Origin of the sequence: Stenotrophomonas rhizophila (genome assembly GCF_007667275.1) — a bacterium.
In the GTDB taxonomy this organism is placed as follows: Bacteria; Pseudomonadota; Gammaproteobacteria; order Xanthomonadales; family Xanthomonadaceae; genus Stenotrophomonas; species Stenotrophomonas maltophilia_AE.
On the sequence record NZ_VDQT01000002.1, the window covers coordinates 1 to 115,343 of the forward strand.

Below are 115,343 nucleotides of genomic sequence, written 5' to 3' on the forward strand. Positions count from 1 at the left end.
ATGATCCGTGTGGCTTGACCATATAACCTCAAGTTGCCTTGGCCGACATGACATGTCGATAGATCCAAGTGCACGCTACGTCACAAGATCCATGAGAGGCAGGCGCCTATATCCGTTTTCTGGATGGCGACGCTCCAACAGTCTCCCTGGTGAAATTAGCGCTGTGGAACCACCCGATCCCATCCCGAACTCGGAAGTGAAACGCAGCTGCGCCGATGGTAGTGTGGCTCAAGCCATGCGAGAGTAGGTCATCGCCAGGGTTTACACCCAAAAACCCCGCTGCTCACGCAGCGGGGTTTTTTCTTTGCCCCGCCTGGCGCAGGCGTGCCGACCAACGGTCGGCACCTACCGCCCGAATCCGTGCCGGGCACACTCGGATTCGTGCCGGGCACGCCCGGATCCGTACCGGGCACGCCCGGATCCGTACCGGGCACGCCCGGATTCGTACCGGGCACGCCCGGATTCGTACCGGGCACGCCCGGATTCGTACCGGGCACGCCCGGACTCATGCCGGGCACGCGGTAGGGTCGGTTCCCAAACGACCGCCGATGACGGTAATCGGCACGGTGACGCATGGAACCACGTCGAAAACGTCTCGCCTGCGTTCGCGGTCATGCCTCAACGGGGCAATCACTACCCCGGCGGTGATCGCACTACCGGAACACTGCAACTGCCTCGGTCAGGGCCGCCGCCTGCTGCTCCAGCTCGCGCGCGGCGGCGCTGGCTTCCTCCACCAGGGCAGCGTTCTGCTGCGTGGCGTGGTCCATCTGCACGATGGTCTGGTTGATCTGGTCGATGCCGGCGGCCTGCTCCTGCGACGCGGCGGCGATGTTGGCCATGATGCCGCTCACCTCCGCCACGCTGCCGACGATATCCTGCATGGTGCTGCCGGCGTCCCGCGCCAGGCGCGCCCCGTCGGTAATCTGCTCGACGGAGGCGTCGATCAACTGGCGGATCTCGCGTGCCGCGTCGGCGGCACGCTGCGCCAGGCTGCGTACCTCGCTGGCGACCACGGCAAAGCCGCGGCCCTGCTCGCCGGCACGCGCTGCTTCGACGGCGGCGTTCAGCGCCAGGATGTTGGTCTGGAACGCGATGCCGTCGATCACCCCGGTGATCTCCGCGATCCGGCGCGAGGCGCCCTGGATGCCATCCATGGTGCTGACCACGTCGCCCACGACGCGGCTGCCGCGCCCAGCCACGTCCTGCGCGGCCTGGGCCAGCGTGCTGGCCGTGCGGGCGTGATCTGCGTTCTGGCGTACGGTAGCGGTCAACTCCTCCATCGAGGAAGCCGTCTCCTCCAGATGGGCCGCCTGGCGCTCGGTGCGGATGGACAGATCGTTGTTGCCGCTGGCGATCTCGGCTGCTGCAGTGCTGATCGACGCCGCGCCTTGCCGGATACCCGCCACCATCGCGCCGAGTTGCAGCGCCGTCGCAGTGGCGTCGCGCTGCATGGCCGCGAATGCGCCCTCGTAATCTCCCTGCATGCGTTGGCCCAGATCGCCGTCCGCGAGCGCTGCCAGCACGCACCGGACATCGGCGACGGTGCCGTCCAACTGCGCAAGCAGCTGGTTGATGCCACGGGTCAGCCCGTGCATGAACCCGGCCTCGCCTTCGCGTTGCGGGAGCCTGCGTGCAAGGTCGCCGCGGGTGGCGCCGGTGACGATGTCGGCGACGGCGTTCTCGAGCAGCAGCTCGTCGGTACGGTCGTGCCACTCGACCGCAAACCCCAGCCGCGCGCCGACACTGTCGTACATCGGGGTGACGACCTGGGCGAAGTGCACTGGTCCGATCCGGACGCGCCCATGATGGGTCGCCTGCAGGCCGTCGAGGATCGCGCGGATGCGATCCGGGTTGGCGTGGAAGCGATGGAGGCTGGTGCCCAGCAGCTGTCCGGCGTCGAAATCGGGGAACGCTTCGCGCAGGCTGGCCTGCTGGTTGCGCAGCAGGCGCACCACGGCGGGATTGGCGTAGCGGATCACATGCTCGGGGTCGGCGATCATCACGGCGGTGCGCGAGACCTCGAGCGCTTCGCGCAGGGTGGCATCGCGCGCGGCTGCACCTGCGTCGACGAAGCGCTGCTCCTGCAGTTCTGCAAGGCGTTGCGTGAGTCGCTGCACGTCGGCAGCGTGAGCGAGCTCACGACGATGTTGCCGGATGGCGAGCGCCAGCAGGGTACCGCCGGAGGCGGCGGCGAGCAGGGGAAGCAGGGGCATGGTGACTCCAGGACAGGTTGGGCTCAGCGCCCATCGAAGCGGTGCGCGCGCGTGGCTGCGATGCCGTTGCGCAGTGCGAAAGATGGGGCAGGAAAGCGGAGGCGGATGACACACGGCTTCGCTATCGGCGGAGCGGGCGACGACACAGGCGCGCTGCGCGCGCCTGCTGCATCGGTATCGGAAGCGTTGCTGCAATGTTGAGTGCGACACGGTGTCGCAGGTGCGTCAAGCGCGTATCGACCAACGGTCGATACCTACCTGGCCAGGAACCTTGCGATCACGTCGGCCACGACCTGCGGGTGTTCCATGTGCAGGTGATGGGTGCCGGGGAATACGTCCAGCCGGCCATCGCGCAGCAGCCGGATGCGGTCGCTGCGCAGCGGCTCGGGGTAATAGCTCTGCGCCGGGGTGGCGTAGATCACCTGGGTCGGGCATTCGATCGCGGCGAGCAGGTCGTCGATCTGCGCTTCACTGAGCCGCATTGCGGTGGGCAGCATCAGGCGCTGGTCGCTGCACCAGCTGTAGCCGCCTTCCACGGGTTTCACCCCGCGCTCGACCAGCAGGCGTGCGCACGGCTCGCTGAGCTGGTTCGCCATCATCCGCGCCCGTACCGGCGCAGCGAGGTCGGCAAACACGCGCAGCTTTTTCGATGGAAATGCACGTGCGGCGCGCACATGTTCGCGCAGGCGCTGCGCGGTTTCGTGCTCGGGCCCGCGCAGGCCGCCCAGTGCTTCGATCGCGACCAACCGCTCCACGCGTTCCGGCGCGGCTGCAGCGGTGAGGCTGGCGATGCCGGCGCCCATGGAATGGCCCAGCAGCGTGAAGCGCTCCCAGCCCAACGCATCGGCGACATCGAGTACATGGCAGATCGCACCGGGAGTGTTGTATTGCGTGCCCGGCGGCAGGTGCGCACTGTGGCCGTGCCCGGGAAGGTCGACCGCGACCAGCTGCAGCGCTGGCAGCGCGGCGGCCAACGGAACGAAGCTGGCAGCGTTGTCGAGCCAGCCATGCAGGGCCAACACCCGCTGGCCCGCGTCGTGCGTGGAGCGCAGGCCAGCCACGGCGCTGCCGGCCACCTGCAGTGCGAAGGGTTCGAGGATCATGCCAGCGTGGCGACGCTCAGCCGCGACAGCGCCAGCGCATGCGCCGGTGCATCGTTGAGGCAGGGGATGTAACGCATCTGCGCACCGCGCGCGGCGACGGTCTCGGTGAAGCCCAGCGCAACTTCTTCCAGCGTCTCCAGGCAGTCGGTGGCAAAGCCGGGACAGACCACGTCGATCCGTTTGATGCCCTGCTCGGCCATCGCCCACAGGGTCGGTTCGGCATACGGCTGCAGCCACTTTTCGCGGCCAAAGCGCGACTGGTAGGTCAGTTGCCACTGGTCGTCCGCGAGCCCGAGCGCCTGCGCGATCGCCTGCGCGCTCGCTTCGCAGCGCTGCGGGTAGGGATCGCCGGCATCGGCCAGGCGCTGGGGAATGCCGTGGAAGGAAAACACCAGCTTCTCGCCCCGGCCGTTGGCCTCCCACCACTGGCGGATGCTGCCGGCCACTGCGGCCACCCAGTCCGGGTCGACCGCGTAGTCGCGTACCAGGGTGACAGTGACACCGGGGTGTCTGGGCTGCCAGTCGCGCACCTGGTCCTCGATCGAGGCGGTGGTGGTGGTCGAATACTGCGGATACAGCGGCAGCACCACGATCCGACGCATGCCTTCGGCCGCCAGCCGGTCAAGCTCGGCGGTGAGGGCTGGCGCGCCGTAGCGCATGGCGTGGCGAACCCGCAGGTTGGGCATCAGTTGCTGCATGGCCTCGGCCAGGCGGCGGGTGTACACCATCAGCGGAGAGCCGTCGGCCAGCCACACCTGGGCGTACTTCGCCGCCGAGCGGCCACTGCGCAGGGGCAGGATCAGCCCGTACAGCAGGGGTTTCCACAGCAGCGGCGGGATCGCGACCACGCGCCGATCGCTGAGGAATTCCGCAAGGTAGCGACGCACCGCGGGAGCGGTCGGCGTTTCGGGTGTGCCTAGATTGACCGCCAGCACGGCGGTGTCGGGTGCGTCGATCATGGGTCCATTCTCGCAGGTCTGCGCGACGGTCGGGATGGAAAGACGCGATGACGGCCATCGAGCGCGTCGATCAGGCGGCGGATACTCATTGCGGATTCATCGGAACCCCACTAATTTCGGGGGAATCGATACCTTGTCGACCCCCTTCTGGAGTACCCATGCGCCGATTGACCCTTGCACTGCTGATCACCGCGAGTCTGCTGTCGACCCAGGCGATGGCCGGGCCGACCGAGGACCAGCGCGCCCGCAATGCGGTCCGCGTGTTGAACGATATCCAGGAAATTCCCGAGCAGGGGATTCCGGACAAGCTGCTGGACGAGGCGCGGGCCGTGGTGGTCATTCCCGACACGATCAAGGCGGGGCTGGTCATCGGCGGTCGCCGCGGTCACGGTCTGATGTCGATCAAGAATCCGGACGGGAGCTGGTCCAGCCCGGCGTTCATCAAGCTCACCGGCGGCAGCATCGGGTTCCAGGCCGGGGTGCAGTCGTCCGACGTGGTGCTGGTGTTCCGCAACGACCGCAGCCTGGACAACATCGTCAACGGCAAGGTCACGCTGGGCGCGGACGCCGGCGTCGCCGCGGGCCCGGTCGGGCGCAATGCGGCGGCCGCCACCGATGGCCAGCTGAAGGCGGAGATCTGGTCCTGGTCGCGGGCGCGCGGGCTGTTCGCGGGGGTCGCGCTGGACGGTGCGGTGCTGCAGATCGATGACCAGGCCAACCTGGACGCTTACGGCAGCAACACCACGGCGCGCATGGTGTTCGAGGGTCGGACGACGGCGCAGCCGTCGATGGACGTGGTGGCGTTCCGCGATCGGCTGGAAGAGGCGACGTACTCGGCGCGACAGAACCGGGGCACGGCCGGCAACGCGCCGGCGCCGCGTTCCGCGGGCCTGCCGCCGCAGCCGCAGCCGCAGGCGGCACCGGTGGTAGCTGAACAGGCAGGCACGGGTGCGACGACGGCGCCGTTGCAGGCGGTTCCGGCGCAGCCGGCCCCGCAGCAGGGCTTCGAGCCGGTGGGTGAAGGCGAAGTCCGCACCGAATCGCTGGACGGAAACTGACTTTCGTCACGCGCGCCGCCTGCCCGGCGGTGCGCTATGCTCAACTTCTTGTTTCCGGGTAATGCGAGCGGCACATCATGGGCAGTATGAGCTTGTGGCATTGGGTGGTGGTACTGGTCATCGTTCTGCTGGTGTTCGGCACCAAGAAGCTGACCAGTGGCGCCAAGGACCTTGGCAGTGCGGTCAAGGAATTCAAGAAGGGGATGCGCGACGAGGACAAGCCGACCGCGCACCTGAGCGATGAGTCGCGTCCGCAGGACCCGTCGACGACGTCGCAGAACGAGCACGACCGCGACCGTCGCTGATCAAGGCGGCACGCAGTGTTCGATATTGGGTTCAGTGAACTGCTGGTCATCGCGGTGGTCGCGCTGGTCGTGCTGGGTCCGGAGCGGCTGCCGAAGGCAGCGCGCTTCGCCGGGCTGTGGGTGCGGCGTGCGCGCAACCAGTGGGATTCGGTGAAGCAGGAGCTGGAACGTGAGCTGCACGCTGACGAGATCAAGCGGCAGTTCCGCGAGGCGCAGGATTCGGTGCGCGATACCGAGGCGCAGCTGCGTGCGAGCGGGGAAGCGGTCCGCCGCGAGGCCGAACACGTACGGCGGCAGGCGCAGGCGACGGGGGACGCTGTCGCGTCGGACGATGCGCCGGTGATGACTGGTCCAGCGCCGGGTTCGCCGGCCAGCGTGGCCCAGCATGTGGCAGCGCCGGAGCCGGAGGCTGCATTGGACGCGCCACGTGATGCGATGGCGCCGCCGGGCATTGATGGCCAGGCGCCGCGCGATCCCCCGTCGTCCACGCCGGAGGATCCGCGATGAGCGGCAACGAGAACCCGGAAAGCGGTCTGATCGAACACCTGATCGAGCTGCGGGCGCGCCTGATGCGGGCGTTGATCGGGCTGGGCGTGGTGCTGCTGGGGCTGATGCCGTTTTCGCGGCAGATCTATACGTGGCTGGCGCAGCCGCTGATTTCGCAGCTGCCGAACGCGCAGTCGATGATTGCGATCAATCCGGCGGGGGCGTTCTTCGCGCCGCTGAAGCTGACGTTCTTCGTGGCGCTGTTCGTGGCGGTGCCGTGGCTGCTTTACCAGCTGTGGGCGTTCGTGGCGCCGGGGTTGTATGCGCGCGAGAAGCGCCTTGCGGTGCCGCTGCTGGTGACGTCGGTGCTGCTGTTCTACATCGGCTGTGCGTTCGCGTACTTCCTGGTGCTGCCGGCGGTGTTCCACTTCCTGACCACGTTCCGCCCGGAGGTGATTGCGATCACGCCGGATGCGAATGCGTACCTGGATTTCGTGCTGGCGATCTTCTTCGCGTTCGGCAGCAGTTTCGAGCTGCCGGTGGCGATGGTGATCCTGACGCTGCTCGGCTGGATCACGCCGCAGCAGTTCAAGGAAGGCCGCGGTTACGCGATCGTGGGCATCTTCGTGCTGGCGGCGGTGCTGACGCCGCCGGACGTGGTGTCGCAGCTGATGCTGGCCATTCCGATGTGCCTGCTTTATGAGCTGGGGATCCACGCCTCGCGCTGGCTGGTGCCGGCGAAGAGCGACGAGCCGCAGGCTTCTTGATTCAGGCGCCAGGAGCGGCGGCGTTTCCGTAGTTACGTGCTTGGGCCGGGCGGCGGGCAGTCCCGCTCCGGGACACGCCGTGAATACGTCCTTGTAGGCTTGTCAAAAACATCCATGTTTTTGACAGTCCCTCCGGGGACTGCCCGCCGCCCGGCCCCTTCATGGATTGCGTTGCGCGGATCGGAAAGCAGCGACGCAGGGCGTCGCTCTATGGGATCTCATGCCGCGAAGATGTTGCCTGGGCCGTTGGTCGGCGGTACCGGCGGCGGGGCGCTGCGGGTGCGGTGGGCGAACATCTGCTTCCAGGCGGCGTACACGGCGCCTACGTAGAGCGGCATGATCACCGTGGCCATGGCCAGCTGCATGACGAAGGCGGCTGCGCCGACGCCGCCGACCAGCATGGCCAACTGCATCACCACCACTACCAGGAAGTAGATGCACATCGCGGCGATCAGGCCGAGCAGCATGAAGACCGCCATGGCGCCGAAGTTGCGGATGCAGCCCTGCAGGCTCATGCGCAGGGCGTGCATGCCGCTTTGATGGTCGAACACCACCAGCGCCGGCTGGGTGAACATGGCCATGCTCAGCGCGACGAAGGTGCCGAACGCCAGCGCCAGCCAGAGCAGGATGCGCATGACCGGCACGCCGGCCATCAAGGCCAGGGTCTGTTCGTTGCTCGGGGTGGCGCCGGACTGCTGCAGTTCCTGCATCTTGTGGAACATGTCGGCCGAGGCGGTCAGGCCTTCGGCGCCGAGCATCAGGTACAGCAGGGTGCCGAGCGCGATGATGGCGATCAGCTGGATCGCCAGCGGGACCAGCAGGTGGCTGACGCGGCGGTCGCGGATCGGCTGCAGCAGGTGCGCTGGGGTGGCGCGGTGGCCCTGGTCGACTTCGCTCACCGCGCACAGCATGCCGCCGAACACGAGCGGGCCGACGGCCACCGACACCAGCTGGCCGAGCACGCCGAGCCAGCTCGGCAGGGCCTGTGCGAGGACGAGGATCAGTGAACTGACCAGCATGCCGATCACGCCAAGGACGGCGAGCTGCAGCGGTGCACGGCGATACAGGGAAAACGCGTCCAGCAGCCATTGGGCGCCCGCCGAGGCGGGCAGCTTGCGAATGTCGCTCATACCATTCCGGAACAGGGGAGGAAGGGCGCGCGCGCCCCGGATCGATTCGATTATCCCTGTTTTCCGTGCCCCCCGCCTGAAGGGAAGGAGGTTCGGCGCCGGGCGGTCAGGCGTTGCGCGCCTGGCGCACGAAGCGGCGCAGCAGCTGGCGGGCCAGCGGGGCGGCGCTGACGCCGCGCGCGAGGCTGCGCGCGCAGCCGCCGTGGCGGCTGATGCACTCGGCGCGGGCGCGCACGTAGCCGCGCATGTGGTGGGTGGCGAACTCGGGATGGAACTGCACGCCCCAGGCGTTCGGGCCCCAGCGGAAGGCGTGGCAGTTGTCCTGTGCCGAGCGGGCGAGGATCTCGGCGCCCTCGGGGGCGCGCAGCACGGTCTGGAGGTGGGTGGCGTGCGCGGGGAAGCGGGCGGGCAGGCCGGCGAACAGGGGGTCGTCCTGCGCCGGGGGCTCCAGCGCCAGTTCGATCGTGCCCGATTCGCGACCGGCCGGGTTGTAGGCCACTTCGCCGCCCAGCGCGTGCGCCAGCAGCTGGTGGCCGTAGCAGATGCCGAACACCGGGCGGTTGTCGTGGGCGGCTGCGCGCAGCCAGTGGGCGCTGCGTTCGCTCCAGTCGGCGCGGTCGGTCACGTAGGCGGCCGAGCCGCTGATGATCACCCCGGCATAGTCGCGGTGGTCGGGCAGTTCAGCGCCCTGCACGACGTCCACCACCACGGTTTCGTCGGCGTCGAGCCCGGCCGCGACCCGGATCCAGTGCGGGAAACGGCCGTAGCGGCGCAGCGACGCGACCGGTTGGCCGGTTTCAAGGATCAGGAAGGGCGTGCGGTTCATCTCGCGGCGGCAGTACGGTCAGGACTTCCTCGATTGTAGTCAGCCCTGCCGCTACCTTTTCAAGTGCCGCGCGACGCAGGGTTCGGACCCCTTCAGCGCGCGCGGCCTGGCTGAACGCGGCCAGGTCCATGTCCGCGCGGACCAGCCCGCGCAGGCGCGGGCCCAATGGCAGCAGCTCATACAGGCCTACCCGGCCCAGGTAACCGGTGCGCCGGCAGTCGATGCAGCCGGCCGGTGCATATGGCGTGGGCGACTCAGGTAATGCTTCATCGGTATCAGCCAGCACCGCCCATTGCGCCGCGCTGAGCGGCTTGGGCACCTTGCAGTGCGGGCACAGGGTCCGCACCAGACGCTGCGCCAGCACCCCGTTGATGGTGCTGGCCAGCAGGTAGTGCGGCACGCCCAGGTCGAGCAGGCGGGTGATCGCCGAGGGCGCGTCGTTGGTGTGCAGGGTGGACAGCACCAGGTGGCCGGTCAACGCCGCCTGGACCGCCATCTGCGCGGTCTCCAGGTCGCGGATCTCGCCGATCATGATGATGTCCGGGTCCTGGCGCAGCAGGGTGCGCACGCCGGCGGCGAAGTCCAGGTCGATGTTGGTCTGCACCTGCATCTGGTTGAATTCCGGCGCGATCATTTCGATCGGGTCTTCCACCGTGCATACGTTCACGTCCGGGGTGGCCAGCCGCTTCAGGGTCGAATACAGGGTGGTGGTCTTGCCCGAGCCGGTCGGGCCGGTCACCAGCACGATGCCGTGCGGACGCTCGACGAGGGCGGTCCAGCCGGCCGCTTCCTGCGGGCTGAAGCCAAGCTGGTCGATGCTCTTGAACGCCGCGTCCGGGTCGAAGATGCGCATCACGCATTTCTCGCCGAAGGCGGTGGGCATGGTCGACAGGCGCATTTCCACTTCGCGCCCGCCCGGAGAGCGGGTCTTGATGCGGCCGTCCTGCGGGCGCCGGCGCTCGGCCAGGTCCATGCGGCCCAGCACCTTGATCCGGCTGACCACGGCGGTCATCACCGCCGGGGGTACCTCGAACACCTTGTGCAGCACGCCGTCGATGCGGAAGCGCATGCGCCCCATGTCGCGGCGCGGCTCCAGGTGGATGTCGGAGGCACGCTGTTCGAAGGCGTACTGCAGCAGCCAGTCGACGATATGCACCACGTGCTGGTCGTCGGCGTTGACATCGCCGGCGCGGCCCAGCTCCACCAGCTGTTCGAAGCTGGGCAGGGTGCCGTTGGTCTCGCTGCGCGAATCGCTGCGTGCGCCGCGCACCGAGCGCGTCACCCCGTAGAACTCCATGGTGTAGCGGTGCAGGTCCAGCGGGTTGACCACCGCCAGTTCGATGCGGCGGCGGGCCAGGTGCTGCAGGTCGAGCAGCCATTCCTGGGCCAGCGGCTCGCTGGTCGCCACCAGCAGGCGCTCGCTGTCCACCGCCAGCGGCAGGAAGCGGTGGCGGCGGGCGTAGGCGTGCGAAACCAGTGCGGTCACCGCCGAGACGTCCACCCGGGTGGGGTCGATGCGCAGGTAACGGGTGCCGGTGCGCTCGGCCAGCCATTGGGTCAGCCGCTCCAGGCCCAGTTCACCGCCGCCGGCGGCGGCCAGCTTCAGGTTGGCCAGCAGCACCAGCGGGTGCACTTCACTGGCGTTGCGCGCGCCCTGGCCGGAAAAGCGGATACGGTCGACATCGTCGGCGGCCACCAGGCCGTCGGCGACCATGGCGGCAGCGACCTGTTCGAACACCAGCCGGCCCGGCGGCAGGGGCTCCTGGGCAGGAGCGGGGGCAAGCGTTGCCGGTGAACGGTGTTCCATGGCGCCAGAATCCTCGGAGCAGCGGCTGCACGGCGTGATGGCGGTTGCCTGGAATGCCGGCGCGCGGTCCGTCGCTATACTAGCGCACCCCCTTTGCAGGCAAGAATCCGCCGCATGTCCGCGATCCCGACCGTTCCGATCACTTTCCAGGGCCTGATCCAGACCCTTAACCAGTATTGGGCGCAGCAGGGCTGCGTGCTGATCCAGCCGCTGGACCTGGAGGTCGGTGCCGGTACCTTCCACCCGGCGACCTTCCTGCGCTCGATCGGCCCGGAAAGCTGGAATGCTGCGTACGTGCAGCCGTCGCGCCGCCCGACCGATGGCCGCTACGGCGAGAATCCCAACCGCCTGCAGCGCTACTACCAGTACCAGGTGGCGATGAAGCCCAGCCCGGACAACATCCAGCAGCTGTACCTGGATTCGCTCAAGGCGCTGGGCATCGACCCGCTGGTGCACGACCTGCGCTTTGTCGAGGACAACTGGGAATCGCCGACGCTGGGTGCCTGGGGCCTGGGCTGGGAGGTGTGGCTCAACGGCATGGAAGTGACCCAGTTCACCTACTTCCAGCAGGCCGGCGGCCTGGAGTGCAAGCCGGTGCTGGGCGAGATCACCTACGGTCTCGAACGCCTGTGCATGTACCTGCAGAACTGCGACAACGTATACGACCTGGTCTGGACCTACGGCCCGGACGGCACGCCGGTGACCTACGGCGATGTGTACCTGCAGAACGAGGTCGAGCAGAGCACCTACAACTTCGAATACGCCGACGTGGAAGAGCTGTTCCATCGCTTCGACGCCTGCGAGAAGGAAGCGCAGAAGCTGGTCGAGGTGGGCCTTCCGCTGCCGGCCTACGAGCAGGTGTGCAAGGCCAGCCATTCATTCAACCTGCTGGACGCGCGTCGCGCGATCAGCGTGACCGAGCGCCAGCGCTACATCCTGCGCGTGCGCGCGCTGGCCCAGGCGGTGGCGAAACTGTATGAGGCCAAGCGCATCGAAGCGGTGGCAGCCAAGGAGGTGCAGGCATGAGCACGATGCTGCCGCTGTTGATCGAACTGGGGACCGAAGAACTGCCGGTGAAGGCGCTGCCGGGCCTGGCCCAGGCCTTCTTCGATGGCGTGGTGGACGGCCTGGCCAAGCGTGGCGTGGCCGTGGAACGCGGCGATGCCAAGCCGCTGTCGACCCCGCGCCGGTTGGCGGTGCTGCTGCCCGCCGTGGCCGTGGAGCAGCCCGAACAGCGCGGTGAAGTGCTGGGCCCGTACCTGAACATCGCGCTGGACGCCGACGGCCAGCCGACCAAGGCGCTGCAGGGCTTTGCGGCCAAGGCCGGGATCGACTGGACCGCGCTTGAGCGCACCAGTGACGCCAAGGGCGAACGCTTCGTGCATCGCTCGGTGACCCCGGGCGCGCGCACCGCTGCGCTGCTGCCGGACATCCTGGCCGAAGCGCTTGCCGGCATGCCCATTCCCAAGCCGATGCGCTGGGGCAGCCACAGCTACGGCTTCGCGCGCCCGGTGCATTGGCTCGTGCTGCTGCATGGCAAGGACGTGGTCGAGGCTGAAGTGCTGGGCCTGAAGAGCGACCGCATGAGCCGCGGCCATCGCTTCATGCACGACAAGACCGTGTGGCTGTCCTCGCCGGAGGACTACGTCAGCTCGCTGCAGGCCGCCTGCGTGCTGGTGGATCCGGACGCGCGCCGCAGCCGCATCGTGGAATCGGTCAACGCTGAAGCCGCTGCCGCCGGTGGCCAGGCGCGCATCACCGACGACAACCTGGAACAGGTGGTCAACCTGGTTGAATGGCCGTCGCCGGTGCTGTGCAGTTTCGAACGCGACTTCCTGGCTGTGCCGCAGGAAGCGCTGATCGAGACCATGGAAATCAACCAGAAGTTCTTCCCGGTGCTGGACAGCAACGGCAAGCTGACCGAGAAGTTCATCGGCATCGCCAACATCGAATCGAAGAACGTGGCCGAAGTGGCCAAGGGCTACGAGCGGGTGATCCGCCCGCGCTTCGCCGATGCCAAATTCTTCTTCGACGAGGACCTGAAGCAGGGCCTGGAATCGATGGGCGACGGGCTGAAGACCGTGACCTACCAGGCGAAGCTGGGCTCGGTGGCCGACAAGGTGCAGCGCGTGGTGGCGCTGGCCGGCCTGATCGCGCCGCAGGTGGGCGCCGACCCGGTGCTGGCCAGGCGCGCCGCCCTGCTGGCCAAGAACGACCTGCAGTCGCGCATGGTCAATGAGTTCCCGGAACTCCAGGGCATTGCCGGACGCCATTACGCGGTGACCGGTGGCGAATCGCCCGAGGTCGCGCTGGCCATCGACGAGGCGTACCAGCCGCGCTTCGGTGGCGACGACATCGCGCTGTCGGCATTGGGCAAGGTGCTGGCGATCGCCGAGCGCCTGGACACGCTCGCCGGTGGTTTCGCGGCCGGGCTCAAGCCGACCGGCAACAAGGACCCGTTCGCCCTGCGCCGCAATGCGCTGGGCCTGGCGCGTACGATCATCGAATCGGGTTTCGAGCTGGACCTGCGCGCGCTGCTGGGCGCTGCCCTCGCCGGGCTGCCTGCCGCCGTGCAGCCCAGTGCGGAGCGCAAGACCGAGGCTCTGCCGCAGGAACTGTACGACTTCATCATCGACCGCCTGCGCGGCTACTACGCCGACAAGGGCGTACCGGCCACGCACTTCAACGCGGTGGCCGAGCTGAAGCCGGCGTCGCTGTACGACGTCGACCGCCGCATCGATGCCATCGGCATCTTCGCGGCGCTGCCGGAAGCCGACGCGCTGGCCGCGGCCAACAAGCGCATCCGCAACATCCTGCGCAAGGCCGACGTCGCGATTCCGGGCATGGTCGATCCGGCGCTGCTGGCCGAGCCAGCGGAAAGCGAACTGGCCGAAGCGGTCGAAGCGGCCATCGACGACAGCAATGCCAGCCTGCACCAGAAGGATTACGTGAGTGTGCTGGCGCGCCTGGCGCGTCTGCGCCCGCAGGTGGATGCGTTCTTCGACGCGGTGATGGTCAATGCGGAAGATCCGGCGCTGCGCGGCAACCGCCTGGCCCTGCTCAAGCGCCTGGGTGATCGGCTTGGTAGCGTCGCCGCGATCGAACATCTGTCCAGCTGACGGTAACGTCCTGCAGTGCAGGTCCCTTGGAAGCGCCCGGCCGGTCCGGGCGCTTTCTTTTTGCGCGCGTTCTGTTCGATTGCGACGGAAACTGCAATCAGTCTGAATATTGATTGAGCTATTCCTGGGAAAAATAGGAAAACGATAAATTCGTGCAATCGGTATTCCTCGGCGCCGCGTGATCATCCGGCCCCGCTCTGCACGGACGTCCCGCCGAATGCCCCTCCCTGATCGCATCGTTGATGCCCCGTCCCGCGCCAACGCATCCGCCGCACCCAGCCACTCCCGGACAACGCGGGAGGTGGCCGGTAAAGGGACGAACACCCCCAGCCAGGTAAGCAATGCGCGGCCGCCGTACCGGAGCGGCGATGCTCTGCGGAAGGTGGAGCTGACCCCACACGAAAAGGCAGTGCGTAACGCGATCCTGGACACCGGTGCCCCGGAACGCGCCGCACTGGCATGGACGATGGAAACGTACATCGCCCGCGCCGCCACGCCCGAGGCGCGTGAGGCGGTAACCCGGCGGATGGAGGCGGCACTGGCGGCGCGAGGTCGCGACGTGGCGAAACTGCACCACGCGGGCATCAACGTGCTGGACAGCGTGCTGACGCGGGCCGCGTGGACCACGCTGCTGGCAGCGCTGCCGGGCTGGGCCAGCAGCGCCCTCACCGCAGGGCAGCTGGCGCGCAGCGTGTTTACCGGCAGCTGGAGCAGCGTCCCTGCGGTGCTGCCGTCATTGGCGGTGGCGCTTCCGTCGCTGCGCAGCCACGAACAGTTCGATGCGCTGGTGCAGTCGCTGCCCGATGCCATGCGGACGTGCCTGTGGTCCCTGCATGAAGCGGTGGCCGACGCCGACGCGCAGCTGCGTCCCAATCTGGGCGGCGGTCAGCTGGCCCAGGCGCTGGCCGTGGCCGCGCTGCTATGGCAGCTGCAACGCGCGCTGCCGCGGCCGGCAGGGCCGCTGCAGGGGGTTGCGGGCTTCATCGCCGAGCTGCCTACGCATTGGCAACGCCTTGCGGTGTTGAACGGCGTGGGCGGTGCGGTGCTGGCGCCGGTGGGCGGCGTGGACGTCATCGACGCGCCGAAGGTGCGTCCGGGCGCGGAAGAGAAAGCGCAACGCATCGCACGGCAGCGTTGGGACGATCAGGACCGGCGCCCCGGCCCGCCGCGCATCCGGCCCACCATCGATGGCTTCGACGCCGTGCCGTTCGATGCCGCCGCCGCACCCGGCGGTGCGCACGTCGGAAGCGCTATCCGTGCGGTTCCGGTCGTGCAGGCAACCGCGGCCGCTGCAGCGGCATGCTCTCCCGCCTCAAGCCCGCGGCCTGGCTGGTTCTCCGGACTGGTTGTCGGCCTGCCACTCCTGAAGGGCGCTTACGGCGTCTTCCAGAGCGTGCCGCAGGCAGCGCCGCCAATGGAAATGACCTTGATGGGCGAGTCGGCGCTGAGCGAGGTGGTCAGTGCAGCGACGCCCCTGATGTCGGCGCCGCTGGTGCCCACCACGACCGAAGCGACCAGGACATTGGTCCGGCGCGCGCCCCTCGCCGCCGCCTTGCTCGCGACATTGGGCGGCGTGGGCGGCGCGGCACTCGCCACGGGACGGTGGCTGTGGCCGGAGACGCCCGCCGGGACCACGCACGGCGAACTGGCCGCGCAGCTGGCAGGTGACGTGGTCGCACTGCCGGGCGGTATCTGGGGCACCGGCCTCGACCTGCTGCTGGGTGAGCTGGAGCCCGCAGCCGCCGGCCGTCGCGTCCGTCGCGCAGCAGCCGGGCCCGCATCGGCGCACATCGCCGAGGGCGCCGCAGACCTGACCCGGTTGCACGGCGTCAGCGCCGCGCAGCTGGACGCCCTGCGCAGCGATGCCGCGCTGCTGGCGCAGCTGCAGAGCCGGCGCCGCCTGTCCGTGGCGGTGGCACGCGACATTGCCACCCACCCCGGCTGGGAGTGGGTGGCGCGGTTGCCGGCGACCGAACAGGAGCTGCTGGTCGGCCAATGGCAGGCGCTGCGCGACCTGCGCCCGGCGCTGGACGCGATCGAGGACGGCGCCGACGCGGCGATGCGTGCGGCGCTGCGCAAGGTGGGCTTCCAGGGCGACTGGCGGGATATCGAGGTGCGCCTGCCGTCCACGCGCGTGGCCGGCATGGACGTCGACGACCGCCTGCCGCTGCTGCAGTTCTGCCTCGCGCGCGCTGCACAGGGCACACCGACCTTCCTGCGCGGCGGTGTGCCGCTCGCGGCCACCGAGCTGGCGCAGCTGACCCGCTTTGCCGGCAGCACCGACGCCCGCCGGCTGCGCGCGGACATCACTGCGCGGACCGAACGGCTGCGCCCGCAGCTGAGCCGTGCATTGCAGGCACGGCTGGTCGTCGACGCACTCAAGGCCAAGGCGAGCGGCGTGCTGGGCAGCGGCAACGCACACCGCCGCGGCGCCGACGTGGTGTTGGGGTTCCTGCAGGGCAGCGGTACGGTGGAACGATCCTCGCTGACCTATGTGGATCGCCTGGCCAATGGCGCGCCGGTCACGGTGCCGGTGCCCAACTACCTGGTGCTGCGCAGCGTCGGCGAGCCCGGCCTGCACGGCCAGGTCGTGCTGTACCGCTCGGACTTGTCCCGCTTCCAGGCGTTCGGCGACGAACAGGCCTTCCGCCAGTTCCTGGACACCCAGCGTGCGCGGATCGGCGCGTTTGCCGAGGGCGGCCGGATCGACGGCACCCTCGCCGGGGATGTCGTGGGGGCCGCGGCGCCGGCACAGCGTGCGGCCGTCGCTGACCTGGTAAGGCGATGGGAGGAGCGGCTCGCCCGGCATCAAAGCGGGCAGCAGGGGCCGCAGGCATGGAATCCCGGCGAGAGTTTCCAGCTGCACTTCGTCCCGGTGGACGAAGCCGCCGGCGCACTCCAGCAGTGGGCCGATGCGCTGGTCGACCACGGCCAGCAGCGGGCGCAGCAGCAGCTGGACCGCAACCTGCTGCGCTGGAGCCCCCTGGGCATTGCCAACGTCGCGGCAGAGCGCACGTACCGCCTGCAGCAGGACGGGACGCTGCAGACCCTGCGCCAGCACGCGCACGACAGCGTTGCCGACGCCATGAAGCATGCGCTGCGCTTGGCCGGCTTCCAGGGCGGGCTGGACGGGTTCGACCCGGACCGCTTGCGGCTGCGGGTAGGGAGCCACGAAATGGCCCTCACCGACTGGGCCACCAGCGGTTGGCAACGTTTCGGGCTGCGGCGGCCGTCGCTGCCGGTCAACGTGCCGGACCTGTCGCCGCATGAGATCGGCCTGCCCAACACGCGGCTGGACCCGGCGCCGTGGCTGGAGGACGGCACGCTGGATGCCCTGCAGCTGGTTGCCTACCAGGGCGCCGCGCAGGGCACGCCGCCGGAGGCGGACGCACTGACCGCAACCCTGCAGGACCCGGCGCTGCGCCGTGCGATCTGCGTCGAACTGGAGGCCTTCGCGGACAGCAACCGCCTCGCCGACGCATATATCCACCACCTGCAGGCGCTGCCCGGCAGCCCACGCGGCGCTGCTTTCGCCGACGCACTGGCCAACCAGCTGCGCGCACGCAGCGCCTGGATGATCGAGACCGCCCGCCAGGACGGCGCCCTTGATGCGGCCACGCATGCAGCGCTGACCGCCGCGCACGCGGCGCTCGACGCCGATGGCAGGCGCCCGTCGTCCCTGCAGGCGGTAACGCTGCGAGGCCATGTGATGGCGGGCATGTGGGCGCTGCGTACCGCGACCGGTCCGCAGGTGTTCCTGCCCGATACCGCACAGGGCGACCGCCTGCTCGACGATCGCGGCTTCCGCGCGTGGCTGCGCCAGCCGGGGGCCGAGGCCTACATCCGCGCGCGCACGCAGTACCGGCACCACCCGGACCTGGCGGCGATGTTCGAACACACCTCGGCCCGCCGTGCGCTGCCGGTGGACTATGCCGCCACGCGTGGCCCGCAGTCCGCCGCCGCGGCGCTGATCGCCGCGCGCATCGATGACGTGGACGAGATGACCGTGAGCCAGCTGGAGCGCTTCGCGGAAACCTTCAGCCTGGTCGGTGCGGTCGGCGTGGGTGCGATATGTTCGCTGGCCAGCGCCGGGAGCGCCGCTGCCGTGTGCCTGGCCGGCACGCTGGGACTGGTGGCCGGGAGTTTCCGCGACGCCCTCGACCAGTGGGAGCGCGGCCTTTTCAACGACGCGATCCTCATCGCTGGCGCGGGGCTGTTCGACCTGCTGGATCCCGCCCAGCTCAGCGCCATTCCCGGTCTGATGTACCAGCTGGGCAGGCGCGGGGTGGGCACCGTGTCCGAGGCCGCCGATGCGGTGCGCCAGTGGCGCCAGCAGGCGCGCGCGTTCCGTCCCGACGGGCAGGTCGATACCGGCCTCGCCCTTGAAGACCGGTCACTGGCGGCTACCGGCCTGCCGATGCTGGGGCAGCCGCTGGCCGCTGGCGGCACGCTGTACCGGCAGGGCAAGCGGTCGTTCATCCGGCAGGAAGGGCGCTTCGTCGAAGCCGCGGCGGACAACGAGGATGTGCTGCGCCTGCACCTGCCCAAGGCGCCCGATCAGGTGGGGCCACCGGTCGAGTTCCGCAACAACGCCTGGCGGCGACAGGAGCAGCCGCCAGCCCGCCGTCGCACCACCACGCCGTCGCCGGTGGGCAAGCGGGAGTGGGTGAACCGGTTGCCGGAAGCGGAGAACCTGCCGCCGGAAAAGCTCGACGAGCTGGAAGCCGTGTTCGGGGTGCGCTCGCGGGATTCGTCGCCCAGTGCGGACCTGCGCCATGTGGTGCAGGCGCTGACCATCGACCAGCGCATCCAGCGCATCCTCGACGACCCCGGGGCGCTGGGCATTCCCGGTGATGAGGCGATCATCCTGCGCGCCTGGGCCGACAGCCCCGCGCTTGGCAACGGCAAGGGCGTTGAAACCTACGTGGAGACCATCGGCGAGTGGACCCGCGGTGCCCGCTTCGGGCGGGGCCCGGTAGGGCTGATGGTGGAAGTGGCCGACACACGGACCCTGCCCGGCATCGACGCGCTGGTCGACGCTTCGGACACAAGCGCACTGCGCCAGCGGCTGAAGCTGCCTGCCGACAGCGCCCGCGACACGTTGGTGGCGGCGGTGCGTGCCGAACTGGCCCGGGTGATCCAGGCCGATCCGGGGCAGAGCCGTATCACCTGGCAGCGCTGGATCAGCGCACAGCGCAGCCTGCCCACCGCCGCGGACAACCTGGCCAAGCACTTCCCCGAACTGACCAAGGCCGAAGCGGAAGAGATCGTCGCCCGCGCCAACGGCCTGCAGACGCGCGAGGTGGAGTCGTGGATCTTCTCGAAAGACATCCGCGCACTGGTGGCCGACACGCTCACCAGCCGCACCCAGCGCCAACAACGGCAGGCGGTGGTGAATGATGCCTTCGGCACGCTTGCCGATGTGCAGCAGCTGGCCACCCACCTGCAGTCGGCACTTCCCGGCCGCACCCTCAAAGTGCGTGACGATGGCCAGGGGGGGTCGCTGCTGCTGGTTGGCTCGGCGACGCCCGGGGTTGCCGAAGCGCGGCTGGCGTTCCGTCCCGGCGCTGGCGCGATGATCGTGTCGGATGCGCAGGGCAAGGCGCATCCGCACTGGCAGGACGCGCTGTTCGAACAGCTTGCCGCGTCGGAAAAGAGCCGGCTGGGCGACGCGTCCATGCTGCGCCGCGAAGTGGTCGAGCAGATGAAGCAGATGCCGATCGCGGCGCGCTGCAGCGTGCGTGGACCGCTCAAGCCGGTTGCCGGGGGCAGCCCCAACAGTGATGCACGGCCCCATGATCGCGCCCGCCGGTCGCCGGACTGCGACCCACCCGACAGCATCTCGCTGGGCCCGGACATGATCGCCCTGCGCGACGACATGCACCGAAGCCTGGGGGCGATGCGGCTTGAGCTGGACCGGACCTATAGTGGCCTGCGCGCGGAAGAACGCGAACTGAAGGCGCTGACCACCCGCATGATGCAGCTCAAGGTCGAGAAACAATCCCTGCCGCCTGCGGACGCGGCGCGGATGAAGGAACTGCAGAAACAGAACTTCCGTACGTTGAACGGATACGACCTGATGAACGCGGCCTGCTACCGCCTGGACGGCATCGCGTACGACGGCGTTCCGCTGGGCCCATCACCCGATTTCCCGGACCGCGGGTTCGCCTTGAGTACCGTGCCGCGGGCATGGATGCGTCCGGAGAACTTCGTCACGCCGGTGCCGGTGCGTCGTGTGTTCCTGCCCGCCGCCCAGGCCGAGGGCAGGCCGATGCAGAACGACCTGTTCCGCGCGGACTATCCGCTCGGCGCGGACCTGATGCCGTCGGTGGGCAGGCTGGCCGAAGCGGGGCAGGCGTCGAAGAAGATCACCCTCACCGAACACGATCTGCAGGTGACGGTGCCGGGCGGGAAGCAGGCCCGGTCATTCGCCGAGCTGACCGACGCGCAATTCGATGCACTGGAGGGCAAGGCATTCTCCGACGCGATGCGGCAGTACATTGGCGAGGGCCGCCTGCTGGCAAGCAATGCAAGGACGCTGACGCCCGGCGACTACTACCTGTACCAGATCCGCTCATGCAGCGAGAACAAGATCCTGAAGGGCTGGTTTGACGCATTGAAGAAGGCGGTGCCCGGGATTGCGGACCTTCTCGATGGAAAGGGCCCGGTACCGAAGGTCACCGGAAAGGTGGGCATGCTGTCCGACAGCAACCCTTGTTCCTACAGCTGCGACCGCCGCCTGGCCGAACTGATGGAGATGCTGCCCGAGGTAGACATCACCGTGTTCTATCACTTCGACACGCCGACACAGGCATTGGAGTGGCGGGCGGAGCAGGCCGCGCTGCGGGTGATGGAGAAGCACCGCGCGGCATGGGAGGGCGCAGGACATTCCGAAAGCGACATGCATCAGATGGCGGCCGCCGAGTTGAAGAAGCCCGACGTCCACCAGTGGGCCGATGAGCAGCTGATTGCTTCGCCGCCGGAGCGTCCGGTGCCGCGGCTGTGGACGCCGAAGCGGGAAGAGGAGGGGTTCTGAAATGCATCCCAGCTGGATGCGGCACCATGTCAACATCCGCCGGCCAGGGTACGAGCCCCGGTCGGCGGTGTACCCACCCGATGTCGAGATAAACGCAATGATCATCAATGGCGCAGGCCGCGTTCCTGTCCTTTCCAGCGCAACGCCGGCAGCTGCAGTGGACTCCCCCTTGCTGGGCGAGGCCCGCGAGCAGGCGCTGGCAAAGCGCGAGCACGACTTCCTGCTGTTCGGCTCCCAGGCCACACCATTCGCCCGCGACCTGTTCCGCAGCGGGATCGCCGACGACCTGCGGGAGTACCTCGAACACGGATTCCTGCACGACGGTGATGCCGACGGGCCGGTGCAGAAGGTGGCAGCCGGAGACGACGAGGACGGGCTCGATGCCTGCGGCGGGAAACTGACCCTTCGCGACGGGGTGCTGATCTTCGGCCGCTACAACAACCACGGCAACGGCGACTGCTATTACGCCTGCGTGCCGGGCGTGGAGGTGCCTGCGTTCTTCAGCATCTGCATCGAGTCCGGCATGGACAGCGGTGAAGCTTACGAATTCTCCGTGTCCGAGCCCATGGACTGGCAGCAATTCCTGGCCCACCTTCCACCTGCGTGAATATGGCGTGATGCCCGAGGCCGCATGCGGCGCAGCGACGGGCTTCGTTTTTGGCACGATCCCGCTATCCTGTGCCCATGCCGCCCTTGAAATATTTCCTGCCGCTGTTGTTCCTGTCGCTGGCCGTCGCCTCGACCGCGCATGCGCGCGGCACCATCGAGAAGGTCGACATCACCGGCCTGGACAGGGACGACGATGCCGAGATGATCGAGAACATCGAAGTCTCGCTGTCGCTGTACGACACCATCGGCAAGGTCCAGGGCGAGTCGCGGCTGGAATACCTGCTGTCGCAGGCCGAGCGCCAGACCCGGCAGGCGCTGGAGCCGTTCGGTTATTACAACCCGGTGATCACCGTGGACAGCCCGCGCGAAGGTGACACCGTGCGCGTGGTGATCCATGTCGATCGCGGCCCGCCCACCCTGGTGCGGCGCGAGAACATCGACATCACCGGCCCGGCGCAGCTGGACCAGTACCTGCAGGAAGACCTCGAGAATTTCCGTCCGCGCAAGGGACAGCGCTTCGAGCACACGCTGTACGACGCCAGCCGCGTCACCGTCACCCGGCGCCTGGCCGAGCGTGGTTATTTCGATGCCGACTTCACCCAGCGCCGGGTCGAGATCACCCGCGCCGAGAACGCCGCCGACATCGACCTGACCTGGGACAGCGGCCGCCGCTACAACATGGGCGAAATCCGCTTCCACCAGGATTACTTCGTGGATCGCCTGTTCGACCCGCTGGTGTACTGGGAAACCGGCAGCTATTTCCACGAAGGCAAGCTGGACCGCCTGCGCGAGTCGCTGACCAAGCTGGACTACTTCAGCGTGATCGACATCCAGCCACAGCCGGACCAGGCCGATGAAAACGGCAACGTGCCGGTGGACGTCAACCTGACCCGTGCCAAGCGCACCATCTACACCGCCGGTGTCAGCTACGGCAGCGAGAGCGGAGCGGGTGTGCGCGGCGGCCTGGAGCGGCGCTTCCTCAACAGCCGCGGCCACAAGATGAACACGCAGCTGGACTATGCGCAGAAGCGCAAGAGCCTGGTCACCACCTACCGGATTCCGGCATTCAAGTGGCTGGACGGCTGGTACGGGCTGACCGCCAGCGCCTACGACGAGCAGACCGACTACATCGACCTGCGCAACTTCAAACTGATCGGCAGCCGCAGCGGCGAGATCAACGAACACTGGACCGCGATCGCCTCGATCAACGCGCTGCGCGAGCGCTGGCGCTACGCATCGGGCACCGAGTTCACCAACGCCATCTACAACACCTCCACGCTGGTGTACCCGCAGCTGGTGGCCGACTACGTGAACGTGGACGACCGCCTGGCCCCGCGCAGCGGCATCAGCGGCAGCGCCACGCTGCGCGGTGGAGTCGAAGGCGCCGGCTCGGACACCAGCTTCGTGCAGGCCAGCATGATGCTGCGCTGGTTCATTCCGGTCGGCGACGCCGATCGCCTGATCCTGCGCGGCGAAGGCGGCACCACCTGGACCAGCGACCTGGTCGCGATGCCGCCGAGCCTGCGCTTCTTCGCCGGCGGCGACCGCAGCATCCGCGGCTACGCATTCCGCGAGGTCGGCCCGCGCACGCCGCCACCGGACAAGTTCGCGCTGGGCGCGAAGAACCTGGTCACTGCGTCGGCCGAGTACGAGCATTACTTCAAGGGCGGCCCGTGGGGCGGGGCGGTGTTCGTCGACACCGGCAGCGCCTTCGACAACGACATCGACCTGCACACCGGCGTGGGCTTCGGCGTGCGCTGGAAATCGCCGGTGGGACCGGTACGCGTTGACGTGGCGCATGGCCTGAACAACCCGGACTCGAAGTTCCAGCTGTACCTGAGCATCGGAGCGGACCTGTGAGCACGCCGACGCCGACGCCCGCACCGCCGCCACCGCGCAGGCGCTTCTACCGCAGGCGACGCTTCTGGGCGTGGTCCGGTTTCACCGTGCTGGGGCTGGTGCTGCTGGCGCTGCTGCTGCTGTACTGGCTGCTGCAGACCGTGGCCGGGCGCGACGTGCTGCTGGCGCAGGTGGTGGCGCGCCTGCCGGTCGGTGCCACGCTCACCTGGAGCAAGGTCGATGGCCCGGTGGCCGGGCCGCTGGTGCTGCACGACGTGGATTTCCGCTTCGACGATATCCACTTCACCGCCGAACGCGCCTACCTGGACCCGGACATCCGCCCGCTGCTGGGCCGCAAGCTGCAGCTGGATGCGCTGCAGATCAAGAATGCCACGCTGAACCTGGCCAAGAGCGATGAGCCGTTCGAAATGCCGTCGTGGCCGGGCTCGCTGCCGCAGATCGAGATGCCGCTGGCGATCCAGGCCGACACCATCATCATCGACGGCTTCCGCATCACCCAGGCGCAGGAACCGCTGGTCGACATCAGCAAGCTGCGCGGTGGGCTGGAGATCGCCAACGGTGAGTTCCGCGCCCACCAGCTGAAGATCGACAGCGACCTGGGCGACTTCCGCGTGGACGGCCACTACCTGCCGGGCAACGATTACACCACCGACATCACCATCGGCGCCGCGTTGCCGGCGCCGCGCGGACGCACCCCGGCCCGGCTGGGCCTGGTCGCGCGCGGCGACCTAGCGCGCATGGAGATCGCCGTGGCCGGGCACGCGCCGGCACCGTTGCAGGCCAGCCTGGTGTTCGAAGGCCGCGACGAGCCGGTATGGAAGGCCAGCGCACGCAGCAAGGAACTGGACCTGGCGCTGCTGGTGCCGGGCATGGACCCGGCCACGCTGCCGCTGTCGCTGGACTTCAGCGCCAGCGGCAAAGGCGGCCAGGCCAACCTGCAGGGCCGCATCCAGCAGGGCGACCTGGCCGTGGAGCTGGCGCCGTCCAACGTCGGCCTGGCCGACCAGGTGCTGACCGTGTCGCCGCTGGTGGTGAAGGGCTGGGGCGGCCAGGCGCGGTTGCAGGGCACCGCCGATTTCCGCGACCGCGAGAACGCCAGCCTGCGCTTCTCCATCGTCGCCAACGACCTCACCTTCGTGCCCGAACCGGACACCACCACGCCGGGCGCGGCCAAGCCGGTTCCGGTGACCCTGAAGGAAGCGCGGATGGGCCTGGCCGGCACGCTCAAGACCTGGGCGGCGGTGGGCAAGGCCTCGGTCGAGCGCGAGCAGCAGCGCGCGGACCTGCAGTTCGACGTGCGCGGCAGCGATACCGCCGCGCAGATCAGGCAACTGCAGGCCAAGACCCCGGGCGGCGCGCTGGATGTGACCGGCCAGGTGGCGTGGGCGCCGCAGCTGGACTGGGACGTGGCCGCCAAGCTGGCCGCGTTCGATCCCGGCTATTTCGTGCCCGGGTGGGACGGTCGCCTGTCCGGCGCCGTCGCCTCCAAGGGTCGCCAGCTGCCGCCTCCGGCGGGCAGCCCGGCCGGCACCGCCGGCAGCTATGAAGCCACCGTGGACGTGCCGGGCATCAACGGCATGCTGCGCAACCGCCGGGTGGACGCGCAGGGCCAGTTCGCGCTGCGCGGGCAGCAGGGCGAGGGCAACGTGCGCCTGGCCGTGGGCAACAGCCGCCTGACCGCACGCGGCAGCGTAGGCGACCGCCTCGACGTGCAGGCGCAGCTCGACCCGGTGCAGCTGGACGACCTGATGCCGGGCAGCACCGGCACCCTGCGTGGCCAGGTGCAGGTACGCGGCCCGCGCACTGCGCCGGACATCACCGCCGACCTGGTCGGCAGCGGCCTGCGCTACGCCGACTACAGTGCCGAAGCGCTGAGCCTCCGTGGCCGCCTGCCTTGGCAGGGCAGCAACGGGACGCTCGCGCTGCAGGGCACCAAGGTGCAGGCCGGCATGCTGCTGGACACGATCAACGTCAACGCCAGCGGCAGCGTCTCCAACCTGCGGCTGGACGCGCAGGCCAACAACGAACTGGGCGCGGTGGCCCTGCAGGGCGGCGTGCGCCAGCAGGGCAGCGCCTGGCGCGGTGACCTCGCCGCGCTGCGCATCGCGCCGGTCAAGGGCGATCCCTGGGCGCTGCGCGCGCCGGCCACCTTCGGCATCCAGGGCAGCAGCTTCACCCTGAGCGATACCTGCCTGGGTGCGGCCACCGGCGGCGCGCTGTGCGCCAGCGCCAACTGGCCGCGCGATGGTTTGAAGATCCGCGGCGACGCCTTGCCGCTGGCGCTGGTGCAGCCGTGGCTGCCCCCGCAATCGGGGCGGCGCCTGCACCTGCGTGGCGAGCTCACCCTGGACGGGCAGATCCGGCCGCGTGGCAACGCCTGGGAAGGCAGCGCGAGGATCGCGTCACTGGAAGGCGGCATCCGCCTGGGCGACAACGCGCGCGGCGAACTGGTGCGCTACGACCAGTTCTCGGCCACGCTGGAGATGACCCCGGCGCAGATCAACGCCAAACTCGGCGTGGGCTTCCAGGGCAACGGCTTCGTCGACGCCAAGGTGCAGACCGGCTGGGATGCCAACGCGCCGCTCAATGGCGAGCTGTACCTCAACATGTCGCGGCTGTACTGGCTGGAACTGTTCTCGCCCGACATCGTGCGCCCCACCGGCCTGATCGAAGGCCACGTCAGCCTGCGCGGCACGCGCGGCACGCCGTCGCTGGGCGGCGACGCCAAGCTGAGCAACTTCAAGGGCGAGTTCCCCGCGCTCGGGTTGACCTTCGACCAGGGCAGCGGCAGCTTCACCGCGCAGCCGGACGGCTCGGCCAGGATCACCGCGCAGGCCAACTCCGGCAAGGGCACGCTGTTCGTCGACGGCGGCCTGTCGTGGTTCGGCGACGCACAACCGCTGCAGCTGCACATCCACGGCGAAAACGTGCTGTTGTCGAACACGCCGGAACTGCGCATCGTGGCCAACCCCAACCTGGACTTCACCCTGGCCGCCGCGGCCATGCAGCTGCGCGGCACCGTGCACGTGCCCGAGGCCGACCTCGACCTGGAACGGCTGGATCGCGGTACGTCGGTGTCCGAAGACGTGGTGGTGCTGGACCCGGCCGACCCGGAAGAAGGCCCCAGTTCGCCGCTGGACATGGACCTGACCGTGAGCCTGGGTGACAACGTGCGCATGGCCGGGTTCGGCCTGAAGGGCGGGTTGGGCGGCAAGATGCAGGTCTGGGCGCGGCCCGGGCGCGAGATGACCGCCAACGGCGCGCTGGAAGTGAGCGGGCGTTACAAGGCCTACGGCCAGGACCTGACCATCACCCGCGGCAACCTCAACTGGAACTTCAACCCGGTATCGGATCCGCGCATCGACATCCGTGCCGAACGGCGGGTGGGCGATGTCACCGCCGGCATCGACGTGACCGGTCGCGCGCAGTCGCCGCGGGTGGACGTGTGGTCCGACCCGGCGATGTCGCAGTCCGAAGCGCTGGCGTTCCTGGTGCTGGGGCGCAGCCTCACCGGTGCCAGCAGCGACCAGACCCAGCAGGTCAACGCGGCCTCCGCCGCGTTGTCGGCCGGCAGCGGCCTGCTCGCCTCGCAGCTGGGCGCCAAGCTGGGCCTGGACGACGCCGGGGTCAGCCAGTCGCGCGCGCTGGGCGGCTCGGTGATCGGCTTCGGCAAGTACATCTCGCCCAAGCTGTACGTGGGCTACGGCGTGTCGCTGGTCGGCAGTGGCTCGGTGATCACCCTGAAGTACCTGCTGCGGCGTGGCTTCGACATCGAAGTGGAATCGAGCACGGTGGAAAACCGCGGCTCCATCAACTGGCGAAGAGAAAAGTAGAGCCGGGCTCTGCCCGGCTGCTTTCCCCAACCAACATCAACCCCGCGACAGCCCGGTAGGGTCGCATCCCGATCGACCATCGATGCATCCACCGCGCCCGGTGGGGCACTGCAATCATCGGCATCGCGTCTCCGCCGCACGTGCAGTTGCACGGGTCCATGCGTCAAAGCGATCGCAATCAAGGTCGGCGGTTGTTTGGGAACCAACCCTACCGCCGCGCAGCACGTGCCAGGCATCGAAACCGGCAGCTGCCTGGGCGTGCATATCGCGCCCGGCTGCCTGCTGCTGCGCACAGCCAGCCCGGTAGCACGGGTCGCATGTCGGCCGGGGTGGTACCAGGCCTGGCAGCGCACCGACCACGTCCGCTGGTAGGGTCGCATCCCGATCGACCGCCGGCCATGCACCCGCGTCCGGTGATGGCATTGCAATGATCGGCATCGCGCCTGCACCGGTCGAGCGATTGCAGGCGTCCATGCGTCAAAGGGATGGTGCGCGTGCGCAGGCATCAGCGCGTTCGTCCGCCAGTTCCAGCCATGCCGGTCCCCGGCGCATGCGCCTATCTCCGCCCTACCTGCTTCACCGCATCAATGGCCCACAGCAGCAGTGCCATGGCCAGCGAGATCTCTCCGATCATGATGGCCAGGCCAGCCAGCTTCACGAGCGGCCACAAGGCCAGCAGCAGCCAGCCATTGAAGTGCAGCTCGTAATTCCCGCGCCGCCACCAGCGCACCACTGCAAGCAGCAGGGTGGGGACCGCCAGCAGGGTGCCGGCCACGCGCTGATCGAAGCCGTGGATGATCACCAGTGAGACGATCAGCAGCGCCGGAATGAGCAGCAGACGAAGGTACTTCGCGCGCTGCTGGGGCGCTTCGGGCGCAGACTGCCAGTCCATGAGTCGGCGCAGCGGCAGGACCAGCATGCCGCCCAGCAGGATCGTCAACGCGCCGTAGCCGACGAAGTCGACCAGATGGTTCGGACCCGTCGGGTGCGTGGGCGTGTCGAACACGGCAATCGTGCCAACAACAGCCAACCAGGCCAGCGCGCATACCAGGCTGCGCAGTGCAACCAGCTGCACCTTGGTTGCGTTGATCTGATCGCGACGGGTGAGATCCAGCCAGAAATCCACCTGGGCAGGCCTCAGCGGTGGCGGCGCCTGACCCACTTCGGTTATGCCCAGCTGGGTCAGCATGCGGCGCATGACAGGCACGCGCCCGGGTATGGAGGCCGTCAACAGGCTGCGCAGCCGGTGCCACGGCCGGGTCAGCCATGCCAGTTGAACCTTTGCCTGCGCTGCGCTGACGGCGGCGTCCGGACGATGCAGGAAGTAGGCCAGCCAGGCCGTGTTGGCCGGCTGCACGACCCAGTACCGATGCAGCCGCTGGCGGCATCCATTGGCGACATGAGGGTCCAGGCCGCTACCGATCTCATCCCAACTGAAGCACCGGCTCAATGCATCGAAGTTCTCCATGCGTATGGGCGCGTCGATATTCAGGAGCAGCTCGAGAACGGTGTCGCCCACCCGCGGCTTGTCATGCAGTGACCAGAGCTCCGGCCGCAGATGCAGCCAGCGCTCGAACTCCAGCGGTGGCCCTTCCGCCGCTGCGGCGACCACCCGGTGCGCGAATGCGACCACGTCCAGCGGCCGCTCGACCGTTTCGGTGAGCGGCGTTGCCGGCCGTTGCGGAGGCAGGCTCGGCGGCGCCATGCCGCTGTCCACCTCCCGCACGGGATCATGCTGTGTTTCTACCTGCCCGGGTGCGACATCGATGGCATCCCCGGCGCTGTCTTCGCCGCCGGCATGCCCATCGTCCCCATCGCCCTGGTCGTCCCACTGCGCACGGTACTGCGCCCATGCCAAGGCAGCCTGGTAGGCCTCGTGGAGCTGCTGGAACGCGGCAGGATCTTCATCCGGGCGGGTGCTCCGCAGGCGCCTGGCGTAGGCGCGCTTGATCGCACGTTCGTCCGCATCCGGCTCCAGTTCGAGCGCAGCATGGCCCCAGCTCACGCGTCCTGTTCCAGTGCGTCCATCGCCGCCGAGAGCTCACTGCGGTGCTTCTCGATGCGGTCCAGGTCCTGGCTTTCCAGCACATGACGGAACTGCTCCAGCCAGTGCTGCACCAGCTGACGCTGGTCGATGAACTCTTCGTACAGGCGCTCGGCGCGGGCCAGCATGGCCACGTTCTGCTGCACGTCACGCGGGTGGATCTTCAGCCCCTGCAACGCCTGCAGGCGCGACTGGATTTCTTCCGGCGACAGCAGGCCCGGGTTCTGCTGCAGCACCAGTTCATGGCGGACGCCGGTGGCGTCCTGGACGACCTCCACCTGCAGCAGCCCGTTCACGTCGTAGGTGAAGCGGGTGGTCAAGCCCTTGTCGGCAGCCTTGCCGGGACCGAGCGGGATACGCAGCTCGCCCAGTTTGATGTTCTTGTCCACCGTGGGACTTTCGCCCTGGTAGACATCAAGGATCACCTCGCGCTGGTCGTCGCGCACCGGGAAGAACTGATCCTCGCGGCTGACCGGGACCACGCTGTTGCGCTGGATGATGGGGTGGAAGTAGCCCGCACGCTCGCTGCCATCCGGTCCCCGGCGGGACACCTGGGTGCCCAGCGTGTAGGGGCACACGTCGGTCAGCACGATCTCTTCCAGCGCCTGGTCGCGGCTCTTCAAGCCGGCGGCCACCGTGGCACCCAGTGCGATGGCCTGGTCGGGGTGGATATGGCGCAGCGGCAACCGCCCGAACATGCGCGTGACAAGCCGGCTGATCATCGGCATGCGCACGGCGCCGCCGACCAGCACGATGTCATCCAGTGCTTCGGGCTTCAGCCGGGCGTCGCGGATGGCGCGTTCGATCGGCGCGCGCATGCGCTGCAGCAGCGGCTCGCACAGCTGCGCGTAGCGCGATTCGTCCAGCTGCCAGGTGAATTCCCGGCCGGCCAGCGCGATCTGCAGTTCGCAGGTGCCCTGCTGGCTCAGCTCGCGCTTGAACTGCTCCAGCCGGCGCTGCAGCTGGGCCTGCTCGACCGCTGCCAGCGCGGTGCGCTCCAAGCCAAGGTCGGCGTGGAACGCGTCCACCACCACCTGCAGGAAGTCCTCGCCGCCCAGGAAATTGTCGCCCGCGCTGGCGTGCACTTCGATCACGCCTTCGAACAGCTCCAGGATCGACACGTCGAAGGTGCCGCCGCCCAGGTCCAGCACCAGCACCCGGCCTTCCTCGCCACGCTGCTGCAGGCCATAGGCCAGCGCGGCGGCGGTAGGTTCATTGATCAGCCGCTCCACGCGGATACCGGCGAGTTCGCCCGCCGCGCGGGTTGCCTTGCGCTGTGCGTCGGAGAAGTAGGCCGGCACGCTGATCACCGCTTCCTCGATCTTCTGGCCGAGCGCGGCTTCGGCGTCGGCCACCAGCGAGCGCAGCACCAGCGCGGAAAGCTCTTCGGCGCGGAACGCACGGCCGCCGAGGCGCACCTCACGGTCGCTGCCCATCCAGCGCTTGAAGTGCGCGACGGTCTGCTGCGGGTGACTTACCAGCCGCTCCTGCGCCGGTTTGCCGACCAGCACCGTATCGCCGTCCAGGCTGATCACCGAGGGCGTCAACAGGTCGCCATGTGCATTTGGGAACAGTTCCCCTCCCTGGGCCCGGTGCACGCCAATCAATGAATGCGTGGTGCCAAGATCAATCCCTACGATCATCTGCCATCCCCATTGCCAAGCGGCAATTCTAGCCAGCGCTGGCGACCCCTGACCATCGGGCGTTGCCCCACAGGCGTCCAATAGCTAAGGTGCCCGCTCGTTCCGCCGTACCGGATGCACCCATGCCCGCACGCAAGCCCCTCAGCGCCGCCCTGGCGCTCGGTCTCACCCTCGCCGCCGCCGCCCACGCCGACGAAGGGATGTGGATGCCGACCCAGTTGCCCGACCTGGCCAAGCCGCTGAAGGCGGCCGGCTTCAAGGGCAACCCGGCCGATCTGGCCAACGTCACCGCACCGCCGCTCAGCGCGGTGGTCCGTGCCGGCGGTGGCACCGGTTCCTTCGTGTCCGGCGACGGCCTGCTGCTGACCAACCACCACGTGGCGATGGGGGTGATCCAGTACAACAGCACGCCCGAGCACAACCTGATCGACGGCGGCTTCATCGCCCAGGGTCGCGCCGACGAGCGCCCGTCCAATCCGGACTTCCGCGTGCTGGTCACCACCGGCTTCGACAAGGTCACCGATGAGGTGCTGCGCGATGCCCGCGGCAAGACCGGGCGCGCCTACTTCGACGCGGTGGACCGCGCCAGCAAGCGGCTGGTGGCCGAGTGCGAACAGGAAGGCAACGTGCGCTGCAGCGTGGCCGACATGTACTACGGCACCGACTTCTATCGGATCCGCCAGCTGGAACTCAGCGACGTGCGCCTGGTGTACGCGCCGCCGCGCGCGATCGGCAACTACGGCGATGAGATCGACAACTTCATGTGGCCGCGCCATACCGGCGATTTCACCCTGCTGCGGGCTTACGTGGGCAAGGACGGCAAGCCGGCCGCGTACAGCCCTGACAACGTGCCCTACCACCCGCCGGCGCACCTGAAGATGTCGGTTGATGGGCCGAAGGCCGGCGATTTCGCCATGCTGGCCGGCTACCCGGGCATCACCTACCGTCATCGCACCGCCGCCGAGTTCGCCGGCCAGATCGATGCGGTGCTGCCGCGCCGGGTGGCGGTGTTCCAGCAGATGATCGACACCATCGAAGCGGCCACCGCCAGGGATGCGCAGGCGCGCACCCGCTATGCCGCACAGCTGCAGTCGCTGAAGAACAACCGCAAGCGCGCTGCCGGTGAGCTGGAAGGCCTGCTGCGCAGCGATGCCAAGACCCAGCGTGCCACCGACGAAGCGGCGATGCTGAAGGCCACCGACGCGGCGTACCAGACCGACATCCAGGCGCTGCTCGGCTCACTGTCGCAGGGCGCGGCGATGGGCGAGCGCGATTTCGTGCTCGAACAGGCCGCCACCCAGAGCCAGCTGCTGCGGTCGGCGTTGATGCTGGAACGCCTGCGCATCGAATCGGCCAAGCCGGATGCCGAGCGCGAGAGCGGTTACCAGCAGCGCGACCAGGCCTTGATCGAAGGCACCCTCAAGCAGGTCCAGCGCCGCTACGCGCCGGAAGTCGAAAAGGCGCTGCTGACCAACCTGCTGACCCGCTACCAGCAGCTGCCGGACGCGCAGCGCGTGCCCGAATTCGATGCTGCCTTCGGCCGCACGCCGGCCTCGCTGGCCAAGGCGCTGGACGGCCTGTACGCCAGCACCCGCCTGGGCGAGGAAGCCGAACGCCTGAATCGCTTCGCCGCCGCCAGGGAAGGCAGGCCGCTGGCGCACGACCCGCTGATCGACCTCGCCGGCCCGCTGGTGGCCGCGCAGCTGCGGCTGGAAGACCAGCGCAAGGAACGCGAAGGCGAACAGCTGCGCCTGCGCCCGGCCTACATGCAGGCGCTGTTCGCGTGGCGGGCAAAACAGGGCCGCGCGGTGTACCCGGATGCGAACCGCACCCTGCGCGTCAGCTATGGCCGGGTGGAAGCGCTGTCGCCGCGCGACGCGGTGCACTTCGACCCGGTCACCACCGTGGCCGGCATCGTCGAGAAGAACACCAATGCCTTCCCGTTCGATGCGCCCAAGCCGCTGCTGGCGGCGATCGCCAAGGGCGACTTCGGCAGCACCGCCGACCCGGCGCTGAAGACCCAGACGGTCAACTTCCTGACCAACCTGGACACCACCGGCGGCAACTCCGGCTCGCCGGTGCTCAATGCCCGCGGCGAGCTGATCGGGCTGAACTTCGACAGCAACTGGGAATCGGTCAGCGCCAGCTGGTGGTTCGACCCGCGCTTCAAGCGTGCCGTGCACGTGGACATGCGTTACCTGCGCTGGCTGCTGGCCAAGGTCTACCCGGCGCCGGAACTGTTGAAGGAAATGGGCGTGCCGGCCGAATAAGGCCGGCACCCGCTCAGGCGGGCGGGAGCGGGGTCAGCCCGGTCCAGTCCATCTGCAGGGGCGCGAGCAGCAGGTCCGGCTCGTTGCCCAACGGGTTGTTGGGATCCCAGACGTTCGGATTGTCAGGCGGCGCAGCGCCGTTCCAGGCCACCAGGGTCAGCTTCAAACCACCTTGGTGGAGGCCTGCTGCGGGCGCAACGTGCTGCGTGCCCAGCACCCGGACTTCGGTGGGCTGGAAGCCCAGCCGCTCGGCTTTCTGCAGCAGGCGGGGGGCGATGTCGATGACCGCCAGTTCGCGCCAGGCCTGTTTTTTCTGCAGGTCCTGTATGTCCGGCAGGTCCAGCAACGCGAGCTCGTGGCGCAGCTGGTTGAGCATGCGCGCATGGATCTGGCTCTGGGGTCTGCTCACGGCAGGATCGTCGCCGGGCTGCAGGGGAGGTGCAATGGCCACTTCATGCAGGTAGTGCATCAGGTGCAGCGTGCGGTGTTCCCCGGCGCTGAGGGGGCCCGCCTGCGAACCCGGCACCGGCGCCACCAGCCTCAGGTACAGCTGGGCCATCGGCCAGGGACTGCTGCGATCGCTGGGCGGCGGTGTCACGGTGGGCGCCTCGAGGTTGCAGACCGAATCCAGCAGGTTGCCGAGCGCCTTGCAGACAATCGTGCGTTGCCCTGGCGGCAACGAGGTTTCCAGGCGGTTTCGCAGCATCGGCGTCAACGGGTCGAGGCGGGCAGTGGCTACAGGCATGCTTGGAGTCCATGTTGATCGGGGCGCTTCAAGCTGCCCGCCGGGCGGGACGTGGACAAGGGGCATCCCCGACGCCGAGGTGTCCGATTGCACCCGGATGGTCCCGCCCTGCTGCTTTTGTCTGATTTGGCTCACCTGCAGCCCGCGGCTAGACTGCAGCCTGGATCTGGGGAGATGACGCGCCACGTGACGGCAGTACGGGAACTTGAAGGGCTGCAGGTCTGGGTGGTCGAAGACGACGCCGAGCTGCTGGCGCTGCTGCTGGACGACCTGGCCTGGCGCGGCGCGGCCGTGCGTGGCCTTGGCAGTGCCGAAGCCCTGTACCGCGCGCTGCTGAGCGACCGCTGCGACATCGTGGTGCTCGACGTGGGCCTGCCGGGCGAAGACGGCTACGCGGTGGCCAGCCATCTTCGCGCCTCGGCCCCGATCGGCATCGTGATGCTGACCGGCCGCGGCGACCCGCGCGACATGGCGCTGGGACTGACCCAGGGCGCAGACCTCTACCTGGTCAAGCCACCGGACCTGGACGTGCTGGCGGCCGGCCTGCACAGCCTGCGCCGTCGCCTGTCGCCGCCGTCCCCTGTGGCGGCGCCCGCCACCACCGCGCCGCCGCCGCGCTGGCGACTGGCCGATGATGGCTGGACCCTTCACGCACCCACCGCGGCGACGCTGGCGCTGACGGTGATGGAGCGCGGCGTGCTGCAGCTGCTGTTCGCGGCAGACGGCGGCGCCGTCACCCGTGAGCAGCTGATCGCGAACATCACCGACACCCCGTGGGATTTCGATCCGCACCGCCTGGACGTCCTGGTCCATCGCCTGCGCACGCGCGTGCGCGGCGCCACCGAGATAGAGCTGCCGATCCGCGCGCTGCGCGGACAGGGCTATCTGCTTACCCCCTGACCTGTCCGCACGGGCGTGAGCCAGTGTGAGCGTGCGTGAGCTGGCGGCACTGACTTGGCTTCACGGCAACATCACAATGCGCCCCGCCCGGCATCGTCGGCGACGTCTGTCGCCTGAAGGGTCGGGATTCATCTGACAGGGGACGTCTGGACCGGTTGCGTTGGGTACGCATCGCGTGGCGTTCCCTGTGAACGCTGCAACGACCGGAACAGGGGAAAACGCATGTCCAGCCATAGCGATCGCGCAGCCATCTGCGCGACGGTGACGCCGTTCGAGCGCGCGCACGCGCCTTCGTGGCGCACCCGGTTCCGCCGCAGCCTGGCAGCCGTGCTGATGCTGTCGCCGCTGAGCGCGCTGGCCATCGACCTGCAGATCACCGACTTCTCCGATACCGGTTACGACCCGGTGCCCGCGGGCACCACGGTGATTTACAACGTCAAGGTCGAGAACGGCGCCAACGACACCGCCAGCGGCACCGTGACCCTGTTCGACCTGCCCGCCGGCACCGCGCTGGGTGGCACCGCGCCGGCCGGATGCAGCGCCTCTGCTGGCGCGTCCGGCACCACCCGCGTGGTGTGCACGAACCCGGCCTTGAACGCCTCCACGGCGCCGTATGAATTCAAGCTGCCGGTCACCACGATCGCCTCGCAGCCGGCCACGATCACCGTGCGTGCCGCGATCGGTTTCGCCAACGCGCTGCCGCCGGCGACCACGCCGATCAGCACGCTGCAGAACACCGACCCGTTCTTCGGCAGCGATACCAACGTTGCCAACAACCGCACCAGCCAGAACACCACCATCCAGGCGGCGGCCGACCTTGAACTCAGCAAGAGCGCCACGCCCGATCCGGTGATCGGTGGCGGTGAAGTCATCTATACCCTGACCGTGCGCAATGCCGGCCCCAGCGTGACCACCGGCTTCCGGGTGGCCGATACGTTGCCGCCGAACGTCACCCTGGTCGGCGCGCCGACCGGTGCGGACTGGGCCTTCACCCAGCAGAACGGCACCTACAACGGCACCTTGGCGGTAGGCGCGAGCACCAGCTATTCGTTCCGCGGCAAGGTCAATGTCGGCACCGGCAACATCGTCAATTCGGCGGTGGTCAACGCCGGCAACGTGCCCGACCCGGTGCCGGACAACAACGCCGCGCAGGTGACCACGCAGGTCACTGCCGGTGCGGACCTGCTGGTATCCAAGTCGGTGTCGCCGGCGCCGGCTGCCGCCGGGTCGGTGGTCACCTATACCCTGACCGCGCGCAACGATGGTCCCAGCGCGGCCACCACCGTGGTGCTGCGCGATGCGCTGCCGGAAGGCTTCCAGGTCAACGGGGTATCCGGACCCGGCGGTTGGTCGTGCAGCAACAATGCCGAGCGCACCGTGGTCACCTGCAACGCCGCGAACTTCGCACCGGGCGCGCAGGCGCAGATCGCGATCCAGGCGCAGGTGCCGTCCACCGGCACCAACAGCAGCGGCACGGTGACCAACACCGCCCAGATCAGCGCGGCCACGCCGGATCCGGTGCTCACCAACAACCAGGGCAGCGTCGGCCTGACCGTCATCCCCGACGGCGCCGACCTGCGCATGACCAAGTCCAAGACGCCGGCGCTGGTGCCGGTATGGAACAACACCGGCCTGCGCACCGACAGCGTGATGGCCAGCACCCTGCGCGCGCAGAACCTGGGGCCGCGCACGGTCACCGGCAACCTGCAGCTGGTCGATACGCTTGCCGTGGGCGAAGAGTGGGTCGATGCCAGCGGGCAGCCCCATCCAGCTGGCGTGCCGGTCACCGTGGGCGGTTTCAGCTGCAGCGTGGACCGCGCCTGGAACGGCGCCGCGGCGCAGGTGGTCACCTGCACGCAGACCGCCGGCTACCCGGTCGCGGTCAATGCCAACTCCGCCACGCTGACCCTGCATACCCTCGCGCGCCTGCAGGGCACCCTGGCCAACACCGCCTGTACCGGCGGCAGCGGCGGTTCGGCCGAGCCGACCACCGCCGGCGGCATCAACCTCGATCCCAACCCCGGCAATGACTGCACCGGCGGGCAGAGCCGCGCCACCGACGCCCGCGCCGATCTGTCGATCACCAAGCGCACCAATGGCGCCGGTGATGCCGACAACGTGATCCGCGAAAGCGACGGCGGGGTCACCTACACCCTGCAGGTCACCAACAACGGCGCGACCACCACCGGCGTGGTGGTGAACGACCCGATCCCCGGCTTCGTCACCGGCGTCACCACCGTCACCAAGGACACCGTGCCGGCGGGCTGGAGCTGCGACGTGGTCGGCAGCGGCTACATCTGCAACTCCACCACCACCGCGCTGGCCGCAGGCGCCACCGCCACCATCGTGTTCACCGTCAACCGTGGCCTGTTCGACAGTCAGAGCCAGGCCGCCGGTACCTGCGGTGGCGTGCCGATGCAGGCCGGTCGCTTCTGCAACACGGCGGGGGTCAGCATCAACCCGGCGGTGAGCGGCGCGATCGGCGAAGCCAACCCCGGCAACAACAGCGCCTCGGACTGGGTGCAGGTAGACCCGGTGGCCAACATGGCCACCACCGCCAAGGACATCACCTCCGGCAGCCCGGGCCGCGCCGGCGTCAACACCACCTACCGCATCACCTACCAGAACCGTGGTCCGTCCACGGCGCGCGGCGTGGTGTTCAGCGATACCTTCACCCTGCCGGCCAACGACGCCGGTTTCGTGCTCATTTCCGCGCTGCGCACCGGCAGCGGCAGCACGGCATGCAGCGTGACCTCCTACGACCCCGCGATCAACTCGGCGCCCGCGCCGGGCGGCACCTCGTGGTTCAACACCGGCGGTACCCCGGCGACGCTGCGGCTGACCTGCGCGCCGCAGGACATGGCCAACAACTCCACCCAGACCATGACGGTGGTGATCCGCCCGAACGTCAACAGCGGCAACACCGGCCGCCGGTTCACCAACGACGGCTCGTTCCATTTCGATCCGGCCAACACCGGCACCGCGGTGCCGCCCAGCGGCGTCGACGGCAATGGCCGCAGCTACAACTACAACAGCCGCACCGATGACGATGTCCGCGCCGCCGCGCTGGATTTCACCGCCGGCGAAGTGGACCTGATCGTCAACAAGATCGACCAGAGGTTCGACGGCGCCGTCGATCCGCTCGGCTTCGATTCGCGCGTCGGCCAGGAAGCCAACAACTACATTCTGTACCAGGTCAGCGTGCGCAACGACGGCCCGTCGCTGGCCACCCGCACCGTCATCGAAGACACCATCACCCCGGCCAGTGGCGCAAATGTCGCGTTCGTCGGCAGCCGCACCGGCAACGCCACCACGCCGCAGGGTGCGATGGAAGCACCGGGCGTGCGCTGTACCGTTGCCCCGGGCAGCAGCAACCCCACCACGGCGGCGCAGACCCTGTCGTGCAGCATGCCCAGCGTGGGCGTGTCGACCACCGAACAGGGCGCGATCGCGGCCAACCAGACCAGCTACCTGTACCTGGTCTACCAGTACCTCAGTGCGCCGCCGGCAACCGGCGCGACGCTGCTCAACGCGGTCACCGCACGTTCTGCCGAAACCGAACGCGACACCAGCAACAACAGCGCGGTGCAGGAAACCAGCATCCGCACCCGCTCGGACCTGGCGATGACCAAGGCCAGCGTGGTGCTGGCGCCCGATGCCAACCCGACCCAGCCGCTGCCTGCCACGGCCACCACGATCAGCCTGCGCCAACCGTTCTGGTACGTGCTCGACGTGGTCAACAACGGCCCGGGCCACAGCCTGTCGCGCGACCGCAGCGGCGACAACCCGCTGCGCGGCGATGGCGTGGTGGTGACCGATACGCTGCCGGCAGGCCTGGAAGTGATTGGCGGCGGCGAAGGCACCAGCTGGCAGAAATCCGGCAACACCGCCGACGCCGGCGTGGTCAGCAACGGCAGCGGCAGCTGCGTGTTGAACGGCCGCGCCCTCACCTGCCGCATGGGCGACCTGGCGCTGGACGGCCGCATCCGCGTGCTTGTGCCCGCGCGCTGGACCACGCTGCCGGCCAACGGCACCGGCATCAACACCGCGCGCGCCACCAGCGACCAGCTCGACCCCACCCCCGGCAATGACGAAGGCACCAGCACCCACACCGTGGTGCGGTCCTCGCTGGCCGGCGTGGTGTTCCAGGATCGCGAGCGCAGCGGCACCGACGGTGGCACGCCGCAGGCCGGCGAGCCGACCATCTCCGGCATCGAAGTGCGGCTTGCCGGCACCGATGCCTATGGCAACGCGGTGGCGCTGACCACCACCACCGACGGCAACGGCGCCTACCGCTTCGACAACCTCGCGCCGGCGGGAGCGGATGGCTACACGCTGACCCAGGTGCAGCCGGCCGCCTACGTCAACGGCCCGGTAGCGCCGCCTACCAGCGGCGGCCTGGCCCCGTCGGCCGGCGGCACGTATGCGGTGGTCGCCCCGGCGACCAGCGCCAACTCGCTGTACACCGCCATCGCGCTCGGCGCGGGCGTGGAGGGCGTGCGCTACAACTTCCCGGAAGTGCGCCGTCCTTCGCTGTCCGGCTTCGTCTACGTCGACAGCAACTACAGCAATACCCGCAACAGCGGTGACGCCCCGATCGCCAACGCCACCGTCGAACTGCTCGACGCCGCCGGCACCGTGGTGGCCAGCGCCACCACCGCGGCCGACGGCAGCTACAGCTTCCCCGCGCTGGATCCGCTGCAGACCTACACCCTGCGCGAAGTGCTGCCCACCGGCAGCTATCGCAACCGCCCGAGCGCGATCAACCCGGGCCTGGTGGGCAGCACCGCCTGCGCGGCCTGTACGGTCGCCACCGGGGCGGCCGGCGATGCCGCCAGCACCGACCGGATCGGCAACATCGACCTCTCGCGCGGGGACGACGCCACCGCGTTCAACTTCGGCGAAGACGCGGTCACCGCCATCTCCGGCCAGGTGTACCTGGACCGCAACGGCAACGGCGACTTCGACGCCGGCGATGCCGGTACCCGCAATTCGCAGGCCAATGGCGGTCTGCAGGGCGTCACCGTGACCCTGGTCGGTGCGGGTCCCGACGGCGTGTTCGGCACCGGCGACGACCAGCCGCCGGTGGTGGTGCAGACCGACGCGCAGGGCCGCTATGAATTCGACGGCCTGGTGGTGGGGCAGAACTACCGCATTACCGAAACCCAGCCGCAGGGCTATGCGAACGCCGCGGAGAACGCGTCCAACAGCATCACCCTGAACGCACTGCCGTTGACCGGTTCGACCGGCAACGATTTCGGCGAGATGCTCGGTTCGCTCAGCGGCGAGGTCTACGAAGACTTCTCCAACGTGGCGGCCAACAACAACAACGGCCGCCGCGACGCCGGTGAAAACGCCATCGCCAACGTCACCATTACCCTGTCGGGCACGGACGTGCTCGGCAATCCGGTCGCGCTGACCACCACCACCGATGGCAACGGCGGCTACCGCTTCAGCGACCTGTTGCCGCCGCAGGTCGGCACCGGCTACACCCTGACCGAAACGCAGCCGGCCGGTTACCTGGATGGCAAGCATGCGGCCGGCAATGCGGCCACCCCCGGCAGCACGGCCGTGGCCAACGTCATTTCCGCGATCGCGATCAACGCCGGGCAGGACGCCAGCGGCTACCTGTTTGGCGAACTGGCCAATGCGCCGATCAGCGGCACGGTCTACCTGGACCGCAACGACGACGGCGACAACAGCGCCGGCGACATCGGCGTTCCCGGCGTACAGGTGACCATCGTCGGCAGTGGCGCCGACGGCGTGTTCGGCACGCCCGACGACACCACCGTCAGCTTGGTCACCAATGCCGATGGCCAGTACAGCTACCCCGGCGCGATCGCCGGCCAGGCCTACCGCATCACCGAAACCCAGCCGACCGGGCTGGGCGAAGGCCGCGAGCAGCCGGGCAACCTCATCCTCATCAGCAACCTGCCAGCCGCCGGTGCCAGCGGCAATGACTTCGGCGAGCTCGCCGCGTCGCTGTCCGGCACCGTGTTCCTGGACCGCAACAACAACGGCGTGCAGGACGCTGGCGAACCGGGCCTGCCCGGTGTGCAGCTGCAGCTGCCGGCCGGCACGGTCGACGCGCTGGGCAACGCCGTGGTCGCCGTGGCGACCGATGCCGACGGCCGCTACCGCTTCGACCACCTGCTGGCCGGCAGCTACAGCGTGACCGAGCAGGCCGCGCAGCCGTCCTTCAATGGCGGCCCGACCCTCAACGGCCTCACCCGTGCCGGCAGCATCGACGGCACCACCGTGGGCGTGGCCACCGCCGTGGCCAGCGTGCCGAGCGCGATCAGCGCGATTACGCTGCCCGCCGGCAAGGCCGGCACCGCCTACGACTTCGGCGAGATCCTGCCGGTCTCGATCGGCGGTGCGGTGTTCTTCGACGTCGACAACGACGGCGTGCGCAACGGCGCCGCTGAAACCGGCATCGAAGCGGTGACCGTACAGGTCACCGGTACCGACGACACCGGCGCCAGCGTCTCGGTGAGCGTGCAGACCGATGCCGATGGCCGCTTCGTGTTAGAAGGCCTGCGCCCGGGCACCTACACCCTGACCGAGCCGCAGCAGCCGGCCGGCACCAGCAACGGCATCACCACCGCCGGCACCGTGGGCGGCACGCCGCGTGGCACCGCCACCCCGATCACCGCCGTGCCCAGTGCGATCAGCACCATCGACCTCACCACGCCGGGCAGCGCTTCGGTGGACAACCTGTTCGGTGAGATTCCGCTCAACAGCGGCATCAGCGGCAAGGTCTGGACCGACCGCAACAATGACGGCGTGGTCGATGCGGGCGAGACCGGTCTGGCCAATGTGCGCGTCACCCTGAGCGGGACCGACCTGGCCGGCAACCCGATCAGCCGCGACACCGTGACCGACGCCGACGGGAGCTACAGTTTCGCCGAGCTGCCGCCGGGCACCTACGTGGTGACCGAACCGGAGCAGCCGACCGGCACCCGCGACGGCCGCACCATGGCCGGCAGCACCGGTGGCAGCGTCACCGCGCCGGGCACCGCGTCGTCGCAGATCAGTGCCGTGGTGCTGGGCGTGAACCAGCAGTCGGTCAACAACAACTTCGGCGAGATCCCGACCGCGAGCATCGCCGGCCGCGTCTACAACGACAGCAACGACAATGGCAGCGTCGACAGCGGCGAAGGCGGCATCGCCGGCGTTGCCGTGGTGCTGACCGGTACCGACGACCTCGGCCAGCCGGTGTCGGCGACGTTGACGACCGATGCCGACGGCCGCTACCGCTTCGACGGCCTGCGTCCGGGCACCTATGTGGTGACCGAGCCGACCCAGCCGCCGCAGACGCTCAACGGCATCACCAGCGCCGGCACCGTCAACGCCGCCACGGTGGGTGTGCCCAGCGACCGCGCCAGCGTGCCGTCCACGATCAGCCAGATCGTGTTGCCGCTGGGCGTGGATGCGCTGGAGTACAACTTCGGCGAGATCGGCGATTCGCCGGACCTGATGGTCAGCAAGGCGTCCACCAGCGCCCGCTTCACCGTCAACAACCTGGCCGGCTACACGATCCAGGTGCGCAACGCCGGCCAGCAGCCGAGCCGTGGCGAGTACGTGGTGCATGACCGCCTGCCGGCGGGCCTGAGCCTGGACAGCCTGCCGGTCGGGACCGGCTGGACCTGCACCGGCGAACCCGGCGCGACCCGCTTCAGCTGCAGCAGCCAGCGCGTGCTGGCCGCCGGCGCGGTATCGCCGGACAGCATCGCCGTGGTGGTGCGCGTGGCCGCAGCCGCGGCCGAGGCGGGCACCGTCAACAATGCGGTGCTGGTCGAAGGCGGCGGCGAGAACCCGTTCCGCGCCCCGACCGCCGCCGAGCGCGCGGCGTTCGACGGCGAGGTCGGTAACCTGCCGGTGTGCGTGGATGGCATCACCCACAACGCCTGCCGCGTGCCCAACAGCGTGCAGCTGGCCGCCTCGGTCGGCGGCACCGTATGGTTCGACGTGGGCAGCGATGACCAGCTGCTGGACAGCGGCGACAGCCGTCTGTCGGCCTGGATCGTCGAACTGGTGGACCCGGCCAGCGGCCAGCTGGTCAAGAGCACCGTGACCGCCGCCGACGGCAGCTACCGCTTCGGCGACGTGGTGCCCGGGGTGAAGTGGAACATCCGCTTCCGCGACCCGCGTTCGTCGGTGCTGTGGCCGTTCCCGGTCACCCGCGAAACCGCGGGCGGCGTGCAGGAAGCCTGCGATGCCGCCACGGCGATCGCGCGCGGCGGGGTCAGTGCCTGCCGCACCACCGACAACGGCGCCAGCCAGCTGGAAGTGGTGCTGCGCGCCGGCGACCACCTGGCGCAGCAGAGCCTGCCGGTGGACCCGTCGGGCGTGGTGTATGACGCCACCACCCGCGACCCGGTACCCGGTTCGATCGTGACCCTGGCGCCCGTGGGGATGTGCAGCGGGTACGACCCGCGCACGGCCGTGCTCAATGCCGCCGGTGGCGGTTACCGCATCGACGGCAGCACCATCGCGATGACGGTTGGCAGCGAAGGCTTCTATCAGTTCGCGTTCGGTCCGGCGGCGCCGGCACGTTGCGAGTTCCAGTTGACGGTGACTCCGCCGGGTGGCTACACCTTCGTGTCGAGCATGATCCCGCCGCAGGCCAGCGCGTTGTCGCCGTCCGGCGGGGCCGGAGCCAACCATGTGGTGCAGGCCAATACCCAGGCGCCGACCGGCCCGGTGGGCACGGCCACGCAGTACTACCTGACCCTGTTCGCCGGCTCGGCCACGGCCGCAATCGTGCACAACCACCTGCCGCTGGATACGGCAGTGGCCACCGGCCTGGCGATCACCAAGACCGGCGACCGCCAGACCGCCGAGATCGGCGACACCGTGCAGTACACCATCACCGTGCGCCAGACCGCCGGCAGTGCGCTGGCCGCGTTGAACGTGATCGACCGCCTGCCGCGTGGCTTCACCTACATCGACGGCACCGCGCGTGCCGACGGCCGTGCGGTGGCCGACCCGGCCGGCAAGCCGGGCCCGCTGCTGGGCTTCGCGCTGGGGCCGATCACTGTCGGTGGCCAGATCGTGCTGACCTACCGGGTCCGCGTGGGCGTGGGCGCGCAGCAGGGCGACGGCATCAACCGTGCGCAGGCCCATGGCTGTTCGATCAGCGGCGGCTGCATCGACCCGGTGGCGGTCACCCCGCTGCCTGGTTCGCTGACCTCCAACCGTGCCGAATACCGCGTGCGCGTCACCGGTGGCGTGTTCACCGAACAGGCCTGCGTGCTCGGCAAGGTGTTCATGGACTGCAACAACAACCACCTGCAGGACCGCGAAGAGCTCGGCATTCCCGGCGTGCGTCTGTACTTCTCCGATGGCACCTGGGTGATCAGCGATTCGGAAGGCAAGTACAGCTTCTGCGGCCTGCCGCCGCAGAGCCATACGCTCAAGGTCGACGGCAGCACGCTGCCGGTCGGTGCGCGCCTGACCACCAGCAGCAACCGCAACCTGGGCGACGCCGACAGCCTGCTGCTCGACCTGAAGAACGGCGAGCTGCACCGCGCCGACTTCATCGAAGGCAGCTGCGCCAACCCGGTGCTGGAGCAGGTCAAGGCCCGCCGCACCCAGGGTGAGGTGCAGGCGCCGGAAACCGAACCGGGCCAGGCGCCGCTGCGCTTCGAGAGCAAACCCGCACGGGCGCCGCAGCAGGCGACCGATACGGCCAACCAGAGACCGATCGTGCATCCCAGAGCCACACCGTCCGCCGCCGCCACGGAGGGCCAGCCATGAGCCGTGCTTCCGTAGTGCGCCAGCTGCCGCGCCTGAGCTTGTTGGCCTGCGCGCTGGCGACCCTGCCGGCGATGGCCCAGAGCGTGGGTACGCCGGGCCGCTTCACCCCGGTACTGGGCGATGCCAGCACGCTGTACCCGCGCAGCCCGGCCAGCGTGGACGCCGCGCCTGCTGCTGTGCGCGCCGCAGCAGGCACGCTGGACCGCATCGTGGTCGAGCTGGACCGCGACGGTGTGCCGGCCGATGGCCAGAGCCCGGTGCACGTGCGCGTGCAGCTGCTGGACCCCAGCGGCCTGCCGCTGGCCGGCACCACCTACGCGACGATTGAAAACAGTGGTGGCCGGATCCGCCTGCCCGGCTCGCGCACCGATGAGCTCGGCCCGGGCGCACTGGATGCCGACAAGGTCACCCCGGGCGTGCAGCTGCAGGTGGTCGACGGCGTGGCCGAGTTCGACCTGGTCGCACCACACGCGCCACAGGATGTCCTGCTGCGGATCACCGCCGGGGCCGAAACCGCGCAGGGCAGCATCGGCTTCGTGCCCGAAATGCGCGAGATGATCGCCACCGGCCTGATCGAAGGCGTGGTCAACTTCCGTCGCCACGGCAACGGAAGCCTGGTGTCGCCGGTGGAGAACAACGACGCCTTCGACCGCGACATCCGTCGCTGGGAGCGCCAGTTCAACCACGGCAAGGCCAACGCCGCCGCGCGCACCGCGTTCTTCGTCAAGGGCCGGATCAAGGGCGATGCGCTGCTCACTGCCGCCTACGATTCGGACAAGGACACCCGCGGGCGCCTGCTGCGTGACATCCAGCCCGAGGAGTTCTACCCGGTCTACGGCGACGCGTCGCTGCGCGGCTTCGACGCGCGCTCGGCCGAGCGCCTGTATGTTCGCATCGACAACAAGCGCAGCTACCTGCTGTACGGCGACTTCCAGACCGGCGACGGCCTTGCCACCGCCACCGGGATCGGCGGCAGCGGTCCGATTCCGCAGCGCAGCCTGGGGACCTACAACCGCACCGCCACCGGGCTCGGCTGGCATTTCGAAAGCGAGCGCGTGCGCAGCAACGTGTTCGCCATCGAAGATTCCCTGCGCCAGGTGATCGAAGAGTTCCGCAGCCAGGGCAGTGGTCCCTACGCGCTGCGCAACAACGCAGTGCTGGAAGGCAGCGAGCGCGTGGAAGTGATCGTGCGCGACCGCAACCAGCCCACCCGGATCGTCTCGGTGCGGCCGCTGGCGCGCCTGGTGGATTACAGCTTCGAGCCGTTCTCCGGCCGGATCCTGCTCAACCAGTTCCTGCCGGCGTTCGACAGCGACCTCAACCCGGTCTCGCTGCGCATCACCTATGAACTGGACCAGGACACCGAGAAGTTCTGGGTGGTCGGCGCCGATGCGCAGGCCAAGCTGACCGACCGCCTGGAAGTGGGCGCGGCGGCGGTCGACGACCGCAACCCGTATGCGGAATTCCGCATGGGCAGCGCCAATGCCAGCTACCGCTTCGGCGACAACACGCTGCTGGTGGCCGAGTTCGCGCGTACCCAGAGCGAGGTCAACACCAACAGCATCAACCAGATCACCTCGCAGGGCCTGAAGGACGTTACCGGCGAGGTGGAAGGTGATGCCTGGCGCGTGGAATTCGCGCACCAGACCGAGAAGCTGGAAGCGCGCCTGTTTGCCGCCCGTACCGATCCGGCGTTCAACAACCCGGCCGCGCCGCTGTACGGCGGCCGCGGCGAATACAACGCCCGCATGGCATACCAGGTTGGGCCCCGCCTGGAACTGTACGTGGAAGGGCTGCGCAGCGAAGACCGCAACCCGGATGGCGGCAAGCGCGATGCCGGCGGCGCCGGCGTGCGCATTGGCGCGACTGAACGGCTGACCGTGGACCTGGGCGTGCGCAGCATCCGCGAAACCATCGGCGTGACCTCGCCGTGGTCGTCCGGGGTACCGTTCGGCAATGCCGGCGGGCTGACCGGAGGCTTCGCCACCGGTGCCGGTGGCGGCGCGCTCGGCTACGGCCAGCAGGCGCTGGACCCGGCTACCGGGTTGATGGTGATCAACGGCAGCAGCACCGGCAGCCCGATCACCAGCGACCTGCCGGTGGGCACCGAGCTGGAATCGGACAGCGCCCGCTTCGGCCTGGGCTACCGCCTGAGCGACAAGCTCAGCAGTGGTGCCGAGATCGAGCACAGCGTGAGCGGCGAAGAACGTCGGCGCCTGGCCGCCGGGTTGGACTACCAGGTGTTCGAACGCAGCCGCCTGTACGGCCGCTACGAAAAGCAGACCGGCCTGACCAGCGCCTACGGCATCACCACCACCGACCGCGAGGCCGACGCGCTGGTGTTCGGTATCGACAGCAGCTACCTGCGCGATACCCAGACCTTCAGCGAGTACCGCCTGCGCGATGCGATCAGTGGCCGTGACGTGCAGGCCGCCTCCGGCATCCGCAACAACTGGGACATCGCCGAGGGCCTGCGCCTGTCCAGCTCGGCCGAGCACGTGAAGGTGATCGACGGCAGCACCGGCGACAGCACCGGGCTGGCGCTGGCGCTGGACTACGGCGCCAACCCGCTGTGGCGGGGCGCGATCCGTGCCGAGCACCGGATTTCCGAGGACGTGCCAGACACCGAGACCAACGAAGCGTTCAACACCTCGCTGCTGCAGTTCATGCTGGCCCGCAAGCTCAGCCGCGACTGGACCCTGCTGGCCCGCAACTACCTGCTCAGCACGCGTTACGACGCCCGCGGCGATGTGCTGCAGGACCGTTTCCAGCTCGGCGTGGCATACCGCGATACCGACCGCAACCGGATCAACGCGCTGGCCCGATACGAGTACAAGCTCGAGCGCGACGAGAGCGGGTTGACCCTGGTCGACGGCAGCACCGTCGATGGCAGCAGCCAGGACGTGCGCACGCGTGCGCACATCGTCTCGACGCACGCCGACTGGCACCCGTCGCGGCCATGGTGGTTCACCGGCCGCGTGGCCGGCAAGTGGCAGCAGGACCAGTTCGCTTATGCCGATGGGGGACGGGTGAACAGCCGCTTCCGCGCCATGCTGTTCTCCGGGCGCGTGGTGTACGACATCACCGAAAACTGGGACGTCGGCGTGCTGGCCTCCACCTTCCGTGGCCAGGCCGGCGCCAACCAGTATGCCTACGGCATGGAAGTCGGCCGCCTGCTGCGGCAGAACCTGTGGTTGTCGGCCGGTTACAACTGGACCGGCTTTACCGGCGACCGCGACCTGAACGGCTACGAGTACACCCAGCAGGGCGTGTTCGTGCGCCTGCGCTTCAAGTTCGATGAAGACCTTTTCCGGCCGGACCCCGTCCGCTACCGCGACCCGGCACGCTGAGGATGCCCTGATGAACCACGCCAACCCGACCTACCGTCTCGTGCGCCCGCTGCTGGGCGCGGCGATCTTCGCCGGCCTTGCCGGCGCCGCTACGGCGCAGCCGGCGCAGTTGCTGCCGCAGCAGCAGCGCATCACCGACGAAGCCATCCACGCCGACCACGCGACCTACGAGGCCACCCAGGGCCGCATCCAGGCGCTCAACGATGGCGGCCGACCGATCCGCGACTACCACCTGTCCAAGGCGCAGTGCTGGCTGGACGTCTCCTTCCAGGAATACAGCCGCAACGACCGCAGCGATTTCCCACAGGCGGCGCTGGGCGAATCGGAGCGGCTGATCATCGGCATGGAGCAGGGCGCGCGCCCGCTGCCGACCGACACGCCGCTGGTCAACAACGCGAAGTACCTGCGCGACGACCTGTGGCAGCGCCTGCGGGTGCTGCATGGCACGCCCGGCTTTGCCTGCGCGGCGCAGCAGGTTGCCTGCGGCGAGGTCGAACTGGTGCACGCCGGCAACGAGTTCAACCAGCAGCAGTGGCGGCATTCCAAGCCGTACATCCAGATCGCCGAGGAGCTGGTCAACGACGCCGAAGCGCTGGCCCGCCAGTGCGACCTGGCCCCGGCGGCGATCGCCGCACCGGGCCCGCTGGTGGCCAACGTGCTGTTCGAGTTCGACCGCGACGGCTACCGCGACATCCGCACCTACTCGCTGGAAAGCATCGACCGCGCGCTGGCCAGCGTCGCGGCCGAGAAGCTGCAGCTGGAGGAAGTGGTGCTGGTCGGGCATGCCGACCGCCTGCAGGGGCGTGGCTTCGACGCCAACCAGGCGCTGTCCGAACGCCGCGCACGCACCGTGCGGGAGCTGCTGATCGGGCGGGGCCTGGACCCGGCAACGATCCGTTACGAATACCGTGGCGACACCCAGCAGGTGCAGCAGTGCGACGGCGTGCGGCCGCGCGCGGCGCTGCTGGAATGCCTGCTGCCGAACCGTCGGGTGGAAGTGCGCTTCGAGGTCACCCGCTGACGTCAGGCGTTACGCGTCCCACCGGATCGGTCGGCTGCCGCTGAGGTGCACCCACCCGGCGGCCATCGCCTCTTCCGGGTTTCCCAGCACCGCATACAGATGCGGTGCCTGGGTGCCGTCTTCGCCCCACAGCCCCGCCCACGCATTGCGTCCGCTCTGGCGGGCGCCCTGCAACGCACGATCGGCCGCGCGCAGGCTGTCATCCGGCTGCGCCGGCGCGTCACCGAACAACGGCAGCGGCGCCATCCCCACGCTGGCGGTGAGGGTCAGGTGCTCGCCGGTTGCCAGGTCAACCACCAGCCGCTCGATCGCCAGCCGCAGGTGCCCGGCCAGGGCCTGCGCCGCCTCCGCGCTGGTATCGTGGCGCGCGACCAGGAAGGCGGCGCCGCCCCAGCGTGCCAGCAGATCGTGCCGGTCGCAGGCCGCATGCAGGCACTCACCCACGGCACGCAGCACGCTGTCGCCGGCCGCTTGTCCGTGGCGCTCGTTCAGCGCTTTGAAGTCGTCCAGTTCGATCAGCAGCAACGCACTTCGCGCCGCACCGCCGTGGTCTGCGGCGCGTTCGTCGAGCCTGCGCTCGGCTTCGCGGCGGTTGGGCAGGCCGGTGACGGTGTCGGTGCGGCTGAGCGCGGTGAGTTGGCCGCGCTGCTGGCGCAGCCGCAGCACCAGCACCGTGGCAATCACCGCGACGGCGAGGAAGGCGACCACTGCGCTGTTGCGCAGTACGCGCACGCGGCCCAGGTCCTGTTCCGCATTCACCTGGGCCGGGTCGATGCTGCGTTCGGCCGAGGCCTGCAGCCGGGCCAGCTGGCCAAGGGTCTCGCCCTTGCTGCGCGCCTGGTCCATCGCACGCCCCTTGCGCAGGTACTCCAGCGCCTGCGTACGATCGCCCAGCAGGGTGTGGATGTCGCCGAGCAGGTCCAGCCCGTTGCGCACTTCCTCGACGAATCGCCCTCGCTCGGCCACCGCCTGTGCTTCGGTCGCCAGCGGCAACGCTGCGGCGGCGGCGCCGCGATCCATCGCCAGCCGGGCCAGGCGCTGCAGGGTCACCACCTGGCCCTGTGGATCCTGCGTCGCCTGCCAGGCCACTACGCTGCGCAGGCCTGCTTCGGCGGCATCGCGTTTCCCTGTCATGCGCAGGATCTCGGCGCGGTGGCTGGCGATGCGATGCAGGAACACCTCCTGCCCGCTCAGCCGTGTCCCGATCGCTTCGGCGCGCCTGAACGCTGCGGACGCCTCGTCATTCCGCTGCAGCATCAGCAGCGCGTAGCCGTAGTTGTAGTACAGGATCAGGTCGCCCGGATTGGGCGGCCGGTGCAGGTGGTCGCTGAGCTGGGTGGCTTTTTTCAGATACGCCAGTGCGCCTTCGGCATCGCCCATGGCGTCGCCCCGGATCATCGCGATCTGCATCAACGCGCCGATCTGGCCATGCACGTCGCGCTGCCGTACCGCATCGTCGAGCAGGGTGCCGGTCAAACCGAGCGCGCGTTCATGGTCGCCGCGCCACAGCAGCAGGTGCGCGGCCATCGTGCGGGCGCGCTGGATATCGTCTTCGCTGGCGTCGTCGCGCGCTGCGGCCGCGAGCAGGCGGTCGGGCAGCTCGGTGGTCTGGTCCAGCTGGCCCAGCGCCCGCAGGGCCACGCCGAGGCACCCGACCGCGCCTATTTCCATCGAGGTGGACAGCGACGGCGCTGCCAGCAGGCTGCGTGCGAGCTGCAGCGAGGCCTGTGGTTCGCTGGTGAGCAGGGCATGGCACTGCTCCACCTTGGCCATCTGCGGCGCCGCGTCGAGCGGGCGCTGCGCGAGTGCGGGCAGCGCGGCCAGGAACGGCAGGACGGCAAGCGCAGTCAGTCCGCGCCGGACTAGCGACAACATAGGCATGGCGACAACGACTTCCCCGGTCGAGTGCAGACGATCTACAGCGCACTGCTAATATACCCATGTTGCCGCCGCGCGCCGGCGCCGCCCGCCCATTTCCTGCCGCATGCCCGAGCCGTCGCCTTCCGTCCGCGCCGCCGTCGCTGAACGCCCCACCGGGCTGGGTCGGCGCACCGATGCCATGCTGGGCGGGCTGCTGCTGCTGGTGGGGCTGTACCACGTGGTACTGGCCGCCTGGATGGCGGCGCGGCTGGGGACCGGACTGGACATGATGGTCCCGGCCATGGCCGCCTCCCACCTGCTGCTGTGCCTGCTGTGCACGATCGAACACCGTGCCGGCCGCACCCTGCATGCGGCGGCGACCTTCCTCGTCGGTGAACTGCTGCTGCTGGTCCTGGCCTACGGGTACTGGGGCCTGGCCGCCCAGCTGCGGGTGCAGCTGGTGCAACTGCTGCCGTTGCTGCTGGTCGCGGCGGTGCTTGGCCGCCGGCCGCTGGCCTGGACCGCCGCGTGGCTGTGTGGGCTGATGGCGTTGGGTGGCTGGGTCGATGCGGCCGCGGCCCTGTTCCGCACCGAGCGCGTGCTGCACGCGACCACCGACCTGGCAGTGTCGGCCTTCGGAACGGTCATGGCCGCCTGGCTGCTCCACCACAGTGTCACCGGCCTGCGCGAAAGCCTGCAGGAGGCCCGCCAGCGCAGCGACGAACTGGCCCGCAAGCGCGATGAGCTGCAGGTGGAGATGCAGGCGCGCGAGCGCTCGCGCGACCAGCTTGTGCACGCCATGAAGATGGACAACGTCGGTCGCCTGGCCAGCGGCATCGCGCACGACTTCAACCACCTGCTGGCGCTGATCCAGGGCTATGTGGCCAAGGCGCGGCGCAGCGAGGGCGAGGCGCTGCACGCCGCCCTGCAGGGCGCGGATTCGGCGACCCGGCGGGCCAGCGCGGCCAGCCGGCGGCTGCTGGATTTCAGCCGGCTCGAGCCCGGCCGGCCGCAGCTGCTGGACGCTGCAGCCACGCTGGCCGCGGTGGCGCCCACCCTGCAGCAGGTGTTCGGTGAGCGCGTGCAGTGCGAAGTGGAAACCGGCGACGTGCGGCGGTTGATCCACTTCGACCCGGCACAGCTCGAATCGATCCTGCTCAGCCTGGCGGTCAACGCCAGCCATGCCATGCCCGACGGTGGCCGGTTCACGCTGCGGCTGCAGCCGCCCGACAGTGATGGGCGGCTGGTACTGCAGCTGCAGGACACCGGCCAGGGCATGAGCGAAGCGGTGCGCGCGCGCTGCCTGGAGCCGTTCTTCACCACCAAGCCGGTCGGGCAGGGCACCGGCCTGGGCTTGGCGGTGACCGCCAGCCTGGTCGAGGCGGCCGGCGGTGCGGTGCAGGTGCACAGCCGCCCGGGCGAAGGCACCCGGATCGACCTGCAGCTGCCCTCGCGTCCACTGGCGGCGTGAGCAGGCGCGTGCAGCGGCTACACTGCGGCCTGCGCTTGCGGAAACATGCCCGTGGTTTCTAGCTGGATCCTGCTGCTGGTGTCGGTGGCCTATGCCGCGCTGCTGTTTGGCGTGGCCTGGTGGGGCGACCGACGCCCGATGTACCCCGACCGCCCGTGGCTGCGCCCGGTGGTGTACAGCCTGGCGCTGGCGGTGTACTGCTCGTCGTGGACCTTCTACGGCGCGGTGGGCACTGCGGTGCGCAACGGCATCGGCTACCTGCCGATCTACCTCGGCCCGCTGCTGCTGCTGATGTTCGGCTGGCGCATCATCGAACGGCTGGCGCTGATCGCACGCAGCCAGAACGTGGTCTCCATCGCCGACTTCATCTCTTCCCGCTTCGGCCGCTCGCGGCGGCTGGCCGCGCTGGTGGCGGTGATCGCGCTGATCGGCATCATTCCCTACCTTGCGCTGCAGTACAAAGCGGTAGCGATGAGCCTGCAGGTGCTGACCGGCCATGACGGCCCAACCGGGTACTTCAGCGACCCGGCGCTGTACGTGGCGCTGTTGATGGCGCTGTTCGCCACCCTGTTCGGCACCCGCCAGGTGGACGCCACCGAACACCATCACGGCATGATGCTGGCGATCGCGCTGGAGTCGATGATCAAGCTGATCGCGATGGTGGCGCTGGGGCTGTTCGCCTACCTGTGGCTGGCCGACCGCGGCGAAACCGTGGTGCGCAGCGCGCACACGCTGTTCACCGGCCTGCCGCCGGTGGGGTTCATTTCGCAGACCCTGCTCAGCTTCCTGGCGATCATCTGCCTGCCGCGCCAGTTCCACGTGGCCGTGGTGGAATGCGGCGATGTGCGCGACGTACGCCGCGCGCGCTGGATGTTCGGTGGTTACCTGGTGGTGATCTCGGCCATGGTGATCCCGATCGCCACTGCCGGCGTGACCCTGTTCGGCACCGGCGGCAGCGTCGCCGACGACAGCATGGTGCTGGCCCTGCCGCTGGCCGAGGGTCGCAAGTTCCTGGCCCTGGTGGCCTACGTGGGCGGCTTCTCTGCTGCCACCGGCATGGTCATCGTGGCCTCCATCGCGCTGGCCACCATGGTCAGCAACGACCTGGTGATGCCGGTGCTGCTGCGCCGCAGTGGCGACCACGAAGAAGCGGCCGACGTAGCGTCGCGGGTGCTGTGGATCCGCCGCCTGGCGATCCTGCTGCTGGCGATGGCGGCCTACAGCTACTACCGCGGCAGCAGCAACGACAGCACCCTGGCCTCGTACGGGCTGATGGCCTTCGCGGCAGTGGCGCAGTTCGCGCCCGGGCTGATCGGGGGCTTGTACTGGCGTGGCGCCAGCCGTCGCGGCGTGGAGGCCGGCATCCTGCTCGGCTTCGGCACCTGGATCTACACCCTGCTGCTGCCGGCACTGACCCATGCCGCGTGGATGGACGCGGGCTGGCTCAGCGACGGTCCGTTCGGCATCGCCTGGCTGCGGCCGCAGGGGCTGTTCGGCATGACCAGCTGGGACCCGCTTACCCACGGCACGTTCTGGTCGCTGCTGGTCAATGCCGCGGCGATGCTGCTGGTGTCCGTGCGCTGGCGCCCGGGCGTGGACGAGCGCCTGCGCGCCGCGCCGTTCCTGGACCCGTATGCCGAGCGGCCCTCGGTGGCCGGCGCATGGCCGGGCCACGTGCACGTGGGTGACCTGCTGGCGCTGGCGTCGCGCGTGGTCGGCGACCGCCACGCGCGCCGATCATTCTTCGAACAGGCGCAGTCGCTCGGTAGCGAACTGCAGGCGTCGGCGGCCGCCGACCGCGCCTGGGTGCAGTTCACCGAGCGCCTGCTGGCTGCGTCGATCGGCGCGGCCTCGGCGCGCCTGCTGCTGACCAGCCTGCTGCGCGGCTCGGGCATGGACCTGGGCGAGGTGGTGGCGGTGCTGGACGAGGCCGGCCAGGAGCTGCGCTTCAATCGCGAGATCCTGTCCACCACGCTGGAAAACATCAGTGCCGGCGTCAGCGTGGTCGACCCGGACATGCGCCTGACCGCCTGGAACCGCCGCTACCAGCAGATGTTCGGCTATCCCGACGGCATGCTGTACGTGGGCCGGCCGGTGGCCGACCTGATCCGTTACAACGCCGAGCGCGGCGAGCTGGGCGAGGGCGACATCGACGTGCAGATCAACCGCCGCATCGGCTACATGCGTGCCGGTTCGCCGCACATCTTCGAACGTACCCGCAGCGACGGCCGGGTGATCGAAATGCGCGGCCAGGCGTTGCCCGGCGGCGGCTACGTCACCAGTTACAACGACATCACCGATTACAAGCACGCCGAGAACGCGCTGCTGGAAGCCAACGAAACCCTGGAACAGCGCGTGGCCGAGCGCTCGCACGAAGCCGAAGTGGCGCAGCAGTCCAAGACCCGCTTCCTGGCCGCGATCAGCCACGACGTGCTGCAGCCGTTGAACGCGGCGCGCCTGTTCGCGTCGGCGCTGCGCGACAGCCACCACAACAACGACGAACAGCGCCACCTGGCCGAACGCGTGGATGCCTCGCTGCGTGCGGCCGAAGAACTGCTGGACGGCCTGCTGGACGTATCGCGGCTGGATGCCGGCGGCCTGCACCCGGTGATCGGCGACTTCGACGTCAGCCTGCTGATGCGCGAACTGGCCGCACAGTACTCGCCGGTGGCGGCCGGGCGCGGCCTGCGCCTGGACCTGTTCGCGCGCCCGGCCTGGGTGCGCAGCGACCGTCGCCTGCTGCGCCGGGTGCTGCAGAATTTCATGGCCAATGCCCTGCGCTACACCCGCCAGGGCCGCATCGTGCTGGCGGTGCGCCACCGCGGCGAGGAGATCGAGCTGCAGGTGTGGGACACCGGTCCGGGCATTCCCGAGCACCACATGCAGCAGATCTTCAACGAGTTCCACCGCTACCAGCAGCCGTTCGACTGGGGCGAGCAGGGGCTGGGACTGGGCCTGTCGATCTGCCAGCGCATCTCGCGCCTGCTCGACCATCGGCTCAATGCGCGCAGCCAGGTTGGCAGCGGCAGCATGTTCTCGATCCTGCTGCCACGCGCGCAGGTGCCGGAGCTGCCGCCCAGCGATGCGGCGACGGCCCCGCCCGAGCACGCCACGCGCACCGATTCGCTGGCCGGCATGCGGGTGCTGTGCGTGGACAACGACCAGGAGATCCTCGACGGCATGCGCGCGCTGCTCGGCCGCTGGCAGGTACAGGTGATCACCGCCAGCACCGTGGACCAGGCGTTGGACGAGGTGATGGCACAGCCGGACGTGATGCTGGTGGACTACCACCTGCACGACCGCCTGGACGGGCTGGATACGCTGGTGGCGCTGCGCGAGCGGGCCGGGAGCGACATCCCCGGCGCCCTGCTCACCGCGGATGGCCGCGACGAGCTCAAGCGGATGGCGCGCGAACGCGGTTATCGCCTGCTGACCAAGCCGATCAAGCCAGCCTCGCTGCGCGCCTACCTGGCGGCGCACTCGACCCTGAAAGGGTGAAGCCGACAGGCGCGGCCCGGCCGCGCCGGCAGGCTGGCTATGCTGCGCGGCCTATACCCGTACTGCGGAGTTGCCGTGCCCGTTCCCTCGCTGCGTTCAATCCTGGCCACGCCGCTGCATTCGCCGTGGGCCGTGCCACTCGGGTGCAGCGTGGGAGCGCTGACGGGCGGCGCGGTCTCGCTGACCTTCTCACTGGCCTTCCGCAGCTGCGCCAACATCGTACCGGATGCCTTGATCGGAGGCTGGTTGGGCATCGGCTGGACCAACGTGCAGCGCTATCTGGACCCGGGCAAGGCGATGGCGCCGCTGCAGCCGCATGAGCGCGCGCTGGTCGATTACCCGGGCGTGCGCCAGCTGCTGCACGACGCCGGTACCAGCGTGGACGACCTGGACGCGTTGAAGCGGCTGGCCGATCAGCTGGAGCGGGATTTCAGCCGGGTGACCGGTGAGTTCAACGCGTACTGCCGCAGCCGCCAGGTGCCGCCGAATCCACTCATCGGTGGAGTCATCCGCCATTTCTGCCTGACCCATTTCCGCGACCGTGCGGTCATGCTGGTGGCCAAGCGCAGCGCGACGGCGTGTTATCTGGTGGCGGCGCGCGAAGGGCAGGCCCCGGCGATCGGCGAGGCGCTGAACCGGGAAGGCACCCGTGCCGGCACCGTGCTGCGGCAGCTGCACTGCCCGTACCTGCGGGTGGATCTTGCCAATTCCGCGCTGCGTGATGCGCAGGCGTTCACCACCGACGAATGCGAGGGCGAGATGCGCGTGCATTCGTTGCATGAGCGAGCCCGGGAAACCGTGGAAACGCTGGCGACCAGTCCGCTGGTGGATGTCACCCATCGCCGACTGCCGCGGCGCCGGTACGTGAGCCACGCCAGCGCCGCGCCCGTGGCGGACATCCCCGCGCCAGCAGGCGCCGACCGCGAACGGATCATCCGGGGGCCGCTGCTGCGCGCAAAGATTGCCGGACTGCCTGCGGGCAATCGTACCTGCAGGGAACTGAGACGGATCGAACAGGACCTCGCAGCGAACCGTCCGTGCGGCCATCCGGTGCGTTACCAAGGCAGGAACTACCTTGCCATCGACATCCACTTTGCGGGCCGGCAGAGTCCCGGCCGCAATGTGTGGCGGCTTCTGCACCGCAAAGGCCCGGCCGGGCATGAACTGGTCGACATCGTCGACTACCACGATCCACGCAGCTGAGGCCAGGCCGCCCGACGGCGCTCAGCCGACGGCGCCGCTGAGGTGTTCATACAGGATGGCGCTGCCGACGATGATCAGGATCACGCCGCCGGCGATCTCCGCGCGCTTGCCAATCAGGTTGCCGAGTACCCGCCCCAGCATGATGCCGGTGGTGACCATCACCAGCGTGCACAGGCCGATCACCGCCGCCATCACCCCGATATGCACATCCAGGAACGCCAGGCCCACGCCGACGGCCAGGGCATCGATGCTGGTGGCGAAGCCGGTGACGGCCAGGTGCCAGAAACCGTGGTGCTTGTCGGGGTCGTCGCTGTCAGCGGCCGGGTCGTGCCGCACGCCGTTGATGATCATGTGCACGCCCAGCGCGCCGAGCAGCACGAAGGCGATCCAGTGGTCGAAGGCCTGCACGTAGGACGACGCAGCGTGGCCGAGCAGCCAGCCGATCACCGGGGTAACGCCTTCGATCACGCCGAAGATGAGGCCGGCCCGCAGGGCATCGGGAAAGCGCGGCCTGCGCATGGCAGCGCCTTTGCCGATCGCCGCAGCGAACGCATCGGTGGACATGGCAAAGCCGATCAATAACATCGAAATGGGGGACATCACACGACAGTGCAGGTTGGGCGACGGCGGACAACGGCCCACGTTCGCGCCCAACCTGTCGTTGCGCACGCGGACCGCTGGTCTCGCCAACCATCACTGGCTGCCCGCACCACGGCGCACTGGCCGAGCATGTTGATACGGGCGTTTCCTTCAGCAGGAAACAGGCTACTCCCCAAGGGGACGCGAAGCTTATCACCGCGGATGCGGTTCATCGCCCAAACCACCGAATTGCGCAGGGCATGCTGGGATGTATAGCTTCGGCTATAAGCCGAAGCAGGTAGAGCGGACTGTTAGTCCGCTGCATGTCTCCGCAGCCGGGGGTAGAGCGGACTGTTAGTCCGCTGCATGTCTCCGCAGCCGAAGGTAGAGCGGACTGTTAGTCCGCTGCATGTCTCCGCAGCCGACTAACAGTCGGCTCTACCGCAGCCACGCAGCCACGCGGCCACGCAATCTGCGATCAATCTTCTTCCGGCGGCAACACCAGCGGCTCGTCGTCCAGCGTCAGCTTGCCGGCCATCAGCACCGCCTGGGTGCGGTTGGTGACGCCCAGCTTGCGCAGGATCGCGGTGACATGGGCCTTGATCGTGGCCTCGGACACATTGAGGTCGTATGCGATCTGCTTGTTGAGCCGACCGGCGCCCAGCATCTGCAGCACCCGGAACTGCTGCGGGGTCAGCTCGCGCAGCCGCTGCCCCACTTCGCGTTCCTCGCGCCCGGTCTGCGGCACGTTGTGCGCCTCGGGCGGCGCCCAGGTCTCGCCGTCCAGGATCGCGCCCAACGCATGGCCGATCGTGTCCGAGTCGGCGGATTTGGGAATGAAGCCGAACGCGCCGTGGTCCAGTGCCCGCCGCATCACGGTGGGCTCTTCGCGCGCGGAGACCACCACCACCGGCAACTGCGGATGCAGCGCGCGCATGTGCACCAGCGCGTTGAAACCCTGCGCGCCGGGCATGTTGAGGTCCATCAGCACCAGGTCGGCGTCGGCATGATCGTCGGCCAGCTGGTACAGCGCTTCCACGCTGTCCGCTTCGTACAACTGCACGCCCGGCATCACCCGCTGCACGGCGCCGCGCAGGGCTTCGCGGAACAGCGGGTGGTCATCGGCAATCAACAGGGTAGGCATGGCGGAGGTGGGGTCCAACTATTTGACCTTGCGTTCTTCAACCAGCGAGGCCACCACGGAAGGATCGGCCAAGGTCGAGGTGTCGCCCAGCTGGTCGGGTGCGTTCTCGGCGATCTTGCGCAGGATGCGGCGCATGATCTTGCCCGAACGCGTCTTCGGCAGGCCCGGCGCCCATTGCAGGTGGTCCGGCGAGGCGATCGGACCGATCTCCTTGCGAACCCACGCCACCAGCTCCTTGTGCAGCTCGTCGCTCGGGGCCTCGTCGGCCACCAGGGTCACGTAGGCATAGATGCCCTGGCCCTTGATGTCGTGCGGGAAGCCGACCACGGCTGCTTCGGCCACCTTCGGGTGCGATACCAGCGCGCTTTCCACTTCGGCGGTGCCTATGCGGTGGCCGGACACATTGATCACATCATCGACGCGGCCGGTGATCCAGTAGTAGCCGTCTTCGTCGCGACGGCAGCCATCACCGGTGAAGTAGCTGCCCGGGTAGGTGCGGAAGTAGGTGTCGATGAAGCGCTGGTGGTCGCCGTAGACGGTGCGCATCTGGCCCGGCCACGAATCGCGGATGATCAGGTTGCCTTCGGTGGCACCGTCCTTGATCTCGCCATCGGCGTTGACCAGGGCCGGCTGCACGCCGAAGAAGGGCAGGGTGGCCGACCCCGGCTTGAGGTCGGTGGCACCGGGCAGCGGCGAAATCAGGATGCCGCCGGTTTCGGTCTGCCACCAGGTGTCCACGATCGGGCAGCGGCCATCGCCGACCACGTCGTAGTACCAGCGCCAGGCCTCGGGATTGATCGGCTCGCCGACGCTGCCGAGCAGGCGCAGCGAAGCGCGCGAGGTCCGCTTGACCGGGGCATCGCCCTCGCGCATCAACGCGCGGATCGCGGTCGGCGCGGTGTAGAAGATGCTGACCTGGTGCTTGTCGATCACCTGCCAGAAGCGGGACGTGTCCGGGTAGTTCGGCACGCCTTCGAACATCAGCGAGGTGGCGCCGTTGGCCAGCGGCCCGTACACGATGTAGCTGTGCCCGGTGACCCAGCCGACGTCGGCGGTGCACCAGTAGATGTCGTCTTCGCGCAGGTCGAACACCGCTTCATGGGTGTAGGCCGCGTACAGCAGGTAGCCGCCGGTGGTGTGCAGCACGCCCTTGGGCTTGCCGGTGGAGCCGGAGGTGTACAGGATGAACAGCGGGTCTTCGGCGTTCATGCGTTCCGGCTCGCACTGCGCCGGCTGCGGGTCCACCACGTCGTGGAACCAGCGGTCGCGCGGCGCCTGCATGTCGACCGCGCCGCCGGTGTGGCGGACCACCAGCACGGTTTCCACCGTGGTGGTGCCGGGCAGCTTCAGCGCCGCGTCCACGTTTGCCTTCAGCGGAATCTTGCGGCCGCCACGCAGGCCTTCGTCGGCGGTGATGATCAGCTTGCTGCCGCAGTCGATCACGCGGTCGGCGATCGAGTTCGGCGCGAAGCCGCCGAACACCACCGAGTGGATCGCGCCGATGCGCGCGCAGGCCAGCATGGCCACGGCGGCGTCGACGATCATCGGCAGGTAGATGGTGACCCGGTCGCCCTTCTTGACGCCCAGGTTGCGCAACGCGTTGCCGAGGCGGCAGGTGCGCTCGTACAGCTCGCGGTAGGTCACGCCCTGCGACGGCGCATCCGGGCTGTCCGGTTCGAACAGCAGCGCGACCTTGTCGCCGCGCTTGTCCAGCTGGCGGTCGAGGCAGTTGACGCTGGCGTTGAGCTCGCCGTCTTCGAACCACTTGATGCGGAAATCGTCGAGCTGGTAGCTGACATTCCGGATCGTGGACGGCTTCCTGTACCAGTCCAGCCGCTCGGCGGCCTTGCCCCAGAACGCGTCGGGGTTGTCCACCGATTCGCGGTAGAGCTGCTGGTAGGTGTTCTTGTCAATGCGCGCCTTGGCGGCAACGTCCGCCTTGACGGGGTAAAGATCGGCCATGGCACCCTCACTTGCACTAGGACTGGGTTGTGCGATCGCAGCATAACCCGCGATTGTTCCCACCCAGTTTGCCGCATCCACTGCCTCGAGCGGTACGCAGACCCTTAGACCTTCGTATTAACAGCGTAGAGCCACGCCCTGCGTGGCTGCACCTGTCGGACCGGCGCGTACCGACCAACGGTCGGTACCTACCCAGCTGCCTGCGGCATCTGCTGTCCGCCTTTGGCGTCCAGGTATCCGCCCCGGCGAGGCGTAAGGCGTACCGACCAACGGTCGGTACCTACCCAGCTGCCTTCGGCATCTGCTGTCCGCCTTTGGCGTCCAGGTATCCGCCCCCGTGGGGCGGATACGACCAATTGCCAATAGCCCGGGTGCGTCAACCGGCCGCACGCTCGGCTCGACCGTGCACCCCACACGCGGCGATCACTTTGCCACCCGGGAGAGAGGGCAACATGAGTACCCGTATGTTGAAGACCATGCGCAAGCCGTTGGCGACCTGCCTGTTGGTCGCCCTGGTGGCGCCGGGCATGGCGTTTGCCGAAACCGCCAAAGAGAAGCAGCTGGAGGCGCGCGTTGCCGAGCTGGAACGCCAGGTGCAGCTGCTGCTGTCCACCACCCAGCAGCAACAGACCCAGATCAGCCAGGCCCAGACCGACGTCACCGCGGTCAAGTCGGTGCAGGCGCAGCAGCCTGCCGTGGCCACCGTGCCAGCCGGCAAGCAGCCGATCCAGGTCACCACCATCACCCCGGGCGCCGCGCCGGGCACCACGGTCAAGATCGGCGGCTTCATCAAGGCCGACTTCCTGCTCACCGAAACTGGCGACGGCCAGCTGGCCGACGACGCCACCGGCCGCGCGCTGTACCTGCCGGGCCAGACCCCGGTCGCCGGTGCCGGCGGCAGCGGCGAGCGCTCGGACGTGGACTTCAATGCCCACGCCAAGTTCTCGCGCTTCAACCTGGGCATCGACAACGTCTCGGACAAGGGCAACAAAGCCGGCGCGTTCTTCGAGATGGACTTCTTCGGCAACTCGCTGGGCAACCAGACCGCCACCAATACCTATGGCGTGACCCTGCGCCATGCGTACATGTACTGGAACAACTGGATGGCCGGCCAGACCTGGTCGAACTTCATGGACGCCGCCTCGCTGCCGGAAGCGGCCGACTTCGTCGGTCCCACCGACGGCGTGCTGTTCGTGCGCCAGGCCCAGATCCGCTACACCAACGGCGGTTTCAGCGTCGCGCTGGAAAACCCGGAAACCACCGTGCTCACCGGTACCCGCAACCCGGTCACCGGGGCGTGGACCAACGCGGCGAGCAACAGCGACCGTGGCTCGCTTCCCGACCTGACCCTGCGTTACGGCTGGAAGGGCGACTGGGGCACCTTCGGCGTCGGCGGTATCGTGCGCCAGCTGAAAGTCGACAACCAGGCCACCGGCGCCGACGCCGACAAGATCGGCGGCGGCCTGACCCTGGGCGGCAAGTGGGTCATGGGCGGCAGCGACCAGCTGCACTACCAGATCAGCGGCGGCGAAGGCATCGCGCGTTACGTGGGCCTGGGCGTTACCGCCGATACCGCCTACGACGTGGCCCAGGACGAACTCAATCCCACCGGCGTGCTGGCGGGCTATGTCGGCTGGCGCCATGCCTTCACCCCGAAGCTGCGCACCAACCTGATCTACGCCCGCAGCGACTATGACAACGACAGCGTGCTGGGCCCACTGGTCACCAAGAGCGTGCAGAGCATCCGCGGCAACGTCTTCTACACGCCGATGCCCAAGGTCGATATCGGCGCGGAGTACATGTACGGCGTGCGCGAGATCGAAGACGGCCGCCGTGGCGACATCAACCGCGTTCAATTCACCACGAAGTACAGTTTTTAAGCATGGGGGCCGACCCACGGTCGGCACCTACCACCAATGATTGCTTCGGAGGGGAAGCGTCTTATGTCCACCACACCCGTACCTGCAAAAGCAGAACTTACCAAAGGCCACAAGAAGGTCATCTTCGCGTCCAGCCTTGGCACCGTGTTCGAATGGTATGACTTCTTCCTGTATGGCTCGCTGGCGGCGATCATCGCCAAGCAGTTCTTCAGCGGGGTCAATGAAACCACGGGCATGATCTTCGCCCTGCTGGCCTTCGCCGCCGGCTTCTTCGTGCGACCGTTCGGCGCGGCCTTCTTCGGCAGCCTCGGCGACCGCATCGGCCGCAAGTACACCTTCCTGGTCACGATCCTGATCATGGGCATCTCGACCTTCCTGGTCGGTGTGTTGCCCAACTACGCGTCGATCGGCTTCGCCGCCCCGGTGATCCTGATCATCCTGCGCCTGGCCCAGGGCCTGGCCATGGGCGGCGAATACGGTGGCGCGGCGACCTACGTGGCCGAGCACGCACCGGCCGACAAGCGTGGCCTGTACACCAGCTTCATCCAGTGCACCGCCACGCTCGGCCTGTTCATGTCGCTGCTGATCATCCTGGCCTGCCGCTACTTCCTGGGCAACGAGGAGTTCGAAGCGTGGGGCTGGCGCATTCCGTTCCTGGTCTCGATCATCCTGCTCGGCATTTCGGTGTGGATCCGCCTGCAGCTGAGCGAATCGCCGCTGTTCCAGCAGATGAAGGCCGAAGGCAAGGGCTCCAAGACCCCGTTCCGTGACAGCCTCAAGGACGGCAACCTCAAGCTGATGCTGCTGGTGCTGCTGGGCGCCGCGGCCGGCCAGGCCGTGGTGTGGTACGGCGGCCAGTTCTACGCGCTGTTCTTCCTGAGCAGCATGCTCAAGGTCGACGCGACCACTTCCTACCTGCTGATCGCCGCTGCACTGGCACTGGGCACGCCGTTCTTCATCTTCTTCGGCTGGCTGTCGGACCGCATCGGCCGCAAGAAGATCATCCTGGCCGGCTGCCTGCTGGCTGCGGTGACCTACATCCCGGTGTTCAAGGGCCTGACCCACTTCGCCAACCCGGCCATTGAAGAAGCCCGCAGCAACTCGCCGGCGCTGGTCATCGCCGACCCGAACACCTGCTCGTTCCAGTTCGATCCGGTCGGCCTGCGCAAGTTCACCAGCTCCTGCGACGTGGCCACCGCCGCGCTGACCAAGGCCGGTGTGCCGTACGACGTGCAGCCTGCCGCCGCCGGTTCGCTGGCGCTGGTAAGCGTGGGCAACAGCCAGGTGACCTCGTTCGAGGCCGCGGGCCTGACCAAGGATGAGCTCAAGGCCAAGGGCGATGCCTTCGGCGGCGAACTCAAGGCCGCGCTGACCGAGGCGGGCTACCCGGCCAAGGCCGACAACGCGCGCATCAACATCGCCGGCACCGTGCTGATGCTGTGGATCCTGGTCCTGTACGTCACCATGGTGTACGGCCCGATCGCCGCCTACCTGGTCGAACTGTTCCCGACCCGCATCCGCTACACCTCGATGTCGCTGCCGTACCACATCGGCAACGGCTGGTTCGGTGGCTTCCTGCCGGCGATCTCGTTCGCGCTGGTGGCGGGTACCGGCAACCTGTACTACGGCCTGTGGTACCCGATCATCATCGCGCTGATGACGGTCGTGGTCGGCGGCCTGTTCCTGCATGAAACCAAGGGTGTGGACATCACCAAATAACCGGTGATGGCGTGAACCAGAAGGGCCGTGGCATTGCCACGGCCCTTCTTCGTTTGGATCCGCGAAGCCACGCAGGGCGTGGCTCTACGCGCGTGGGAACATGGTCCGTAGAGCCACGCCCTGCGTGGCTTCGCGGTGCCTGAAACGGGCGTTGCTATATTCCGGGCATGAACAATGCCGACACCGCTCCCACCGCCCTTCCGGCCATCCTGCAGACCCTGCGAACCGCCTGGCAGGCCAACCGCCCGTCGCTGGAACAGCGCCGCAGCGACCTGCAGCGCCTGCGCGCGATCCTCAAGGCGCGCCTGCCGCAGATGGCCGAAGCCATCGCCGCCGACTTCGGCCATCGCTCCACCCATGAATCGCTGATCGCCGATGGCATGACCGTGCTCAACGAGATCGACCACCTGCTCGGGCACCTGCGCGGCTGGATGCGTCCACGCCGGGTGGGTGTGGGCTGGCGGTTCTGGCCGGCGCGGGCGCAGACCCGCGCAGTTCCGCTCGGCGTGGTCGGGGTGATCTCACCCTGGAACTACCCGGTGAACCTGGCGCTGATTCCGTTGGCCACGGCCATCGCGGCCGGCAATCACGTCATCCTCAAACCCTCCGAGCACACGCCGCTCACCAGCGCCTTCCTGCAGGATCTGCTGGCCGACGTGTTCCCCGCCGACCGCGTTGCGGTGGTGCAGGGCGACGCCGCGTTGGCCTCGGCGCTTTCCGGTTCGCCGCTGGACCACCTGGTGTTCACCGGTTCCACCGCGGTCGGGCGCAAGGTGATGGCCGCCGCCGCCCGGCACCTGACGCCACTCACCCTGGAACTGGGTGGCAAGTCGCCGGCCATCGTGTGCAGCGACTACCCCCTGCCCAAGGCTGCCGCGCGCCTGGCCACCGGCAAGTGGTTCAACGCCGGGCAGACCTGCATCGCGCCGGATTACGTGCTGATCGACAGCCGTCGCCAGCGCGAACTGGTGCAGCAGCTGCAGACCCAGGTGCGTGCGCGTTATGGCGACTTCAGCGACCCGAGCGACTACACCCGCATCATCAACGACGGGCAGTACCAGCGCCTGCAGGGCTATCTGGCGCAGGCACGCGAACGCGGCGTGCCGGTGATCGAATTGGCCAGCATCGATCCCGAGCGCGCGCGCCGCGAACGGCTGATCGTGCCGACCATCGTGCTCGACCCGCCGGCCGACCTGGAGCTGATGCAGGAGGAGATCTTCGGCCCGATCCTGCCGGTCTGCGCCTATCCCGACCTGGACGCTGCGCTGGCGGACGTGCAAGGCCGTGACCGGCCGCTGGCGCTGTATGTCTTCAGCGAACAGCGCGCGGTGGTGGAGCGGATCCTTGGCCAGGTCGTGGCCGGCGGCGTCACCGTCAACGACACCCTGCTGCACTTCGCCGTCAACGGCCTGCCGTTCGGCGGGGTCGGGCCCAGTGGCATGGGCGCGTACCATGGGCGTGCCGGTTTCGATGCGATGAGCAAGCAGCTGCCGGTGCTGTGGCAGTCGCGCTGGGCGGCGAGCGATATGCTCAAACCGCCGTATTCACGCATTGCCGGCCTGCTGAAGGTGATTCTGCGCTGATGGAGGTACCGACCAACGGTCGGTACCTACCGGAGGGACAGCACCGTTCCGCATGCGTCGCGGCCGAGGCAGGCGTTCCACCGGCGCCGATGCCGACGCTCGCGCGCTGGACCGGTAGGTACCGACCGTTGGTCGGTACGGAACCGCCGACCCGCTACAATGCGCCCATGAAAATCGCCTCCTGGAACGTCAACTCCCTCAACGTGCGCCTGCCGCACCTGGAACAGTGGCTCACCGCGTTCGCGCCGGACGTGGTCGGCATCCAGGAAACCAAGATGGAGGACCACAAGTTCCCCGACGCGGTGCTGGCCGGGCTGGGCTACCGCAGCGTGTTCGCGGGCCAGAAGACCTACAACGGCGTGGCGCTGTTGTCGCGCGAACCGGCCCAGGACGTGCAGATCGGCATTCCCGGCTTCGAGGACGAACAAAAGCGCGTCATCGCCGGTACCGTCAACGGCGTGCGCATCATCAACCTGTACGTGGTCAACGGCCAGGACGTGGGCACCGACAAGTACGACTACAAGCTGCGCTGGCTCGAGGCCGTGCATGCGTGGGTGGCCTCGGAACTGCAGAAGTACCCGGAGCTGGTGGTGATGGGCGATTTCAATATCGCCCCGGACGCGCGCGACGTGCACGATCCGCTGGTCTGGAACGAGAACCACATCCTGACCTCCACCGCCGAGCGCGGTGCACTCAACAAGCTGCTGCAGCTGGGCCTGCACGACGCCTTCCGCCTGCACAGCGAGGACGCGGGCGTGTTCAGCTGGTGGGACTACCGTGCCGCCGGTTTCCGCCGCGACCTGGGCCTGCGCATCGACCTGACCCTGGTCTCCGATGCGCTCAAGGCACGCGCGCTGGCCTCGGGCATCGACCGCGAACCGCGCACCTGGGACCGCCCCAGCGACCACGCGCCGGCGTGGGTGCAGCTGGGCTGAAACCAACAGGGCCCGGCGGATGCCGGGCCCTGTCGAAACACGTAACGACCCACCGTCGTTACCCATCCGTTACCGGTTACCGGATGCGCTTGCGGGTAAACAGGTTCACGATGGCGAGCAGGACCACCGCGCCGATCAGCGAGTACAGGAACGACCACAGCGTGATGCCGTCGTTGATGTTGCCCCGATTGAAGATCAACCCTGCCAGGAACGCCCCGACGATACCGACCACGATGTTCAGGATGATGCCCTGCTGTGCGTCGCGACGCATGATGATGCTGGCCAGCCAGCCCACGATGCCACCGACGATCAACCAGATGATGATGCCCATGTTGGTGACTCCCTCTGAGTGGATGAAGCCGCGCCAGTTGACGGCAGCCCCCGTGAAGTCGCTGTGCAGCCTGCCCCGGGGGCCCCGCGCATGAGCCTGCCGGCCACCCTGGACGGCCCCTGGCGGTTCGGTCCGGTCACCGTCTGGCGGCTGCCGCACGTGCCCGGCACCCGCGGCGAGCCGCAGGCCCGGGTGCTGCTGGCCGAACAGCTGGGCGGTCGCCCCGACACCCTGCCGCTGCAGCGCGACCCGCGCGGCCGGCCCGAACTGCATGGCCCGCTGGCCCACATCGGGACCGGCTGGAGCCACAGCCACGGCCTGCTGCTGGTGGGGTTGGGCGAAGGCGTGCGGTTGGGCGTCGACCTGGAGCCGCTGCGCCCGCGCCCGCGCATGGCCGAGATCATCGAGCGCTTCTTCCACCCGGCCGAGGTGGCCTGGCTGCTCGGCCTGGACGACAGCGCCCGCCAGCACTGGTTCTTCCGGGTGTGGTGCGCCAAGGAAGCGATCCTCAAGGCGCAGGGCCAGGGCATTTCGTTCGGCCTGCATCGCCTGCAGCTGGCCCCGGGCGCGGACGGCGCCCTGCACCTGGCCTGGTCCGACCCCGACCTGGGCCCGGCCGGGCGCTGGCACCTGCACGAATGGCAGGCCGCCGCCGATTTCCGCGCTGCGCTGGCCTGGCACGCGCTTTGAGCGCACCGGATTCGCGCAATGCCAGCGGCGCCACCCTGCAATAATGGGTGCATGACCGAACATACGCTCCCGCCGGCCGTCGCCGCCGCACTTGAAAAGGGCCTGGCCGCCATGGGCCTGGATGCCGCCCTGGCGCCGCCGCTGCTGACCTACCTGACCCTGCTGAACCGCTGGAACGGCACCTACAACCTCACCGCGATCCGCGATCCGCTGGAGATGGTCACCCGCCATCTGCTCGACTCGCTGGCCATGCAGCCGTTCCTGGAACAGGGCACCCTGGCCGACCTCGGCACCGGCCCCGGCCTGCCGGGGATCCCGCTGGCGATCGCCCGCCCCCGGCTGCAGGTGACCCTGGTGGAAAGCAACGGCAAGAAGGCCCGCTTCATGCGCGAAGCGGTACGCCAGCTGGGCCTCACCAATGCACGCGTGGCTGAATCGCGTGCCGAAGCGCTGGCCGAGCCGGGCGCGTATGACAATGTCACCGCCCGCGCGATGGACACCCTGGCCGGCATCATCGCCGTCGGTGGCCACCTGTTGCGCCCGGGCGGCAAGCTGCTGGCCATGAAGGGGGTGTACCCGCACGACGAGATCGCCCAACTGCCCGCCTGTTGGCAGGTGGAGCAGGTGCTGCCGCTGCAGGTTCCCGGCCTCACCGGCGAGCGCCATCTGGTCGTGGTGGCCGGGCCATGACCGGCCCGTGCGCGCATCTCACAGTGCATGACACGCCCGGTGACCGCATAATGCCCAGTCCCACTCCCTGCCGATGAGGCTCACCCGCATGGCCCGCATCATCGCCATCGCCAACCAGAAGGGCGGCGTCGGCAAGACCACCACGGCCGTCAATCTGGCCGCCGCCCTGGCTGCTGCACCCAAGCGCGTGCTGCTGGTCGACCTCGATTCCCAGGGCAATGCCACCATGGGCAGCGGCGTGGACAAGCGCGAAGTCGCCGCCTCCACCTGCGACCTGCTGCTGGGTGAAAGCACCGCCGCGGACATCCGGGTCACCACCCCGGAAGGGTTCGACCTGCTGCCGGGCAACATCGACCTGACCGCCGCCGAGATCCAGCTGATGGACCAGGGCGAGCGCGAGCAGCGGCTCAAGCGCGCGCTGGCGCCGATCCAGGACCAGTACGACTTCATCCTGATCGACTGTCCGCCGGCGCTGTCGCTGCTGACCCTCAACGCCCTGGCCGCCGCCGATTCGGTGATCGTGCCGATGCAGTGCGAGTACTACGCGCTGGAAGGCCTGAGCGCACTGGTGGAAACCATCGACGCATTGCGCGCCAGCCTCAATCCCAGCCTGGAGATCGAGGGCGTGCTGCGCACCATGTTCGACGTGCGCAACAACCTGGCCAATGCCGTGTCGGCCGAGCTGACCGACCACTTCGGCGACCGCGTGTTCCGCACCATCGTGCCCCGCAACGTCCGCCTGGCCGAGGCGCCCAGCCACGGCCAGAGCATCGTCGGCTACGACCGCGCCTCGCGCGGCGGCGTCGCCTACCTCGGCCTGGCTGGCGAGATCATCCGCCGCCACCACCAACGCAACACGGCCGGGAAGGCCATGGAGACCGCCTGATGAGCACCAAGCCCGCCCCCGGCAAGAAACGCGGCCTCGGCCGTGGCCTCGATGCGCTGCTGGGGCCCAAGGGCGCGGTGACACAGGTGCAGGCCGCGGCCGTGGTCGAACCGCTGCCGGGTGAAGTGCTGCGCAAGCTGCCGGTCCAGCACCTGCAGCCGGGCAAGTACCAGCCGCGTCGCGACATGGACGAAACCAAGCTTGCCGAGCTGGCCGAGTCGATCAAGGCGCAGGGCGTGATCCAGCCCATCCTGGTCCGCCAGCTCGGCGCAGACAGCTTCGAGATCGTGGCTGGCGAACGCCGCTGGCGCGCCTCGCAGCTGGCCGGGCTGGACGAAGTGCCGGTGGTGGTGCGCGAACTGGAAGACCGCACCGTCATCGCGATGGCGCTGATCGAGAACATCCAGCGCGAAGACCTCAACCCGCTTGAAGAAGCCGAAGCGCTGCAGCGCCTGATCAGCGAATTCGCGCTGACCCACGCCGAAGCCGCGCAGGCGGTGGGCCGTTCGCGCGCGGCGGTGTCCAACCTGCTGCGCCTGCTCGAGCTGCCGGTGGCGATCCGCCTGCTGCTGGAAACCCGCCGCCTGGAAATGGGCCACGCCCGCGCGCTGCTCACCCTGGCCCCGGAACTGGCCAGCAAGCTGGCCCAGGAAGCGGCTGACCAGGGCTGGTCGGTGCGTGAAGTCGAACACCGCGCGCAGCAGTTCGCGGCCGGCAAGGTGCCGTCCAACCTGCGCCGCAAGCCCAGTGCCAGCGCGCCGCAGGCCGACATCGCCTCGCTGGAAACCGAGCTGTCCGAATCGCTGGGCGCACGCGTGGCGATCAACCATGGCCGCGGCGGCAAGGGCAAGCTGATCATCCATTACACCGACCTGGACACGCTCGACGGCGTGCTCGAAAAGCTCCGCGTCCGCAAGGACTGAGCCCATGACCATCCTTGTCACCGGTGCGGCAGGCTTCATCGGCGCCAACACCGTGCGTGCCCTGCTCGATGCCGGGCACCGCGTGGTCGGGTTGGACAACTACAACGATTACTACGACCCGCAGATCAAGCGCGACCGCGTGGCCGCGTTGTGCCCGGACGCCGACATCCGCGTGCTCGACCTCACCGACCGCGATGGCCTGGCCGCGCTGTTCGACGAGGTCCAGCCCCGCCGCGTGGTCCACCTGGCGGCCCAGGCCGGGGTGCGTTACTCGCTGGAAAACCCGCAGGCCTACGTCGACAGCAACCTCGCCGGGTTCGTCAACATGCTGGAGCTGTGCCGCCATCGCGGCGTGGCCCACCTGGTGTATGCGTCGAGCAGTTCGGTGTACGGCGACTCGGCCACGCCGCCGTTCTCCGAAGACCAGCGCATCGACCGGCCGCGCTCGCTGTACGCCGCGACCAAGGCCGCCAACGAGCTGATGGCCTACACCTACGCGCAGCTGTTCGGCCTGCATGCCACCGGCCTGCGCTTCTTCACCGTGTACGGCCCCTGGGGTCGCCCCGACATGGCGCCGCTGCTGTTCTCGCGCGCGGTGCTGGCCGGGCGCCCGATCGAGGTGTTCAACGACGGGAAGATGCAGCGCGACTTCACACATGTCTCCGACATCGTCGCCGGTATCCTCGGCGCGCTGGCGCATCCGTCCGACGAGGACGTGCCGCACCGCGTGTTCAACCTGGGCAACCACACCCCGATCGAGCTGGAGCGCTTCATCGGGGTCATCGAGGCGGCCGCTGGACGCCCGGCGCACAAGGTATACAAGCCGATGCAGCCCGGCGACATGGTCCGCACCATGGCCGATACCCGGCGTGCCCATGACGCATTCGGCTACGCGCCGGTGACGCCGATCGAGCGCGGCCTGCCACCGGTGGTGGCGTGGTGCCGCGATTATTTCGGCGATCGCGCCTGAGGTGCGACGGCGGGTTCATCTTCGGATAACCTTGAACACGGAAAATGCGCGGTCGTTTTCACTCCTGGCCCCTCGCAGAGCCCGATCATGAGCCAACCCCAGCTGTCGGTCGTCGTCCCGGTATTCAATGAACGCGATAACGTCCAGCCCCTGATCGACGAGATCACCACCGCACTGCGCGGCCAGCTGGACTTCGAGATCGTCTATGTCGACGACCACTCGCGCGATGACACCCTGGCCGTGCTCGAGTCGCTGAAGCCGGCCCATCCGGAACTGCGCGTGCTGCACCACGTCAGCCAGAGCGGGCAGAGCACGGCGGTGCGTAACGGCGTCAAACAGGCGCGTGCACCGTGGATAGCCACGCTGGATGGCGACGGCCAGAACGATCCGGCCGACATTCCCCGCCTGCTGGCCGCCCGCGCCGCCGCGCCCGCCGAGGTCAAGCTGTTCGCGGGCTGGCGGGTCAACCGCCAGGACAGCGGCAGCAAACGCTGGGCCAGCCGGTGGGCCAATGCCATCCGCGCACGCATGCTGCGCGACGATACCCCGGACACCGGCTGCGGCATCAAGCTGTTCGAGCGGGCCGCGTTCCTGGACCTGCCGTACTTCGACCACATGCACCGTTACCTGCCCGCGCTGATGCAGCGGGCGGGCTGGAAGACGGTGAGCGTGCCGGTCAACCACCGCCACCGCACCGCCGGGGTGTCCAAGTACAACAACCTGGGCCGTGCGCTGGTCGGCATCCGCGACCTGCGCGGGGTGGCCTGGCTGATCACCCGCAGCCGGCGCACCGCCGTGGAAGAACGCTGATGGAACTGCACTGGCTCGACCAGCCGTTGAGCTGGCTGTACTGGACCGGCCTGCACGTGACCGGCTGGAAACTGATCGGCTACACCGGCGCGCTGATGTTCGGTGGTCGCTGGCTGGTGCAGTTCGTCGCCTCGCGGCGCGCCGGCAAGCCGGTGATCCCGCGCCTGTTCTGGTACATGAGCGTGGTCGGCAGCCTGATGACCCTGAGCTACTTCCTGTTTTCGGCCAAGCAGGACTCGGTAGGGGTGCTGCAGAACCTGTTTCCGGCGTTTACCGCGCTGTACAGCCTGAAACTGGATATCCAGCATCGGGGTTGGAAGCGGGATAAAGCCGAACATTGAGGGCTGCGAACCTCGCCGATACCCGGCCCGTACCCTGGGGATACCGGGGCGACCCGGCACCGGCCCGGCACCGCCCCGGCACCGGCCCGGCACCGGCCCGGCACCGGCCCGACACCGCCCCGACACCGCCCCGGCACCGGCCCGACACCGCCCCGGTAGCGCCGACTGTTAGTCGGCTGCTCTTCGCGGAGATCAACAACAACATCACGATCAAGAGCATCCGACTAACAGTCGGCGCTACCCGCGCCGTTGGCGCGTGGGTCTCGGCCGTTGGCCGATCCCCGTCCTGCCCGCTGCGCGGGTAGGACATTTGATCCATGCGCAGGCTGGATCGGGGTGCCATGATCGGGGTTTGCCGTCACTCGGGAATCCCTGCTCGTGAAATCTCCGCTCGTTGCTGCGTTGCTGCTCGCCCTGGCCCTTCCTGCCCACCACGCGCTGGCCGCCCCGCCGCCGGCGAGCGCCGCCGCGCCGGCCAGCCTGGCCGCGGAATCGCCTGCCGATGCCGCCTTCCGCGCCATCTACGAGAAGGAATGGGCCTGGCGCCAGACCGGTGGTGGTGAGGCGAGCGAAGACGGCGATGGTCCGGCCAGCGCCACCCGCATGCCCGACGTCAGCGCGGCCGCGCAGCAGGCGCGCCTGGTAGTCTGGGACGACGTGCTGGCCCAGCTGGACAAGCTCGACACCAAGGCCCTTTCGCCGACCAACCAGGTGAACTACGCGATCTATCGCGACCAGGTGTTCAACCTGGCGGCCGAAGTACGCCTGCGCGGTTACGAGATGCCGTTCAACTCGGATTCCTCGTTCTGGTCCAACCTGTCGTTCATGGCCCGTCGCGAGATGAAGACCGCCAAGGACTACCGCAATTACATCGCCCGCCTCAACGACGTGCCGCGCTACTTCGACCAGCAGACCGACAACATGCGGGCCGGGCTCAAGCGTGGTTTCAGCGTGCCGCGCGCGGTGCTCGATGGCCGCGAAGTGTCCATCGCCACCGTCGCCGAGCTGAAGGACCCGACCCAGTCGCCGCTGTACGCGCCGTTCCGGAAGCTGCCGGCCAGCATCCCCGCCGCCGAGCAGGCCGAACTGCAGGCGCAGGCGCGCCAGGCGATCAGCGCCAGCGTGGTGCCGGCGTTCGTCAAGCTGCGCACCTTCTTCGTCGGCGAATACGTGCCGCAGGCACGCAATACACTGGCCGCCGAAGCGCTGCCGGACGGCAAGGCGTACTACCAGCAGCAGATCCACGAATACACCACGCTGGACCTCACCCCGCAGCAGATCCACGAGATCGGCCTGAAGGAAGTGGCGCGCATCCAGAAGGAAATGAACGAGGTCATCAAGCAGGTCCAGTTCAAGGGCAGCTTCGCCGAGTTCCTCGCCTTCCTGCGCACCGACCCGCAGTTCTATGCCAAGACCCCGGACGAGCTGCTGCACCGCGCGGCCTGGATCTCCAAGCGGGTGGACGGCGTGATCGGCAAGTACATGACCCTGCCGCGCGCGCGCTTCACCATCGTGCCGGTGCCGCCGGACATCGCCCCGTTCTGGACCGCCGGTCGTGGCGGCATGGGCACCTACTGGGTCAACACCTACAACCTGCCGGCGCGTCCGCTGTACAACCTGCCGGCGCTGACCCTGCATGAGTCCGACCCGGGCCACGCGCTGCAGGGTGCGCTGGCGGCAGAGCAGGGCGAACAGCCCGAGTTCCGCCGCAACGCCTACATCTCCGCCTACGGCGAAGGCTGGGGCCTGTACAGCGAGAAGCTCGGCGTGGAAATGGGCATCTACGAAACCCCTTACGAGGATTTCGGTCGCCTGACCTACGAGATGTGGCGCGCCGCGCGGCTGGTGATCGACACCGGCGTCCACCACAAGGGCTGGACCCGCGCCCAGGCGTTGGCTTACCTGCGCGACCACACCGCGCTGAGCGAGCATGAAGTCACCACCGAAGTGGACCGCTACATCTCGTGGCCGGGCCAGGCGCTGAGCTACAAGCTCGGCGAGATCGCCATCGTGCGCCTGCGCGGCGAAGCGGAGAAGGCGCTGGGCGACCGCTTCGACGTCAAGGGCTTCCACGATGCCGTGCTCAGCCAGGGCTCGGTGCCGCTGCCGGTGCTCGATGCGCAGATCCGCGCCTACATCGACGCGCGCCGCGCGCCTTGATGTCGGCAATGGTCCTTGCCGATGTGCGCTGACGCACGCATTGGCACACGCCCAGCACTGCGATGACGAAACTGCATAGCGCATCGCAGTGCTGCGGCAACAGATGATTAGGCTGGTCGGCGCGCGCCCCCGGGCGCGCGTTTCCCCCACGGAGCCCGACCATGCTGGATGCCCTGTCCACCCTGCCACACCGCCTGTTCCCCTCCACCGCCGCGCAGGTGCCGTACCGTCGCCTCGCCAACGGCGCACCGCGCCTGCTCAGCCTGCGCAACCTGCCCGACGTTCCACCGGTGCTGCGGAGCCGAGCCTCCACCGCCGCCGGTGCAGCCGGTCCCGATCCCCTGCAGCGTTTCAGCCTGGCACCCGAACATGGCCAGGCGCTTGTCGCGCTGCTGCAACAGCACCGCAGGCTGCTCGACCCCGATTACTACCTGCCATTCCCGGTCGCGGACCGCCTCGCGCTCGACGCGTTCTTCGCCAAACGCGCGCAGCTGGTCGATGCCGCGCTCGCTGCGGCGGCGCCACCGGCGTCGACGCGACGGGACTGGCCCGATCCGGCTCCGGCCCGGAGCCAGGCGCAGCTGCTGAAACATCTCCTGCGCCACGGCAACGGCCTGGTGGTGGGCGACGTGCCTACGGCCGGGGGCGGCAGGCGACTGCTGATCGAGCACATGCTGCTGCTGCGCCGGCTTGGCGTGGATACCCTGTACCTGGAACACCTGCAGGGTGACATCCACCAGGCGGACCTGGACCATCTGTACCGCGGCGGCGCGATGTCGCCAGGCCTGGCCCGTTGCCTGGACGGGCACGAACATCTCCATGCCCTCGTCGATGCGGCGTGCGAGGTCGACATGCGGATTGTCGCGCTGGACCTGATGGCCAGCTACCACCTGCGCGGCGTCCACGACCGCACCGGTGCCAGCACGGCGGAAACGCACGACATCCGGGTCAAGCTCTTTGACCATGTGGCGACGGCCCGGATCCTCTACGACCAGCGCAGGCAGGCCAGCAAGCCGGCATCGCAGAAGGGGCAGGCCAGCCGGCCGGCAGCGCAGCGCTGGGTGGCGCTGGTAGGAAATGCCCATGCAGGCGCCTTCAACGGCATTCCCGGCATCGCCGAACGCCTCGGGGTACCGAGCCTGCGGATTGAAGATGCCAGTCCGGGCCCAAGCCGACGCCTGCAGGCAGGCTTCGACCCCGGCCGGACGCTGCCACCCCTGCTGCGGCGTGGCGGCAGCGAGCTGCAGTGCGATTACCTGCTCAAGCTGCCCGCCGCCGACCGTCGCCTGCGATCGGAGACACCGGCGCCGTGCAGCGCCGGCGAAGCGTTGCGCCTGCGCGAGCTGCGTCACGCCGCTGCGCCCGCGGTGTGACGAGACGCTGTGTCGGTAACGGTCGTTCCTGATGTGCGCTCGCGCACGTATCGACGCATCGCGTTTTGCGAAATGATGAAACTGCCTAGCGCGTCGCAGATGAGTGGCAACAGATGACTAGGCTGGTCACGCGCGCCCGATGGCGCGCGTGACCCCTCAAGGAGCCTGACCATGCTGGATGCCCTGGCCGCACTGAAGTGCCGCGTTCTCTCCCACTTGCCCGCACGCGTTCAACGCCGCCACCCTGTTGCGCCGCTGGTCGCGCTGCGCAATGCGGACGGCAGCCCTGGAGCGCGCAGGCGCGACGCCGCCGTGTATGACGGCGTGGTTTGCCAACGGCCGGCAACACCCGATCGACTGCAGCGTTTCGCGCTCCCGGCTGACCGGGCCGCGGTGGTGGCGGACCTGCACCATCAGTATGGCAAAGCGCTGTACGACGACTTCCAGATGCCACCTGGATCGCCCGAGCGCGTCGCACTCGACAACTTCTGCAGCAAGCGTGCGCACCTGGTGGATGCGGCACTGACCCGCCCCATGCGGGCGAGCCGCACACGTGACTGCCCCGACCTCGCACCCGCCCGCCGCCAGGCCGACCTGCTGCGTCAGTTGCTGGGAAATGCCAAGGGCCTGGTGCTGGGCGAAGTCCACGCGCAACAGGGCAGCAAGCGCCTGCTGATCGATCACATGGCACTGCTGCGTCACCTTGGCGTAGATACCCTCTACATGGAGCACCTGCAGGCCGACCTGCACCAGGCCGACCTGGACCAGCTGCACCGGCATGGCATCTATACTGGAGCACTGCAGCGCTTCCTGGCCGAACAGGACCACGGACACCACATGCAGGTGGAAAGCGGCAACACCTTCAGCAATGTGGTTGATGCTGCATTCAATGCGGGCATACGCGTGGTGGCGCTCGATCTGATGAGCAGCTACCACCTGCACGGGGTAAAGGTGCCCGCGGGCCACCCCGAGGAAACCGGGCTGGATCTGCGCACCAAGCTGTTCAATCACGTGGCGGCGCTGCGCATACGACAGGACCAGCTGGACCAGGTCGGCAAACCCGGTCCGCAGCGCTGGGTGGCCTTGGTGGGCAACGCACACGCCGGTACCTTCAACGGCATTGCAGGCATCGCCGAGCGGATGGAAGTGCAGAGCCTGCGCATGGAAGACACCAACCCGAGCTGGAGCGACGCGTTGAAGGTCGGCCACGATCCGGGCCGAACCGTGGAACCGGACGCATGGCGCGCCGGTGGCGAACTGCAATGCGACTACCTGCTCAAGGTGCCCGTTACCCCGGGCCGCGACCAGCGCGAAACGCCGGCACCCTGCACCGCCAGCGAGGCACGGCAGCGTCGTCAGGACCGGTGGGCAGCCGCCGCGCCCCCCCCACCGCAGAGCCGCGCATGAACCGCCAGCCGCGCTGCGATTGTGTAACGGGCACCGGCGTCGCTACCCTGCGCCGATGATGTCCCGCCTGCGCCACCGCCTGTCGATGCCGATCCGCCTGCTGATGCTGGCGGTGGTGCTGTTCGGCACGGCCGGTGGCGCGCTGGCGGCGGCATTGGGTGACCTGCACGCGTTGTCGCATGCCGGGGGCCCTGGCCTTGCCCATGCGTTGTCGCACACCGCGTCGGCCGAGCGTGCCGTGGTGCCCGGCGAAGGCACGGGCACCGGCGATGAAGACGGCAGCGAGCGCCTGCTGCATGCGCTGGTCCATTGCGGGCACTGCCATGGCCACGGCGGCGTGCTGCCGCTGGCCGCGTCGGCCTGGTCGCTGCCCGCCGCACCGGCGCATGCCGTGCCGGTCGGCCTGACCGCACAGCTGCTGGCACAGCCGCCCGAGAGCCTGCTGCGCCCCCCGATAGCGGTGTGATGCCACGCGGCGGCCTGCCGCGGCTTCACCTCTGAACCGCTTTCTGGAGATTCCCATGTGGATGCGTCTGGCAGCCGTTGCTGCCATTGCGTTCGTGCCGTGCGCGTCTGCGCAGGGCACGGCGCCCCTTGCCCCGTTCTTTGATTCCCCGCCCGCGGCTGTGTCGTCGTCGGCACCCCCGTTGACCCTGGAGCAGGCGATCGCCCGCGTGGCACGCCAGCACCCGGACCTGCGCCTGGTGGATGCGCAGCGCCCGCTGCTGGAGGCCCGCCTCGACGCCGCCGCGTTCGGTCCACCGCTGTCGGTCGGCGTGGAGCTGGAAAACGCGCTTGGCAGCGGCAACACCCGCGGCTTCGATGCCGCCGAGCTGACCGTCACCCTGGCCGGCGTGCTCGAGCGCGGTGGCAAGCTGGATGCGCGCCGCGTGCTGGCCCAGGCCAACCTGGATGCCCTGGCACCGCAGCGCGAAACCGCGCGCCTGGACCTGTTGGCCGCGGTGGCGCAGCGCTACCTGGCCATCACCGAAGCGCGGGCGCGGCTCGCCATTGCCGAAACCGATATCGACCAGCGCCGACGCGCAGTGGCCGCGGCGCGGGTGCGGCTGCAGGCCGGCGCATCGCCCGAATCGGTGCTGATGACCGCGCAGGCCATGCTGGCGCAGGCGGAAGTGGATCGCGATCGCGCCAGGCAGGCGGACCGCGCTGCGCGCGTGGCCCTGGCAGCGCTCTGGCGTGAACGCGAGCCCGGCTTCGATGTGGTCAGCGGTGACCCGCTGCGACTGCCGGTGCTTCAGCCGTTCGATGAGCTTGCCCGGGAGCTGCAACGCACGCCGGAACTGGCGGTGCTGGCGGGCGAGCGCCGCGTACGCGAGGCGCAGCTGCAGCTGGCGCGGACCCTGCTGCGCCCGGACGTAAGTTGGCAGCTGGGCGTGCGCAACAGCCGCGACAGCGGTGATACCTCGCTGGTGGGGGGCTTCAGCCTCCCGCTGGGCAGCGTGCGCCGCGCCGATCCGGATATCCGCGCGGCGGAGGCCGAGCTGGCGCTCAACGGCGTGGAGCGCGAAGCGCGCGCGCTGCAGCTCTACGCCACGCTGGCGGAGGCGCATGGGCGGTATGAAACGTCGCGGCTGGAGGTCAACCGGATGGCGCGCGATGTGCTGCCGCAATTGAAGCGCGCCGAGAATGCCGCCGAAAAGGCCTGGCGTGCCGGGGCCATCAGTTACATGGAATGGGCCCAGCTGCAGGCCATGCGCATCGAAGCGCGGCAACGCCAGCTTGAAGCCGCCATGGCGGCACAGACCGCCCTGATCGAACTGCAGCGCCTCACCGGCCAAGGCCTGCTCGCTGACGCCCCGCAGGCTACTGCCGATACAGCCATGCCGTCCACGGAGGACCGCCGATGAACATCTCCATTGCACGCGTGCTTCCGCTTGCCGCGCTGCTGTCCTGCCTGCTGACGCTGCCTGGCTGTGGCAGGGACGACCCGGCTGCCACGGCTGGCACCGCCGATGCCGGACACGGCGAGCCCGGTCACGCCGAGGCCGGCGATGACCACGATGACGCAGCGGACAGCACCACCATCCCCGCCGCCATGGCGGAACAATCCGGTATCCGCGTGGCCCCGGTCGCCGCCGGTACCATCGCCGACGAACACGACGTGCAGGGCCTGCTGACCCCGGTCGACGGCCGCGTGGCCCAGGTGATGGCCCGCTTCCCCGGCCCGATCCGCTCGCTGCGCGCCAACGTGGGGGATCGCGTCCAGGCCGGTCAGGTGCTGGCCAGTATCGAAAGCAACCTCAGCCTGACCACCTACACGGTCACTGCGCCGATCGGCGGCGTGGTGCTCGCGCGCCAGGCGCAGGTGGGCGGCGTAGCAGGCGAGGGTACGCCGTTGTTCGAGATCGGCGACCTGTCCACGCTGTGGGTGGACCTGCACATCTTCGGCAACGACACCCAGCACATCACCGCCGGCGTGCCGGTCACGGTGTCGCGCATGACCGACGGCGTCACCCAGGCCACCACGCTTGAGCGCGTGCTGCCCGGCACGGCCACGGCCAGCCAGAGCACCGTGGCCCGCGCAACGCTGCGCAACGACGATGGCCTGTGGCGCCCGGGCGCGGCGGTGAAGGCCCGCATCGTGGTCGCGACCCGACCGGCGGCGCAGGTGGTGCCGCTGGCCGCGCTGCAGACGCTGGAAGGAAGGGACGTGGTGTTCGTGCGCAATGGAGACACCTACACCGCGCGCCCGCTGCGCCTGGGTGCACGCGATGCCAACCAGGTCGAGGTACTGGAAGGGCTGGCACCGGGCGACCAGGTGGTCATCGAACAGAGCTACGTGGTGAAGGCCGACATCGGCAAGGCCGGGGCGTCGCATGAACATTGATCCCTCGGCCGGTTCCGCCGGGCGCGGCCGCGCCGGCCTGCTCGAGCGCATCATTGCCGGCGCCATCGCGCAGCGCTGGCTGATGATGGGCTTGACCCTGGCGTTGATCGCGGTGGGCGCATGGAGCTTCACCCGGCTGCCGATCGACGCCACCCCGGACATCACCAACGTCCAGGTGCAGATCAATACCGCCGCCCCCGGCTACTCGCCGCTGGAAGCCGAGCAGCGCATCACCTACCCGGTGGAAACGGTGATGGCCGGCCTGCCGCGGATGGAACAGGCGCGCTCGTTGTCGCGCTACGGGTTGTCGCAGGTCACCGTAGTGTTCGAAGACGGCACCGACATCTACTTCGCGCGGCAGCAGGTGGCCGAACGCCTGCAGCAGGTGAAATCGCAGATCCCGGGCGGCCTGGACCCGCAGTTGGGGCCGATCTCGACCGGCCTGGGCGAGATCTTCATGTACACCGTCGACGCCGACCCGTCGGCGCGCAAACCCGATGGCACGGCCTATACCGCGACCGACCTGCGCACCCTGCAGGACTGGGTGATCCGCCCGCAACTGCGCAACGTGCCCGGCGTGACCGAGGTCAACACCATCGGCGGGTTCCAGCGCCAGGTGCACATCACCCCGGACCCGGCGCGACTGCGCGCGCTCGGCTTCACCCTGGAAGACGTGGCGAAGGCCGTGGAAAGCAACAACCAGAACGTCGGTGCCGGCTACATCGAACGCAACGGCCAGCAGTTCCTGGTGCGCATTCCGGGACAGGTGGCCAACCTGGAGGAGATCGGCAACATCGTGCTGGCGCGCCGCGAAGGCGTGCCGATCCACGTCCACGATGTCGCCGACGTGGCCGACGGGCCCGAACTGCGCAGCGGTGCCGCCACCCAGGACGGCCATGAAGTGGTGATGGGTACGGTGGTGATGCTGATCGGTGCCAACAGCCGCGAGGTCGCGCAGGCGGCCGCCGCGCGACTGCAGCAGGCGCAACGCAGCCTGCCGGAAGGTGTCACCGTCACCGCCAGCTACGACCGCACCGCGCTGGTGGACCGCACCATCCAGACCGTGGCGAAGAACCTGGTGGAGGGCGCACTGCTGGTCATCGTGGTGCTGTTCCTGCTGCTGGGCAACTTCCGCGCGGCGCTGATCACCGCGGCGGTGATTCCGCTGGCCATGCTGTTCACCCTCACCGGCATGGCCCGCGGCGGGGTCTCGGCCAACCTGATGAGCCTGGGCGCGCTGGACTTCGGCCTGATCGTTGACGGCGCGGTGATCATCATCGAAAACTGCCTGCGCCGCTTTGGCGAACGCCAGCACGCACTCGGCCGCGACATGACCCGCGAAGAGCGCTTTGCCGAAACCGCCAGCGCCACCGCCGAAGTGATCCGCCCGAGCCTGTTCGGGCTGGGCATCATCACCGCGGTGTACCTGCCGATCTTCGCGCTGTCGGGCGTGGAAGGAAAAATGTTCCACCCCATGGCCATCACCGTGGTGCTCGCGCTCAGCGGCGCGATGGTGCTGGCGTTGACCTTCGTGCCGGCCGCCATCGCGCTGTTCCTGGGCGGCCGCGTGCAGGAAAAGGAAAACCGGGTGATGGCCTGGGTGCGCCGGCGCTACGAACCGCTGCTGGCGTTCGCGCTGCGGCGCGGGCGCTGGATGGTCGGTGCAGCGCTGGTGCTGGTGGTCGGCTGCGGCCTTCTGGCCACCCGGTTGGGAAGCGAGTTCGTGCCCAACCTGGACGAAGGCGATGTGGCCATGCACGCCATGCGCATTCCGGGCACCAGCCTGACCCAGTCGATCGACATGCAGAAGCGCATCGAAAACCGGCTGGTGCAGTTCCCGGAAGTGAGCACGGTGTTCTCCAAGATCGGCACCCCGGAAGTGGCCTCCGATCCGATGCCGCCCTCGGTGGCCGACACCTTCATCATGATGAAACCGCGCCGCGACTGGCCGGACCCGCGCAAACCGCGTGCGGCGCTGCTCGCCGAGCTGGAAGCGGCGGTGGAGCAGCTGCCGGGCAACAACTACGAGTTCACCCAGCCGATCCAGATGCGCACCAACGAGCTGATCTCCGGCGTGCGTGCCGACGTGGCGGTGATGCTGTTCGGCGATGACCTCGACACCCTGTTGAAGGTGGGCAGGCGTATTGCCAGCGTGGCCGGCAGCGTGCCGGGCGCGGCGGATGTGCGGGTGGAGGAAACCAGCGGCCTGCCGCTGCTCACCGTCACCCCCAACCGCAGCGCGCTGGCCGGCTACGGGCTCAACCCGGGCCAGGTGCAGTCCACCGTGGCCACCGCAGTCGGCGGGCAGGTCGCCGGCCAGCTGTTCGAGGGCGACCGCCGCTTCGACATCGTGGTGCGCCTGCCCGAGGCGCTGCGCCAGGACCCGGCCGCACTGGCCGACCTGCCGGTATCGCTGGCCCCGGCACTGGAGGGCGATGCCGACGAATCCAGCCAGGCCGGCGGCTGGACCAGCGGCACCGCGCGTACCGTGCCGCTGCGCGAGCTGGCCACGCTGGCCAACAGCGAAGGGCCGAACCAGATCAACCGCGAAAACGGCAAGCGCCGCATCGTGGTCACCGCCAACGTGCGCGATCGCGACCTGGGCAGTTTCGTCAGCGACCTGCAGCAGGCGGTCAACCGTGATGTGCAGGTCCCCAGCGGTTACTGGATCGAATACGGCGGCAGCTTCGAGCAGCTGATCTCGGCCAGCCAGCGGTTGGCGGTCGTGGTGCCGGTGACCCTGATCCTGATCTTCGCGCTGTTGTTCTGGGCATTCGGCTCGGTCAGGGACGCGGCCATCGTGTTCAGCGGTGTACCGCTGGCGCTTACCGGTGGCGTGCTTGCATTGGCCGCACGTGGCATTCCGCTCTCCATCTCCGCAGGCGTCGGCTTCATCGCGCTCTCGGGCGTCGCGGTGCTCAACGGCTTGGTGATGATCAGCTTCGTGCGCAGCCTGCGCGAGGGCGGCATGCCCCTGGCCGATGCGGTACGCGAAGGCGCGCTGGGCCGGCTGCGTCCGGTGCTGATGACCGCCCTGGTGGCCTCGCTCGGCTTCGTGCCGATGGCCTTCAACGTCGGCGCCGGCGCGGAAGTGCAGCGCCCGCTGGCCACCGTGGTGATCGGCGGCATCGTCTCCTCCACGCTGCTCACCCTGCTGGTGCTGCCGGTGCTGTACCGCTGGCTGCACAAACCGAGGTAGAGCCGGCCTCTGGCCGGCTTCCACCTAAGCCAAGAGCAAATCTGGGCACTGGTAGATGGCCAGAGCCCAGATTCCAGACGCTGCTTCGTCACCAATGATCTGGCTTCACCAGAGGACGCTTTCCTGTGTGTATACGAGAAGGGAGCTGACACGCCTCAAGCTCTTCGTCATGGATGTGACTGCGAGTCCAGTCTGCGTGCTTGGATAGGGACGACATGACATTCCGATGGGACCGGGTACCGGACTCCGGAGGCGGTCGTGGAGTTATCACTCCAATACGGATTCCGGGAAAGTCTTCTCTGATCGCACGGAGTACAGGCTCAACGTCGCTGTCATTGGAACAGATGACCAACTGCGAGAACCTGCCAGAGAGGGCGTCCCGATACATCGCCAAAGCGATGTTCACATCCGTCTGCTTCTCGTCCAGCCGCCATACCTTGACGCGATCTCGCCGGTTGAAGCGCGCACCTTCAACGTACCGAGGCATGCTGACACCGCAGCGGTCATGGGTATGAGTTCCCATCGTCTTGCAGAATCGCGGTCCGTGCTTCATCTCATGGACGCGTAGATATCTGTTCTGGGCTTCGGTGGAATCCGTTCCATGCGTGGCGAAGTTGGCCAAGCAGAAGGCGCTGAAGTAGCGGACAACCTCCACCTGGCTATCGGGAGCCTGCTTCCGAACAACACCGTCGAACAATGAGACCAAGTCCACCCATTTGTAACGGGTGCCGCGGATACGACCGTAATAGAGGTTGTAGCCGTCAATGTACACGGCAGTAGATCCGCCCATCTCGATTCCTATTCGGGCAAGAAAAAACCGCCTCGCGGCGGTTTTTTCAACCCAAGCCGCTTGGCCAACTTAATGACGGCTGCGAGGGCGAGGTCGTGGGATCATTAGATCAGCGGTTTAAACGCCAGTCAATGCAATCCATCGCACTTCAATTCGCCTGTTCAGAAAGCAACAGGCCCTCGGGTCCGTCATCGGTTCTTGAAGGATGACCTTCAAGGGTCTCGGCAGTGCAACGCGTCGGCATTCGCCTATCCCGCCAATGGCTGAGGAAAGTACAGAGCATCTGACTTCGCAGCGCGACCATCCTGTTTACAAGGTCCGATCAGCAGCGCCGCGCGAATGCTGGCACATGCTGTGAGGTGCTGCATCACTGCCCGACGCAACTGGCTCAGATGCGGCGCTTTCGTCTACCGGGATGACAGTAACTGCTCGATGACATCGACAGCGACGGATACGCCATCCTCGCCTGCCATCGCATTTCCGAGCGTTGTCGCCCGACTGATGACATCGGAACGTCCGGCAAACGCAATCGCTTTCACCAGCGTGTCGTGATCCAGCCGCTTCTGCGACAACGGCGCAGGCGCCACGCCCAAGGCCTGCAACCGTGCCGCCCAGAAGAACTGATCTGCCGCAAGCGGCATGACCAAAGACGGCACGCCTGCACGACAGGCAGAGTGCGTGGTGCCGCTGCCGCCATGATGGATGACCATCGCGCAGCGCGGGAACAGTGCTTCGTGCGGAGTAGGCCCAACCACGAATACGTTCGCACGCAACGGTCCGTCGGGCACGCCGGCCCAGCCAGGGAACAATAACGTGCGTCGCGGTGCCAACGCCTGCAGCAGTGACGGGATCACGCTCCGATCGAAGCCCGTCATGCTGCCAAATCCGACATGGACCGGGGCAGGGCCCGCGTCCAGAAACGCCTGGAGAGCAGGCTCCTGTTGCCAGTCCACATCCTGCGCGCGCCACTGCCCGCATACATGGTGATTGGCCGGCCAGTCCGCAGGCGGCGGCATCAGGCTCGACGAGATGCCGTACAGCATCGGCAGGTCGCGCCATAGCGAATGTCGCGCCGGCATGCCCAGCGCCCGTCGTGCGTCGTTGATGGGTGCGCGGAAGGTGCGCCACACCGCCTGGTTGACCAGCCCGTAGCTGAGCCGGTTGAGCACGCCAGGCAGCCGCAGTCGCGGCAGGAACGGGGAGGGAAACGCATGGGTCGGCGTCAGCGGAATCATTCCGGTGCCAATGGCCGGCACTCCGTGGTGCTCGGCCACCGTCATGCCCACGAAGGCGGCGAGCCCGCCCGTCAACACCGCGTCGCAACCGGCCGCGGCCGCGTCGGCCTGTCGCATCCATGCCGGCACCAGCCGCTGCGCCATCCGCGCCAGGCCCCGCGAGGCCGCCGCCATGTTGTTGCCGCGCGACACCAGCGCAACCACTTCATCATGGATGTCGCCCTCCAGCGCCGCGTGGGGAACGCCCAGCGCCTGCGCGCCGCCGAGCGTGCCGCCCTCGGCCAACACCATCACCTCGTGTCCCGCCGCCTGGAGGCCGTGGCACAGCATCACCAGAGGACGTGTGTCGCCTTCGGTTCCATAGGTTATTGCCAGCAGACGCATCGATGACCTCCAGGGGCGAGCCTCCAGTATCTCCAGCGGCTGCGACCCTGCCGTGTAGAGGCGGCTCGTCCATTCAGCCAGCGCCACGGGCAGGTCCGGGCTGGGGACTTGCCCGGACAGGCCCTCTCCGGCATAATGCGCGGCTCGCTGTGTCTGGATTCGTCCGGATTGGTGGCCGGGAACACGTCATCCGGCCTGCCCTCGTCAGCGTAACCCTTTGATTCTCATGACGTGTGGCGGGAAACCGCCGAGGCCGCCGTCGCCCGGGCTATGGGCTGACACATACTTTCATCGAGGTGCGCAATGTCCCGCGTATGCCAAGTTTCCGGCAAGCGAGTGCAGACGGGTAACAACGTCTCGCACGCCAACAACAAGACCCGTCGTCGTTTCCTGCCCAACCTGCACGAGCGCCGCTTCTGGGTCGCCAGCGAAAACCGCTGGGTCAAGCTTCGTGTTTCCGCGCATGCACTGCGCACCATCGACAAGAACGGCATCGATTCCGTTCTGGCTGAGCTGCGTGCGCGCGGCGAAAAGGTCTGAGGAGTAGACGATCATGGCAGGCAAGCGCGATAAGGTCCGTATGATTTCGACCGCCGGTACCGGTCACTTCTACACGACCGACAAGAACAAGAAGAACACCCCCGGGAAGATGGAATTCTCGAAGTACGATCCGGTCGTGCGCAAGCACGTCCCGTACAAGGAAGGCAAGATCAAGTAATCCCTTACCGGATTGCTCGATGCCCACGAAAAACCCGCCTCCACGGCGGGTTTTTTGTTGGCAGAATGGGGGGACACCCCCAAACGGGCGAACCGATGCTGTTCGAATGGCTGCTGGGTTCCTGGTTGTTGCTGCTGGACTGGCTGATCCGGTTGGCCGCGCTGTTGTGGATTCCCAGCCGCACCACCCCGGGCGCGGCGCGCAGCTGGCTGCTGCTGGTGGGCTTCGTACCCTTGTTGGGGCTGCCGCTGTACCTGCTGTTCGGCCACCCTTGGCTGTCGCGCCAGCGCGTGCAGCGCCAGGCCGAGGCGTCGCAGGTGATCCGCGAAGAACAGGCCCTGCAGCCCCCGCTGCGCTGGACGCCGCGGGCCGACACCGCCACCGCCGAAATGGTCCCGCTGGTCGAACGCCAGGGCGATTTCATGCCGGTGCACGGCAATGCGGTGGAGCTGCTGACCGACTACGACGCCTCGCTGCAGGCATTGCTGGACGACATTGACCAGGCCCGCGACCGCGTGCACCTGCTCTATTACCTGATGTTCGACGACGCCGTGGGCGACGCCATCGTCGATGCCCTGCAACGTGCCGCCGCACGGGGTGTGCAGTGCCGCCTGCTGCTGGATGCGGTGGGTGCCAAACGCGGCCTGCGCCGCTATCGCCACCGCCTGCAAGCGCTGGGCGTGGACGTACGCGCCATGTTGCCGGGCGGGCTGCGCTGGCGGCGCAGCGGGCGCATGGACCTGCGCAACCACCGCAAGATCGCGGTGATCGACAACCGGGTGGGCTACATCGGTTCGCAGAACCTGGCCCAGCCCGGCTTCGTGCCCGGGTTTCCGAACCGCGAACTGGTGGCGCGCGTGCGCGGTCCGGCGGTGGCGCACCTGGAGGCGGTGTTCGCCAGCGACTGGTACATGGAGACCGGCCAACGCCTGGAGGTGATGATGGTGGAGCCGGTCTGCGCCGATGACGTGCCGACCCAGCTGCTGCCCAGCGGCCCGGCGTATCCCTTCAGCAACGCGCGCGATGCGGTGAATGCGCTGATCCACCTGGCGCGCCGCCGCATCGTATTGGTCACGCCGTACTTCGTGCCCGACGAAGCCACGCTCAGCGCACTGCGCATCGCCGCGTTGTCCGGCGTGCAGGTGCAGTTGATCCTCTCGGCCAGCAACAACCAGCGCCTCACCGCGTGGGCGCAGGAGGCGTACTACGACGAACTGCTGCGCGCCGGCGTGCGCATCGCGCTGTACGAACCGCACTTCCTGCACGCCAAGCACCTGACCGTGGACGAGGACATCGCGCTGGTCGGCTCGATCAACCTGGACATCCGCTCGTTCGCGCTGAATGCCGAGATCGGCATGCTCTGCTACGACGCAGGGCTGGTGCGACAGCTGATCGAGATCGAGAACGAGTATCTGCGCCAGTCCCGCACGGTCGAGCTGGCCACCTGGCGCCAGCGCCCTGCATGGAAGCGCAGCCGCGAGGGCATCGCGCGGCTGGCCGATGCGCTGATGTAGCGCAACGGATGGTCCACGCGCATGACCTACAATGCAGCGCATGACCGCACCTGATTCCACCCGCCAGGCAGACCTGGCCATCGTCGGCGGCGGCGCGGCCGGCGCCCTGGTCGCGCTCAACGCGCTGCGCAGCGCCAGCGCCGCACTCCACGTGGTGCTGTTCGAACCGGCCTCCACGGCGGGCCAGGGCATCGCCTATGCCACGCCCTGGCCGGAGCACCTGCTCAACGTGCCGGCCGGCAAAATGACCGGCCTGCCGGACCAGCCGGGCGACTTCCTCGACTTCCTGCTGCAGGCCGACGCGGTGCCGGGCGTGTCGCGCGCGGAACTGGCCGACACCTTCGTTGCGCGCCGCCACTACGCCGCATACCTGCAGCAGCGCCTCGAGCAGGCCCAGGCGCAGAGCCCGGCGCGTCTGCAGGTGGTGCATGAGGCGGTGGTCGCATTGCACCCGAAGGCGTCGCTTAACGTGCTGGCGCTGGCCGACGGCAGCAGCTGGCAGGCCCGGGGTGTGGTGCTGGCCTGTGGCAACAGCATGCGCCCGCTCCCGGTGCCCGGTGCCGACGCGCTGCCACCCGGGCGGGTCGTGGATGCCTGGGATTACGACGGCGTGCGCATGCTGGCCGGCGCCGGCGACCTGGCGATCATCGGTTCCGGGCTGAGCATGGCCGACAGCGTGGTGGCACTCGCTGCCGCCGGGCATCGCGGCCGCATCCACGTGCTGTCGCGGCACGCGCTGCTGCCGTTGCCGCACGCGCATGGCGGCATTGCCCGCTTCGATCCGCAGCCGCTGCTGGCCATGCCGCTGCGTGCCCGGCTGCGGGCGCTGCGCGCCCATGCGCGTGAGGCGGCGGCGCAGGGCGTGCCCTGGCAGGGCGTGATGGACCGCATCCGCCCGTTGGGCCAGGCCCTGTGGCAGAGCCTGGATGGCGCCGACCAGCGCCGTTTCCTGCGCCACGTGGTGCGCTACTGGGATGTGCATCGCCATCGCATCGCCGAATCCGTGCACGCGCAGGTGGATGCGCTGGAACGGAGCGGACAGCTGCAACGCCATCGGGCGCGGCTGGGCACGCTGCTGGTACAGGGCAGTACCCTGCAGGTGCACGCGCACGGCGCGGCCGGCGCGCTGGCGCCACTGAACGTCGGCGCGGTGATCAACGCCACCGGCGTGGAGACGCGCGCGCTGGCGATGCGCAACCCGCTGCTGCAGCAGCTGCTGGCCGACGGCCATGCGCGCCCCGGACCGCACGGGCTGGGCCTGGACAGCGACGTGGACGGCGCCCTGCGCGATGCGCAGGGGCAGGCGCAGCCGGGCGTGCAGGTGGTGGGCAGCCTGCGCATCGGTACGCTGTGGGAAAGCCTGGCCATTCCGGAGCTTCGGAGTCAGGCGCAACAGGCCGCCAAAGCTGCGTTGACGCGTCACGACCCACGGTCGTGACCTACCGTGAACGGGTTGCCCGGGCCGCCCCCCCCCGGGCGGGTCGGCGGGGTAAAATGACCGCATGGATGTCTCCCACTTGCTCGACGGGCTCAACCCCGCCCAGCGCGAAGCTGTGTCCGCCCCGCCCGGCCACCATCTGGTGCTTGCCGGTGCCGGTTCCGGCAAGACCCGCGTACTGATCCACCGCATCGCCTGGCTCAACGAAGTCTGCGGCGTGCCCATGCATGGCATTTTCGCGGTGACCTTCACCAACAAGGCGGCCGGCGAAATGCGCCACCGCATCGATGCACAGTTGCCGCAGGGCAGCCGCGGCGCGTGGATCGGCACCTTCCACGGCCTGGCCCACCGCCTGCTGCGTCTGCACCACACCGAAGCCAAGCTGCCCGACAGCTTCCAGGTGCTCGATTCGGACGACCAGCTGCGCATGGTCAAGCGCGTGGTGCAGCAGCTGGAGATCGACGACAGCAAGCATCCGCCCAAGCAGATCGCGTGGTGGATCAACGAGCAGAAGGACGAAGGCCGGCGTCCGCAGCACATCCAGCCCGAGCCCAACGATGCGTGGCTGGAGACGATGCGGCAGGCCTATGCGGCCTACCAGGAGCGCTGCGACCGCGCCGGGCTGGTCGATTTCGCCGAGCTGCTGCTGCGCGCGCACGAACTGCTGCGCGACAACCCGGCGCTGCTGGCGCATTACCGCTCGCGCTTCCGCGAGATCCTGGTCGACGAGTTCCAGGACACCAACGCCATCCAGTACGCCTTCGTGCGCGTGCTGGCCGGCGACAGCGGGCACGTGTTCGTGGTCGGCGACGACGACCAGGCCATCTATGGCTGGCGCGGCGCCAAGGTCGAAAACGTGCAGCGCTTCCTGAAGGACTTCCCGGGCGCGCAGACCGTGCGGCTGGAGCAGAACTACCGCTCCAGCGCCAACATCCTGGGCGCGGCCAACGCAGTGATCGCGCACAACCCGGACCGGATCGGCAAGGAGCTGTGGACCGACAGCGGCGACGGCGAGCCGATCGACCTGTACGCGGCCTACAACGAAATGGACGAGGCGCGCTACGTGGTCGAGCGCGCGCGGCAGTGGGTGCGCGACGGCGGCAGCTATGGCGACGCCGCCGTGCTCTACCGCAGCAACGCCCAGTCGCGTGCGTTCGAAGAAGCGCTGCTCTCCGAGCAGGTGCCGTACCGCGTGTACGGCGGCATGCGCTTCTTTGAACGTGCCGAAATCAAGGACGCGCTGGCCTACCTGCGCCTGATGACCAACCGCAACGATGACGCCGCCTTCGAGCGCGCGGTCAACACGCCCACCCGTGGCATTGGCGACCGCACCCTGGACGAGGTCCGTCGGCTGGCCCGCAGCCAGGCGATTTCGCTGTGGGAAGCCACCATGCTCACCACCCAGGGCAACGAACTTGCCGCCCGCGCGCGCAACGCGCTGGCCGGCTTCCTCACCCTGGTCAACCAGCTGGAGCACGAAGCCGGCGAGATGACCCTGGCCGAGCGCATCGACCACGTGCTGATCCGTTCCGGCCTGCGCGAGCACTGGTCGAAGGAAAGCCGCAACGCGCTGGATTCGGAATCGCGCGCGGACAACCTGGACGAACTGGTGTCGGTGGCCTCGCGCTTCACCCGGCGCGAGGATGATGTCGAGGAAGGCGCCGAGAACATGAGCGAGCTGGTCGCGTTCCTGTCCTACGCCTCGCTGGAGGCGGGCGAAGGCCAGGCCCAGGCCGGCGAGGAGGGCGTGCAGCTGATGACCCTGCACTCGGCCAAGGGCCTGGAATTCCCGCTGGTGTTCCTGGCCGGCATGGAAGACGGCCTGTTCCCGAGCGCGCGGTCGCTGGAAGAAAGCGGCCGGCTGGAGGAAGAGCGCCGGCTGGCCTACGTGGGCATCACCCGTGCGCGCCACAAACTGGTGCTCAGCTACGCCGAATCGCGCCGCATCCATGGCCAGGAAAACTACAACGTGCCGTCGCGCTTCCTGCGCGAGATCCCGCGTGAGCTGCTCAACGAAGTTCGGCCCAAGGTGCAGGTCTCGCGCGGTGCCTCGCTCGGTGCCAGCCGCCCGGCCAGCCACGCCGCGCTGGAGGCACCCCCGCTCAAGCTCGGCGCCCTGGTCACCCACGCGAAGTTCGGCGAAGGCATGGTCACCGACTACGAAGGAAGCGGCGCGCATGCGCGCGTGCAGGTGGAGTTCGCCGAGGCCGGCAGCAAGTGGCTGGTGATGGCGTACGCCAACCTCACCGTGATCTGACCGGGCGTGTCACGGATGACCCGCCATGTGCTCTTCCTCTGCAGCCAGAACCGCCTGCGCAGCCCCACGGCCGAGCAGGTGTTCGCGAACTGGCCGGGCGTGGAGACGGCCTCGGCCGGCGTGCTCGCCGATGCCGATGTGCCGGTCAGCCCCGAGCTGTTGCAGTGGGCGGACGTCATCTTCGTGATGGAGCAGGCGCACCGCACGCGGCTGGCCAGCCGGCACCGGCAGTGGTTGAACGGGAAGCGGGTGGTCTGCCTTGATATCCCCGACGACTACGACTTCATGCAGTCGGAGCTGGTGGAGCTGTTGAAGAAGAAGGTCATCCCACACCTGCCGTAGCGCCGCGCCCTGCGTGGCTGCGCGATCCACGGGCACCTCAGCCACGCAGGGCGTGGCTCTACATTCCCCCTCCCTTTTCAGGTAATCCCATGTCTGCCACCCCTGTCGCCATCAACGTAAAGCTCAATGCCCGCCTGCAGCCCGAACATCGCTTGCAGCTGTTCGAAGACCCGCTCGACGCGATGCTGGAAGGTGCCGGGATCGGCGAGATCATGGGCGGTGGCACCGCGCTGTCGGAGGAAGGCGAGGTTGAATACGGCGACCTGGAGATCCAGCTGCACGATGCCGCCGCGCTGCCCAACCTGATCGAAGCCCTCGAACAGCTTGGCGCCCCCAAGGGCTCGCTGATCCAGCGCGAAGGTGAGCCCGACCTGGCGTTCGGCATCACCGAAGGCCTGGGCCTGTACCTCAATGGCACCGACCTGCCCGATGAGGTCTACGAACAGTGCGACTCGAACTACGTGTTCGACCAGATCGTCGAGCGCATCGACGGCCACGGCGAAGTCTGCAGCTGGTGGCAGGGCCCGAGCGAAACCGCGCTGTACCTGTATGGCGCCTCATTCGACACCATGGCCGAGCGCATCGCCGACCTGCTGGCCAGCTACCCGCTGTGCCAGGGCGCACGGGTGGTTCAGATCGCCTGACCCCGGTAGCGCCGACCGTTGGTCGGCAACTCGGCACCCCAGCACCCCAGCCGCCGCGCATCCGACGGGAGAGCAGCCGACTGACAGTCGGCTCTACCGCCGCTCAAACGCGACTCATCCCCGTTTTCACCTGCTTCGTCGCGTGCCGCTTGTCGGTCCCCGGTCGTGCGCCCAGAGTCTGGCGCTGTCTGCTGGGAGCATGCACATGAACAAGGGAATTCCGTACCTGATGGCGACCCTGGTCGCGCTGACACTGTCGGCGGGCTGGGCGGCACCGGTGCTGGCCCTGTTCGAGCAGGTGACTGCGTGCCTGGACAGCGGCGGCCGCCTGGACCTGGTTCACCTGCGCTGCGCGCCGCCAGCCGCAGTGCCCGGCCTGGTCCTGGAGGGCTGGGTGTTCTGGCTGACCGCGGCTGGCGTGGCGGTGGTGGGCCTGCTGGCGACACGCCGGCGCCCTGCGTCATCCATGCAGCGCGGTGGAGGGGTGGACGCCGCCGATTGATCCCGCTCAAGGCATCGTCTCCACGCCGGGTGTGCAATGGTGTCCCCACTGCCTTCGCCAAGGAGCGTTTCATGTACAAGCGGATCCTGATTGCCACCGATGGCTCCGAGCTGTCCGAAAAGGGCCTGCTCAAGGGCCTGGAACTGGCCCGCGACCTCAACGCCGAGGTCGACATCGTCACCGTGTCCGAGCCGTGGGCGGTGGGCATGTATGACGCGATGGGCTGGAGCGTGGGCTACACCAACAGCCCCGAGTACAAGGCCGACCGCGAAGAAACCGCGCAGAAGGTCCTGGCCCCGGCCAAGGCCGCCTGCGAAGCGCAGGGCCTGCGGGCCACCACCGTGCACGTGCTGGACCGCTACGCCGCCGACGGCATCATCGATACCGCCACCGAGCGCAGCAGCGACCTGATCGTGATGACCTCGCACGGCCGCCGCGGCGTGACCCGGGTGCTGCTGGGCAGCCAGACCGCCGAAGTGCTGGCGCGCAGCAGCGTGCCGGTCCTGGTCATCCGGTAGCGCCGGGCTCTGCCCTGCAAGCATCCCGTAGCGCCGGGCTCTGCCCGGCTGCTCGCAGAGCCCCGCGCTACGGCCGTATCTTCAGCGTCTGCGATTCGTCCAGGCTGCCATCGGGCTGCAGCACCACGTAGCGCTCGCCGCTGCGGTCGAACAGGACCGGTATCGGGTCGCGGAACAGCGGGCGGCGCACGAAGCGCAGTGCCCAGCCGAAGTGCTCCAGGGTCTCCACGGCCTGGCGCTGCTCGGCAGTCAGCCCGTCGCGCAGGGCGGCGGAATCAATGGGCTTGCGGCGTTCGGGAGTCGTCATCAGGTACGGCGGGCAGGCATTCCAGGGCGGCAGGCAGACCGGGCACGGGGCCGGCTTACCAGCTGTAGAGCTTCCAGTACACCGGCGACACCCCGTCCTTGCTGCGGTCGCCGCCGGTCTGGCCGCCTTCGTACATGTAGTACGGGGCGCCGCGCGACGGGGTCACCTTGACCATGCGCAGCTGGCCGGCCACCCGGTATTCCTCGATGGTGTCGCCGTTGTCCATGACGCGCCTGGCGACATCGGCGCCGGTGACATCGACCGGCGGTGCGCCGGCGCTGCCCCCAGTGGTCGCACAACCAGCCAACACAAGCAGACCTGCCAGCATCAGAGTCTTCATGGACCACGGTTCCTGGAGCGGGGGAGCCTCGATTATGCCCCATGCCCCGTGACGCCGGTGCCGTAACCGGCCATGGCGGGGCGCGTAGAATCGTCGCATGAGCCGATTAGTCCTGATTGACGGGTCCAGTTACCTGTATCGCGCGTTCCACGCGCTTCCGCCGCTGACCAATGCCGCCGGTGAACCCACCGGCGCGCTGTTCGGCGTGGTCAACATGCTGCGCGCCACGCTGAAGGAGCGCCCCGAGTACGTCGCCTTCGTGGTCGACGCGCCCGGCAAGACCTTCCGTGACGACCTGTACGCCGACTACAAGGCCAACCGCCCGCCGATGCCCGACGACCTGCGCCCGCAGATCGAGCCGATGTGCCAGATCGTCGAGGCGCTGGGCCTGACCATCCTGCGCATCCCCGGCGTGGAGGCCGACGATGTGATCGGCACGCTGGCACTGCAGGGCCACCGCGACGGCATGACCGTCACCATCTCCACCGGCGACAAGGACTTCGCCCAGCTGGTGCGCCCGGGCATCGAACTGGTCAACACCATGACCGGCAGCCGCATGGATTCGGACGCCACGGTGATGGACAAGTTCGGCGTGCGCGCCGACCAGATCGTCGACCTGCTGGCCTTGATGGGCGATGCCGTGGACAACGTGCCCGGCGTGGAGAAGTGCGGGCCCAAGACCGCCGCCAAATGGCTGGCCGAGTACCAGACCCTGGACGGGGTGATGGCCGCCGCCCCCGGCATGAAGGGCAAGATCGGCGAGAACCTGCGCGCGGCGCTGGATCGGCTGCCGCTCAACCGCGAACTGGTCACCATCCGCACCGACGTGGCGCTGGAGGCCAGCCCGCAGACCCTGGCGCTGCGCGACCCGGACGTGCCCGCACTGGGCGAGCTGTACCTGCGCTATGGCTTCACCCAGGCGCTGAAGGAACTGGGTGGCCCGGTCCCGGCGCCCGCCGCGGCCAGCGAGGCCCCGGTGAGCCTGCGCGGCACCGCCGCCGGCTACGCCCGGGGCGCGGCCGCCGAGCCGGCCCCGGCGCTGGACGCGGCGCTGTCCGCTCCGGGCGAGTACGAGACCGTGCTCACCACCGAGCAGCTGCAGGCCTGGGTGGCCCGCGCCGAGGCGGCCGAGCTGATCGCCTTCGACACCGAGACCGACGCGCTGGATGCCATGCGCGCCAACCTGGTCGGCATCAGCCTGGCCGTGGAACCGGGCAAGGCCGCCTACATCCCGGTCGGGCATGACTACCCGGGCGCCCCGGCGCAGCTGCCGCGCGGCCAGGTGCTGGACGCGCTGCGCCCGCTGCTGGAGAACCCGGACAAGAAGAAGCTCGGCCAGCACGGCAAGTACGACCTGCACGTGCTGCGCCGCCATGGCGTGGACGTGAAGGGCTATCACGACGACACCATGCTCGAGAGCTTCGTGCTCAATTCCACCGCCACCCGCCACGACATGGATTCGCTGGCGATGCGCTACCTGGGCTACACCACGATCAAGTTCGAGGACGTGGCCGGCAAGGGGGCCAAGCAGATCCCGTTCTCGCAGGTGGGGCTGGACGAAGCCAGCCGCTACGCGGCCGAGGACGCCGACATCACCCTGCGCCTGCACCGGGTGCTGCATCCGCAGCTGCTGGAATCGGCGTCGCTGGACAACGTGTACCGCAGCATCGAAATGCCGCTGGTACCGGTGCTGGCCCGGATCGAGGCCAACGGCGTCTATATCGACAGCGCCGAGCTGCGCCGGCAGAGCCAGGACCTGGGCGCGCGCATGCTGGCCGCACAGCAGAAGGCCACCGAGCTGGCCGGGCGCACCTTCAGCCTGGACTCGCCCAAGCAGCTGCAAGCGGTGCTGTTCGACGAGCTGAAGCTGCCGGCGCTGGTGAAGACCCCCAAGGGCCAGCCCAGCACCAACGAAGAGGCGCTGGAGGCAATTGCCGAACAGCACGAGCTGCCGCGGGTGATCCTGGAGTACCGTGGCCTGGCCAAGCTGCGCAGCACCTACACCGACAAGCTGCCCGAGATGGTCAACCCCGACACCGGCCGGGTCCACACCAGCTACCACCAGTCCGGTGCGGCCACCGGTCGCCTGTCCTCCTCCGACCCGAACCTGCAGAACATCCCGATCCGCACCGAGGACGGCCGCCGCATCCGCCGCGCCTTCGTGGCCCCGCCAGGGCACAAGCTGCTGGCCTGCGATTACTCGCAGATCGAACTGCGGATCATGGCCCACCTGTCCGAGGACCCGGGCCTGGTGCGCGCCTTCGAGCAGGGCGTGGACGTGCACCGCGCCACCGCCGCCGAGGTGTTCAGCCGCGCGCTGGACGAGGTCACCCCGAACGAGCGCCGCGCCGCCAAGGCGATCAACTTCGGCCTGATGTATGGCATGAGCGCGTTCGGGCTGGCCCGCAACCTGGGCATCGACCGTGGCCAGGCGCAGGACTACGTGGCCCTGTATTTCAGCCGCTACCCCGGCGTGCGCGACTTCATGGAACGCATGCGCCAGCAGGCGCGTGACCAGGGCTATGTGGAAACGCTGGAAGGACGCCGGCTTTATCTGAATGACATTCACGCCCGCAACCAGGGCCTGCGCGCCGGCGCCGAACGTGCGGCGATCAATGCGCCCATGCAGGGCACCGCCGCGGACATCATCAAGCGCGCCATGGTGAAGGTGGACGACTGGCTGCAGGGCCAGGGCGGGCGCGCGCGGATGATTCTGCAGGTGCACGATGAACTGGTATTCGAAACCGAAAGCGAGTTTCTGGAAACCTTGCGCTCGCAGGTGGTGGAACTAATGTCGTCTTCGGCGCAATTGCGGGTTCCGCTGGTGGTTGACGCGGGTGTCGGCGATAACTGGGATGAGGCACATTGAGACCCAAATCACGTTACAAAAGCTGAATTGGTCCATTCCCGGGCTAGAAACTGACTCTTGGATGAATGTTTCAAGATTCACCCGAGTATTAATTGGCAGCCTTCACGAATCATCAATGTTCAAGGTGCTTTTATAGACCTCGACAGGCGCAACGCCTGTTGTGGATCTCTCCCATCCCCTGGAGCAGATCTCGGAACGGGGGCTCCTCCCCAAGCGCCCGTTCCCCGGCCCCGCTGACCTCCCCCTGGTCGGCGGGGCTTTTTATTTTGGGCTCCCCACACGGCAATGGGGTAGCGCCGGCCGTTGGCCGGCCCAAGCGATGCCGATTGCCTCTGGCACGCCACACGCCCATGCTGCCAGCAGTACCCAAGGAAACCCCCGATGAGCGACCTGTTCGACCTGGCCATGCCCTGGTGGGAATTCATCCTGCGCGCCGTCGTGGTGTACGTGGTCGTACTCGGCATGGTCCGCCTGTCGGGCAAGCGCGCGCTGGGCCAGATCACCCCGTTCGACGTGCTGCTGATCGTGCTGTTGGGCAACGCGGTGCAGAACGCGCTGCTTGGCAAGGACACCTCGCTCGGCGGCGGCCTGCTGCTCGCGGCTACCCTGATCTCACTCAACTACGGCGTGGGCTGGCTCAGCCAGCGCAGCCGCCGTATTGAAGCGCTGGTGGAAGGCGAGCCGGTGCTGATCGCGCGTGACGGCAAGCTGCTGGACTCGGTGCTGCGGCGCGAACTGGTCACCCGTGCGGACGTGGAGGCGGCCATGCGCCAGCAGGGCTGCGCGCACATCAGCGAGGTCTCCATGGCGCTGCTGGAAATCAACGGCCACATCACCATCGTGACGCGGAAGCGGTAGCGCCGGCCGCCAAAGATCGAAACCTGGAAGCGCAGCCGGAAGCCTGCTGCTGCAATCGCCGGTATCAGTGGCCGCCGTCCGGCTGGCCCGCGCAAAGGAGATGCTCGCGATGCCGTTTGATATCCCCGCCACTTCCCCCTCGCCCGTCGGCACCCCCCGGCGGTGGGTCCCCGTGTACGAGGAAGGCCGGGCAGCCAACCGGCAGCTGCACGGCATGCCCCCGTCACATCACGAGGCGATGCGGGCGTCTTCCCCGCCGCCGACCTACGCCCAGGTGATGGGGCAGGACGCGGATCCCCCTCCTCCCTATGCCGAGGGATTGAGAGAGGACGCTGCCCCCAGGCGGCTGCCGCCCTCGCGTGCGCTACCTACCGCGGTGGCCAACGGGCCGCGCTCGTGGCGGCTGCGCATCTTCAGGCGCCTGCATCCGGAGACGCAACGCCGCGAGTTGCAGAAGCAGTTGAAGTACCTGGTGCGCACCGAAGGCAAGCTGGAAGCAGCCCGCAACTACCTAGGCGAGGTGATTCGACGGCACGAAGCGCTGGCGGCATCGGGCCGCGTGTATTGCGGCGCCGGCCTGTTCGATGGCGACGAATGCAGTGTGATCAGCAACGCGCAGCAGGAGTACGCCCATTACCTGGACAAAGCGTGCAAGGCGCAGGCGGCGTATGCAGCGCAGCTCGATGGCAGCGCGGACCCGCTCAGCCCAGGCTGAGCCAGTCGCGCGGCACCAGGTAATCGCCCAGCCGCGCTTCGGCGCTGCCGGGCTCCGGCTGGAACCCATACTCCCAGCGCACGCGTGGGGGCAGGCTCATCAGGATGCTTTCGCTGCGGCCACCGCTCTGCAGGCCGAACAGGGTGCCGCGGTCGTAGACCAGGTTGAATTCCACGTAGCGGCCACGGCGGTACAGCTGGAACTCGCGCTCGCGCTCCCCGTACGCGGCCTCCTTGCGCCGCTCCACGATCGGCAGGTAGGCCTGCAGGAAGCCGTCGCCGACCGCGCGCAGGTAATCGAAATCGCGTTCGAAGTCGCCGTGCAGGTCGTCGAAGAACAGCCCGCCCACGCCGCGCGTTTCATTGCGGTGGCGCAGGAAGAAGTATTCGTCGCACCAGCGCTTGTGCGCCGCATAGCGTTCTTCACCGAACGGCGCGCACAGGTCGTGGGCGACCTGGTGCCAGTGCTGCACGTCTTCGTCGAACGGATAGAACGGGGTCAGGTCGAAGCCGCCGCCGAACCACGATGCCACCTGCTCACCATCGCGTTCGGCACTGAAGTAGCGCACGTTGGCGTGGGTGGTGGGCAGGTACGGGTTGCGCGGGTGGAACACCAGCGACACGCCGGTGGCGCGCCACGAGGCACCGGCCAGTTCCGGCCGGTTGGCCGAGGCCGATGGCGGCAGGCGGGTACCCGAAACGTCGGAGAAGCCGATGCCGGCCTGCTCGAACACCGCGCCATCGCGCAGGATGCGGGTGCGCCCGCCACCGCCTTCGGCACGCTGCCAGACGTCCTCGGCGAAGCGGGCCTGGCCGTCGGCGGTTTCAATGGCGGTGCAGATGCGGTCCTGCAGATCGATGAGGTAGGCGCGGACGCGGTCGAAATCGTTCATGGCGGTAATGTACCGCACGCGGCCGCGCCGGATCCGGCATCAACGCTTGAACCACCGCTGCACGTCCGGGCGCAGCACGCGCACCAGCAGCCAGCCATGCAGGACGGCGAAGGCCAGCGCGGTCAGCACGGTGATGCCGGTGTAGAGCACGCGGTTGATGCGCAGGTCGTGGCGGAGCTGGCTGGCATCCTCGGCGCCCACGTGCTGCGGCAGGTGCACGATCAGGTAGCGGAAGATGTCGTCGATGACCCAGGCGCCGACGAAGTTGAGCAGCGCGGTCAGCACCAGCAGCACGATGAAGGTCCACAGCGCCCAGCGCTGCCGGCGCAGGAGCCCCCAGCAGGCGATGGCGCCGGCCACGCACAGGGCGAACAGCCACAGGTTCACCGCCACGGCATGCCGGCCGAACCAGCGCAGCGACGGCGGCATCCAGGACAGGTCGGCGCCCTGCAGCAGGTCGTGCAGCCACGCCGAGTTGCCCAGCAGTACGGCCAGAACCGCGCAGCCGGCCCAGCACACGGCAGAGACGATGCACACCACCAGTACCGACTTGGCCAGCGGGGCCAGGAAGCGGGGCGCAGCGTCGCCGATCGGGGCGGCAGTTGCAGCGGCAGCAGTCGGCAACAACGGGGGGTAGGAAGACGACATCCGGTGTCCTGGCAGTGAGCAGTGGGGTCAGCCTGGCACGATCACGCGCCTGGCCGCCGGCAGGATATGGTCTTCGCTCAACGGTGCCAAGCGGCGGCCATGCGGTGGCTGCAGGGGTACCCACGCCAGTTCGGCGATTTCGGCGCGCGCCTGCGGCGTGCCCAGTACCTGTACCCACCAGGCCTGGGCCTGCACCCGGCAGCCGGGTTCATGGACGGCCCAATCGCTGAACGCGCCCAGCGGCACGGCCGTGGCCGGGTCCAGCTGCACGCCCAGCTCTTCGTCCAGCTCGCGCGCCAGCGCGGCCAGCGTGGCTTCGCCCGGCTCGGGCTTGCCGCCCGGCTGGATGAACACCGCCGAGCCCTGCTTGCGCACCACCAGCACGCGCTGGTGGGCGTCGCAGATGACCGCGGCGACGATCCGTATCGTCGCCGCGTCGTGGCTCACTTCAGGTTCTCTTCGAACAGCTTGAGGATGCGCTTGTACTGGTCCAGCCAGGAATCGGCACGCACGTAGCCATGGCGCTCCAGCGGGTAGGGCGCGATGCTCCAGTTGTCCTTGTGCAGCTCGATCAGCTTCTGGGTGAGGTTGACCGAGTCCTGGAAGAACACGTTGTCGTCCATCATCCCGTGCGCGATCAGCAGGTGGTCCTGCAGGCCTTCGGCGTATTCGATCGGCGAGGAGACGCGGTACGCCTCCGGGTCGATGTCCGGGGTGTTGAGGATGTTGGCGGTGTAGCCGTGGTTGTACTGGTGCCAGTCCACCACCGGGCGCAGCGCGGCGCCGGCCTTGAACGTGCCCGGCGAACGGAACAGCGCCATGAAGGTCATGAAGCCGCCGTAGGAGCCACCGTAGATGCCGGCGTGGTCGCGGTCACCCTGCTGGGTGGCGACCAGCCACTCGAGGCCGTCCTTGTAGTCTTCCAGTTCCGGGTGGCCCATGTTGCGGTAGATCGCGGTGCGCCAGTCGCGGCCGTAGCCCTCGCTGCCGCGGTAATCCATGTCCAGCACCACGTAGCCCTGCTGCACCAGCAGGTTGTGGAACATCTGCTCGCGGAAGTAGGCGGGGTAGCGCTGGTGCACGTTCTGCAGGTAACCGGCGCCGTGCACGAACATGGCGATCGGGTACTTCTTGCCCGGCTCCAGGTTCTCCGGGCCGTAGTACTTGGCCCAGACCACGCCGGCGCCGTGCTTCGAAGGCACCTGCACCAGCTTGGGCTGGATCCACTGGCGCGCCTTGAAGGCGGCGCTGCGGGTATCGGTCAGCACCTTGGCCTGGCCGCCGGCAGTGGGCACCACCGCCAGCTGCGCCGGCAGGTAGGCGCCGGAGTAGCGCACCAGCAGCTGCTGGCCGTCCGGCGACAGCGAGAAGTCTTCCACGCCGTTGAGCGAGGTCAGCTCACGCACCTGGCGCGAGGCGGTGTCCACCGCGCACACCTCGTAGTCGCCCGGCGCCTGCTGGTTGCACAGCACGTAGAAGCCACGGCCATCGGCGCTGGGCACCGGCATCGAGGTTTCCCATTTGCCGCTGGTGATCGCCTGCGGCCTGGCCGTGCCCTGCTGGGTGTACAGGTGCGAATAGCCCGATTCTTCCGACAGCAGCCACAGCGTGCGGTTGTCGCTGGACCAGCCGAAATCGTTGAAGCTCCAGTTGATCCAGGCCGCGTCGGTGAGGCGGTGGCGGTTCTGCAGTTTCGCCTCGGTCGGGCTGACGCTGGCGATCCAGCGGTCCTTGTTGTCGTTGGCGCGCAGCAGGATCGCGGCCTGCTGGCCGTCGGCGCTCCAGCGCACGCCGGGCGCGCCGGGGCCGCCCAGCACCTGCACCGAACGGTTGCCCTTCAGCGCATCCTTGCCGGCGGCCTTGCGCATCGAGGCCAGCGGGTCGGTGCCGATGCCCGGCAGGCTGTCCAGCGACAGCGGCTTGACCGTGCCGGTGACCGCGTCGACCAGCCACAGCGCGTTCGGCTCCGGATCGTTGCGGCCCACCCGGGTACGGGTGTCCTCGAATTCCTCATACCCCGATTCGGTCACGTACTTGGGCATCTTGCCGCCGCGGCCTTCATCGAAGCTCTTCGGCTTGGTGACCACGATGAGGCTGCGGGTGTCCGGCGACAGCGCGCTGTCGACGATCTCCACCTCGGCGCCCAGGTACACCGGGCCCGGTGCACGGGTGCTGTCGGCGCGGCGCCAGCTGGCTTCCTGCTGCTTGAGCGCGTCGCGCTGGGCGCGGTCGTTGCGCAGCGTGGCCAGGGTCCGCAGCTGCTGGTCGCGCAGCACGTCGGCCTTGGGGGCGTCATCGGGGTTCTTTTCGGCCTTCAGGCTGGCCACCTGCTGCACGCCGGCGGCGGTCCAGTGGAACCAGGTCTGGCCGGTGCGCCAGATGACCCCGCCGTCGCGGGCGAAGCCGACCGCACCGGCCTTCTCGGTGCTGCGGGTGAGCTGGGTCAGGGCGCCGCTGCGCAGGTCACGCAGGAACACGTCGCCGTTGCGCACGAACGCGGCGCGCTGGCGGGCGCTGTCGTAGACCGGGTTTTCCACGTCCAGGCTGCCGCGCTGGTCATCGGCGACCTGGCTGGCGGCGCCGCCGGTGACCGGCTGGCGGAAGGTGTCGCGGACCGGGCTGCCGGTGCGCTTGAGCTGGTACTCGACCTGCTGGCTGTTCCACGACCACCAGGCGCTCTCGACCGGCGGACCGATCCAGTCCGGGTCGGCCATGGCCTGTTCAATGGTGATCGGCGTCGGTGCCGCGTGGGCCGCGCCACCAAGGGCGGCAAGCAGCAGCAGGGACAAGGGCAGCGTTCTGGGCATTGCGGGCAGCACCGTAAAGGAAAAACCCGCCAAGCGTAGCAGCCGTAAGCGTTCCGGGAGGGGGCCACAGGTAATGGGCAGCGCCCGCCCGGAACGGTCCCCCGGTAGCGCACGACCGTTGGTCGTGCGACGCCGCACCGCGCCGGGTTCCAGACTGCGACAAAGTGAAGCAGCGCGTCACCGGGTCGCATGCCCTCTTCACGGAAATCGGCCCAGACTGGTGCGGATTCCAGAGAATGCTGCGGAGGCGTCGCGTGGACGCGTTGTTGTTGTCGCGGATCCAGTTCGGGTTCGTCATCAGTTTCCATGTGCTGTTCCCGGCCTTCACTATCGGCACGGCCAGCTGGCTCGCCTTCGTGGAGGGCCAGTGGCTGCGCACGAAGAAGCCGATCTGGCGCGAGCTGTACTTCTTCTGGCAGAAGATCTTCGCGGTGTCCTTCGGCATGGGCGTGGTCAGCGGCATCGTCATGGCCTTCCAGTTCGGCACCAACTGGCCACGGCTGAGCCAGGTGGCCGGCAGCGTGATCGGGCCGCTGCTCACCTATGAAGTGCTCACCGCGTTCTTCCTGGAAGCCAGCTTCCTGGGCGTGATGATGTTCGGCTGGGGCAAGGTCTCGCCGCGCCTGCATTTCCTGTCCACCTGCATGGTGGCGCTGGGCACGCTGGTGTCCACGTTCTGGATCCTGTCGTCCAACAGCTGGCTGCAGACCCCGGCCGGGCACGCCATCATCGACGGCATCGTGGTGCCGCAGGACTGGTGGCAGGTGGTGTTCAACCCCTCCTTCCCGTACCGCCTCGCGCACATGGCGCTGGGCTCGTTCATCACCACCTGCTTCGTGATCGGCGGGGTCGGCGCGTGGTACCTGCGCAAGGGCAAGCATGTCGAAGCCGGGCGCACCATGCTGCTGGCCGCGGTGGCCTTCGCCGCGCTCACCGTGCCGGTGCAGATTTTCGTCGGCGACATGCACGGCCTGAACACGCTCAAGCACCAGCCGATGAAGATCGCGGCGGTGGAGGCGCACTGGCATGCCGAAGGCGAGGGCGAAGGGGTGCCGCTGGTGGTGTTCGCGGTGCCTAACGAGAAGGCCGAGCGCAACGATTTCGAGATCGCCATCCCGCGCTTGGGCAGCCTGATCCTGACCCATTCACTCGACGGGACCTTCGACCCGCTCACCTCGGTGCCGGCCAGTGAGCGCCCGCCGGTGGTGCCGGTGTTCTACGCCTTCCGCATCATGGTCGGGCTGGGCACGCTGATGCTGCTGCTGGCCTGGGCTTCGGCCTTCCAGTGGTGGCGTGGCCGCCTGCTGGAATCGCGATGGCTGGTGCGCGGCTGGAACTGGATGCTGCCCAGCGGCTTCATCGCGCTGGTGTCGGGCTGGTTCGTCACCGAAATGGGCCGCCAGCCGTGGGTGGTGTACGGGGTGCTGCGCACCGCCGATGCGGTCGGTCCGCAGAGCGCATGGATGACCGCGCTGTCGCTGGGCGTGTACGTCGTCGGCTATGCATTCGTGTTCGGCTGGGGCATCTGGTACCTGGTGAAGATCATCCGCACCGGCCCGAAGCCGCACGACCACCAGCCGCCGATCGAGGACGGCAGCCACACCCCGGCGCGGCCGCTGTCCGGGGCCGACGAACCGCTGGAGGAGCGCTGACATGGAGATGACGACCTGGCTGCCGGTGGCATGGTTCGCGGTGATCGGCTTTGGCGTGCTGATGTACGTGGTGCTGGATGGTTTCGTGCTGGGCATCGGCATCCTCGCGCCGATGGCCGAGGATGAAGAACAGCTCGACGTGATGATGAACACCGCCGCGCCGATCTGGGACGGCAATGAAACCTGGCTGGTGCTGGGCGGGGCAGGGTTGATGGCGGCCTTCCCCAAGGCCTATGCCGCACTGTTGTCGGCGCTGTACCTGCCGGTCCTGCTGCTGGTGGTGGCGCTGGTGTTCCGTGGCGTGGCATTCGAATTCCGCTTCAAGGCGCACCGCTCGCGGCGGCTGTGGAGCGTGGCCTTCGGGCTGGGCTCGCTGCTGGCCGCGTTTGCCCAGGGCGTGATCCTTGGCGCGCTGGTGCAGGGCCTGCAGGTCGTGGACGGCCAGTACGTGGGCGGGGCGTTCGGCTGGTTCAGCCCGTTCTCGATGCTGACCGGCGCGGCGGTGGTGTTCGGCTACGCGCTGCTCGGCAGCACCTGGCTGATCCTGAAGACCGAAGGCCGCGAGCAGACCTTCGCGCGCACCCTGACCCGGCCGCTGGTGGTGGCGGTGATCGTGTTCATGGGGCTGGTCAGCGCGTGGCTGCCGTTCCTGGATTCGCGGTTGATGGCGCGCTGGTTCAGCGATGGCAACTTCTGGTGGCTGTCGCCGGTGCCGCTGCTGACCCTGGCCGTGGCGGTGGCGCTGTGGCGCAGCGCCATGCACCCGCGCCGCGACCTGCCGCCGTTCCTGCTCACCCTGGCGCTGTTCGTGCTGGGCTTCATCGGGCTGGTGCTGGGCATGTGGCCGTACCTGCTGCCGCCGAGCATGACCCTGTGGCAGGCGGCCGCCCCGGCCTCGTCGATGGGCTTCAGCCTGGTCGGCCTGGTGGTGCTGCTGCCGGTGATCCTGGGCTACACCGCGTGGTCGTACCGCGTATTCCGCGGCAAGGTCCGCGCGGACGCCGGATACCATTGACCGGGCCCGGGTGACGACCAACGGTCGTCACCTACCGGCGTGCGGTACATCCCGGAACGGACGATTCGGGGCACATCCCCGGCCCGGCCGAAACGCGGCACATCCCTGGCCAGACGATACGCGGTAGGTGACGACCGTTGGTCGTCACGCGCGTCACCCGTGCAGGCCTTCGATCTCGACCAACAATTCGGCGCGGCACACCTCGGCGTGCAGCACCACGAAGGCAGGGCTGCCCGGCAGGTCGGCCATTCGCGCTGCAATCGCCGGCATGTCCTCGGCCCGGCGCACATACACCTTCAACACGGATTCCGCCCCCAGCGTGGCCGGCAACCCCGGCCTTTGCAGGCGCGCGGCGTCCACCAGGCTCTGCAGGTTGGTCAGGGTCTCTTCCAGCTGTTCGGCCACCGACCCGGTGTGCTGGGAGACATGCCCGACGATGGCCGCCGTGCCCGACTGCAGCAGGGGCAGGCCGGTAGCGGGCGGCGGCAGCAGCGCGCGCGAGAAGCTGGGCGACTGCGGGCCGTACTGGCGCGGGTAACGGAACGCGCTGACCTGGCGCGGGTTTTCCAGCGGCAGGCCCGGCTCGCGCGCGGCCAGCCAGTACACCTGCAACCGGCGCACGCCGTCGAAGCGGCCGATGCAGGTGGCGGCCGGCAATGCCGCCTCGTCCAGCTCGCGCAGCCCGCGCACGCGGCCCACGCAGAAGCGCCGGTAACGCTCCTGGTCGCCTTCGCCTTCAGTCACCGCGTCGAGGTAATTCCAGGTCCGCAGCAGATGCGGGTACCCGCAGTCGGCGAGGAAGCCACTCAGCTGCGAATAGGCATCGGCTGCGGCTGATTCGATATCGTCCTCGACTTCGTCGATCTCGATCGCTCCGAACAGCACCGTGTCATTGGCCGACCAGCGCACCCCTGCGCGCACGCCGTGCCTTACCGGCGTCGCGCCCTGCCAGACCTCGATCTGCGCCGGGCCCTGTTCGGCCAGCGGCACGCACAGCCAGCGCGGGTCGTCGCTGGCCGGGGCCGGGGCGGAAAAGCCGAACACGGCCAGGGTAAGCGGGTCGGCCAGGGCAGCGTCCCGGGCCGCGGCCGGGGCGTAGAACGCACGGAACAGCGCGGGGTTTACCGATGGAGTGGAGACCTGCGCGGCCGCTACGCTGTGGATCGTGCTACTCATTTCAGATTGTGAAAGCTGCCAGTGCCAAGGGTGTCATGATAGCGTGCGCTCCTTTCGCGGCGTGCCCCGGCACGCCGGTCGATGTCCAATACAGGCGCGTATGATCGAGTTCTCAGTTGTGGATTGGTCGGCCTGGGCACCGGGACTGACCACGAAATCGGAGTGGCAGGCGTGGGCGCAGGCGCCGACACTGCCCACGGGGCCCGACACGCCGGCGCTGCCTGAAGTGCCGGCCATGCAGCGTCGCCGCATCGAGCGCCTGGGCCGGATGGCCATCCAGGCCGCCTGCTGGTGCGAACAAGCCGACGATGTCGGCCAGGTCCCGCTGGTGTTCGCTTCCCGCCACGGTGACGTGGCGCGGTCGATGGAACTGCTGGACACCCTGCGCCAGGACACCGCGATGTCACCCACCGCCTTCGGGCTGTCGGTGCACAACGCCGTGGCCGCCCTGTACTCGATCGCACGCGGGCAACGCGGCAACTACCTGGCCCTGGCCGGGGGCCGCGGCACGGTGGAGGCCGCCTGCGTGGAAGCCTTCGGCCTGCTCGCCGATGGCGCGCCGGAAGTGCGCGTGGTCGCCTATGAGTCGCCGCTGCCGGCGGTGTATGCCGGCTTCGCCGACGAACCCGACCCGTTCTTCGCCTGGTGCTGGCGGCTGGCCCGCGCCGGTGCCCCGGGCACCCGGCTGTCGCTGGGCTGGGGCAAGGGCGGGCAGGACAGCCCGGCCGGCGCGCTGCCGCACAGCCTGGACGCGCTGCGCTTCCTGTTGTCCGGCGATCCGGGCCTGCAGTTCCAGGCCAATGGCCAGCAGTGGACCTGGCAGCGCCATGGCTGAGCGCTGGCAGGCCCGCCTCGACCACGCCTGGCGCGTGGTCGGTACCGGTCTCAGTTTCGCCGTCTTCGGGATCGGCGGGCTGCTGCTGGGCGGGCTGCTGTTGCCGCTCCTGCTGCTGATCCGGCATACCGCCCGGCGCCGCCGCCTGGCACGCCGGCTGGTCCAATTCAGTTTCGCCAGCCACGTCGCCCTGATGCGCGGGCTGGGGGTGATGACCTACGAGATCCACGGCGCCGAGCGCCTGCGCCGCAACGGCCTGCTGATCCTGGCCAACCACCCCACGCTGATCGACGTGGTCCTGCTGATCGCGCAGTTGCCCAACGCCGATTGCGTCGTCAAGCAGGCGGTCGCGCGCAACCCGTTCATGCGCGGGCCGGTCCGGGCCGCCGGGTACGTGTCCAACAGCGACGGCGCGGGGCTGATCGACGACTGCATCGCCGCGGTACGGGCGGGGGGCAATCTGGTGATCTTCCCCGAGGGCACCCGGACCGTGCCGGGCCAGCCGCTGCACCTGCAGCGCGGGGCCGCCAACATCGCGGTGCGGGGCCAGCTCGACATCACCCCGGTCCGGATCACCTGCCGGCCGCTCACGCTGACCAAGGGCCAGAAATGGTATCGTGTGCCATCACGTCGTTTTCACGTTCAGCTGGAAGTCGGGGACGATATCCCGATCGCCCCCTTCCTGACCGGGGCAGACGGCACGCCCAGGGGGGATGCCTTGGCGGCCCGGCGCGTGACCGATCACCTTGCCCACTACTTTGACTTTGCTGGAGACCCAAGCCGTGCAGGCACTTGAGCACGAGATCAAGGAATTGATCATTTCATCGCTTTCATTGGAAGACATCGCTCCAGAGGACATCGACGCCGAGGCGCCCCTGTTCGTGGAGGGCCTGGGCCTTGATTCGATCGATGCGCTCGAACTTGGATTGGCCCTGCAGAAAAAGTACGGTGTCAGCCTGTCCGCCGATTCGGAAGAAACCCGTCGCCATTTTTCCAGCGTGCGTGCATTGAGCGACTTCGTCGCCGCACGCCAGCCGTCGTAACGGCGCGTCAGGATTTGCCATGACCAAGAACGAACTTTTCGATCGCATCGTCAAGATCCTCAAGGACAGCTTTGAGATCGAGCCGGTACGGATCACCCCCCAGGCCCGTCTGTATGACGACCTGGACATCGACAGCATCGATGCGGTCGACCTGATCGTGCAGCTCAAGCCACTGCTCGGCCGCAACCTGCAGCCTGAAGCGTTCAAGTCGGTACGCACCGTGCAGGACATCGTCGATGTCGTGCATGGCCTGCTGCCCGGGCAAGCGGCCGCCTGACGGCCGCCGCTGAAGGTCGACCATGGTCCGGGTGCGGGTCGCGGCGTTTGCGGTGCTGTCGCTGGCGTATCCGCTGGTGGTGTACCTGTCGCTGGGCCGCTTCGAACCGCGCTGGATGGCGCTGCTTCTGTTCGCACTGGCCGCCCTGCGCGCGCTGACCACCCGCCAACCGGTGTGGTGGGCCGCCGCCCTCGGTGCCGGCCTGCTGGCGCTGCTGGCCACTGCGTTCAACCAGGCCTTGCCGTTGAAGCTGTACCCGGCGCTGGTCAATGCGGTGATGCTGGTGATCTTCGCCACCAGCCTGCGCTTCCCGCCCAGCGCGGTGGAGCGGCTGGCAAGATTGACCGAGCCGGACCTGCCGCCGTTCGCCGTGGTCTATACCCGCCGCGTCACCCAGGTGTGGTGCGGCTTTTTCGTCCTCAACGGGGCCCTGGCCCTGGTCACGGCGTTCTGGGCCTCCAACCAGGTCTGGGCGCTCTACAACGGATTGTTGGCCTACGTGATGATGGGTGTCCTGTTTGGTGGTGAATGGCTGGTGCGGCGGCGGGTGAAGGCGGCGCACGCGCATGGCTGAGTGGATCGCGCTGGACCGGTTGGCCCTGGCCCCGCAGCCCGACCGCATCGTCGGCATCGACGCCGAGGGCCGCGGTGTCGACCACGCGGAATTCCGCACCCGGGTGCTGGGCTGGCAACAGGCGTTCGCCGCCGCGCCGGGCCGCGACTGGGCGCTGTATTTCGACGACACGCTGGCCTTTGCCGCTGCGCTCTTCGGCGCCTGGCATGCGGGAAAACGCGTGTTCCTGGGCGGCGATAGCCTCCCGGCCACCCTCGACGGGCTGGGCCCTCGCGTGGCCGGGTTCGCCGGTGACGTACCCGCCCGCTATGCCCCGTTGCAGCCCCTCGACGCCGCGCCTCCGGACACCGTGCTGGCGGCGCTGGACGAGGATGCGCTGGAACTGGTGGTGTTCACCTCCGGCAGCACCGGCGCGCCCAGCGCGATCAGCAAGCGCATGCGCCAGCTGACCCGCGAGGTCGATGCGCTGCAGGCCGCCTTCGGCGAACAGCTCGACGGCGCGCAGGTCCACGGCACCGTCTCGCACCAGCACATCTACGGCCTGCTGTTCCGCGTGCTGTGGCCGTTGGCCGCGGGCCGTGCGATCCAGCCGCGCCGCTTCTTCCACGAAGACCTGGTCAGCGCGCTGGCACGGCAGCCGTCGGTGCTGGTCGCCACCCCGGCCCATCTCAAGCGCCTGCCGGAACAGCTGGACTGGTCGTCGTTGGACGGCCGCCTGCGCGCGGTGTTTTCCTCCGGCGGCCCGCTGCCCAGCGAGGCCGCACTGCAGGCGCGCGCGCTGCTCGGCGTGGCGCCCACCGAAGTGTTCGGCAGCAGCGAGACCGGCGGCATCGCCTGGCGCCGCTGGAGCGCGGAGCAGCCGCAGTGGCATCCTCTGCCCGGCGTGTCCTGGCGCATCGAGGACGGTTGCCTGTCGGTAGCGTCGCCGCACCTGGCCGATGCGGCGTGGTGGCAGACCCAGGACCGCGTGGAGGCCGATGCCGGGCGCAGTTTCCGCCTGCTCGGGCGGGCCGACCGGATCGTCAAGATCGAAGAGCGCCGAGTGTCGCTCGATGCACTGGAACAGCACCTGCGCGCGCACCCGCAGGTGCAGGACGTGCGCGTGCTGGTGCTGCCCGGGGCGCGCGAACAGCTGGCCGCCGTGGTGGTGCCGCAGGCTGCTGGCGTGGCGCAGTGGACAGACGCGCAGCGACGCCAGCAGGCGCAGGCGCTGGGCGCGCACCTGGCGCAGAGCCATGACGCGGTGACCCGGCCGCGACGCTGGCGCTTCATCGAGGAGCTGCCGTACAACGCACAGGGCAAGGTCACCGCGTCGTCGCTCGAAGCGCTGTTCCGGCCGCTGCTGCCGGTGGCGCAGTGGCAGCAGCGCGATGCGGACGCCGCGCAGCTGCTGCTGCCGCTGGACCCGGAGCTGGTCGCCTTCGACGGGCACTTCCCGCAGGCGAAGATCCTGCCGGGTGTGGTCCAGCTGGACTGGGCCATCCACTTCGCGCGCGAAGTGTTCAGCATGCCGCCGCGCTTCGAGCGGATGGATGCCCTGAAATTCCAGCATGTGGCACGTCCGGGCGACCGGCTGCAGCTGACCCTGGGCTGGGACGCGCTCAAATCGGTGCTGAGCTTCCGCTATGTGTCCGACCATGGCGTGCATGCCAGCGGCCGGGTGGTGTTCGGCGATGCATGAGCCGTCTTCCGCGCCGTCGCTGTCCACGCTGGTGGTGATTCCGGTCTACGACCACGAACAGGCCATCGGCGCGGTGGTGCAGGGCGTGCGTGCCAGTGGACTGCCCTGCCTGCTGGTGGATGACGGTTCGCACCTGGCCTGCGCGCAGGTACTGCAGGCCCTGGCGCAGGCGCACCCGGACCAGGTCGCGTTGCTGCGCCTGGACGTGAACCAGGGCAAGGGCGGCGCCATGCTGGCCGGGTTCGCCGAAGCGGCACGGCGCGGGTACTCGCACGTGCTGCAGATCGATGCCGATGGCCAGCACGATCCCGGCGACATCCCGCGCTTCCAGGCGCTGGCGACGCAGCATCCGCAGGCGGTGATCTGCGGCATTCCGGCCTACGACGAGAGCGTGCCCAAGGCGCGCCTGTACGGCCGTTACGCCACCCACATCTGGGTCTGGATCAACACCCTGTCGCTGCGGATCCGCGATTCGATGTGCGGCTTCCGCCTGTATCCGCTGGCCCCGGTCACCCGCCTGGTCGGCGAAGAAACCATCGGCCGGCGCATGGATTTCGACAGCGAGATCCTGGTGCGGCTGTTCTGGCGCGACGTGGCGGTGATCAGCGTGCCCACCCGGGTTACCTATCCCAGCGACGGCGTGTCGCACTTCGATGTGTGGCGCGACAACGTGCGCATCAGCCGCATGCACACCCGGCTGTTCTTCGGCATGCTGCGGCGCGCGCCGCGCCTGCTGTGGCGCCGCGTAGCAGGAACCGCGGCGGCATGAACGCACCGGCACCGGCCAACGCCCCGCACTGGGCCGACCTGGGTGAGACCACCTCGGCCGCCGGGGTGCTGTTCCTGTGCTGGGTACACCGCTGGTTCGGACGCTGGCCGTTCCGCCTGTGCGTATACCCGGTGGTGCTGTGCCATTGGTTGAGCAACAGCGTGGCGCGCCGCGCCTCGCTGCAGTACCTGGAGCGGCTGCAGGCGCACACCGGCGTGCTCGGCGGTACGCCGGGGCGCTTGACCAGCCTGAAACACTTCGCGCTGTTCGCCGACACGCTGCTGGACAAGCTGCTCGGCCTGGGCGGGCGCTACCCGCCCGAGCGCATCCAGCTGCAGCGCGACCTGATGCTGGAAAAGATCGCACGCCGCGAAGGCGGGCTGATCCTCACCGCGCACATCGGCTGCCTGGAGCTGTGCCAGGTGCTGGCCGAGCAGGTGCCCGGCTTCCACATCACCGTGCTGGTGCACACCGCCCACGCGCAGCGCTTCAACCGGCTGATGCAACGGCTGGACCCGCTGGCCTCGGTGGAGCTGATGCAGGTCACCGACATGGGCCCGGCCACCGCCGTGGAACTGCAGCGGCGGGTGCAGGCGGGCGGCTTCGTGGCCATCGTCGGCGACCGCGTGCCGCTGCGCGGCGGGCGCACCGTGCCGGCGCCGTTCCTCGGCCACACCGCGCAGTTCCCGATCGGTGCCTACGTGCTCGCCTCCGCGCTGGCATGCCCGGTCTACACCATGGCCTGCCTGCATGAGGGCAAGGGCTACCGCGTGCGCTTCGAGCACTTCAGCGACCGCATCATCCTGCCGCGCGGCTCGCGCGATGCGGCGCTGACCGCGCAGGCCGAACATTTCGCCCGGTGGCTGGAACAGCAGGTCACCGAAGCCCCCTTGGACTGGTTCAACTTCTTCCCCTTCTGGGATCAGGCATCTCATGGCACGTAATGCAGGCTCCACCCCGGCCCGGACGCTCCGCTTCGGCGATGCGCCGCTGACCATTGAAGACGTGGTCGCGCTGTCGCAGCGCCACGCCTACGCCGTGGTCAGCGACGACCCGGCATTCACCGCGCGCATCCAGCGCGGCGCCGATTTCCTCGATCGCCTGCTGCGCGAAGACGGGGTGATCTACGGCGTGACCACCGGCTATGGTGACTCGTGCACGGTCAACATTCCGCCGGCGCTGGTAGCCGAACTGCCGCACCACCTGTTCACCTACCACGGCTGTGGCCTGGGCCGCTTCCTGGACGAACAGGAAACCCGCGCGGTGATCGCCGCGCGCCTGGCCTCGCTGGTGCGCGGCATGTCCGGGGTCAGCCATCCGCTGCTGCAGGGCCTGGCCACGCTGCTGCGCCACGACGTGCTGCCGTTGATTCCGGCCGAAGGTTCGGTCGGCGCCAGTGGCGACCTCACTCCGCTGTCCTACGTGGCCGCCGTGCTGTGTGGCGAACGCGAAGTGATGTACCAGGGGGCACGCCGCCCGGCCGCCGAAGTGCTGGCCGAGATAGGCATGGCGCCGCTGCGGCTGCGGCCCAAGGAAGGCCTGGCGATCATGAACGGCACCGCGGTGATGACCGCGCTGGCCTGCCTGGCCTACGACCGCGCTGACTATCTCACCAAGCTCGCCACGCGCCTGACCGCGTTCAACGTGCTGGCCAGCGACGGCAATGCGCACCACTTCGACGAGATGCTGTTCGCGGCCAAGCCGCACCCGGGCCAGATGCAGATCGCCGCGCGCCTGCGCGAGGACCTGCACAGCGACCGCCCGCCGCGCAACGAACAGCGCCTGCAGGACCGCTACTCGCTGCGCTGCGCCCCGCACGTGATCGGCGTGGTCCAGGATGCGCTGCCGTTCCTGCGCCAGTTCATCGAAACCGAACTCAACAGCGCCAACGACAACCCGCTGATCGACGCCGACGGCGAACGCATCCTGCACGGCGGCCACTTCTATGGTGGCCACATCGCGTTCGCGATGGATGCGCTGAAGAACACCATCGCCAACCTGGCCGACCTGCTCGACCGCCAGCTGGCGCTGGTGGTGGATGCACGCTTCAACCACGGCCTGCCGGCCAACCTGTCGGCCTCCACCGGTGAGCGTGCGCCGATCAACCACGGCCTGAAGGCGCTGCAGATCAGCGTCTCGGCGTGGACCGCCGAAGCGCTCAAGCAGACCATGCCGGCCTCGGTGTTCTCGCGTTCCACCGAATGCCACAACCAGGACAAGGTCAGCATGGGCACCATCGCCGCGCGCGACTGCCTGCGCGTGATCGAGCTGACCGAACAGGTGGTGGCCGGCATGCTGATCGCCGCGCGCCAGGGCGTGGCGCTGCGCGAACGCGTCGGCATGAACGCCACCCTGCACGGCGACCTGGCCGCCATGTACCAGGACCTGTGCGGACGCATCGCGCTGGTCGAGGAGGATCGCGCACTGGATGGCGAGCTGCGCGGGCTGCTCGACGATATCCGTGGCCAGCGCTGGAGCCTGTATGACCGCCCCTGACCTGAGCCTGGAGGTCGCGCTGTCGCCGACCTTCCACGACTGCGACCCGATGCACGTGGTCTGGCACGGCAACTACTTCAAGTACTTCGAAGTGGCGCGCTGCGCGCTGCTGCAGCGCTACGACTACGACTACCCGCAGATGCGCGATTCCGGCTACATCTGGCCGGTGGTCGATGCGCGCGTGAAGTACATCCGTCCGCTGCTGTACGGCCAGGCGCTGCGCGTGCGCGCCACCATCACCGAGTGGGAAAACCGCTTGAAGATCGCCTACGAGATCCTCGACGCGGGCAGCGGCAAGGTGCTCACTCGCGCCCACACCATCCAGGTCGCGGTCGACGCGGCCACCAACGAAATGCTGTACCTGTGCCCCTCGGTACTGTGGGAACGGCTGGGAGTAGACGCGCCATGAACCGATTCCTGCGCACGCTGGGCGTGCTGATGCTGCTGTTCGTGGCCGTGCCCGCGTTTTCCGCCCCAACGGCGGACGTGGACCTGGTCAAGCAGCGCGTGGCCAAGGTCAACGTGCTGCGCGGCGAGTTCAGCCAGGACAAGCAGGTGGCCGGGTTCAAGAACCCGCTGCGCTCGCAGGGCCGCTTCGTGCTGGCCCAGGACCGTGGCGTGATCTGGACCACGCTCAAGCCCTTCCCGTCCGAAGTGGTGGTCACCCGCGACCGCATCCTCAGCCGCCAGCGCGACGGCAGCAGCCGGGTCGAGCTCGACGGCCGCCAGCAGCCGGCGA

Annotated in this window: 83 protein-coding genes, 1 rRNA gene and 1 pseudogene (1 of these 85 running past the window's edge); 62 read left to right on the forward strand and 23 right to left on the reverse strand. The window is 68.6% G+C overall.

Annotated elements, in window-relative coordinates:
- Positions 1-145 precede the first annotated feature (145 nt).
- Positions 146-260: ribosomal RNA gene (gene rrf, locus FSZ13_RS06235) — 5S ribosomal RNA — on the forward strand.
- Between the two features lie 393 nt (positions 261-653).
- On the opposite strand, the pseudogene FSZ13_RS06245 reads toward rrf, so the two are convergent.
- The 3 genes and pseudogenes from FSZ13_RS06245 to hemH form a co-directional block, all read right to left on the reverse strand.
- A pseudogene (locus tag FSZ13_RS06245) lies at positions 654-2,135 on the reverse strand (methyl-accepting chemotaxis protein); the annotation flags it as partial.
- A gap of 332 nt (positions 2,136-2,467) precedes the next feature.
- Complete coding sequence (locus tag FSZ13_RS06250; protein ID WP_145478575.1) at positions 2,468-3,316, reverse strand: alpha/beta fold hydrolase; 849 nt, start codon at positions 3,314-3,316, stop codon at positions 2,468-2,470.
- On the reverse strand, positions 3,313-4,275 hold the full coding sequence (gene hemH, locus FSZ13_RS06255; protein ID WP_145478576.1) for a ferrochelatase: 963 nt from the start codon (positions 4,273-4,275) through the stop codon (positions 3,313-3,315). The genes FSZ13_RS06250 and hemH overlap by 4 nt, the downstream gene beginning before the upstream one ends.
- A 158-nt stretch (positions 4,276-4,433) precedes the next feature.
- On the opposite strand from hemH, the gene FSZ13_RS06260 reads away from it, so the two are divergent.
- The 4 genes from FSZ13_RS06260 (at position 4,434) to tatC (ending at position 6,891) form a co-directional block, all read left to right on the forward strand.
- Entirely contained in the window at positions 4,434-5,333 is a 900-nt protein-coding gene (locus FSZ13_RS06260; protein WP_145478577.1) for a lipid-binding SYLF domain-containing protein, read from the forward strand.
- Positions 5,334-5,410: 77 nt separating this feature from the next.
- On the forward strand, positions 5,411-5,638 hold the full coding sequence (tatA, locus tag FSZ13_RS06265; RefSeq protein WP_145478578.1) for a Sec-independent protein translocase subunit TatA: 228 nt from the start codon (positions 5,411-5,413) through the stop codon (positions 5,636-5,638).
- A gap of 15 nt (positions 5,639-5,653) precedes the next feature.
- Positions 5,654-6,145: a Sec-independent protein translocase protein TatB gene (gene tatB / locus FSZ13_RS06270; RefSeq protein WP_145478579.1), complete on the forward strand. Its 492-nt coding sequence runs from the start codon at positions 5,654-5,656 to the stop codon at positions 6,143-6,145.
- On the forward strand, positions 6,142-6,891 hold the full coding sequence (gene tatC, locus FSZ13_RS06275; RefSeq protein ID WP_145478580.1) for a twin-arginine translocase subunit TatC: 750 nt from the start codon (positions 6,142-6,144) through the stop codon (positions 6,889-6,891). Before tatB ends, tatC begins: the two co-directional genes overlap by 4 nt.
- A gap of 218 nt (positions 6,892-7,109) precedes the next feature.
- Here tatC and FSZ13_RS06280 read toward each other — a convergent pair whose 3' ends face one another.
- The 3 genes from FSZ13_RS06280 to FSZ13_RS06290 all read right to left on the reverse strand — a co-directional run bounded on the left by FSZ13_RS06280 (position 7,110) and on the right by FSZ13_RS06290 (position 10,654).
- Positions 7,110-8,021, reverse strand: coding sequence for a BPSS1780 family membrane protein (locus tag FSZ13_RS06280; protein WP_145478581.1), 912 nt, complete (start codon positions 8,019-8,021; stop codon positions 7,110-7,112).
- A gap of 106 nt (positions 8,022-8,127) precedes the next feature.
- On the reverse strand, positions 8,128-8,847 hold the full coding sequence (locus tag FSZ13_RS06285) for a glutamine amidotransferase (RefSeq protein ID WP_145478582.1): 720 nt from the start codon (positions 8,845-8,847) through the stop codon (positions 8,128-8,130).
- The gene (locus tag FSZ13_RS06290; protein ID WP_145478583.1) at positions 8,819-10,654 is read right to left on the reverse strand and encodes a GspE/PulE family protein; all 1,836 of its coding nucleotides are present in this window, start codon (positions 10,652-10,654) and stop codon (positions 8,819-8,821) included. Before FSZ13_RS06290 ends, FSZ13_RS06285 begins: the two co-directional genes overlap by 29 nt.
- Before the next feature lie 114 nt (positions 10,655-10,768).
- Between FSZ13_RS06290 and glyQ the strand changes: the two genes are divergently transcribed.
- The 6 genes from glyQ (at position 10,769) to FSZ13_RS06320 (ending at position 27,111) form a co-directional block, all read left to right on the forward strand.
- Positions 10,769-11,680, forward strand: coding sequence for a glycine--tRNA ligase subunit alpha (glyQ, locus tag FSZ13_RS06295; protein WP_145478584.1), 912 nt, complete (start codon positions 10,769-10,771; stop codon positions 11,678-11,680).
- A complete protein-coding gene (gene glyS / locus FSZ13_RS06300) occupies positions 11,677-13,773 on the forward strand; it encodes a glycine--tRNA ligase subunit beta (protein WP_145478585.1) in 2,097 nt (698 codons plus the stop codon). Before glyQ ends, glyS begins: the two co-directional genes overlap by 4 nt.
- Before the next feature lie 409 nt (positions 13,774-14,182).
- Positions 14,183-20,809: a hypothetical protein gene (locus FSZ13_RS06305; RefSeq protein ID WP_145478586.1), complete on the forward strand. Its 6,627-nt coding sequence runs from the start codon at positions 14,183-14,185 to the stop codon at positions 20,807-20,809.
- A gap of 157 nt (positions 20,810-20,966) precedes the next feature.
- A complete protein-coding gene (locus tag FSZ13_RS06310; RefSeq protein ID WP_145478587.1) occupies positions 20,967-21,416 on the forward strand; it encodes a hypothetical protein in 450 nt (149 codons plus the stop codon).
- A 77-nt stretch (positions 21,417-21,493) separates the two neighbouring features.
- Positions 21,494-23,278, forward strand: a complete 1,785-nt coding sequence (locus tag FSZ13_RS06315) for an autotransporter assembly complex protein TamA (RefSeq protein ID WP_145478588.1) — start codon at positions 21,494-21,496, stop codon at positions 23,276-23,278.
- Entirely contained in the window at positions 23,275-27,111 is a 3,837-nt protein-coding gene (locus tag FSZ13_RS06320) for a translocation/assembly module TamB domain-containing protein (protein ID WP_145478589.1), read from the forward strand. The genes FSZ13_RS06315 and FSZ13_RS06320 overlap by 4 nt, the downstream gene beginning before the upstream one ends.
- Positions 27,112-27,667: 556 nt before the next feature.
- Here FSZ13_RS06320 and FSZ13_RS06325 read toward each other — a convergent pair.
- Both FSZ13_RS06325 and FSZ13_RS06330 read right to left on the reverse strand, forming a co-directional pair.
- Positions 27,668-29,116, reverse strand: coding sequence for a J domain-containing protein (locus FSZ13_RS06325; protein ID WP_145478590.1), 1,449 nt, complete (start codon positions 29,114-29,116; stop codon positions 27,668-27,670).
- On the reverse strand, positions 29,113-30,798 hold the full coding sequence (locus FSZ13_RS06330) for a molecular chaperone HscC (protein ID WP_145478591.1): 1,686 nt from the start codon (positions 30,796-30,798) through the stop codon (positions 29,113-29,115). The genes FSZ13_RS06325 and FSZ13_RS06330 overlap by 4 nt, the downstream gene beginning before the upstream one ends.
- 122 nt (positions 30,799-30,920) lie before the next feature.
- Here FSZ13_RS06330 and FSZ13_RS06335 point away from each other — a divergent pair, with 122 nt between their 5' ends.
- Entirely contained in the window at positions 30,921-33,068 is a 2,148-nt protein-coding gene (locus tag FSZ13_RS06335) for a S46 family peptidase (protein WP_145478592.1), read from the forward strand.
- Positions 33,069-33,081: 13 nt separating this feature from the next.
- On the opposite strand, the gene FSZ13_RS06340 is transcribed toward FSZ13_RS06335, so the two are convergent.
- Positions 33,082-33,813, reverse strand: a complete 732-nt coding sequence (locus tag FSZ13_RS06340; RefSeq protein WP_145478593.1) for a hypothetical protein — start codon at positions 33,811-33,813, stop codon at positions 33,082-33,084.
- A gap of 174 nt (positions 33,814-33,987) precedes the next feature.
- On the opposite strand from FSZ13_RS06340, the gene FSZ13_RS06345 reads away from it, so the two are divergent.
- The 4 genes from FSZ13_RS06345 (at position 33,988) to FSZ13_RS06360 (ending at position 48,846) form a co-directional block, all read left to right on the forward strand.
- The gene (locus FSZ13_RS06345) at positions 33,988-34,713 is read left to right on the forward strand and encodes a response regulator transcription factor (RefSeq protein WP_145478594.1); all 726 of its coding nucleotides are present in this window, start codon (positions 33,988-33,990) and stop codon (positions 34,711-34,713) included.
- Between the two features lie 222 nt (positions 34,714-34,935).
- On the forward strand, positions 34,936-44,475 hold the full coding sequence (locus FSZ13_RS06350) for an SdrD B-like domain-containing protein (RefSeq protein ID WP_145478595.1): 9,540 nt from the start codon (positions 34,936-34,938) through the stop codon (positions 44,473-44,475).
- Positions 44,472-47,825, forward strand: coding sequence for a hypothetical protein (locus FSZ13_RS06355; protein WP_145478596.1), 3,354 nt, complete (start codon positions 44,472-44,474; stop codon positions 47,823-47,825). The genes FSZ13_RS06350 and FSZ13_RS06355 overlap by 4 nt, the downstream gene beginning before the upstream one ends.
- Before the next feature lie 10 nt (positions 47,826-47,835).
- Positions 47,836-48,846 (forward strand): OmpA family protein, encoded by a 1,011-nt coding sequence (locus tag FSZ13_RS06360; RefSeq protein ID WP_186308860.1) that lies wholly within the window; start codon positions 47,836-47,838, stop codon positions 48,844-48,846.
- Positions 48,847-48,855: 9 nt separating this feature from the next.
- On the opposite strand, the gene FSZ13_RS06365 is transcribed toward FSZ13_RS06360, so the two are convergent.
- Positions 48,856-50,727 carry a tetratricopeptide repeat-containing diguanylate cyclase gene (locus FSZ13_RS06365; protein ID WP_145478598.1) on the reverse strand — a complete coding sequence of 624 codons (1,872 nt, stop codon included), beginning with the start codon at positions 50,725-50,727 and terminating at the stop codon, positions 48,856-48,858.
- A gap of 103 nt (positions 50,728-50,830) precedes the next feature.
- Here FSZ13_RS06365 and FSZ13_RS06370 point away from each other — a divergent pair, with 103 nt between their 5' ends.
- From FSZ13_RS06370 to FSZ13_RS06380, 3 genes are all read left to right on the forward strand, one after another.
- Complete coding sequence (locus FSZ13_RS06370) at positions 50,831-52,177, forward strand: sensor histidine kinase (RefSeq protein WP_145478599.1); 1,347 nt, start codon at positions 50,831-50,833, stop codon at positions 52,175-52,177.
- A 51-nt stretch (positions 52,178-52,228) separates the two neighbouring features.
- Complete coding sequence (locus tag FSZ13_RS06375; protein ID WP_145479480.1) at positions 52,229-55,675, forward strand: hybrid sensor histidine kinase/response regulator; 3,447 nt, start codon at positions 52,229-52,231, stop codon at positions 55,673-55,675.
- Between the two features lie 75 nt (positions 55,676-55,750).
- Positions 55,751-56,878 (forward strand): hypothetical protein, encoded by a 1,128-nt coding sequence (locus tag FSZ13_RS06380; protein ID WP_145478600.1) that lies wholly within the window; start codon positions 55,751-55,753, stop codon positions 56,876-56,878.
- 21 nt (positions 56,879-56,899) lie between these two features.
- Here the strand turns inward: FSZ13_RS06380 and FSZ13_RS06385 are convergent, their stop codons facing one another.
- The 3 genes from FSZ13_RS06385 to acs form a co-directional block, all read right to left on the reverse strand.
- Complete coding sequence (locus tag FSZ13_RS06385) at positions 56,900-57,478, reverse strand: manganese efflux pump MntP family protein (RefSeq protein WP_145478601.1); 579 nt, start codon at positions 57,476-57,478, stop codon at positions 56,900-56,902.
- A gap of 457 nt (positions 57,479-57,935) precedes the next feature.
- Positions 57,936-58,601, reverse strand: a complete 666-nt coding sequence (locus FSZ13_RS06390) for a response regulator transcription factor (RefSeq protein ID WP_145478602.1) — start codon at positions 58,599-58,601, stop codon at positions 57,936-57,938.
- 18 nt (positions 58,602-58,619) lie between these two features.
- Positions 58,620-60,563, reverse strand: a complete 1,944-nt coding sequence (gene acs, locus FSZ13_RS06395; protein WP_145478603.1) for an acetate--CoA ligase — start codon at positions 60,561-60,563, stop codon at positions 58,620-58,622.
- A gap of 452 nt (positions 60,564-61,015) precedes the next feature.
- Here acs and FSZ13_RS06400 point away from each other — a divergent pair, with 452 nt between their 5' ends.
- The 4 genes from FSZ13_RS06400 (at position 61,016) to xth (ending at position 66,680) form a co-directional block, all read left to right on the forward strand.
- On the forward strand, positions 61,016-62,443 hold the full coding sequence (locus FSZ13_RS06400) for a DcaP family trimeric outer membrane transporter (protein ID WP_145478604.1): 1,428 nt from the start codon (positions 61,016-61,018) through the stop codon (positions 62,441-62,443).
- A gap of 63 nt (positions 62,444-62,506) precedes the next feature.
- Positions 62,507-64,162, forward strand: coding sequence for an MFS transporter (locus FSZ13_RS06405; protein ID WP_145478605.1), 1,656 nt, complete (start codon positions 62,507-62,509; stop codon positions 64,160-64,162).
- 167 nt (positions 64,163-64,329) lie between these two features.
- Complete coding sequence (locus FSZ13_RS06410; RefSeq protein WP_145478606.1) at positions 64,330-65,745, forward strand: coniferyl aldehyde dehydrogenase; 1,416 nt, start codon at positions 64,330-64,332, stop codon at positions 65,743-65,745.
- A gap of 167 nt (positions 65,746-65,912) precedes the next feature.
- Positions 65,913-66,680, forward strand: coding sequence for an exodeoxyribonuclease III (gene xth / locus FSZ13_RS06415; protein WP_145478607.1), 768 nt, complete (start codon positions 65,913-65,915; stop codon positions 66,678-66,680).
- Between the two features lie 76 nt (positions 66,681-66,756).
- On the opposite strand, the gene FSZ13_RS06420 is transcribed toward xth, so the two are convergent.
- Complete coding sequence (locus FSZ13_RS06420) at positions 66,757-67,011, reverse strand: GlsB/YeaQ/YmgE family stress response membrane protein (RefSeq protein WP_145478608.1); 255 nt, start codon at positions 67,009-67,011, stop codon at positions 66,757-66,759.
- Positions 67,012-67,101: 90 nt separating this feature from the next.
- On the opposite strand from FSZ13_RS06420, the gene FSZ13_RS06425 reads away from it, so the two are divergent.
- The 14 genes from FSZ13_RS06425 (at position 67,102) to FSZ13_RS06490 (ending at position 83,308) form a co-directional block, all read left to right on the forward strand.
- Complete coding sequence (locus tag FSZ13_RS06425; protein ID WP_145478609.1) at positions 67,102-67,701, forward strand: 4'-phosphopantetheinyl transferase family protein; 600 nt, start codon at positions 67,102-67,104, stop codon at positions 67,699-67,701.
- Between the two features lie 51 nt (positions 67,702-67,752).
- On the forward strand, positions 67,753-68,391 hold the full coding sequence (gene rsmG, locus FSZ13_RS06430) for a 16S rRNA (guanine(527)-N(7))-methyltransferase RsmG (RefSeq protein WP_145478611.1): 639 nt from the start codon (positions 67,753-67,755) through the stop codon (positions 68,389-68,391).
- A gap of 88 nt (positions 68,392-68,479) precedes the next feature.
- Complete coding sequence (locus FSZ13_RS06435) at positions 68,480-69,277, forward strand: ParA family protein (protein WP_145478612.1); 798 nt, start codon at positions 68,480-68,482, stop codon at positions 69,275-69,277.
- A complete protein-coding gene (locus tag FSZ13_RS06440) occupies positions 69,277-70,200 on the forward strand; it encodes a ParB/RepB/Spo0J family partition protein (RefSeq protein WP_145478613.1) in 924 nt (307 codons plus the stop codon). The genes FSZ13_RS06435 and FSZ13_RS06440 overlap by 1 nt, the downstream gene beginning before the upstream one ends.
- Before the next feature lie 4 nt (positions 70,201-70,204).
- Positions 70,205-71,170, forward strand: a complete 966-nt coding sequence (locus tag FSZ13_RS06445; protein WP_145478615.1) for an SDR family NAD(P)-dependent oxidoreductase — start codon at positions 70,205-70,207, stop codon at positions 71,168-71,170.
- Between the two features lie 87 nt (positions 71,171-71,257).
- Positions 71,258-71,980 carry a glycosyltransferase gene (locus tag FSZ13_RS06450; RefSeq protein WP_145478616.1) on the forward strand — a complete coding sequence of 241 codons (723 nt, stop codon included), beginning with the start codon at positions 71,258-71,260 and terminating at the stop codon, positions 71,978-71,980.
- A complete protein-coding gene (locus FSZ13_RS06455; RefSeq protein WP_145478618.1) occupies positions 71,980-72,321 on the forward strand; it encodes a lipid-A-disaccharide synthase N-terminal domain-containing protein in 342 nt (113 codons plus the stop codon). Before FSZ13_RS06450 ends, FSZ13_RS06455 begins: the two co-directional genes overlap by 1 nt.
- A gap of 378 nt (positions 72,322-72,699) precedes the next feature.
- Positions 72,700-74,481 carry a DUF885 domain-containing protein gene (locus tag FSZ13_RS06460; protein WP_145478620.1) on the forward strand — a complete coding sequence of 594 codons (1,782 nt, stop codon included), beginning with the start codon at positions 72,700-72,702 and terminating at the stop codon, positions 74,479-74,481.
- A gap of 161 nt (positions 74,482-74,642) precedes the next feature.
- Positions 74,643-75,854 carry a membrane-targeted effector domain-containing toxin gene (locus tag FSZ13_RS06465; protein WP_145478621.1) on the forward strand — a complete coding sequence of 404 codons (1,212 nt, stop codon included), beginning with the start codon at positions 74,643-74,645 and terminating at the stop codon, positions 75,852-75,854.
- 171 nt (positions 75,855-76,025) lie between these two features.
- Positions 76,026-77,261, forward strand: coding sequence for a membrane-targeted effector domain-containing toxin (locus FSZ13_RS06470; RefSeq protein WP_145478623.1), 1,236 nt, complete (start codon positions 76,026-76,028; stop codon positions 77,259-77,261).
- A gap of 58 nt (positions 77,262-77,319) precedes the next feature.
- Positions 77,320-77,727 (forward strand): DUF2946 family protein, encoded by a 408-nt coding sequence (locus FSZ13_RS06475; protein ID WP_145478625.1) that lies wholly within the window; start codon positions 77,320-77,322, stop codon positions 77,725-77,727.
- Between the two features lie 55 nt (positions 77,728-77,782).
- Entirely contained in the window at positions 77,783-79,129 is a 1,347-nt protein-coding gene (locus FSZ13_RS06480; RefSeq protein ID WP_145478627.1) for a TolC family protein, read from the forward strand.
- A complete protein-coding gene (locus FSZ13_RS06485; protein ID WP_145478629.1) occupies positions 79,126-80,109 on the forward strand; it encodes an efflux RND transporter periplasmic adaptor subunit in 984 nt (327 codons plus the stop codon). The genes FSZ13_RS06480 and FSZ13_RS06485 overlap by 4 nt, the downstream gene beginning before the upstream one ends.
- A gap of 37 nt (positions 80,110-80,146) precedes the next feature.
- Complete coding sequence (locus FSZ13_RS06490; RefSeq protein WP_186308892.1) at positions 80,147-83,308, forward strand: efflux RND transporter permease subunit; 3,162 nt, start codon at positions 80,147-80,149, stop codon at positions 83,306-83,308.
- A gap of 88 nt (positions 83,309-83,396) precedes the next feature.
- Here FSZ13_RS06490 and FSZ13_RS06495 read toward each other — a convergent pair whose 3' ends face one another.
- Together FSZ13_RS06495 and FSZ13_RS06500 are read right to left on the reverse strand one after the other, a co-directional pair.
- Entirely contained in the window at positions 83,397-84,098 is a 702-nt protein-coding gene (locus tag FSZ13_RS06495; protein ID WP_145478633.1) for an NYN domain-containing protein, read from the reverse strand.
- Between the two features lie 407 nt (positions 84,099-84,505).
- A complete protein-coding gene (locus FSZ13_RS06500) occupies positions 84,506-85,717 on the reverse strand; it encodes a glycosyltransferase (RefSeq protein ID WP_145478635.1) in 1,212 nt (403 codons plus the stop codon).
- 303 nt (positions 85,718-86,020) lie between these two features.
- Here FSZ13_RS06500 and rpmB point away from each other — a divergent pair, with 303 nt between their 5' ends.
- The 9 genes from rpmB to FSZ13_RS06545 all read left to right on the forward strand — a co-directional run bounded on the left by rpmB (position 86,021) and on the right by FSZ13_RS06545 (position 93,650).
- A complete protein-coding gene (gene rpmB / locus FSZ13_RS06505) occupies positions 86,021-86,257 on the forward strand; it encodes a 50S ribosomal protein L28 (RefSeq protein WP_005411638.1) in 237 nt (78 codons plus the stop codon).
- Positions 86,258-86,267: 10 nt separating this feature from the next.
- Positions 86,268-86,435, forward strand: coding sequence for a 50S ribosomal protein L33 (rpmG, locus tag FSZ13_RS06510; protein ID WP_170272460.1), 168 nt, complete (start codon positions 86,268-86,270; stop codon positions 86,433-86,435).
- 95 nt (positions 86,436-86,530) lie between these two features.
- Positions 86,531-87,949 (forward strand): cardiolipin synthase, encoded by a 1,419-nt coding sequence (gene cls / locus FSZ13_RS06515; protein WP_145478637.1) that lies wholly within the window; start codon positions 86,531-86,533, stop codon positions 87,947-87,949.
- Positions 87,950-87,989: 40 nt separating this feature from the next.
- Entirely contained in the window at positions 87,990-89,387 is a 1,398-nt protein-coding gene (locus FSZ13_RS06520; RefSeq protein ID WP_145478639.1) for an FAD/NAD(P)-binding protein, read from the forward strand.
- Between the two features lie 64 nt (positions 89,388-89,451).
- Entirely contained in the window at positions 89,452-91,644 is a 2,193-nt protein-coding gene (uvrD, locus tag FSZ13_RS06525) for a DNA helicase II (protein ID WP_145478641.1), read from the forward strand.
- Positions 91,645-91,659: 15 nt separating this feature from the next.
- Positions 91,660-91,986, forward strand: coding sequence for a low molecular weight protein tyrosine phosphatase family protein (locus FSZ13_RS06530; protein WP_145478642.1), 327 nt, complete (start codon positions 91,660-91,662; stop codon positions 91,984-91,986).
- Between the two features lie 89 nt (positions 91,987-92,075).
- A complete protein-coding gene (locus FSZ13_RS06535; protein ID WP_145478644.1) occupies positions 92,076-92,630 on the forward strand; it encodes a hypothetical protein in 555 nt (184 codons plus the stop codon).
- A 205-nt stretch (positions 92,631-92,835) separates the two neighbouring features.
- A complete protein-coding gene (locus tag FSZ13_RS06540; RefSeq protein WP_145478645.1) occupies positions 92,836-93,132 on the forward strand; it encodes a hypothetical protein in 297 nt (98 codons plus the stop codon).
- Between the two features lie 71 nt (positions 93,133-93,203).
- Positions 93,204-93,650: a universal stress protein gene (locus tag FSZ13_RS06545; RefSeq protein ID WP_145478647.1), complete on the forward strand. Its 447-nt coding sequence runs from the start codon at positions 93,204-93,206 to the stop codon at positions 93,648-93,650.
- A 67-nt stretch (positions 93,651-93,717) separates the two neighbouring features.
- On the opposite strand, the gene FSZ13_RS06550 is transcribed toward FSZ13_RS06545, so the two are convergent.
- Entirely contained in the window at positions 93,718-93,957 is a 240-nt protein-coding gene (locus FSZ13_RS06550) for a hypothetical protein (protein WP_145478649.1), read from the reverse strand.
- Positions 93,958-94,012: 55 nt separating this feature from the next.
- Entirely contained in the window at positions 94,013-94,297 is a 285-nt protein-coding gene (locus FSZ13_RS06555) for a DUF2782 domain-containing protein (RefSeq protein WP_145478651.1), read from the reverse strand.
- 97 nt (positions 94,298-94,394) lie between these two features.
- Between FSZ13_RS06555 and polA the strand changes: the two genes are divergently transcribed.
- The 3 genes from polA to FSZ13_RS06570 all read left to right on the forward strand — a co-directional run bounded on the left by polA (position 94,395) and on the right by FSZ13_RS06570 (position 98,739).
- Entirely contained in the window at positions 94,395-97,166 is a 2,772-nt protein-coding gene (polA, locus tag FSZ13_RS06560; RefSeq protein WP_145478653.1) for a DNA polymerase I, read from the forward strand.
- A gap of 381 nt (positions 97,167-97,547) precedes the next feature.
- On the forward strand, positions 97,548-98,024 hold the full coding sequence (locus FSZ13_RS06565; protein ID WP_145478655.1) for a DUF421 domain-containing protein: 477 nt from the start codon (positions 97,548-97,550) through the stop codon (positions 98,022-98,024).
- A gap of 214 nt (positions 98,025-98,238) precedes the next feature.
- On the forward strand, positions 98,239-98,739 hold the full coding sequence (locus FSZ13_RS06570; RefSeq protein ID WP_145478657.1) for a hypothetical protein: 501 nt from the start codon (positions 98,239-98,241) through the stop codon (positions 98,737-98,739).
- Here FSZ13_RS06570 and hemF read toward each other — a convergent pair.
- The 4 genes from hemF to FSZ13_RS06590 are packed head-to-tail and all read right to left on the reverse strand — an operon-like array spanning position 98,726 to position 103,086.
- Positions 98,726-99,631: an oxygen-dependent coproporphyrinogen oxidase gene (hemF, locus tag FSZ13_RS06575; protein WP_145478659.1), complete on the reverse strand. Its 906-nt coding sequence runs from the start codon at positions 99,629-99,631 to the stop codon at positions 98,726-98,728. The genes FSZ13_RS06570 and hemF overlap by 14 nt on opposite strands.
- Before the next feature lie 39 nt (positions 99,632-99,670).
- Positions 99,671-100,279: a hypothetical protein gene (locus tag FSZ13_RS06580; protein WP_145478661.1), complete on the reverse strand. Its 609-nt coding sequence runs from the start codon at positions 100,277-100,279 to the stop codon at positions 99,671-99,673.
- 27 nt (positions 100,280-100,306) lie between these two features.
- Positions 100,307-100,726 carry an NUDIX hydrolase gene (locus tag FSZ13_RS06585; protein ID WP_145478662.1) on the reverse strand — a complete coding sequence of 140 codons (420 nt, stop codon included), beginning with the start codon at positions 100,724-100,726 and terminating at the stop codon, positions 100,307-100,309.
- Positions 100,723-103,086, reverse strand: coding sequence for a S9 family peptidase (locus FSZ13_RS06590; protein ID WP_186308861.1), 2,364 nt, complete (start codon positions 103,084-103,086; stop codon positions 100,723-100,725). The genes FSZ13_RS06585 and FSZ13_RS06590 overlap by 4 nt, the downstream gene beginning before the upstream one ends.
- A 254-nt stretch (positions 103,087-103,340) precedes the next feature.
- Between FSZ13_RS06590 and FSZ13_RS06595 the strand changes: the two genes are divergently transcribed.
- The gene (locus FSZ13_RS06595; protein ID WP_145479482.1) at positions 103,341-104,738 is read left to right on the forward strand and encodes a cytochrome ubiquinol oxidase subunit I; all 1,398 of its coding nucleotides are present in this window, start codon (positions 103,341-103,343) and stop codon (positions 104,736-104,738) included.
- A 1-nt stretch (position 104,739) separates the two neighbouring features.
- Positions 104,740-105,753, forward strand: a complete 1,014-nt coding sequence (gene cydB, locus FSZ13_RS06600; protein WP_145478664.1) for a cytochrome d ubiquinol oxidase subunit II — start codon at positions 104,740-104,742, stop codon at positions 105,751-105,753.
- Positions 105,754-105,906: 153 nt separating this feature from the next.
- Here the strand turns inward: cydB and FSZ13_RS06605 are convergent, their stop codons facing one another.
- Positions 105,907-106,929 (reverse strand): pteridine-dependent deoxygenase, encoded by a 1,023-nt coding sequence (locus FSZ13_RS06605; protein ID WP_260844110.1) that lies wholly within the window; start codon positions 106,927-106,929, stop codon positions 105,907-105,909.
- A gap of 100 nt (positions 106,930-107,029) precedes the next feature.
- Here FSZ13_RS06605 and FSZ13_RS06610 point away from each other — a divergent pair, with 100 nt between their 5' ends.
- The 11 genes in view from FSZ13_RS06610 to FSZ13_RS06660 are tightly spaced (at most 22 nt apart) and all read left to right on the forward strand, a layout consistent with a single transcriptional unit that may run on beyond the window.
- Positions 107,030-107,764 (forward strand): beta-ketoacyl synthase chain length factor, encoded by a 735-nt coding sequence (locus FSZ13_RS06610; RefSeq protein ID WP_145478666.1) that lies wholly within the window; start codon positions 107,030-107,032, stop codon positions 107,762-107,764.
- Complete coding sequence (locus FSZ13_RS06615; protein WP_145478667.1) at positions 107,757-108,560, forward strand: lysophospholipid acyltransferase family protein; 804 nt, start codon at positions 107,757-107,759, stop codon at positions 108,558-108,560. The genes FSZ13_RS06610 and FSZ13_RS06615 overlap by 8 nt, the downstream gene beginning before the upstream one ends.
- Positions 108,547-108,807, forward strand: a complete 261-nt coding sequence (locus FSZ13_RS06620; protein WP_145478668.1) for a phosphopantetheine-binding protein — start codon at positions 108,547-108,549, stop codon at positions 108,805-108,807. Before FSZ13_RS06615 ends, FSZ13_RS06620 begins: the two co-directional genes overlap by 14 nt.
- Positions 108,808-108,826: 19 nt before the next feature.
- Entirely contained in the window at positions 108,827-109,084 is a 258-nt protein-coding gene (locus FSZ13_RS06625) for an acyl carrier protein (RefSeq protein WP_102946213.1), read from the forward strand.
- Positions 109,085-109,106: 22 nt separating this feature from the next.
- Positions 109,107-109,658 carry a hypothetical protein gene (locus FSZ13_RS06630; protein ID WP_145478670.1) on the forward strand — a complete coding sequence of 184 codons (552 nt, stop codon included), beginning with the start codon at positions 109,107-109,109 and terminating at the stop codon, positions 109,656-109,658.
- Positions 109,651-111,339, forward strand: coding sequence for an AMP-binding protein (locus FSZ13_RS06635; RefSeq protein WP_145478672.1), 1,689 nt, complete (start codon positions 109,651-109,653; stop codon positions 111,337-111,339). Before FSZ13_RS06630 ends, FSZ13_RS06635 begins: the two co-directional genes overlap by 8 nt.
- A complete protein-coding gene (locus FSZ13_RS06640; protein WP_145478674.1) occupies positions 111,332-112,108 on the forward strand; it encodes a glycosyltransferase family 2 protein in 777 nt (258 codons plus the stop codon). The genes FSZ13_RS06635 and FSZ13_RS06640 overlap by 8 nt, the downstream gene beginning before the upstream one ends.
- On the forward strand, positions 112,105-113,052 hold the full coding sequence (locus FSZ13_RS06645) for an acyltransferase (protein WP_145478676.1): 948 nt from the start codon (positions 112,105-112,107) through the stop codon (positions 113,050-113,052). The genes FSZ13_RS06640 and FSZ13_RS06645 overlap by 4 nt, the downstream gene beginning before the upstream one ends.
- A complete protein-coding gene (locus tag FSZ13_RS06650) occupies positions 113,042-114,604 on the forward strand; it encodes an HAL/PAL/TAL family ammonia-lyase (RefSeq protein WP_145478678.1) in 1,563 nt (520 codons plus the stop codon). The genes FSZ13_RS06645 and FSZ13_RS06650 overlap by 11 nt, the downstream gene beginning before the upstream one ends.
- Entirely contained in the window at positions 114,591-115,013 is a 423-nt protein-coding gene (locus tag FSZ13_RS06655) for an acyl-CoA thioesterase (RefSeq protein WP_145478679.1), read from the forward strand. Before FSZ13_RS06650 ends, FSZ13_RS06655 begins: the two co-directional genes overlap by 14 nt.
- Positions 115,010-115,343 carry the 5' portion of a LolA family protein gene (locus FSZ13_RS06660; protein WP_145478681.1) on the forward strand. It continues 293 nt past the right edge of the window, so 334 of the gene's 627 nt are visible here — the first part of the coding sequence; its start codon is at positions 115,010-115,012; the stop codon falls past the right edge of the window. Before FSZ13_RS06655 ends, FSZ13_RS06660 begins: the two co-directional genes overlap by 4 nt.

Bases quoted from the DNA above. Each gene is read 5' to 3' on its own strand.
- FSZ13_RS06345 (WP_145478594.1), top strand. From the start codon at position 33,988: ATGACGCGCCACGTGACGGCAGTACGGGAACTTGAAGGGCTGCAGGTC.
- FSZ13_RS06400 (WP_145478604.1), top strand. From the start codon at position 61,016: ATGAGTACCCGTATGTTGAAGACCATGCGCAAGCCGTTGGCGACCTGC.
- FSZ13_RS06605 (WP_260844110.1), bottom strand. From the start codon at position 106,929: ATGAGTAGCACGATCCACAGCGTAGCGGCCGCGCAGGTCTCCACTCCA.
- FSZ13_RS06290 (WP_145478583.1), bottom strand. From the start codon at position 10,654: ATGGAACACCGTTCACCGGCAACGCTTGCCCCCGCTCCTGCCCAGGAG.
- glyS (WP_145478585.1), top strand. From the start codon at position 11,677: ATGAGCACGATGCTGCCGCTGTTGATCGAACTGGGGACCGAAGAACTG.
- FSZ13_RS06550 (WP_145478649.1), bottom strand. From the start codon at position 93,957: ATGACGACTCCCGAACGCCGCAAGCCCATTGATTCCGCCGCCCTGCGC.
- hemF (WP_145478659.1), bottom strand. From the start codon at position 99,631: ATGAACGATTTCGACCGCGTCCGCGCCTACCTCATCGATCTGCAGGAC.
- rpmB (WP_005411638.1), top strand. From the start codon at position 86,021: ATGTCCCGCGTATGCCAAGTTTCCGGCAAGCGAGTGCAGACGGGTAAC.
- FSZ13_RS06465 (WP_145478621.1), top strand. From the start codon at position 74,643: ATGCTGGATGCCCTGTCCACCCTGCCACACCGCCTGTTCCCCTCCACC.
- FSZ13_RS06475 (WP_145478625.1), top strand. From the start codon at position 77,320: ATGTCCCGCCTGCGCCACCGCCTGTCGATGCCGATCCGCCTGCTGATG.
- FSZ13_RS06390 (WP_145478602.1), bottom strand. From the start codon at position 58,601: ATGCCTACCCTGTTGATTGCCGATGACCACCCGCTGTTCCGCGAAGCC.
- FSZ13_RS06590 (WP_186308861.1), bottom strand. From the start codon at position 103,086: ATGCCCAGAACGCTGCCCTTGTCCCTGCTGCTGCTTGCCGCCCTTGGT.
- glyQ (WP_145478584.1), top strand. From the start codon at position 10,769: ATGTCCGCGATCCCGACCGTTCCGATCACTTTCCAGGGCCTGATCCAG.
- FSZ13_RS06260 (WP_145478577.1), top strand. From the start codon at position 4,434: ATGCGCCGATTGACCCTTGCACTGCTGATCACCGCGAGTCTGCTGTCG.
- FSZ13_RS06440 (WP_145478613.1), top strand. From the start codon at position 69,277: ATGAGCACCAAGCCCGCCCCCGGCAAGAAACGCGGCCTCGGCCGTGGC.
- FSZ13_RS06370 (WP_145478599.1), top strand. From the start codon at position 50,831: ATGCCCGAGCCGTCGCCTTCCGTCCGCGCCGCCGTCGCTGAACGCCCC.
- FSZ13_RS06630 (WP_145478670.1), top strand. From the start codon at position 109,107: ATGGTCCGGGTGCGGGTCGCGGCGTTTGCGGTGCTGTCGCTGGCGTAT.
- tatA (WP_145478578.1), top strand. From the start codon at position 5,411: ATGGGCAGTATGAGCTTGTGGCATTGGGTGGTGGTACTGGTCATCGTT.
- FSZ13_RS06405 (WP_145478605.1), top strand. From the start codon at position 62,507: ATGTCCACCACACCCGTACCTGCAAAAGCAGAACTTACCAAAGGCCAC.
- FSZ13_RS06365 (WP_145478598.1), bottom strand. From the start codon at position 50,727: ATGCCTATGTTGTCGCTAGTCCGGCGCGGACTGACTGCGCTTGCCGTC.
- acs (WP_145478603.1), bottom strand. From the start codon at position 60,563: ATGGCCGATCTTTACCCCGTCAAGGCGGACGTTGCCGCCAAGGCGCGC.
- FSZ13_RS06615 (WP_145478667.1), top strand. From the start codon at position 107,757: ATGGCTGAGCGCTGGCAGGCCCGCCTCGACCACGCCTGGCGCGTGGTC.
- FSZ13_RS06640 (WP_145478674.1), top strand. From the start codon at position 111,332: ATGCATGAGCCGTCTTCCGCGCCGTCGCTGTCCACGCTGGTGGTGATT.
- FSZ13_RS06250 (WP_145478575.1), bottom strand. From the start codon at position 3,316: ATGATCCTCGAACCCTTCGCACTGCAGGTGGCCGGCAGCGCCGTGGCT.
- FSZ13_RS06545 (WP_145478647.1), top strand. From the start codon at position 93,204: ATGTACAAGCGGATCCTGATTGCCACCGATGGCTCCGAGCTGTCCGAA.
- cydB (WP_145478664.1), top strand. From the start codon at position 104,740: ATGGAGATGACGACCTGGCTGCCGGTGGCATGGTTCGCGGTGATCGGC.
- FSZ13_RS06655 (WP_145478679.1), top strand. From the start codon at position 114,591: ATGACCGCCCCTGACCTGAGCCTGGAGGTCGCGCTGTCGCCGACCTTC.
- FSZ13_RS06650 (WP_145478678.1), top strand. From the start codon at position 113,042: ATGGCACGTAATGCAGGCTCCACCCCGGCCCGGACGCTCCGCTTCGGC.
- FSZ13_RS06330 (WP_145478591.1), bottom strand. From the start codon at position 30,798: ATGATCGTAGGGATTGATCTTGGCACCACGCATTCATTGATTGGCGTG.
- FSZ13_RS06315 (WP_145478588.1), top strand. From the start codon at position 21,494: ATGCCGCCCTTGAAATATTTCCTGCCGCTGTTGTTCCTGTCGCTGGCC.
- rsmG (WP_145478611.1), top strand. From the start codon at position 67,753: ATGACCGAACATACGCTCCCGCCGGCCGTCGCCGCCGCACTTGAAAAG.
- hemH (WP_145478576.1), bottom strand. From the start codon at position 4,275: ATGATCGACGCACCCGACACCGCCGTGCTGGCGGTCAATCTAGGCACA.
- FSZ13_RS06410 (WP_145478606.1), top strand. From the start codon at position 64,330: ATGAACAATGCCGACACCGCTCCCACCGCCCTTCCGGCCATCCTGCAG.
- FSZ13_RS06610 (WP_145478666.1), top strand. From the start codon at position 107,030: ATGATCGAGTTCTCAGTTGTGGATTGGTCGGCCTGGGCACCGGGACTG.
- FSZ13_RS06470 (WP_145478623.1), top strand. From the start codon at position 76,026: ATGCTGGATGCCCTGGCCGCACTGAAGTGCCGCGTTCTCTCCCACTTG.
- FSZ13_RS06280 (WP_145478581.1), bottom strand. From the start codon at position 8,021: ATGAGCGACATTCGCAAGCTGCCCGCCTCGGCGGGCGCCCAATGGCTG.
- FSZ13_RS06425 (WP_145478609.1), top strand. From the start codon at position 67,102: ATGAGCCTGCCGGCCACCCTGGACGGCCCCTGGCGGTTCGGTCCGGTC.
- uvrD (WP_145478641.1), top strand. From the start codon at position 89,452: ATGGATGTCTCCCACTTGCTCGACGGGCTCAACCCCGCCCAGCGCGAA.
- FSZ13_RS06485 (WP_145478629.1), top strand. From the start codon at position 79,126: ATGAACATCTCCATTGCACGCGTGCTTCCGCTTGCCGCGCTGCTGTCC.
- FSZ13_RS06285 (WP_145478582.1), bottom strand. From the start codon at position 8,847: ATGAACCGCACGCCCTTCCTGATCCTTGAAACCGGCCAACCGGTCGCG.
- FSZ13_RS06625 (WP_102946213.1), top strand. From the start codon at position 108,827: ATGACCAAGAACGAACTTTTCGATCGCATCGTCAAGATCCTCAAGGAC.
- FSZ13_RS06565 (WP_145478655.1), top strand. From the start codon at position 97,548: ATGAGCGACCTGTTCGACCTGGCCATGCCCTGGTGGGAATTCATCCTG.
- FSZ13_RS06645 (WP_145478676.1), top strand. From the start codon at position 112,105: ATGAACGCACCGGCACCGGCCAACGCCCCGCACTGGGCCGACCTGGGT.
- FSZ13_RS06495 (WP_145478633.1), bottom strand. From the start codon at position 84,098: ATGGGCGGATCTACTGCCGTGTACATTGACGGCTACAACCTCTATTAC.
- FSZ13_RS06450 (WP_145478616.1), top strand. From the start codon at position 71,258: ATGAGCCAACCCCAGCTGTCGGTCGTCGTCCCGGTATTCAATGAACGC.
- FSZ13_RS06530 (WP_145478642.1), top strand. From the start codon at position 91,660: ATGACCCGCCATGTGCTCTTCCTCTGCAGCCAGAACCGCCTGCGCAGC.
- xth (WP_145478607.1), top strand. From the start codon at position 65,913: ATGAAAATCGCCTCCTGGAACGTCAACTCCCTCAACGTGCGCCTGCCG.
- FSZ13_RS06580 (WP_145478661.1), bottom strand. From the start codon at position 100,279: ATGTCGTCTTCCTACCCCCCGTTGTTGCCGACTGCTGCCGCTGCAACT.
- FSZ13_RS06445 (WP_145478615.1), top strand. From the start codon at position 70,205: ATGACCATCCTTGTCACCGGTGCGGCAGGCTTCATCGGCGCCAACACC.
- FSZ13_RS06335 (WP_145478592.1), top strand. From the start codon at position 30,921: ATGCCCGCACGCAAGCCCCTCAGCGCCGCCCTGGCGCTCGGTCTCACC.
- FSZ13_RS06340 (WP_145478593.1), bottom strand. From the start codon at position 33,813: ATGCCTGTAGCCACTGCCCGCCTCGACCCGTTGACGCCGATGCTGCGA.
- cls (WP_145478637.1), top strand. From the start codon at position 86,531: ATGCTGTTCGAATGGCTGCTGGGTTCCTGGTTGTTGCTGCTGGACTGG.
- FSZ13_RS06555 (WP_145478651.1), bottom strand. From the start codon at position 94,297: ATGAAGACTCTGATGCTGGCAGGTCTGCTTGTGTTGGCTGGTTGTGCG.
- FSZ13_RS06360 (WP_186308860.1), top strand. From the start codon at position 47,836: ATGAACCACGCCAACCCGACCTACCGTCTCGTGCGCCCGCTGCTGGGC.
- FSZ13_RS06385 (WP_145478601.1), bottom strand. From the start codon at position 57,478: ATGTCCCCCATTTCGATGTTATTGATCGGCTTTGCCATGTCCACCGAT.
- FSZ13_RS06635 (WP_145478672.1), top strand. From the start codon at position 109,651: ATGGCTGAGTGGATCGCGCTGGACCGGTTGGCCCTGGCCCCGCAGCCC.
- FSZ13_RS06535 (WP_145478644.1), top strand. From the start codon at position 92,076: ATGTCTGCCACCCCTGTCGCCATCAACGTAAAGCTCAATGCCCGCCTG.
- FSZ13_RS06540 (WP_145478645.1), top strand. From the start codon at position 92,836: ATGAACAAGGGAATTCCGTACCTGATGGCGACCCTGGTCGCGCTGACA.
- FSZ13_RS06420 (WP_145478608.1), bottom strand. From the start codon at position 67,011: ATGGGCATCATCATCTGGTTGATCGTCGGTGGCATCGTGGGCTGGCTG.
- FSZ13_RS06520 (WP_145478639.1), top strand. From the start codon at position 87,990: ATGACCGCACCTGATTCCACCCGCCAGGCAGACCTGGCCATCGTCGGC.
- FSZ13_RS06350 (WP_145478595.1), top strand. From the start codon at position 34,936: ATGTCCAGCCATAGCGATCGCGCAGCCATCTGCGCGACGGTGACGCCG.
- FSZ13_RS06570 (WP_145478657.1), top strand. From the start codon at position 98,239: ATGCCCCCGTCACATCACGAGGCGATGCGGGCGTCTTCCCCGCCGCCG.
- FSZ13_RS06435 (WP_145478612.1), top strand. From the start codon at position 68,480: ATGGCCCGCATCATCGCCATCGCCAACCAGAAGGGCGGCGTCGGCAAG.
- tatC (WP_145478580.1), top strand. From the start codon at position 6,142: ATGAGCGGCAACGAGAACCCGGAAAGCGGTCTGATCGAACACCTGATC.
- FSZ13_RS06355 (WP_145478596.1), top strand. From the start codon at position 44,472: ATGAGCCGTGCTTCCGTAGTGCGCCAGCTGCCGCGCCTGAGCTTGTTG.
- polA (WP_145478653.1), top strand. From the start codon at position 94,395: ATGAGCCGATTAGTCCTGATTGACGGGTCCAGTTACCTGTATCGCGCG.
- FSZ13_RS06480 (WP_145478627.1), top strand. From the start codon at position 77,783: ATGTGGATGCGTCTGGCAGCCGTTGCTGCCATTGCGTTCGTGCCGTGC.
- FSZ13_RS06455 (WP_145478618.1), top strand. From the start codon at position 71,980: ATGGAACTGCACTGGCTCGACCAGCCGTTGAGCTGGCTGTACTGGACC.
- FSZ13_RS06500 (WP_145478635.1), bottom strand. From the start codon at position 85,717: ATGCGTCTGCTGGCAATAACCTATGGAACCGAAGGCGACACACGTCCT.